General features: G+C 46.6%; 92 protein-coding genes (2 of these 92 cut by a window edge). 13 read left to right on the forward strand and 79 right to left on the reverse strand.

The window, feature by feature from the left end; genetic code table 11:
- The 16 genes from BP97_RS0132935 to BP97_RS0133010 form a co-directional block, all read right to left on the reverse strand.
- Positions 1-481 carry the 5' portion of a carbohydrate ABC transporter permease gene (locus BP97_RS0132935; RefSeq protein ID WP_028552880.1) on the reverse strand. Its footprint begins 335 nt before the window's first position, so only the first 481 of its 816 coding nucleotides appear in the window; the start codon lies at positions 479-481; the stop codon falls past the left edge of the window.
- Positions 482-493: 12 nt separating this feature from the next.
- Positions 494-1,432, reverse strand: a complete 939-nt coding sequence (locus tag BP97_RS0132940; protein ID WP_028552881.1) for a carbohydrate ABC transporter permease — start codon at positions 1,430-1,432, stop codon at positions 494-496.
- 13 nt (positions 1,433-1,445) lie between these two features.
- On the reverse strand, positions 1,446-2,450 hold the full coding sequence (locus tag BP97_RS0132945) for a Gfo/Idh/MocA family protein (protein ID WP_028552882.1): 1,005 nt from the start codon (positions 2,448-2,450) through the stop codon (positions 1,446-1,448).
- Positions 2,451-2,480: 30 nt separating this feature from the next.
- Complete coding sequence (locus BP97_RS0132950) at positions 2,481-3,872, reverse strand: sulfatase family protein (protein ID WP_036746989.1); 1,392 nt, start codon at positions 3,870-3,872, stop codon at positions 2,481-2,483.
- Between the two features lie 48 nt (positions 3,873-3,920).
- Positions 3,921-4,727: a sugar phosphate isomerase/epimerase family protein gene (locus tag BP97_RS0132955; protein WP_028552884.1), complete on the reverse strand. Its 807-nt coding sequence runs from the start codon at positions 4,725-4,727 to the stop codon at positions 3,921-3,923.
- Between the two features lie 46 nt (positions 4,728-4,773).
- Entirely contained in the window at positions 4,774-5,880 is a 1,107-nt protein-coding gene (locus BP97_RS38310) for a Gfo/Idh/MocA family protein (protein ID WP_051621153.1), read from the reverse strand.
- Positions 5,881-6,080: 200 nt separating this feature from the next.
- Entirely contained in the window at positions 6,081-7,511 is a 1,431-nt protein-coding gene (locus BP97_RS38315; protein WP_051621155.1) for a sulfatase family protein, read from the reverse strand.
- A complete protein-coding gene (gene cysC, locus BP97_RS38320; RefSeq protein WP_064745765.1) occupies positions 7,508-8,128 on the reverse strand; it encodes an adenylyl-sulfate kinase in 621 nt (206 codons plus the stop codon). Before cysC ends, BP97_RS38315 begins: the two co-directional genes overlap by 4 nt.
- 375 nt (positions 8,129-8,503) lie before the next feature.
- The gene (locus BP97_RS0132975) at positions 8,504-9,337 is read right to left on the reverse strand and encodes a carbohydrate ABC transporter permease (RefSeq protein WP_051621157.1); all 834 of its coding nucleotides are present in this window, start codon (positions 9,335-9,337) and stop codon (positions 8,504-8,506) included.
- Complete coding sequence (locus tag BP97_RS0132980) at positions 9,334-10,200, reverse strand: carbohydrate ABC transporter permease (RefSeq protein ID WP_028552886.1); 867 nt, start codon at positions 10,198-10,200, stop codon at positions 9,334-9,336. Before BP97_RS0132980 ends, BP97_RS0132975 begins: the two co-directional genes overlap by 4 nt.
- A gap of 116 nt (positions 10,201-10,316) precedes the next feature.
- Complete coding sequence (locus BP97_RS0132985; RefSeq protein ID WP_028552887.1) at positions 10,317-11,669, reverse strand: ABC transporter substrate-binding protein; 1,353 nt, start codon at positions 11,667-11,669, stop codon at positions 10,317-10,319.
- Positions 11,670-11,803: 134 nt separating this feature from the next.
- Positions 11,804-13,345 carry a response regulator transcription factor gene (locus tag BP97_RS0132990; protein WP_028552888.1) on the reverse strand — a complete coding sequence of 514 codons (1,542 nt, stop codon included), beginning with the start codon at positions 13,343-13,345 and terminating at the stop codon, positions 11,804-11,806.
- A complete protein-coding gene (locus BP97_RS0132995; protein ID WP_028552889.1) occupies positions 13,342-15,174 on the reverse strand; it encodes a sensor histidine kinase in 1,833 nt (610 codons plus the stop codon). The genes BP97_RS0132990 and BP97_RS0132995 overlap by 4 nt, the downstream gene beginning before the upstream one ends.
- A gap of 23 nt (positions 15,175-15,197) precedes the next feature.
- Complete coding sequence (locus BP97_RS0133000; protein WP_197035581.1) at positions 15,198-16,091, reverse strand: AraC family transcriptional regulator; 894 nt, start codon at positions 16,089-16,091, stop codon at positions 15,198-15,200.
- A gap of 303 nt (positions 16,092-16,394) precedes the next feature.
- Complete coding sequence (locus tag BP97_RS0133005) at positions 16,395-17,291, reverse strand: sugar phosphate isomerase/epimerase family protein (RefSeq protein WP_331281330.1); 897 nt, start codon at positions 17,289-17,291, stop codon at positions 16,395-16,397.
- On the reverse strand, positions 17,263-18,072 hold the full coding sequence (locus BP97_RS0133010) for a phytanoyl-CoA dioxygenase family protein (RefSeq protein ID WP_028552892.1): 810 nt from the start codon (positions 18,070-18,072) through the stop codon (positions 17,263-17,265). Before BP97_RS0133010 ends, BP97_RS0133005 begins: the two co-directional genes overlap by 29 nt.
- A gap of 191 nt (positions 18,073-18,263) precedes the next feature.
- Between BP97_RS0133010 and BP97_RS0133015 the strand changes: the two genes are divergently transcribed.
- Complete coding sequence (locus tag BP97_RS0133015) at positions 18,264-19,064, forward strand: helix-turn-helix domain-containing protein (protein WP_028552893.1); 801 nt, start codon at positions 18,264-18,266, stop codon at positions 19,062-19,064.
- Positions 19,065-19,133: 69 nt separating this feature from the next.
- On the opposite strand, the gene BP97_RS0133020 is transcribed toward BP97_RS0133015, so the two are convergent.
- Complete coding sequence (locus BP97_RS0133020; protein WP_028552894.1) at positions 19,134-20,279, reverse strand: Gfo/Idh/MocA family protein; 1,146 nt, start codon at positions 20,277-20,279, stop codon at positions 19,134-19,136.
- A gap of 150 nt (positions 20,280-20,429) precedes the next feature.
- Between BP97_RS0133020 and BP97_RS0133025 the strand changes: the two genes are divergently transcribed.
- Positions 20,430-21,275: an AraC family transcriptional regulator gene (locus tag BP97_RS0133025; RefSeq protein WP_036746990.1), complete on the forward strand. Its 846-nt coding sequence runs from the start codon at positions 20,430-20,432 to the stop codon at positions 21,273-21,275.
- A gap of 86 nt (positions 21,276-21,361) precedes the next feature.
- Here BP97_RS0133025 and solA read toward each other — a convergent pair whose 3' ends face one another.
- The 19 genes from solA to BP97_RS0133125 form a co-directional block, all read right to left on the reverse strand.
- Entirely contained in the window at positions 21,362-22,495 is a 1,134-nt protein-coding gene (gene solA / locus BP97_RS0133030) for an N-methyl-L-tryptophan oxidase (protein WP_036747054.1), read from the reverse strand.
- 166 nt (positions 22,496-22,661) lie between these two features.
- Positions 22,662-23,243, reverse strand: coding sequence for a GNAT family N-acetyltransferase (locus tag BP97_RS38325; protein ID WP_051621161.1), 582 nt, complete (start codon positions 23,241-23,243; stop codon positions 22,662-22,664).
- Positions 23,244-23,250: 7 nt separating this feature from the next.
- Complete coding sequence (locus BP97_RS0133040; protein ID WP_051621164.1) at positions 23,251-24,435, reverse strand: amidohydrolase; 1,185 nt, start codon at positions 24,433-24,435, stop codon at positions 23,251-23,253.
- The gene (locus BP97_RS0133045; protein WP_028552898.1) at positions 24,435-24,899 is read right to left on the reverse strand and encodes a DinB family protein; all 465 of its coding nucleotides are present in this window, start codon (positions 24,897-24,899) and stop codon (positions 24,435-24,437) included. The genes BP97_RS0133040 and BP97_RS0133045 overlap by 1 nt, the downstream gene beginning before the upstream one ends.
- Positions 24,880-25,413, reverse strand: coding sequence for a GNAT family N-acetyltransferase (locus tag BP97_RS0133050; protein WP_028552899.1), 534 nt, complete (start codon positions 25,411-25,413; stop codon positions 24,880-24,882). The genes BP97_RS0133045 and BP97_RS0133050 overlap by 20 nt, the downstream gene beginning before the upstream one ends.
- Positions 25,414-25,427: 14 nt before the next feature.
- Positions 25,428-26,180, reverse strand: a complete 753-nt coding sequence (locus BP97_RS0133055; RefSeq protein ID WP_028552900.1) for an amino acid ABC transporter ATP-binding protein — start codon at positions 26,178-26,180, stop codon at positions 25,428-25,430.
- Entirely contained in the window at positions 26,177-26,887 is a 711-nt protein-coding gene (locus BP97_RS0133060; RefSeq protein WP_028552901.1) for an amino acid ABC transporter permease, read from the reverse strand. The genes BP97_RS0133055 and BP97_RS0133060 overlap by 4 nt, the downstream gene beginning before the upstream one ends.
- The gene (locus BP97_RS38330; protein WP_036746991.1) at positions 26,877-27,602 is read right to left on the reverse strand and encodes an amino acid ABC transporter permease; all 726 of its coding nucleotides are present in this window, start codon (positions 27,600-27,602) and stop codon (positions 26,877-26,879) included. The genes BP97_RS0133060 and BP97_RS38330 overlap by 11 nt, the downstream gene beginning before the upstream one ends.
- A 35-nt stretch (positions 27,603-27,637) precedes the next feature.
- Positions 27,638-28,468: a transporter substrate-binding domain-containing protein gene (locus BP97_RS0133070; RefSeq protein ID WP_028552902.1), complete on the reverse strand. Its 831-nt coding sequence runs from the start codon at positions 28,466-28,468 to the stop codon at positions 27,638-27,640.
- 60 nt (positions 28,469-28,528) lie between these two features.
- Entirely contained in the window at positions 28,529-30,583 is a 2,055-nt protein-coding gene (locus BP97_RS41530) for an ABC transporter ATP-binding protein (protein ID WP_028552903.1), read from the reverse strand.
- An 18-nt stretch (positions 30,584-30,601) separates the two neighbouring features.
- Positions 30,602-31,495: an ABC transporter permease gene (locus tag BP97_RS0133080; protein ID WP_028552904.1), complete on the reverse strand. Its 894-nt coding sequence runs from the start codon at positions 31,493-31,495 to the stop codon at positions 30,602-30,604.
- Positions 31,496-31,553: 58 nt separating this feature from the next.
- Positions 31,554-32,486 carry an ABC transporter permease gene (locus tag BP97_RS0133085; protein ID WP_028552905.1) on the reverse strand — a complete coding sequence of 311 codons (933 nt, stop codon included), beginning with the start codon at positions 32,484-32,486 and terminating at the stop codon, positions 31,554-31,556.
- Between the two features lie 21 nt (positions 32,487-32,507).
- Positions 32,508-34,148 (reverse strand): ABC transporter substrate-binding protein, encoded by a 1,641-nt coding sequence (locus tag BP97_RS0133090; RefSeq protein ID WP_442952411.1) that lies wholly within the window; start codon positions 34,146-34,148, stop codon positions 32,508-32,510.
- Positions 34,149-34,174: 26 nt separating this feature from the next.
- Positions 34,175-35,509, reverse strand: coding sequence for an LLM class flavin-dependent oxidoreductase (locus BP97_RS0133095; RefSeq protein WP_028552907.1), 1,335 nt, complete (start codon positions 35,507-35,509; stop codon positions 34,175-34,177).
- Between the two features lie 53 nt (positions 35,510-35,562).
- On the reverse strand, positions 35,563-36,576 hold the full coding sequence (locus BP97_RS0133100; protein WP_028552908.1) for an LLM class flavin-dependent oxidoreductase: 1,014 nt from the start codon (positions 36,574-36,576) through the stop codon (positions 35,563-35,565).
- Between the two features lie 144 nt (positions 36,577-36,720).
- On the reverse strand, positions 36,721-37,614 hold the full coding sequence (locus BP97_RS0133105) for a LysR family transcriptional regulator (protein WP_028552909.1): 894 nt from the start codon (positions 37,612-37,614) through the stop codon (positions 36,721-36,723).
- 246 nt (positions 37,615-37,860) lie between these two features.
- Positions 37,861-39,204 carry an ABC transporter substrate-binding protein gene (locus tag BP97_RS0133110; protein ID WP_028552910.1) on the reverse strand — a complete coding sequence of 448 codons (1,344 nt, stop codon included), beginning with the start codon at positions 39,202-39,204 and terminating at the stop codon, positions 37,861-37,863.
- A 710-nt stretch (positions 39,205-39,914) separates the two neighbouring features.
- On the reverse strand, positions 39,915-41,879 hold the full coding sequence (locus BP97_RS38335) for a hypothetical protein (RefSeq protein ID WP_051621166.1): 1,965 nt from the start codon (positions 41,877-41,879) through the stop codon (positions 39,915-39,917).
- 171 nt (positions 41,880-42,050) lie between these two features.
- Positions 42,051-42,929 (reverse strand): radical SAM/SPASM domain-containing protein, encoded by an 879-nt coding sequence (locus BP97_RS0133125; RefSeq protein ID WP_028552912.1) that lies wholly within the window; start codon positions 42,927-42,929, stop codon positions 42,051-42,053.
- Positions 42,930-43,131: 202 nt separating this feature from the next.
- Here BP97_RS0133125 and BP97_RS0133130 point away from each other — a divergent pair, with 202 nt between their 5' ends.
- On the forward strand, positions 43,132-43,575 hold the full coding sequence (locus tag BP97_RS0133130) for a GlcG/HbpS family heme-binding protein (RefSeq protein WP_028552913.1): 444 nt from the start codon (positions 43,132-43,134) through the stop codon (positions 43,573-43,575).
- Between the two features lie 173 nt (positions 43,576-43,748).
- Here BP97_RS0133130 and cydD read toward each other — a convergent pair whose 3' ends face one another.
- The 3 genes from cydD to BP97_RS0133145 are packed head-to-tail and all read right to left on the reverse strand — an operon-like array spanning position 43,749 to position 49,860.
- Positions 43,749-47,414: a thiol reductant ABC exporter subunit CydD gene (gene cydD, locus BP97_RS0133135; RefSeq protein WP_028552914.1), complete on the reverse strand. Its 3,666-nt coding sequence runs from the start codon at positions 47,412-47,414 to the stop codon at positions 43,749-43,751.
- A gap of 1 nt (position 47,415) precedes the next feature.
- Positions 47,416-48,432, reverse strand: a complete 1,017-nt coding sequence (gene cydB, locus BP97_RS0133140; RefSeq protein WP_197035582.1) for a cytochrome d ubiquinol oxidase subunit II — start codon at positions 48,430-48,432, stop codon at positions 47,416-47,418.
- Between the two features lie 33 nt (positions 48,433-48,465).
- Complete coding sequence (locus BP97_RS0133145; RefSeq protein WP_028552916.1) at positions 48,466-49,860, reverse strand: cytochrome ubiquinol oxidase subunit I; 1,395 nt, start codon at positions 49,858-49,860, stop codon at positions 48,466-48,468.
- Positions 49,861-50,219: 359 nt separating this feature from the next.
- Between BP97_RS0133145 and BP97_RS0133150 the strand changes: the two genes are divergently transcribed.
- Positions 50,220-53,069 (forward strand): S-layer homology domain-containing protein, encoded by a 2,850-nt coding sequence (locus BP97_RS0133150; protein WP_197035583.1) that lies wholly within the window; start codon positions 50,220-50,222, stop codon positions 53,067-53,069.
- A 104-nt stretch (positions 53,070-53,173) separates the two neighbouring features.
- Here the strand turns inward: BP97_RS0133150 and BP97_RS39300 are convergent, their stop codons facing one another.
- Both BP97_RS39300 and BP97_RS0133160 read right to left on the reverse strand, forming a co-directional pair.
- On the reverse strand, positions 53,174-57,034 hold the full coding sequence (locus BP97_RS39300) for an Ig-like domain-containing protein (protein ID WP_051621168.1): 3,861 nt from the start codon (positions 57,032-57,034) through the stop codon (positions 53,174-53,176).
- Between the two features lie 227 nt (positions 57,035-57,261).
- Complete coding sequence (locus BP97_RS0133160; protein ID WP_028552918.1) at positions 57,262-58,278, reverse strand: LacI family DNA-binding transcriptional regulator; 1,017 nt, start codon at positions 58,276-58,278, stop codon at positions 57,262-57,264.
- Between the two features lie 284 nt (positions 58,279-58,562).
- Between BP97_RS0133160 and BP97_RS0133165 the strand changes: the two genes are divergently transcribed.
- Entirely contained in the window at positions 58,563-59,876 is a 1,314-nt protein-coding gene (locus BP97_RS0133165; RefSeq protein WP_081824487.1) for an ABC transporter substrate-binding protein, read from the forward strand.
- Between the two features lie 123 nt (positions 59,877-59,999).
- Here BP97_RS0133165 and BP97_RS0133170 read toward each other — a convergent pair whose 3' ends face one another.
- On the reverse strand, positions 60,000-61,406 hold the full coding sequence (locus BP97_RS0133170; RefSeq protein ID WP_028552920.1) for a M20 family metallopeptidase: 1,407 nt from the start codon (positions 61,404-61,406) through the stop codon (positions 60,000-60,002).
- A 71-nt stretch (positions 61,407-61,477) separates the two neighbouring features.
- Positions 61,478-62,767 (reverse strand): MFS transporter, encoded by a 1,290-nt coding sequence (locus BP97_RS38345; protein ID WP_051621170.1) that lies wholly within the window; start codon positions 62,765-62,767, stop codon positions 61,478-61,480.
- Positions 62,768-63,092: 325 nt separating this feature from the next.
- On the opposite strand from BP97_RS38345, the gene BP97_RS0133180 reads away from it, so the two are divergent.
- Positions 63,093-64,409 carry a MerR family transcriptional regulator gene (locus BP97_RS0133180; protein ID WP_028552921.1) on the forward strand — a complete coding sequence of 439 codons (1,317 nt, stop codon included), beginning with the start codon at positions 63,093-63,095 and terminating at the stop codon, positions 64,407-64,409.
- Positions 64,410-64,500: 91 nt separating this feature from the next.
- On the opposite strand, the gene BP97_RS41535 is transcribed toward BP97_RS0133180, so the two are convergent.
- Entirely contained in the window at positions 64,501-65,529 is a 1,029-nt protein-coding gene (locus BP97_RS41535; protein WP_269321941.1) for a globin-coupled sensor protein, read from the reverse strand.
- 224 nt (positions 65,530-65,753) lie between these two features.
- On the opposite strand from BP97_RS41535, the gene BP97_RS38350 reads away from it, so the two are divergent.
- The 5 genes from BP97_RS38350 to BP97_RS40530 all read left to right on the forward strand — a co-directional run bounded on the left by BP97_RS38350 (position 65,754) and on the right by BP97_RS40530 (position 71,028).
- Positions 65,754-66,314, forward strand: a complete 561-nt coding sequence (locus BP97_RS38350; protein WP_036746995.1) for a methylated-DNA--[protein]-cysteine S-methyltransferase — start codon at positions 65,754-65,756, stop codon at positions 66,312-66,314.
- Complete coding sequence (locus BP97_RS0133195; protein WP_051621173.1) at positions 66,265-67,008, forward strand: 2OG-Fe(II) oxygenase; 744 nt, start codon at positions 66,265-66,267, stop codon at positions 67,006-67,008. The genes BP97_RS38350 and BP97_RS0133195 overlap by 50 nt, the downstream gene beginning before the upstream one ends.
- A 351-nt stretch (positions 67,009-67,359) precedes the next feature.
- Positions 67,360-69,159 carry a glycosyltransferase family 4 protein gene (locus BP97_RS0133205; RefSeq protein WP_028552925.1) on the forward strand — a complete coding sequence of 600 codons (1,800 nt, stop codon included), beginning with the start codon at positions 67,360-67,362 and terminating at the stop codon, positions 69,157-69,159.
- Positions 69,160-69,359: 200 nt separating this feature from the next.
- Entirely contained in the window at positions 69,360-70,598 is a 1,239-nt protein-coding gene (locus BP97_RS0133210) for a glycosyltransferase family 4 protein (RefSeq protein WP_028552926.1), read from the forward strand.
- Positions 70,599-70,809: 211 nt separating this feature from the next.
- Positions 70,810-71,028, forward strand: a complete 219-nt coding sequence (locus BP97_RS40530) for a hypothetical protein (RefSeq protein WP_156043493.1) — start codon at positions 70,810-70,812, stop codon at positions 71,026-71,028.
- A gap of 76 nt (positions 71,029-71,104) precedes the next feature.
- On the opposite strand, the gene BP97_RS0133220 is transcribed toward BP97_RS40530, so the two are convergent.
- The 22 genes from BP97_RS0133220 to BP97_RS0133325 form a co-directional block, all read right to left on the reverse strand.
- Positions 71,105-72,130, reverse strand: a complete 1,026-nt coding sequence (locus BP97_RS0133220; protein WP_036746998.1) for a LacI family DNA-binding transcriptional regulator — start codon at positions 72,128-72,130, stop codon at positions 71,105-71,107.
- A 177-nt stretch (positions 72,131-72,307) separates the two neighbouring features.
- Positions 72,308-73,345: a LacI family DNA-binding transcriptional regulator gene (locus BP97_RS0133225; protein ID WP_028552929.1), complete on the reverse strand. Its 1,038-nt coding sequence runs from the start codon at positions 73,343-73,345 to the stop codon at positions 72,308-72,310.
- Between the two features lie 227 nt (positions 73,346-73,572).
- A complete protein-coding gene (locus tag BP97_RS38355) occupies positions 73,573-74,592 on the reverse strand; it encodes a sugar phosphate isomerase/epimerase family protein (RefSeq protein WP_051621175.1) in 1,020 nt (339 codons plus the stop codon).
- Between the two features lie 183 nt (positions 74,593-74,775).
- Positions 74,776-76,620 carry a sensor histidine kinase gene (locus tag BP97_RS0133235; RefSeq protein WP_028552930.1) on the reverse strand — a complete coding sequence of 615 codons (1,845 nt, stop codon included), beginning with the start codon at positions 76,618-76,620 and terminating at the stop codon, positions 74,776-74,778.
- Positions 76,617-78,242, reverse strand: coding sequence for a response regulator transcription factor (locus BP97_RS0133240; RefSeq protein WP_028552931.1), 1,626 nt, complete (start codon positions 78,240-78,242; stop codon positions 76,617-76,619). Before BP97_RS0133240 ends, BP97_RS0133235 begins: the two co-directional genes overlap by 4 nt.
- An 83-nt stretch (positions 78,243-78,325) precedes the next feature.
- On the reverse strand, positions 78,326-80,056 hold the full coding sequence (locus tag BP97_RS0133245; protein ID WP_028552932.1) for a type 2 periplasmic-binding domain-containing protein: 1,731 nt from the start codon (positions 80,054-80,056) through the stop codon (positions 78,326-78,328).
- Between the two features lie 85 nt (positions 80,057-80,141).
- Complete coding sequence (locus BP97_RS0133250) at positions 80,142-81,032, reverse strand: carbohydrate ABC transporter permease (protein WP_036747000.1); 891 nt, start codon at positions 81,030-81,032, stop codon at positions 80,142-80,144.
- Positions 81,033-81,077: 45 nt separating this feature from the next.
- Positions 81,078-82,049 carry an ABC transporter permease gene (locus tag BP97_RS0133255; protein ID WP_051621176.1) on the reverse strand — a complete coding sequence of 324 codons (972 nt, stop codon included), beginning with the start codon at positions 82,047-82,049 and terminating at the stop codon, positions 81,078-81,080.
- 26 nt (positions 82,050-82,075) lie between these two features.
- Complete coding sequence (locus BP97_RS0133260; protein ID WP_028552935.1) at positions 82,076-82,843, reverse strand: ThuA domain-containing protein; 768 nt, start codon at positions 82,841-82,843, stop codon at positions 82,076-82,078.
- Positions 82,844-82,939: 96 nt separating this feature from the next.
- Positions 82,940-83,965 (reverse strand): Gfo/Idh/MocA family protein, encoded by a 1,026-nt coding sequence (locus BP97_RS0133265; protein ID WP_028552936.1) that lies wholly within the window; start codon positions 83,963-83,965, stop codon positions 82,940-82,942.
- 55 nt (positions 83,966-84,020) lie between these two features.
- Positions 84,021-85,265 (reverse strand): MFS transporter, encoded by a 1,245-nt coding sequence (locus BP97_RS38360; RefSeq protein WP_051621178.1) that lies wholly within the window; start codon positions 85,263-85,265, stop codon positions 84,021-84,023.
- Positions 85,266-85,311: 46 nt separating this feature from the next.
- Entirely contained in the window at positions 85,312-86,079 is a 768-nt protein-coding gene (locus BP97_RS38365) for a ThuA domain-containing protein (RefSeq protein WP_051621181.1), read from the reverse strand.
- An 89-nt stretch (positions 86,080-86,168) separates the two neighbouring features.
- Positions 86,169-87,536, reverse strand: a complete 1,368-nt coding sequence (locus BP97_RS0133280; protein WP_028552937.1) for an MATE family efflux transporter — start codon at positions 87,534-87,536, stop codon at positions 86,169-86,171.
- Positions 87,537-87,625: 89 nt separating this feature from the next.
- On the reverse strand, positions 87,626-88,354 hold the full coding sequence (locus BP97_RS0133285) for a phytanoyl-CoA dioxygenase family protein (RefSeq protein WP_036747003.1): 729 nt from the start codon (positions 88,352-88,354) through the stop codon (positions 87,626-87,628).
- Between the two features lie 80 nt (positions 88,355-88,434).
- On the reverse strand, positions 88,435-89,406 hold the full coding sequence (locus BP97_RS38370) for a hypothetical protein (RefSeq protein ID WP_051621184.1): 972 nt from the start codon (positions 89,404-89,406) through the stop codon (positions 88,435-88,437).
- Between the two features lie 50 nt (positions 89,407-89,456).
- On the reverse strand, positions 89,457-90,500 hold the full coding sequence (locus BP97_RS0133295) for an alpha-amylase family protein (protein ID WP_036747005.1): 1,044 nt from the start codon (positions 90,498-90,500) through the stop codon (positions 89,457-89,459).
- A 33-nt stretch (positions 90,501-90,533) separates the two neighbouring features.
- On the reverse strand, positions 90,534-92,120 hold the full coding sequence (locus BP97_RS0133300; protein ID WP_028552940.1) for a type 2 periplasmic-binding domain-containing protein: 1,587 nt from the start codon (positions 92,118-92,120) through the stop codon (positions 90,534-90,536).
- A gap of 19 nt (positions 92,121-92,139) precedes the next feature.
- The gene (locus BP97_RS0133305; protein ID WP_036747008.1) at positions 92,140-93,036 is read right to left on the reverse strand and encodes a carbohydrate ABC transporter permease; all 897 of its coding nucleotides are present in this window, start codon (positions 93,034-93,036) and stop codon (positions 92,140-92,142) included.
- A complete protein-coding gene (locus tag BP97_RS0133310; RefSeq protein WP_028552942.1) occupies positions 93,030-93,989 on the reverse strand; it encodes an ABC transporter permease in 960 nt (319 codons plus the stop codon). Before BP97_RS0133310 ends, BP97_RS0133305 begins: the two co-directional genes overlap by 7 nt.
- 130 nt (positions 93,990-94,119) lie before the next feature.
- Positions 94,120-95,841, reverse strand: a complete 1,722-nt coding sequence (locus tag BP97_RS0133315; RefSeq protein WP_028552943.1) for a cache domain-containing sensor histidine kinase — start codon at positions 95,839-95,841, stop codon at positions 94,120-94,122.
- Entirely contained in the window at positions 95,838-97,319 is a 1,482-nt protein-coding gene (locus tag BP97_RS0133320; RefSeq protein ID WP_028552944.1) for a response regulator, read from the reverse strand. The genes BP97_RS0133315 and BP97_RS0133320 overlap by 4 nt, the downstream gene beginning before the upstream one ends.
- 262 nt (positions 97,320-97,581) lie before the next feature.
- On the reverse strand, positions 97,582-98,196 hold the full coding sequence (locus BP97_RS0133325) for a LysE/ArgO family amino acid transporter (protein WP_028552945.1): 615 nt from the start codon (positions 98,194-98,196) through the stop codon (positions 97,582-97,584).
- A 142-nt stretch (positions 98,197-98,338) separates the two neighbouring features.
- On the opposite strand from BP97_RS0133325, the gene BP97_RS0133330 reads away from it, so the two are divergent.
- Both BP97_RS0133330 and thiM read left to right on the forward strand, forming a co-directional pair.
- Complete coding sequence (locus BP97_RS0133330) at positions 98,339-99,823, forward strand: aminotransferase-like domain-containing protein (RefSeq protein WP_028552946.1); 1,485 nt, start codon at positions 98,339-98,341, stop codon at positions 99,821-99,823.
- 249 nt (positions 99,824-100,072) lie between these two features.
- Positions 100,073-100,888: a hydroxyethylthiazole kinase gene (gene thiM / locus BP97_RS0133335; protein WP_028552947.1), complete on the forward strand. Its 816-nt coding sequence runs from the start codon at positions 100,073-100,075 to the stop codon at positions 100,886-100,888.
- A gap of 22 nt (positions 100,889-100,910) precedes the next feature.
- Here thiM and BP97_RS0133340 read toward each other — a convergent pair whose 3' ends face one another.
- The 13 genes from BP97_RS0133340 to hypF all read right to left on the reverse strand — a co-directional run.
- Entirely contained in the window at positions 100,911-101,630 is a 720-nt protein-coding gene (locus tag BP97_RS0133340; RefSeq protein ID WP_028552948.1) for a ThuA domain-containing protein, read from the reverse strand.
- Positions 101,631-101,669: 39 nt separating this feature from the next.
- Positions 101,670-102,734 carry a Gfo/Idh/MocA family protein gene (locus BP97_RS0133345; RefSeq protein ID WP_036747010.1) on the reverse strand — a complete coding sequence of 355 codons (1,065 nt, stop codon included), beginning with the start codon at positions 102,732-102,734 and terminating at the stop codon, positions 101,670-101,672.
- A gap of 20 nt (positions 102,735-102,754) precedes the next feature.
- Positions 102,755-103,798, reverse strand: a complete 1,044-nt coding sequence (locus BP97_RS0133350) for a LacI family DNA-binding transcriptional regulator (RefSeq protein WP_028552950.1) — start codon at positions 103,796-103,798, stop codon at positions 102,755-102,757.
- A 29-nt stretch (positions 103,799-103,827) separates the two neighbouring features.
- Entirely contained in the window at positions 103,828-104,382 is a 555-nt protein-coding gene (locus BP97_RS0133355; RefSeq protein WP_028552951.1) for an HAD family hydrolase, read from the reverse strand.
- On the reverse strand, positions 104,372-105,391 hold the full coding sequence (locus tag BP97_RS0133360; RefSeq protein ID WP_028552952.1) for an ABC transporter ATP-binding protein: 1,020 nt from the start codon (positions 105,389-105,391) through the stop codon (positions 104,372-104,374). Before BP97_RS0133360 ends, BP97_RS0133355 begins: the two co-directional genes overlap by 11 nt.
- A 2-nt stretch (positions 105,392-105,393) precedes the next feature.
- The gene (locus tag BP97_RS0133365; RefSeq protein WP_028552953.1) at positions 105,394-106,431 is read right to left on the reverse strand and encodes an ABC transporter ATP-binding protein; all 1,038 of its coding nucleotides are present in this window, start codon (positions 106,429-106,431) and stop codon (positions 105,394-105,396) included.
- A 31-nt stretch (positions 106,432-106,462) separates the two neighbouring features.
- Complete coding sequence (locus BP97_RS0133370) at positions 106,463-107,608, reverse strand: ABC transporter permease (RefSeq protein ID WP_051621186.1); 1,146 nt, start codon at positions 107,606-107,608, stop codon at positions 106,463-106,465.
- Between the two features lie 3 nt (positions 107,609-107,611).
- Positions 107,612-108,610, reverse strand: a complete 999-nt coding sequence (locus BP97_RS0133375; protein WP_028552955.1) for an ABC transporter permease — start codon at positions 108,608-108,610, stop codon at positions 107,612-107,614.
- Between the two features lie 99 nt (positions 108,611-108,709).
- On the reverse strand, positions 108,710-110,668 hold the full coding sequence (locus BP97_RS0133380) for an ABC transporter substrate-binding protein (protein ID WP_028552956.1): 1,959 nt from the start codon (positions 110,666-110,668) through the stop codon (positions 108,710-108,712).
- 454 nt (positions 110,669-111,122) lie between these two features.
- Positions 111,123-112,127 carry a hydrogenase expression/formation protein HypE gene (hypE, locus tag BP97_RS0133385; RefSeq protein WP_028552957.1) on the reverse strand — a complete coding sequence of 335 codons (1,005 nt, stop codon included), beginning with the start codon at positions 112,125-112,127 and terminating at the stop codon, positions 111,123-111,125.
- A gap of 3 nt (positions 112,128-112,130) precedes the next feature.
- Complete coding sequence (gene hypD, locus BP97_RS0133390; protein WP_197035586.1) at positions 112,131-113,231, reverse strand: hydrogenase formation protein HypD; 1,101 nt, start codon at positions 113,229-113,231, stop codon at positions 112,131-112,133.
- A complete protein-coding gene (locus BP97_RS0133395; protein WP_028552959.1) occupies positions 113,212-113,448 on the reverse strand; it encodes a HypC/HybG/HupF family hydrogenase formation chaperone in 237 nt (78 codons plus the stop codon). The genes hypD and BP97_RS0133395 overlap by 20 nt, the downstream gene beginning before the upstream one ends.
- 6 nt (positions 113,449-113,454) lie before the next feature.
- Positions 113,455-115,343, reverse strand: the 3' portion of a protein-coding gene (hypF, locus tag BP97_RS0133400) for a carbamoyltransferase HypF (RefSeq protein ID WP_028552960.1). Its footprint extends 439 nt past the window's final position; the window shows 1,889 of its 2,328 coding nt (coding positions 440-2,328); its start codon lies off the right edge, out of view; the stop codon is at positions 113,455-113,457.

The following is a 115,343-nucleotide window of genomic DNA, read 5'->3' on the forward strand; positions in this document are numbered from 1 at the left end:
TCGATAGCCCTTCAAAAAAGGTTCGAATCAGCATCGTCGCCATAGCGGAAGCTCCGGCCATCGGTCCGAAGATTTGCGCCCAATACGTGTTGATCAGACCGAAGTTTTTGAACAGGATGAATTGCGGAATAAGGATAAGAAAGGAAGGCACCATCATTAGCATAATAATCAAATAGTACAGAATGCCTTTACCAAAAAAAGAAAATCGGGCGAATGCATACCCTGCCAATGTTGAATTAACAAGCACGCAGATAATAATCCCGGACGTGATAAGAATAGAATTCCATAAATAAGGGGACAGCTGAACAAACGCTTGCACATAATTGTTCACGTGCATTGGAAACGATGGGGACCAGAATTGATGGATGACTTGTTCGCGATATTTCAGTGAAGTAATGATCAGCATATAAAACGGAACGAGCGTCAAGAGCAGCAGTAGTGTCAGAACCGAATAGTTCGTTGCCGTACCTAACCTTCTCATGATTCATCCCTCCTATTCGGCCCGATCGGCAGGCTTGATAAAACGGTTAGCCGCTAGGGTACACACCAACAGAATAAGGAATACGACAACTCCGATGGCGGATGCATAACCAAGCTCGTTGTATTCAAAGCCTTTTTTGTACAAATACAGGGCCGGCGTCAGAGTGGAGAATCCAGGTCCGCCGTTAGTAAGGACAAGCACATTCTCAAAGCTTTGAAACTGCTGGATGAATGCAAGGATGAGAATAAGACGAAGCTGGCTGCGTATCAGGGGGAGCTCAATATGACGCAGTCTCTGCAAGCTGTTCATCCCATCCATGCCTCCGACTTCAAAAAGCTCTTGAGGAATAGCAACCAATCCTGCCAGATAAATCAAAAACGAAATACCCGATACCCACGGAAAGCTGATGAATACGATCGACCATAAAGCGGTGCCGCTCTCGCCCAGCCATGCGTGACTCAGCTGCTCCATCCCAACGACCTCAAGAAGCCGATCCAATAATCCATCACTAACGTAAATCCACTTCCATAATAAAAATACGATAATCTGCGGCACGACCATCGGGAGAACAAACATAAATTTATAAAAAGATCTTACCCCTGTTTGTTTTATGCGAAATACACCGATGGCGGCCAACAGAGGAAACGTCAGTTGAATCAAAAGAAAGCTTCCGGTGAAGAGAGCAATGTTTTTCATCGAAACATAGAAGGTTGTATCGTGGAACAAGGTAATAAAATTGTCCCACCCGATAAACCGATTCACGTTCGCTCCGTTCCATTCATAGAACGATTGAAGGAAAGCATGGACGAACGGCGTATATTTGAACATCCCAATCGATACCAGAATTGGAGCTAGAAATAAATACGCTTTGAAATGCTTCGCTAGCCGCCTTTTCCAGTAGCCGCCCGATCGGATTTGTTCGGGACGATCCATGGACATCCGTTTTGCCAATTCGTCCACCTCCTTACCCTATGGCGGGTACCTCTACCGCATTACCGCCAGATTGATGTGATCGGATGGCCGCCTCAATGACTTCCTGCGCAGCCAATGCTTCAGCACCCGATCCTTCGATCTCTTCAGGCAAAGCCTGCTCCTTCAACTGTTCGATAAAGCGATGGATTCGATTGCCAAACGTATCGTTAAAGCCCTGCATTCCTCGCATGATCGAGTTTTGCATAACGAGCTTTTCACTGCTCTGGCGCGGATAATAGGTGATGTTCTCGTACACATTCTCAATGACGAACCTGCCTTCCGTTCCAGCAGCTTCGCACCATTCGATCGGGTGCAGCATCGACATATCGTAGCTCCCTGTCAAATGGCCGACCGCCCCATTGGCGAATTCCATATTGACACTTGCTGTCGACCATGTCTTACGTCCCGGAGCTTTATTCATAAAAGCCTGTACCCGCTTCACATCACCGAAAAAATACCGCATGACATCAATGGAATGTGGATGCAATGCCCTCATATGAAACCACTCAGTAAAATCCGCTTTATTGTCGATGGTCAGACGCATGTTAATGAACAGCGGAGTGCCGAGCATACTGCGTTCGATCCATTCTTTTCCCTTGGCGGCTGCCGGGGTGAATCGATGATTCAGATTGCAAGCAAAACGTACGCCCCGGTCCGCAGCCGCTTTCACCATAGCCCGTGCTTCCTCGATTCGGTTGGAGATCGGCTTCTCAACGAGCACATCCTTGCCCGCTTCAATAGCGACCATCACGGGTTCATAGTGATGGCTCCCCTTCTCTTCTCCTCCTGTGGCCACACAGACCATATCGATCTCCTCGCTCTCCAACAAACGCCTGAGATCGGTGTAAGCCTTAACCCCGTAAGTTATCGCAGCTTCCCGCACTCGCTCCTCCATAATGTCACAAACTGCGACAAGCTCGGTATCCGGGTGTTGATCATAATAACGACAATGGATTTTCCCAATGTTATTCACGCCGACTACAGCTGTTCGTATCATGGTGGCTGCCTCCTAAAAGTTCTCGTGAGACTACTTGCTCACTTTGTTCGCCTGAAGCGAACGAGCCGTGAGGGAGCTGCCGATATGCAGCGTGTCATACGCTTGTTGGGAGGAGGTGAAGGGTGCATCTCCCTTGCCATGCCACCCAAGGTTCCTGTACATCGGATTCGTACGTCCCGTTTGCTCTTCACGACGCTGAATATGCGCCTCCATCCTTGCGGTCAGCAGCTCGACAATTTCCAGCTCTTGTTCAGCCACGTTGTTGTTCTCTAATGGGTCTTCAATTAAATTATAGAGTTCAACCTCCGGCTTGAAATGAAAATCAGGCTCAAGAGCGCGGATCAGCTTCCAATGAGGCGTGCGCCAGCCATGCTTGCGCATCCATGTACATTCCGTAAGATACAGTTCGCTAACGCGACGATCAGGCTGCCCTTTGATGAAGGGCAATAAGCTCTGTCCGTCTGCTTCCATCGGCTCTTCAATTTCAAGCAGCTCCAATATGGTCGGCATAATATCATGTATCACGCTGACGTCAGACACTCTCTTTCCGGCAGGTACCTTTCCCGGAAACTTGAGAATCAAAGGTACGACCAGCGTACAATCATAAAGTCCATGATGATCAAAATAGCAGTCATGCTCATATAGAGTCTCCCCATGGTCGGAGGTGACAACAATTAATGTCTCCTCTGTCAGGCCCAACGAATCAACGGACTGGATGATATTTTGGATGCATGCATCCATGTAGGCAACGGCTCCATCGTATTGGGCGCACACATATTCCTGATCTGTAACTCCTTCAGGAATCCAAGACTGTAGAAAGTCCGCAAACGGTTTAAACTGATACACCGGTTCCATCGATTGATTGGACGGGTCTTGTTCGTCGCCTCCGTAGAAGATCCTTTCAAACGGCTTCGGAGGTAAATATGGAGAGTGTGGGTCCATATGCCGGAGGAATAGGAAAAACGGCTTGTCGTCCTTTGCCAGACGGTTCAGTTCAGGTAGAGCGACCTTATTTAAATTGTCCGCTTTCGGACATCTTCCTGTTTCATCCGGCAGCCATGCCTCATAATCCAAATAGTTGTCGAAACCTCGTGAAGAAGGATTACCCGTAAAGCCCACACATGTCGTGTTGTAACCGGACTCGCCAAGAACCTCGGCCAATGTCTTGCCTTCTAGTGGCCCCTTATGACGAAGGGCAACCACGTCAGTACCGAAGCAGTCCTTCCCAGTTAGCATCGCTGCATATGCCGGTGTTGTCGGGATGCTCGGACTGAAGTGCTGCTCGAACAAGACACCTTCATCCGCAAGCTTATCTAGATGCGGAGTCGTCAATTTATTATAGCCATAAGCGCTCATTCTATCTCTTCGCAGGCTATCAATGCCTAGAACGATTAAATTAGGCTTCTTTTGGGATGTGGACATTGCTTTCACTCTCCTTTAGTTTCCGTAGAACCCTTTGGGTGTCCAAGATTATCTGGCTCCCAGCTGCTTCAAGCAAGCATTGAGGTACCCGTACGTTTCTGCAGCAATAATGGATACTTGTGCCAGGGAATGTTCCGGCTTCGCACCTATGACTTCCAGAACGACCGGCCCGTCGTATTGGTGATCAACCATAGCCTTGCAGTAATCGAAGAGGTTAATGTCCCCGCGACCGCATGCCTGCAGCTCTATCGGACCCGGTCCCTGCTCTCTTCCTTTGCAATCTCGAATATGAACATGCTTCACTCTACTGATCACAGCGGGCAGCGCATCCTCCGGATTTTCATTTGCCCGGTAAATATGGCTTGGGTCCATGTCGATTCCAAACGCCGAGGAAGATATTTCCGACATGGCTCTGAGCGTAGTAGGCGTATCATGAATCGCTTGACCAATATGCGCTTTCACACACAAGGTGACCCCCAAGGCAGAGGCTTGCTCCGACATTCTCTGAAGCTGTTCAATCGAGCGTTGAATGTCTTCCTCCACACCTGTTTTGCCGCCCGGACCTATATTGACGATCGGGATACCGATTTCTGCCGCAGCCTCGAATGCAGTCAGGAGCCGCTGCTCGTCTTTGACGCTGCCGAACTCCATCGATAGAAAGCTCAAACCGTTGTCTTCCACAACCGATCGAAGCTGAGCCGCCTGTTCCTTCCAGCGAGCAAGATCCAAGTGCTCGCACATGCCTTGAATCGCTGAAATCTCTACTCCGTCAAACCCGCTAAGCGCTATGTGCCGTGCTGCATCGGCAAAATCAAACTCTTTAAACAATACTGAATTGACACCAAGTTTTATCATAATAGATCACACGCTCCCTTTTATTTAAAATCCTATAGGCAAAGGCTTATTTCATGGACAGCGGGTCGCCGTGGAATGCCGGCAGCGGGTGAGGTCTGACTACCGCACCACCCTGTTCATACGACTCGATAACTGCATACGTATATTCCAGCACAGCCAGCGCATCACGGCCGGAGGCACGGATATGCTCTCGGGGAACTCCGTTCGAAATATCTTCCAGAAAAGCATGCAGCCTATTGTTGAAGGTGGTGTTAAACTCCGTCACACCAGATGACGTCACTTCCGGCTGAGGATGGGCTCCAATAACCGGCACCCCTTTTTGTGCACGCCAATAGGATACTTTCTCCACACAGTTTTCAATGTTGAACGTCCCTTTCGTTCCGCCAACCTCCATACTCCACCAACCGCCCAACCCGTAAGTGGCATCGCCTCTCTGGCTGAGCAAATAGCCTGCGGCACCGCTCGCGAACTTAACGTGAATGCTGTTGATCGAAACGGTAATATCACCGGAGCTTTTACGAAAGCCTGCTTGATTAGAAAACGTCTGAACATGCGTGATATCTCCGCAATAATAACGCATGACGCTAAACGGATGGGTTAAGAACGCTTTCATATGAAAATAAGGCTGACCTTTATCTTTTGGGGATTTCGGGGCCGAATACATGTCCTCTCCGCCGTTGAAGCCCATTTTGGCCAAGCAATAAACAGTTTCACCGATATCTCCAGAATCCATATACTGTCTTGCTCTTTCGGCCGGAGCTGAGAAATAATGATTCAGATTACAGCCTAGGGTCACTTTCTTCTCAGCTGCGAACCGGACTAGTTCTCTGCCTTCGCGGATATCATTAGCAAGCGGTTTTTCTATCAACACATGCTTCCCAGCAGCAATCGCCTGCATGGCAGGCTCGAAATGCCAGCTCCCGTTGTCAATTCCGCCGGTCGTCACATCCACAATATCCAAATCCGGCTCTTGCTCCAGCATGTCCTCCAAGCGGTAATAAGCCCTAACGCCATATTTCTCAGCCGCTTTATCAGCTCTTTCCTTCACAACATCGCAAACCGCAACGACCTGACCCAAAGGATCCGTCGCATAGCATTCCGCATGACGCATCCCAATTCCGTTCATTCCGACAATTCCGATTTTCAGTGCCATCGTTCACGCCCCTCCACTTGCTCAAAAAACAAGCGGGGACTGCACCACCTTTCCTGTTCTGGAGTACGAAACCTAACCGTCATAACCCTATTGCCATATATCCGATCTGCTTATATCATAATCCACGCCATATGCCACAGCATTGCTGATTGAGACATCCTTAGAGTCGATTGCGTCAAAGTTATGTGTCGAATGATGATCTACAAACTATGCTTTGTACGAGCATTCTCTAGCGCGTCATAGCGGTCCCGATGCGGGTTCTGTATCCACTCCTCCCACGTTAAGCCTACTGCTCCAAGGATTGACTCGATCCGATGCCGAAATGGCAGCTGCGCTTCTTGAATTTGTTTCATCATCGGGTCCGGCCTCCCGACCAGCTTACCCGTCACATACTGAATCAGCTTATTCTCCAGCTCCTCAGCTAATTCCGGTTCCGAATCGGCCAAATTCACTAACTCATTCGGATCCTGATGCAGATCGTATAGTTCCGTTACCGGCCGCTGAAAGGGTCCCGAATCATAATAACGAATAAACTTATACCTTTCCGTCCGAATTGCCCTTGCCGCCTGCCATGCGCATTCGCTCAAATACACTTCCTCTAGCGTTCCGTCAGCTTCACCGTGAATTGAAGGCCATAAGCTTTGTCCGTCCATCCCTTCCGGATATGTAATTGCCGTTTTATCCAGTCCTGATGGAGAAGCTTTTGCTACTGCCTCCAGAATTGTAGGCATTATATCCGCATGCTGGACAAAGCCTCTAACTCGCAAAGCTTCCGGAACATGTCCCGGCCATCGCATAATGAGTGGAATATGTACCGTAGGCTCATACAATCCGCAATGATCCCAATAAATATCATGCTCGGTCAAGCTTTCCCCGTGATCGCCGAATAGGACGAGCAGCGTCTCTTCCTTGATGCCAAGCTGTTGCAAGGTTTCGTCCAACTCAAGTAGCAAATCATCCAAGTAACGAATTTCAGCATCGTACAGCGCATTCACATACGCCGCATCCGTCACAGGGCCTAACAGCTTGTAATGGTGATGTTTAAAAAAAGGATATGCCGGATGCTCATAAGCCGAGGTCATGCCGGAGCCATCTTCCCCATAAGGGTCCTTATTCTCTTCATAAAAGGGGGCAACGTAGCTCTCAGGAGGCAAATAGGGCGTATGGGCATCCCAATAATGGAGAAATAAGAAAAAATCCTCCTCCTTATGTTCGCGAATCCATGGCAGTGCAAGATCATTGACGGTACGGCCGTCGATCCAGCGTTTTTTCCCAGAGCTGTTCAAATAGTATTGGTACCCCCGGGCAAACCATTCCTTCAAGTTATAGAGATTATCTACGGCACCGGTTGTGAAGCCGGCAGCTTTCAGCATGGAAGGCAGCCACTTTACCTGTTTAGGCAAGTAGCTCAGATCCGACCCATGGGACACTACTCCGCTCGTCAGCCCCACTTTTCCGGTGAAAATTGCCGTATGCGCTACCTCCGTCGGTATATCAGCTGCGTAGGCACGCTCCATCAATACGCCTTCCGATGCAATCCGATCTATATGGGGACTTGTCGGTTTGCCATATCCATAACAACCAAGGCGGTCCGCACGCAGTGTATCGAGGGAGATCATAATGATTTTCATCGGTCGTCTCTCCCTTGCGCGCCTTCTTTCACCTCATCTAGGCCTTCCTTACCTGCCGCAATACACGACTGCACTGTCCATTCTGCCGTGTTCCAACGGTTTCTCAGCAGCCAATCCATTATCTGCTCTGTATTCGATTCTACAGATTGCTTCTCCGTATCAATGATGAGGTCCGCTTCGTCCGGTTCCTCATATGCATCGGAAATGCCTGTGAAATGTTGAATTTCCTGACGTCTCGCTTTGGCATACAGCCCCTTCACGTCCCGTGCCTCACATAGCTCGAGGGAACAGCTCACATACACCTCTACATATCCGTTCACGTGTTCCCGCAAATAATCACGCATTTCCCTGTAGGGAGTAATAGCGGAGACCAGGACGATGATGTCGTGTCTGGACAGCAGATTTGCAATGTAAGCCATCCGTTGAATATTTTCTATCCTGTCCTTCCTGCTGAAACCCAACCCATTGCCAATCGCTGCGCGAATCGCATCCCCATCAAGCAGCTCAACGGGGCGTCCAGCTTCCTTCAGCCTTGCGTATACTTGCATTGCAGTGGTTGTTTTCCCTGAACCTGAGAGACCTGTGAACCAAAGTACACTACCGCTGGAGCTTTCCATGTACTCTCCTCCTTAGAGTTTTCTTATGAAAACTCACTTCGTAAGCTTTGACTCCTTTTCGTTAGAAAACCTGGGCTGTAGAGAAAACCTAACCTTTCAGAAGTGGTTGAGGTACTCCGGTGGGGTATCCCCTTCCGGCCGCTGTTGTTATCGCTCCTGCAGGGGATACCCCACCTACCGCCTTTAGCTTTTTTCTGAAATAAGGGTCACTCCAACCTGGTGAGTTTTCTTGCGAAACTCGCTTCGTAAGCAACTGCATAGAGTTTTCATATTAAAACTCGCTTCTTATCTCTTTTAGTTTACTTCGCTCCAGAAGGGGGTTCATTGTGCATTCAGCCAACTACATGGTCAAAGCAGCCTTAAATCCGCTATAGACTAGCCTTTAACGGAGCCGGCCGTCATGCCGGCGACGATTTTTTTATTAAAGAAAATGAACAAGATTAATGGAGGGATGGATATCAACACCACATCTGCGAACAGCAAATTCCAAGAAGTGATATACATGCTCATAAAGTTGTAAAGCGTAAGCTGTACGGTGGCATTCTCAGAGCCGGGCAGGAAATAAAGCGGATTGACGAAATCGTTGAACACACTGACGGATTGAATAATAATGATGGTTGAGGATACGGGCTTTAATAGCGGAAAAATGATATGCGTAAACAGCTTTAGCCCACCGCAACCATCCATGAACGCACTTTCATCGATGTCCCTGGGGATCGTCGCCGTAAACGCTTTATATAAAATAGCGCAAAACGGGAAATGCAAAGCAATTTCGACCAAGGTGAGCCCCGGCAGCGTCTTGAACAGTCCCACGGAATTCAGCACCCAGATAGTAGGCACGACGGCAGGAGGAATCATCAATCCGGCTAGCACCAAAAAATTTATAGTCGCCGCTCCCCTCCCCTTCTCCCGCCGCTGAAGAACAAAGCCTGCCAACGAGCTGACAATAACCAGTCCGGCTATTGACAAGACCGTCAGGAGCGTGCTGTTATAAAACGCGCGAACCAGCATATGATCCGCCGCCGACAAAACCGCTTTATAGTTATCTACAATATGAAAAGAGTCAGGCCAAGCCATACTCATATCCGCTGCTTTGGTCGGAGATTTGAAGGAATTAATAATTACAAAATAGAAAGGGACCCAGAAAATGACGGTAGATACCAGCAGAAGAATAACGCTGACTACCGTCTTTTGCACTATACGGTTCACAGGTCCACCTCTCTTCTGTTTAAGAACATGTATAGTGGAAACGCGAGGACCGAGATGGCAATAAACAAGATTACATTACCTGCTGTAGCCAGTCCGTAAAAGCCGGCCTGGTATTGCTTATAAATAATGGAAGCAATGAGGTCGGTTGAAAAGCCTGGTCCTCCCTTCGTCATTGCCCAGATCAGGTCAAATGTACGCAAGCCTCCAATAAACGCCAAAATGATAATAGAGTTCATGGCAGGTCTGCTGAGCGGCAGGGTAATATGCCAAAAGCCCCGGAAGGCGTTACCTCCATCAATCTTCAAAGCTTCGTAATAATGCTGGGGAATAGACATGATCCCGGCGATGTAAATAACCGTAGCGATGCCGACGCCTTTCCAAACATCCACGAAAGCAACGGACAACAAGGCGATGCTGGTATTTCCCAACCAGTCAGGTCCATTAATACCCATTGCGGCAAGCGCAGTATTAATAACCCCTTGCGTCGGGTGCATCATGGTACTAAAGGCAATTCCGACTGCGATAGTACTTAATAAGGTAGGAAAAAACACCATCGAACGGAAGTAATCCTTAAACCAGATTCTCGACGTCAACAAGGTCGCGAGCAGCAGTGCAAGGATTACCTTTAATCCACATGTAACAACGGCGAAGATCAGTGTGTTTTTAAACCCAATTTTGAGCGAAGACTCGTCAAAAAACATAATGTAATTGTCCCAACCTATAAACTGCCATTTAGTTAATGTCCAGCGCGTCAAGCTGAAAAATAAAGACATGATGGTAGGAAGCAGGTAAAACACGAAGTAAATGATTCCGGCAGGCAGCAAAAACAAATAAGAGTACATTTTCTTTTGACTTAGCGTCATCTGGATCCTTCCCTTTCATGTGGATAAAATCGGCCCTGCAGCGTTTTGCAGGGCCGGCATATCATTTTACTGAGAGTTGTGAATGAAATCCACAAGCCATGCTGGCCTCTGACCGTTTACCAACCTGGAAGATTAAGCTGCTGCGCTTGTTTTTTTACATCTTTATCATAGTCGGCAGCTCCGTCCGCTGCTGATTTTTGCCCGGTTCCAACTTCTATCAAGATACTTTCCAAGTTAGGGCCTTTGACGGGAGAAATAAACTCTAGCGCCGGCAGCGTTTTTCCATTGTCAAAGTACGGCTGCATATCCTTGACCGCCTGGTATGCATCATCCGGAACCTGAATTCCTTTGACAACGAAAGGTCCATTCGCCTTGCTCTTAGACATATAGGCTTTCTGTCCTTCCTGAGAAATCAGGAAGTCGATGAATTTCTTGGCTGCTTCGACGTTCTTGCTCTTTTTATTAATATAGTAAGAGCTCGGCATCCATACCGTGAAGCCGTTCAGGCTTGCGTTATCGCTAGGGGTTGGAAACACGCCGATATCTTTGACCTTATCCGGATAGTTTTGTGCTAGGGCATCGATGGCACTGGTCAGCATCGGGTACTGGACGCCGCTGCCTTCCGCAAGCATTTTTAACGCCGTATCATACGTGGTAGCGAGAAAATCCTTATTATAATAACCTTTTTTGAACACCTCGCTGGTCATTTCAAAGCCGCGAAGCGCCGCAGGAGTTGTAGCATACTTGGCTTTATTGGCTGTATAATCCTTGGCAAACGTCGGCAGCTGTGACTGGACATTGTATTGATTAGCAAGCACGAACAGCTGCGATGTCCAGGTCGTTTTATACGAGCCGATGATAGCGGTTTTACCAGCTGCTTTGATTTTATCGCTGTTAGCTATGAACTCAGCCCACGTTTTCGGGACCGTTAGTCCAAGTTCGGCGTAAACCTTTTTGTTATACAAAATACCGCCCACATTGGATGATCCCCCGGGAACACCGAAGACTTTTCCATTGGAGCTGACCGTCTCCTTGTACGAATCCAGCAGATTGGCCATGAACGGTTCCTTCGATAGATCGACGAAATTTTCCTCCGGATTCAGCGCTTGCAGCAGCGAGCCTGAGTTGTAGTACAAAATATCGGCCATTTCGCCTGTCGCCAAACGAGTCTTGACCAGGTTGTCCCCTTCAGTGCCGTCCGGTTTAATGTCAAACTTGATTTTGATATTCAGCTTTTTTTCCGCTTCTGCAGCAACCGCTTGTGTAGCAGGGTATGGCGTACCCGTGGAACCAATAAGGAGAGTAAGTGTGGTCGGTTCACTAGATTTGCCTGCAGGGGGGGCAGACGGGTTGGTACCGGGTGCGGATGTAGCACCTCCTGTCGGTTGTGTCGAAGAGCTGCATCCCGCTGCCAGTACAGAAATCAACGCTGCGTAGGAAATGACTGTAAACATGTGGGCTCGTTTCATGTTTCGTTCCTCCTTTTTTGCAAACCGGCTTATGATCATCTTCCGATCTTTATGTACTCGCACAAGGGTTTGATTTGCTGTAGCTTTATTGTAAGCCGACCTCTTATGGAGCGAATACATGCGATTTGTACGGATTAAAGGGGGGGATTTTTCCTATATATGTTATGCTCTCTTGCGTACATCATTGGAGTGGTACCCACATATTTCTTGAACAATAAGCTAAAATGCTTCGTATCCTCATAGCCGACAAGCTGACTGACCTCCTGCAGCCGTTCAATGCCTCCACTCAGCAGCTCCTTCGCTTTTCGTATGCGGTAACCGGTAATATAGTCGGAGAAGGTTGTGCCTGTCTGGCTTTTAAATATGCGGGACAAGTAACCAAGGCTGATATGATGATCCGAGGCGAATTGCTGCAGGGAGATGTTCTCTTGATAATGATTGTGAATATGCTGCAGCAGCATGGGAACAAGTCCTTTAGGATTCAATTCTTTCGTAGCCATACCACAGTACAAGTCAAGCAGCTTTTCCCGCAACCATTCGGACAGCTCATCGTAACCGGAGCATCCGTTCAAACTCCGCAAATCCTCCTGCAAATCATTCAGGCTCACCATTCCGCTGCTTGAAGAAAGAAGGCGATACTTTAACGAAAATAGCATATCCTGAACAAATAGCCGCAGCTGACGTTTTGTAATACGCTTTTGACACAAGTCCTCAAGTATGAGCTTCATCATGTTCTGTCCCTTCAGTAAATCCCCTTTCTTGTAATGAACCTCCATCACACGAACTTTATCCCATACGTTCAGCAGATCCGCCTCACGCCGTTTCGTCCCTAATGTAAGAAAAGTCGGCATTCCGAAGATCGCCTGCTCCTCGATGCACTGCTTCAGTTGTATAAAAACACTGCGAAGCGATTCCAACTCCCTTTTCACACCAAAGCCCATATGTGCCTGAAGGGGAAGCTCTCTTAGCCGCTCATAAAACCGCAATAACACCGGCTGAACTCCCTCTTCTTCTGTCACTCCGGACATGGGAACAAGCAGCAATCTTTGCCGAGAGTCCAGATCAATGCATAATATCGGTGCACCTGGATAAAGGATATCGGCAAGCTGACTTTGGAGCTCATCCACGCCAAGATCTACCTCTTTCCAGCATTTGATCAGCTCCCCACTGCTTAGAGAAAGCAGTACCATTCCATACCTCTGACGGTTCACTTCTCTCCCGAACTCCGACTTCTCAGTGACTTCATCTTCAGATAACAGCATTTGGGCAAGGGAGCCTACTAACCATTCTGCCCTTCTCCTGTTCCCTTCTTCGATAAGAAGAATCGATTTATCCACTGCTTGAATCAATATCTCCTTTTTGACCGGCTTTAATAAATAATCGCCCACTCCAAACTTCATGCTCTGCCGGGCATATTCAAACTCATCATGAACACTAAGGATTATGCATTTGATCGTGGAATCCAGTTTAGTCAGCTCTTCGATCAATTCCAAACCATCGATTCCCGGCATATTGATATCTGTCAGCACAAGATTGGGGCGCAACTCGATTGCAGCCGCCAACGCATCGTCGCCATTATCAAATGCATGTATCCTATGCTTTGGGCTATAGTAGGCCAACAGCTGCTCCAGCTCCGCCAGTGCCCAGCGTTCATCCTCCACTACAAAAATATTCATAGCGCAGCCTCTCCCTCTTTATCACACTCAATGTTCTCCGTAACGAACGGTAGGATCAAGGATACAGAGGTTCCTTCACCAGGCTTGCTAGTAAAAGTTAAGCCGTACTCTTTACCGTAATACAGCTGAATTCGCTGGCGAATATTTAATAATCCAATTCCATGGGCAGCATCCTCATAGGAATTTAATGGATTGGACGTACGAAATGCTCGTTGCAGGATAACCACAGCTTTGTCGTGCATGCCCTCTCCATTGTCACGTACGGTAATCGTGAGCACCCCTTGGGTTGCAATAGCCTGGATCGTAATGCAGCCTCCCGATTTCGTTCTGCGAAGTCCATGGTTAAAAGCATTCTCAACCAAGGGCTGAAGTGTTAACTTTAGGATCGAGGCTTGGAGTAGTTCTCGCGGAATATCACAGTGAAGCTGAATCCGGTTGCCGAACCGGTGCTGCTGAATGTTAAAGTAATTGTGAATATGCTCGATTTCTTCATGCAGCGCAACCGGGTGTTGGAGATTTTTCATACTATATTGAAACAGCCCGGCCAACGATTCGGAAATTTCGGCGACCTCTTCAATGCCTCTCAAACGACTAATCGACTTCATTATGTTCAAGGTATTGTATAAAAAATGAGGGTTAATTTGTGCGTGCAGGGCTGATAGCTGCGCATTCTTCTCTGCCAGCTTCGACTCGTATACTTCGTGGATTAAGCGGGAAATACTCTCAAGCATGTGGTTATACATCCGGCTCAGCTTGCCAATCTCGTTTCGTCCGGAATATTCCATCCTATGACTGAAATCGCCCAACTCTACTCTCGACATGTTCCGCATCAGCTTGTTAAGCGGTCGCATTATTTGATGAGACAATAAGTAGGAGACCGCAGCGATCAACAGCATCGTCAGAACCCCTACCAGCAGCACAATGTCTTGACTCCTTTTTTGTTTAAGCAAAATCACATCTTTTGGAATGAGAATGATCGTATTCCAGCCGGTATATCCAGACTTGACGACCGTGTATAGGTAATCGGCCTGTCTCCAGTGCAGCTCACCTTCTGTGGCGGCTTGGGTCAAAACTCCCTGATCAAAGGCTTCTTGGGTGCTTCCGGCATTATTGTTTCCATTTTCATATATGATTCGACCCTCATCGTTCACAATCAGCACGCTCATCGTGTGTTCCATTTCATTGGCATTGGTGTTAGCCAACACCATATTGAACGCGTTTACATTGATGTCGATATTCACAAAGCCGATGATCGTCTGTGTTGGAATTTTCGTAATTTTACGTACAAACGATATCGCCTTCTCGGAACGCTGCTCATCGGTCTGTATCTCGTTTAAAGGAAGAATCACAAACGGTCGCTTGCTTAAAGAAATCGCTAAATCCCCCAGTTGATCTGGAGTTAACTGATTCGTCAGCTTCGGGTCCACCTTTTTGGAATATCGGTACAGATGATTATCCAGCGAGTAAATGGAGATGCTCTGGACGTAGGTCTTGGGATAAGAGAAATTAAATAAAATCGGATTCAGCTTGTAACCGACCACTTCTTTCTCAACAGGATCAGACGCTTTATAGAAATCAAACAGGATGCCCTGAATGGACGGATCAATCGAGATCGCAAGCGACAGCTCCTCAATGTTCTGGATGTATAAATCGATCATTTCCGAAAATTGTTTAGATATAATGTTCGATAATGAGAACGTCTGATCTTTAATATCACTAGTATTTTTGTAATAAAAAATGCCGCAGGTAATTCCAACAATGAGCAGGGAGACGAAGGAAAAGGAAATGAACATTTTCGTTTTCAGCATCTGATCATTCCAATGGCGCATAGGAGCCTCCCGGGATATATGAATCATGAGGATTCGCGGTATTTTCCAGGCGAGCAGCCAACCTCTCTATGGAACAATCGGCTGAAAAAGGCAGGGTCCTCATATCCAACGCGGCCAGCGATGGTGATGACCTTCTCATCTGTTTCCAGCAGTAGGTGCTTCGCCCTCTCGATACGAATTCGGTGAATCATATCGACCACTGTCATGCCCAGCGATTCTTTAAAAATCCGGTTCAATTGACGAGAGCTGATACTGTATAACTCGCACAGGTCAGTAATGCTTATTTTTTTATCATAGTAGCGTTCCAAATAGCCGCAAATTCGCCGGACGAGCAACTGTTTTGCGCTGCTGCGCACGTTTTCTCTTCCGCTTTGCCCTTCGGCATGACGGTATGCCCGGGACAGCAAAATAAGCAGCTCTACCATCTGAAGACGTATTAACGGTTCAAAGCCTGGCTGCCGGTTTTCAAATTCTTGGATGATCGTTTCAAGCAAAAATTGAGTGCGGGTCGCATCTTGCCCGTTCAAATTCAAGCAGCGATGAAAACGCTCTCTTTTATCTAGAAAAGGGTGCACGTAAAAATAGTCCATGGATTGGGACACGCCCAAATCCTGAAGCCAATTGCCTTGAATCAAATCTGACATGAACAGGCAGTTGATGATTTCTATTTCTTTACCCGGATTGATGCTGTATGTATGAACCTCACCCGGATTGATAATGAATACATCCCCCGAGCGGATTTCGTAGAAGTTCCCTTCAAAAACATGCTGTGCCTCGCCTCGGACAACATAAACCAGCTCGACAAAGTCATGGCCGTGCAGCAGCGGAACATGCTCATGGTCATGAAAAAAACGCCGGATCCAGAACGGAAACGACTGTTCTTTAATAAATTGGCTGCTGTGTAACTGTCTCTCCATTGGAAAACCTCCTAAAAGTTTTACAAAGTAGAACTTGATTCGAAAGCAGCTGACATGTTTCTTAAGAAAGAAAAAATACATTTTCTCTTTCTTATCGGGATTACCCATTGTATGCCCTCTACAATTATCATACGGGAAGTATCGAGATGCATCATGGTCAATTCAGACATTATTATAGCCTATTTGTACGCGAAAAAGCAGGAATACTGTCTTCTTGCAAACTTTTTTTATTTCTCGCTGTCTGACGTTGTTCAAAAAAGCACCAAGCCTGACATTACGTCGGACTGGTGCTATCTACATGCGTTACTTGGATATGCGGTTCCAAATGCTGCGGGCTTTCTCCGCAAACCATAATGACTGTGTCCAGCGATCGCTGATTTCTTCCGTTTTGGCCCCGTATTCGTCCATGGTTATTGCGTAAGGAGGAGGTCCTAATTCACATACAAAAGGAAACCGATCGTCATCGCTCGCCTGTGCAAGCCAGTGCTTCATCCCGCACTCCCACCAGCGTTCAAAATGCACCAGCATCGGATGCTCGCCGTTCTCTCCAACATTCACCTGTACCTGCTCCCCGTTAGATACTCGCGCATGAATGCATGATGTTCGGGCAAGCAGCGTTTGCAGCAGCCCTTCCGCTTCATCGCTAATCGTTCTCATTTCTCCTGCAACGACATAATGGGAGAAATCGATCGTAAGTCTCAAGGAAGGAAGGCTGTTCACATACTGCACCGTTCTCAGCAGGTCCTGTGTAATCGTCCCCCTATGGGTTTCAATAAACACATGAATGCCTGCATCCTGTGCTAAACGATCGATGTCGTACAGCAGCTTCTCCGCTTGCGCATCAATGATAAAAGGAGTCAGCACCTGAGCGTTAACATACTGAACGGTGCCTTCATAGGCTCTAAGCTTTTTTATAAATTCAGACATTTCCTCTGTGGTCTTCGGATACGCATTGACACTGAGGGTTAAGCCGAATTGATCAAGCAGTCTCTTCCATTCTTCAGCATGCGCAGGCTCCGGGATAGCGGCATTAACACCAGCAAAACCAGCATCTGCAATGCTGCGCAGCTTCGCTTCCTGACTCCAAGCAGAATCCCGATCTTCGCTGCTGTTGCGAAGACCGTTCATGGCCCACCAGGACATCTGTACATCCAATCGAGGTTTATTAGAATTAATGTGGGTAGACGGTTTGGTGTTCAATTCCACAAGGCCCCCCATCCGGATTCATCTCCAAATCAACCGGCGTTCCATCTGCGCGAAATAACGGCCGATAGTGGTGGCTTATACGTGCCGCGGATTCGTTGGCATAATGACAAATAAATGCTCTGCGGAACCGATCCTTTGATTTATTACGATAAGATCCATGAATTAAATTGCCGTTAAAAAATAACACATCGCCTTTTTCCATGATGGCAGGAATCGCTTTTTGGTCCTTGGGAGGCTTCACATAATGGTTTGTGAACGATTCGTTAGCATCCGCTTTCTCCGGACAAATGATTTCATAATGGTTCGTTTGGGGCACAACCAAGAGTCCTCCATTGTCCTCGTCGGCCGCGTCAATTGCCGTCCAAGCCGCGATACAGTTGCCAGGCTCTACCTTTAAATAAAAATTATCCTGATGGAGCGCCTGCCCCCTAGAACCTGGTGGCTTGTAATAAAACATGCTCTGTGCCGCCAACGGCTGCTCCTCGAATAAATCCGCCAGCACATCCATGACAGGCTTATGCAGCATGTAATTTTTAGCCGTTTCATTGAATCGATGCGGATGCATGACTCTCGGATACCGCTTTAAGGGGTCGTTGTTCTCATCATCCATAACAGGTTCGAAGTGACCCGGAATCGTTGTCTCACTTATTTGCTCAAAAGTACGTTCCATTTCGGCAATATCGTCTGCGCTGAACAGCCCTTTGACAATTAAAAAGCCCTCTGTTTCAAAATGCTCCTTCTGCTCTTGCGAGAGGGTTTGCAAAGCAATACTCATCTTCAACATCTCCCTTTGCGTTAATCAAGGTATGGATGATCATTTATGCTCTTAGCATAATGCAAATTGCTGTGAGGATGAAGTAACAATGATGCTAAGTAATCTTACGATCCTGCTATCCTTCTGGCAAAAGAGCCAATAATGGATTATGCTTGGAGAAACGCATTTGTTTAAGAAAGGAGCCTACGAGCATGAATTTCGATAACAGAACCTTCCGGTATGATGGGGAAGCGTACGGAATCGTGATTGCGGGGCATTTTGATAAGTCTGATACTTATGTGACCAAACGCCCTCAAGGCATGACCGACTGGCTCATTACGTATACATTAAGCGGCGAAGGATATTTTATGACCCCAGGTAAGGAGACCCTTTGCAAATCCGGGGATGTTACGCTGCTTAGAGCAGGCACTCCGCATCAATACGGTACGGTGAAGGGACAGAACTGGCATTTTGTCTGGGCTCATTTCTCTGATCGTTTCATGGAATCCAGTTTGCTTCCGGAGGCGGATATTCTTGTTCAGCCTGTTGACAATAGCTCCTCGCGCAAACGCATTTACCGTACCTTTAAAAAAATTATTAATGACTCCAGGGAACGCGGCGAGTACTGGCATGAGCTGTGCTTGAACGGATTGCGTGAAATCCTTATTTTATTGGCCCAAAAAAGTATCCAAAGACTAGACGCAAGAATAGAAGAAGCGCTCAACTATTTATCCCTTCATATGCGCAAGCCGCTTCGTATTGAAGAATTATCACGAAACATCGGCTTGTCCCCCTCCCGACTCTCCCATTTATTCAAGGAAAGCACGGGATATTCCATAATCGATACACTGAACCGGATGCGAATCCGTCAAGCCGCTCTTATGATTGAGCACACGGACCGCAGCCTGACGGAAATTGCGTTCGATGTCGGCTATCAAAACTATAATCATTTCACAAATCAATTCCGTAAGCACTACGGGGTGAATCCCGGTTCGTACAAAAAAACAACGTGAGGTAAACCAGAAGGCTTCAGCCCCTCCTATGATTAAAAAAAGAGGACGCAGTTGTGCGTCCTCTTCTTCTCACTCACCTGACACTTTAATCTCATTGCTTCCGAACCCAGTAACAGAGCGCGTCTTCTCGTAAAAATGGGTTGCGTTCGCCTGTATTCCTTCCCTCGTATAAAAAGGATCCTCCTTAGACAGCGGCAGCTGCACCCGACTTCCCGTACTGGCTGATTTATAAATGGCCGTAATCAATTCCAGTGTATTGCGGCCGCTCACTCCGTCGATCAGTATGCTGGAACCGTTATCAATTGCTTGCAGGACATTATCAATTTGCCCTCTATGTCCTAAATGCGGCAGATCAGGCAGAGCATCATACTGAGCTTGAATTTGTCGCTCCAGCTGAACATTCGGCTCAGGAAACCCGTTTTCTTTGGAGACAGAGGCTTTAACCTTCCACGGCGTGGATATGCGCGCTGCAGTCCCTTGGAAAATAAGCTGCTGTTCCTCTCCATGATGAACTACCGAGCTGGTGACTTGCCCCAGTGAGCCTCCTGCATAACGCAAAATCGCTACGGAGAGGTCTTCCACCTCCGCATTATCATGCGAGGTATTGCTCATGATGGCTTGTACCTCTTCCGGCATTCCCATCATCCACTGCAACGCATCGATATGATGGACGGCATGATTGATCGTGCAGCCGCCGCCTTCCTTCTCCCAAGTGCCGCGCCACCATAAATCATAATAGCAGTGTCCCCTCCACCAGTAGGAGTCGACCTGTGCATGAACGATCTTGCCTGCCAAGCCTTGATCTATCGTTTGCTTTAATTTCATCATTGGGTTCGTAAAACGATTTTGAGCGATCACCGATAAAATCTTGCCGGATTCCTCGGCAGCCCTGTTCATCTCATCACATTCTTGGAGGGAAGCTGCCATAGGCTTCTCTACAATGACATGAGAACCAGCCCTCAAAAAATCTTGTGTTATAAAGGAATGGGTATAAGGAGGCGTACAAACCGAGACAAGGTCAATACCCTGTCCGAGCAGATCCTTGTAGTCTTGAACGGCAACTGCATTTAAATCGTTTTTTCTTATCGCCTCTTCCGCTTTTTCCTTGAACACGTCTGCGACCGCAACAATTTGGCATCGGTCCGAGAACGCAAGATAAGCATCGATATGTGCCCTAGATATGGCTCCAGCACCAATGACAGCTACTCGTATCATACGGTTCCACCCTTCAGCTATTTGGTTGTTCATCTTAATAATAAAAGAAAGACTAATATAATTATGAAGCAATATTGTGATTTAATGTTGGGATATTGCTATAATGGAAAAAAATGATTTCGATTGAAGCGTGGAGAGTGAACGATACCTATGGGGTCCAGACCGTTTGAGTTCGATTATCAAAGAACTTCGGCTATTGCATTCAAGGAAGTATTTCACGCACATCTCCAGATGGAGTTTACCTATGTTCATGAAGGTAAAGGCAACTTGATTATCGAGGGAAAGAGCTACTCGGTGGAGCCTGGCACTCTTATGATATTTCAACCCTTTCAGCTGCATCGAGTTCAAGTCCATGTCACACCGGAGCACCCTTTTGTAAGGAGCCTAATCATGTTCGACCCGCTGCTGCTGCAGCCTTATTGGGACAACTTCCCCCAACTCAAACACTATTTTCAGTCTCTTAAGCAGCAGCAAGCGGGAGGGAGACCTCTGCATCATTTGAAAGAGTCGGATCCCCTCGTAAGCCTTATGAAACAATTTCATGAAGTCAATCATAGTCTAAGCCCCCACGAGCATCAGGAGGAGTATATGTTTTTTCTACTTAGCTTTCTTAAGCAGCTGCAGCGAATTCAACGTCAGCCTGAAGGCTCCTTCACTCACAGCTCCAAATTTTCTCACCGTGCTGAGGAAGTCATGCAGTGGATTGAGCGGCATTATCACGAGCCTTTCCGATTGGAAAAGCTGGCAAGTGAATTGCACGTATCCCGCTATCACATCGCCCACCTGTTCAAGGAGGCGACAGGAACTACCATCCTTGCATATGTCCATGCGACGAGAATCCGGCACGCCTGCGTCTGGCTTACGAAAACCTCGCTTACCATACCTGAGATCGCAGTAAGAGCGGGCATCCCTAATCCTTCTTATTTTTGTAAAATATTCAGAGAAACGATGGGAATTACACCGCACCAATACCGTTTGCAAATCCAGAAAAATTAAAGAGACGCTCGCAGGCGTCCTCAGATTGTCTAGAAAACCAATTATTCAGAAGCTGGATGAAGACGGAAGGGGATATCACCGGAGTACTAGGTGTTAAACCTTGAAAGTGCAAACGGGCTGATGTCCTGCCCCGTCTCTCCTCGTATTACAAGCTCGGATAATATTTCCCCAACCACGCTCGAAAACTTAAAACCATGACCGGAGAACCCTCCGGCTAGCCATATGCGATCATGCTCCGGATGCCTATCAATAATAAAATCCTCATCCAGGGTCATTTCGTATTTGCATACGGCTCCGCGAATTAAACGACCTGAAGCGCGGGGCATGAACTGCTCTAACGCTTGGCGTAATTCCCTTTCATCCTCAGGATAATTTCCGAACGGCTCGAAGTTCTGTCCTGGCTGCCATAGCTGGCCGGCATCATGCCTTCCAATCTTGACACCGGAGCCGTTCATGCTCGGAAATCCATAGTAACCTCCCTCAGACCCTCCTAGCGTAAATCCGGGAAATTTTGTGTAATCGAACAAAGTCTCGTCCGTTTCAAACCAGCCTACCGCTTTTCGGACAGGCTGAATAGGAAGACCAGCCAAACCATCGAGAATGCCGAACCAGGCTCCCAAGCTTACAACAACACGGTCTGCAGTAAACGTCCCGGTATGGGTATGTATCGTCACATGGCTTGCTCTTGGTTCCATTCGCACCACAGGGCTGTACGGCATGACTACTGCTCCATTTGCGACAGCCTGCTTCCGGAAGGCTCTGATACAAGCTTCGCTAAGCAGAAAGCCCGCTTGCTGCTCATACAGTCCGATATACGATTCGGGCAAGTTAATTCCGTTCCATCGGTAACGGATTTCTTCTGCACTTAGGTAATCAACTGATAATCCGTATTCTCTCGATCGTTCCCATTTACTCTTCAAACCGGAAGCCTCAGAAGAACCCATATTCAAAACACCGGAGCGTACTAATAGGGACTCGCCTGATAGGGCTTCCAATTCCGTCCACAACTGATCCGATCTTAAAGCCATGGCCGTATATGTCGGACTTCCAGGATATGCGTGTCGAAATAATCGGGTTTCTCCATGGTGACTTCCTGCCGTATGAGGAGGGTCAAATGCATCGAGCAGCAGTGTCTTCACACCTTGCTTTGCTAAATAGCAGCCTGCACTCATCCCCATCGAACCGGCTCCAACCACAATGACATCGTATGAAGTTCGAATAAATGTCACCCTCCTTCTTTGCCCATTTGCGTTAGTTCAATCATAACAATAACTCACCGTTATAAAAATACCTTTTTTATCCAATTATCCTTTTTTATTATCCATTACGATTCGATAAAGTACACAAAAGAGGAGTTCATATACAATGAACCCCTTCACTTCTTATTCAATCTACGCTATGGCTCGCTTGGCCCGATCGTAAAGCTTTGGAGGACAACTGTTCCAGAACATTTGCATGCAGCGGCATACGATAGCTTTTAACCAGTGTTTCGCCATTATAAAAGTCCTTGTCGTAGGCGCGCTCAAAGCCAAGCCTCTCATACAGCCGAACGGCCGACTGCATCAGGTCTGATGTGTGCAGATGCAAGACCGAAGCTCCTAAACTTGCTGTTCTTCTCACGCTTTCTAAGATAAGCTCCGTTGCCACCCCCTGTCCTCGCACTGAGGGAAGAACGGACAAATAGCGGATGATCGGGCTATGAATTTCCATCTCTGGTCTTCCGTAGGCCGCTTCTGACGATACAAACATTTGCATGCTGCCGATGATAACACCGTCCCGTTCTGCGATGATTGTTACGAGCGCCCTGTCGCTATCTACCGCAGCAAGGATCCCCTCCCGGTACGCTTCCCAACGAGGGGGAGACATTACGGCTTCATATTGAACATAGGATGCAAGCATCACTTGCTGAATCGCTTCCTTGTCATTTGCAGCAGCATCTCTTATCGTAATGGTGTTCAGACTCCCCATCCCCCCCTCACCTGTCCTTCTCCAAAGCTTGAACAGCGGTCAAAGCAAATAGCGCCGCACCGGGTATTAACGCCTCTTCATTCAAAGTGAATTTCGGATGATGCCATTCTTCCGTCCCGCTCGTGCCCATCCAGATGAAGCAACCGGGGACCTTCTCCTGATAGTGGGCAAAATCCTCGCCTCCGGCGGAGGGGACTGCTTCTGTGATTTTCAGCTTCAATGCTTGAGCAGCATTGCGTACGGTTTCTACAGCTGCGGCATCATTATCTACCGATGGGATGCCGGAGAACCAGCTTAACTCCGCTTCGGCTCCATAGCCTGCGGCGATGCCCATTGCGATCCGATGAAGCCGGTCCGGCATATCGTGCCTGACTTCCTGGCGGAATGTCCGGACGGTGCCGTCCAATACGGCCACATCCGGTATGACGTTCCATGTTGTACCGGAATGAAAGCTGCATATACTAACTACCGCCCGGTCAAAAGGGCTCGTATTGCGGCTGACCGCCGTTTGAATTCCTCCTACGATAGCGCTGGCCGCTACAATCGGGTCGATAGCTGCATCCGGTACCGCCGCATGGCCGCCCTTTCCATGTACTTTAATCTTGAAGCCATCTACACTGGCCATCAACGGACCGGTACTCAAGCCAATGGTGCCTACCGGCAGCTCCGGCTTGTTGTGCATGCCGAATATTGCCTCAACGCCCTCCAGAGCACCTGCTTCGATCATCACTCTAGCTCCGGTTCCCTTCTCTTCCGCAGGCTGAAATAATAAACGAACCTTACCTCGAAGCTTATGAGCATGTCGCTTTAACAATACCGCTGCCCCAAGAATAGCTGCAGTATGAAAATCATGCCCACACGCATGCATCCTCCCTGCTTCAATAGAAGCATACGGCAGCCCGGTCTCCTCTTGAACCGGCAGCGCATCGATATCGGCTCTAAGAGCCACGGTCGGTCCTTCAGAGGCACCTGCAATTTCAGCCAAGACACCAACAGGCATATCCAATGGCAGCAGCGTTATCCCTTCTTCAGCGAGAAACGCTTTAATTTTGCGTGTCGTTTCTACTTCCTGCATAGATAGCTCAGGATGACGATGCAGCTCTCGTCGGAACTCCGACAACACCGGAAACAATACCTTAGCTTCCTCCAGCCACTGCTTCGGCAGCAGCTTCAGATCACCGGCGGTACTCATCACAAGCCACGCTTAATTCGCTCAATTTGCCCTAAATGCGTTTGAACATGCTGAATAAAAGCACGAAACGAGCTTTCCAGCGTTACAGTATCTCCCTTGACGTTAACGCCTGATTTTTGCCAATCTTCAGCGCTCAAACGTTTGAACAGCAAGCTGTTATAGGTTAGCAGCGCACCAAAAACATCTAATATATCAGAAGCTGAACCCTCATTGGCTCTAGATTGGCTTACCCATGGATCCTGCTGAAAAGCAGCCAGCTGCACTTCACTTTCGGAAATAACCTTGCGAACGCGAAATGAGAATACGATGCTATGATCCGCCAAATGGGACAAAACCTCCGTCACACTCCATTTACCCGGAGCCTCCTTGCGCTTCAGCTGTTCTTCCGTAAGCCCTTCAATCGCTTCCTTTAACTGATCCAATGTTCTCGTATATGGGGCAAGATCAATGACGGTTTGACTCATGATATGTTCCTCCCAATCTCGTAATAGCTGCTTCGGCAGCGGTTAGTTTTTTTGTTAAATAAACAAGCTGATCGTCTTTGCCTAAATCCCTTTCATAAAATCGTTCATAGCCCCTTCTCTCGTACATAGGGAGCAGCCAAGGGTGCTTTTTCGAAGTAGCAAGCGTAACCCCATCAGCCCCCAAAGTGTCCCGTACGATTCGTTCTTCCACATAGGTTAGTAGAAGAGATCCCCAGCCTTGACTACTGTAAGACGGATCAACCGCGAACCAGTACAGGAAGGGGTACGGCGTCACTTCTTTAAGCGATTTGAGTGACAGGGTTGCCACAACGGAGCTGTCTTGAATCAATATATAGCAGGAATTTTCCCTGATATTCGTAGCAATCATATCCAAATCGGCGTGCACAGCTCGAAATTCAATGCCAAGCTCCCGAATCGATTCGTAAGCGCCTTGAATGACATGAAGCACCTGCTCCGCATCTTCCTCGGACGCCAATCGGTACGTGTAACTCATAGACAGCACCTCCTTTAGATCACATAGCTCCATTCCGGCGTAATCCGCTTCAAAAACTGCTTTGTTCTCTCTTCCTTTGGTCTTGCAAAAATATCTTCCGGATTGCCTTCCTCCACGATTCTCCCTTCATCCATAAATACAACATGATTGGATACATCACGTGCAAAGCTCATCTCGTGTGTGACAACGATCATGGTTACACCCTCCCGGGCGATTCTTCGTATAACAGCCAGCACCTCCCCGACAAGCTCAGGATCTAGTGCCGACGTCGGTTCGTCGAACAAGATCACCTCCGGATTTAGTGCTAACGCACGGGCAATTCCCACCCGCTGCTGCTGTCCACCCGACAGCTCGACCGGATAAGCATCCACCTTATGCGATAGGCCAACCTTCTCCAGCATAAGCAGGCTTTTATTACGTGCTTCTTCCTTAGAGAGCTTCTGGACTACGACGAGTCCTTCCATCACATTTTCCAATACGGTCTTGTGCTTGAACAAATTGTAATGCTGGAATACCATAGCCGTCTTCCGGCGCAGCGTCAAAATATCTGTTTTGCTTGGATGCTTGCACTGCACGCGGTAATCTCCAATTCGCACCTCGCCGTCGTTCGGCTTTTCCAGAAAATTAATGCACCGCAAAAGCGTAGTTTTCCCTGAACCGCTTGGACCCAAGATAACGACGACATCCCCTTTCCTGACCGTTAGATCAATGCCGCGAAGAACCTGATTTTTGCCAAACGATTTCTGAATGTTGCTTAGTTGGATCATACGACTCCTCCCCGGTTGTACCGATTTAAACGATGCTCCAGCATGGACGTAATTTTTTCTGAAATCAAGGTCAACCCCCAATAAATCAATGCTGCGGCTATAAAGGCTTCAAGAAACTTCAGATTGGAAGTTGCAACAATATTCGCTTTACCATTCAATTCCACCAGTGAAATCGTAAAAGCAAGCGACGAACCATGCAGTAGACCAATGAATTTGTGAAGCAAATTAGGCAAGCTGGCCATAAGTGCCTGGGGAATAAGGACTCGCCTCAACCCTTGTGCAGTCGTCATCCCTACCGAATAGGCAGCCTCCATCTGTCCGTGCGATACCGAGATCATTCCTGAGCGGATAGCCTCCGACATATAAGCTGCGGAATTCAGAGAAAAGGCGATAAGAATAAAGGTAACGAGAGGTACGGACTTGGAGCGAATGCCCCAGCCATACAGGTCAGATAAATAGTCGAACAGCATCGGCAGGCCGAAATAAATGAGCATAATATGCAGCAGCAAGGGAGTACCACGAACGAAAGAAACGTAGAAATCGGCAATCCAGTGAATAAATTTGATTTTGTATATACGAATTATTGCTATTCCAATACCAAGAATGAAACCAAAGAGCAGAGGAACTAGAGAAATAACCAGCGTTAAGGGCAGCGCTTTAATAATCTCGACGAACGCTTTTCCGATAAAAGGAATATCAAGCGTCATAGTGCAGCCCTCCCACTTGGCCCGAGCTCAGCTTACGCTCATGTCGCAACAGCCGTCTCTCCGATAGAGCAAACAACCGCTCCAGCATGATGCACATTGCATAATAGATAATAGCTAGCGATATATAAATTTCTAAAAAATGGTTTGTTGTTAGAAGTGTTTCCGCTCTACCTACCATATCCATGACTCCTAGCGAGAAAGCAAGTGAAGTATCCTTCATACTGGAAATGACCAGATTGCCGAAGTTCGGAAGCGCAATACCCAGTGCTTGAGGCAAAACAATGCGTAGAAAGGCGTCCCTGCCTGTCATCCCAGTCGAATAAGCCGCCTCCAACTGCCCCCGCTCCACGCTGTTAACGGCTGAACGGACGATTTCACACACATAGGCTCCAATATGTAACCCATACGTAATGATGACGAATACGATGGCCTCCACGTTCGTAACGTCAATATGGAGCAGCCTCAATGCTTCGGGCAAGCCGTAGTAAACAAGGAAAAGCTGAATAATAATGGGCGTACCCCGGATGAAAGAAACATAAATGATGACCAATCGGTTCAACAGTGGAACCTGATACAGCCTGGGCAAGACGATAATAAAACCGATAATCAACCCAAGCAGCATGGCAGCAACCAGGATGAATAGCGTAATGTGCAGGTAGGATAACAATTTAGGCAGAAACACTGCTACTAGCTGGATATCAAACGATTTGCCCATTGTGCATCTTAATCCTTTCTGACCGCAGCGTCTTGTTATTCCGACACGGTATAATCTGCACCTAGCCATTTCGTGCTTAGCTTGGATAAAGTGCCGTCTTTCTTGATGGCTTTAATTGCCTCGTCGATTTTGGTTTTCAGCTCAGCTTCATCCTTGCGGAGAATAAAATACACTTTTGAGTTGGAAATGGAAGGTCCGACCGTCTTTTGCTGTGCGTCTGCACTCTCGTTACGCTGGTCTACGGCAAACTGCGTACTAATCGTGGCGTCAACGCGCCCGGCCTTGAGCTGGGCGATCACATCGTTCGTGCCCCCACTTCCCGAATACACGATGTTAATGGCATCGTTATGGGTCTTGTTATAATCCTGAAGTAGGACGGACGCGTTACTGGTTGCACCTACAATGACTTTCTTGCCTTTCAAGTCATCGATGGACTTGATGTCATTCCGATCCTTATGAACGACAACCTTGTTAGGAAAAATATTATAGGCCTCGTCATTGAACAGAAATTTCTCCTGCCGTTCCTTATTCACTTCCATCTGGTGAGCGATAAAGTCGATTTTCTTCGTTTCAAGGCTGAGCAGCAGGTTGGAAAAATCCATCGTTTTGAACTCAAACTCATAATCAGGCAGTCTCTTGTCAATTTCTTTAACTAGCTCAACGTCATAGCCTGTCAAATTCCCTTTGTCGTCGATAAAGCAAATGTTAGCGAACTGCGTCCCCGTGCCGACGATGATTTTTTTGGCTTTAGCCGTGCCTCCGGCTGCGGTCTTGTCGGAAACTGTATCTTTGGCTGCCGGTGCCGAGCCGCACCCTGCTGTAAGGAATAATAGAGCGATTATGGATGCTGCGATGCTTTTTTTCATCAAAATGGATCATCTCCTCTGGTTTCATCATCATTGTGGGGTGTGGTTCCTCTTGGTTCGCTATAAAGGATAGTGACAAGCTGCCCATCGGTCTTCTGCTACCTGCATTAATTCAGGCTCTTCGCTCCGGCATTTGGCAGTTGCAGCCGGGCATCTCGTATGGAATCGGCAGCCTGACGGTGGGTTGGAGGGGGACGGAATTTCCCCTTCAATGGAAGCGAACGGTCTTTTGCGGGTAGGATCGGCAGAGGGAATGGAGGCAATGAGACCTTTGGTGTAGGGATGAACAGGATGCTTGAAGAGCTCTTCACTTGGGGCTACTTCCACCAGCTTGCCTAGGTACATGACCCCAATCCTGTCCGAGATGTGTCGGACAATATTCAAGCCGTGAGCGATAAACAGATAGGTCAAGCCACGTTCTCTTTGCAAATCCTGCAGCAAATTCACGATTTGTGCTTGTACGGATACATCCAATGCAGATACAGCTTCATCGGCAAGTATAAACTGCGGATTCAATGCAATCGCGCGTGCGATGCCTATTCGCTGCCTCTGTCCTCCGGAAAACTCATGAGGGTACCTGTCATGCCACGCCGGATTCAAGCCGACTGCCTGCAGAAGCTCCTCTACCCGACCGTGCCTTTCGCTTGCGCTGACCGATCGATGCACTTTGAACGGTTCGGCGATAATATCACCGACCTTCCAACGGGGATTTACGGAACCGTAAGGATCTTGAAAGATCATTTGCATATTTCGGCGTGCCCTCAATAGGCCAAGTGAATTGGATTGGGATAAATCCTCTCCTTGAAAATGAACCTTGCCCTTGGTCGCTTTTTCCAGTTGTAGGATTAAGCGTCCTAATGTTGATTTGCCGCTACCGGACTCTCCTACCAAGCCGAACGTTTCCCCTTTTCGAATCGCAAAGGACACGTCGTCGACCGCACGGATATAAGCTGCCGGACGGCTTAGCACGCTTTTTTTAATTGGATAATATTTGCTAAGCCCTTGTATTTCTATAAGATTGCTCTGAGCTGAGGCAGGCTCAACGGCAGGAGTATTTGGCTTGTTCCGAAGTCCTCTTACAATAAGATCGGATGCAGAAGAAACGGATGATAAAGGTTCCCATGCTTTCCAGTATTCTTCTTGAACAAGCTCCTCTGCGTACCAGCAAGCCGATTGTCGGCCGTTCACATGAAACAAGGGAGGACTATCCTTCGTGCAGCGGTCTGTTGCGTAAGGGCATCGGGGATGAAACCGGCAGCCCGACGGAAGCTCCGTTAAACTTGGAATCGAGCCTTCAATCGAGAATAGCTTCGCACCATGCTCGCTATCCAATGTCGTAATGGATTGCAGAAGTCCCCTTGTATAAGGGTGATGAGGCTGTTCGAATAGCTGCTGCACCGTCGCTTGCTCCACTACCTTGCCTGCATACATGACGAGGATTCGATCCGCCATTTCAGCGGCAATCCCCATATCATGTGTGATTAGCAGAATGGACATCCGGAACTCTTTCTTCAGCTCCTGAAGTAAGTGCAGGATTTGTGCCTGAATGGTCACATCCAGAGCGGTAGTCGGTTCATCAGCGATCAGCAGCTCTGGGCCGCATGCCAGAGCCATTGCGATCATGGCCCTCTGAAGCATGCCTCCCGAGAGCTCATTGGGATACTGCTTCATTCTTAGCTCCGGTTCAGGAATGCCTACTCTTCCCAATAAATGTACGGCACGTTCCCATGCCTGCACCTTATTCCCCTGCCTATGTCCCAGGATAACCTCCGTAATTTGACTTCCGATAGTAAAGACCGGATCAAATGCCGACATAGGCTCCTGAAATACCATCGCGATCTTTTTCCCCCGCAAGGAACGCAGCTCTTTCTCAGGAAGTGCCGTTAAATCAACACCATTAAAGGTAATTTTCCCTTCGGCAATCTTGCCGTTCTCATACTCCAATAATCGCATGACCGATTTGGAGGTGATGGTTTTGCCGCTTCCCGACTCCCCAACCAGGCAGACCGTTTCACCGGGTTGAATCTGCAAGCTTACGTCCGTAATGGCTCTAAGCGCCCCTTCTTTGGTAGCGAAGTCAATCGACAAATGTTGAATATCGAGCAATGGTTTCAATTGTGCCGCCTCCTTGTTCTAAGCCCTGCTTTTCTTCGGATCCAGTTGGTCTCGGATGTAATCCCCGATCAAATTGACAGATAGCACGAATAACGTAATTGCCAAGCCGGGAAAAGTAGCAATCCACCAGGCTACCGTCAGATAGCCTCTTCCTTGTGACAGCAAGGTGCCCCAATCTGGAATTTCCTTAATGACGCCTAATCCGAGAAAGCTTAACCCTGAGCCGACCAATATCGATGAACCGAGCCCTATTGTCGCCATAACCAATAAGGGAGACCAGGCATTTGGCAATACATGCCACCAAAATCTCCGTAATGGGGAAGTTCCGATGGAACGAGAAGCCGTAACAAAAGAACGGTTCTTGATGCTCAATATTTGTCCACGCATGACTCTTGCATAACCAGGCACCGCAGATACCGCTACGGCAAATACGATATTGAATAAGTGAGGGCCTAGAGCTGCTGCAATAGCCAGAGCAAGCAGAATACCTGGAATCGTCATCAGTACATCAATGAACCGCATCAGGATTCGATCAAGCAAGCCTCCGACATAACCGGATAGCGCTCCGATGGTCCCGCCGAGGATTCCTCCTGCAAGAACGGATGCAGTTCCGATAAATAACGAATCACGGCTTCCGTAGACTACCAGACTGAATACATCCCTACCAAAATAATCTGTCCCGAGCAAATGAGCCGTGCTAGGCGGCTGTAAAATATGGTCCGTAAACATCTGTGTCGGAGCATAGGGTGCAACCCACCCAGGAATAACGGCGCACACGATAATAAACAGAACAACCAATGCCGCTGCGCAGACAAAAAGCTCTGCAGCTGATAGAGACCTCACTGGCTTGATTATGGGTGTGCGCTCACTCCTTTCCTTCCAGACAGTCTTAGCGGATATCACTTCCTTCATAACCGTGTCCCTCCCAAGAGCAATACTTTAGTTTTCGCATAAGCGAAACATGGATGATCTAGCTTGCATTCGAACGGCGGACCCGAGGATCAATGTAGGAATACGAAAGGTCCACAAGCAAATTGACGCCGACATAGACGATGGCTGAGAAAAACACGACACCCTGTACAACCGGTAAATCTCTAGCCATTATGGCATCAGCAATGATCCTTCCGATCCCTTGTCTCGAGAACACCGTTTCCACTACGACGGTGCCCGCCATCAGATCACCAATGTGAATTCCGATCACAGTAATCGCCGGAATCAGCGCATTGCGCAGCGCGTGAAGATACATGACCTTTTTTTCCGATAGTCCCTTCGAACGAAGTGTTACGATAAAGGGTTCATTTAGAACTTCTACCATACTGTTACGTACCATACGTACGATAAATCCGGCTCCCACGATCCCCAATGCCATCGATGGAAGGATTAAGGTAGCCACTCCCTCGGAACCCATGGCCGGGAACCAGCCCAAATGGACCGAGAACAAGAGAATGAGCAGGATGCCCGACCAAAAGGTCGGCATGGAAATTCCAAATAACCCTATTAACCGTGCTGCAACGTCTATCCATCGGTTTCGATGAACAGCAGACAATACTCCAAGCAATACCCCGATAGCGACCGACAGTACTGTACTCGCTAAGGTCAACGTCAAGGTTGCCGGAAAATGATTCATAATCTTGGGCAGCACCGGCTCGCTATTAAGCATCGACTTGCCGAAATCCCCCTGCAAAATCCCTGCAAAATAGCGGCCAAATTGTACATGGAACGGCTGATCGAGTCCTAATTGGTGCCGTAAATTGGCGATCATTTCCGGAGTTGCCGATGATGGATCAAGCATCGAGAGAACCGGATCACCAGGCAGCACATAAATAATGGTGAATACGAGTACCAGCGATCCCAGGATGACTAACACGGAGGACAACAGCCGTTCTATCAGCGTCTTGACCATAACCATGAACTCCTTCATTGCTTATTTTTGAATGGTTACATCATTGAATAACGGGTAGCCTAGGGAATCGAACTTCAAGCCTTTAACGGTTTTGGAGGCCGCTACCGTGTATGGAAATACATAAACTGGAATAATAACGGCATTGTCGCTTAAATTACGCTGAACCTTTTTATAGATATCGGCACGCTTGGCAGGATCTTGTTCCACGGTTCCCTGCTCCAGCAGCTTATCAAGCTCCGGGTCCGATGCTCCGGCAATGGTGAGCTTGGTAGCTTTCGGGTCCTGCGTATGGTAGAAGTTACGAAGCGCATCGGGGTCGGAATTGACCTGGCTGTTACCGTACAAATCATGTGCCCCGTTCTTGTAGACGACCGTTGCCGTATCCTTGGTAATTTCAACCTCCACCACTATACCTAGCTGCTTCAGCTGCTGCTGTACCATAACAGCGATATCGTTGCGCTTCTCACGGTTCGGAGAACCGTCTACGTAATGCAGCGTCAGCTTCTTGCCGTCTTTTTCACGGATTCCGTCTGCGCCTTTCACCCATCCCAGTTCATCAAACAGCTTGTTGGCTTTGGCGATATCCGGTTTAATTGCATTTTCCAAGGAAACATCGTATCCGAAAATTCCTGGCGACAGAGCCGACCAAGCTCTAGGATAGGTTCCCAGGTACAAAGTTTTGACAATGGCATCCACATCGAGCCCGTACTGCACCGCCTGTCTTGCCTTCACTTCGTTCCATGGCGCTCTTCTTTGATTGAAGAAAAGCGTGTACGGTAAGCCAACCGTATTGACTTGAAGAAGCTGCGTCTTCGGATCATTTTTGAGGGAGAGTACATTTTGCGGTGGAACGGTCTCCGCTACCAGCACTTGACCGCTCTGAACGCTCCCAATGCGCGTTGCTTCTTCGGGTGCAATCTTGAACGTAATTTTATCCAAATAGGCTTGCCCTTTATTGTCGACAAGATCGGGCGCCCAATGGTAATTAGAGCTCCTTGCAACCTGAATATCCGCATTTTCGTTCCATTTAACAAAAGTAAACGGTCCGGTCCCTACAGGATGCTTGCCGAAATCGTCTCCGTACTGCTTGGCGGCCGTAGGAGATACGATACCCAGAAGCGCTTGGCTTAAATTGCCCAGAAATGCAGTCGACGGTGTTTCCAGATTCAGCTTAATCGTATATTCATCAATAACTTCAGAAGACTTATAAGGTCTGATAAGGGCTAACGCATTGCTTGCCTTTGTCTCCGGATTAATGATTCGGTCATAGTTGAATTTAACCGCTTCAGCGTTAAAGGGAGTTCCGTCCTGGAAAACTACGTCTTTGCGCAGCTTGAAGGTATAACTTTTGCCGTCAGGTGATATCGACCATTCCGTAGCGAGCCAAGGCTTGATCGTATTGTCCGGCAATTGGACGACCAGACTGTCATAGATCGTTCGGATCACTCTAACGGCTACAGCAAGCCCGCTCCGATGGGGATCGAGCGTATCTGGCGAAGTCGCTAACGCAAAGCTCAGGTCCCCACCCTGTGCCGCAGGCTGCCCATTGGCATTTTGTGTTGAGCCCGTTGCTGCAGCTCCGCCGTCTTTGACGCACCCAGATAAGGTAAGCAGCAAGACGGACCCCAACGCTATATATTTCATCCATAGTAACGATTTCATTATCATCCTATCCACTCCACTCTAGTCTAACTACGAATTTCCTGCTTTGCATATCTGTTTACAGGGATATTTAAACCTAAATTACCGCGCAGCGTATCGGCTTCGTACTCATTTCGGTAAATACCCCGCTCCTGCAGGATCGGCACGACATGCTCGACAAAATCATTCAATCCGTTCGGAACCGCCGAACCAATGATAAACCCGTCCGCCCCGCGCCCTTCAAACCACTCCTGTACGAGGTCAGCGACATGCTCCGGCGTTCCGATGAATTGGGTCTTTGGCGTAGCTGCTCTTAGTGCTACTTGGCGCAGTGTCAAGCCTTGCTCCTCCGCTTCTTTCTTGATCCGGTCCGTTGTACTGCGGAAGCTGTTCTTGCCCAGATCACCCAGGTCAGGGAATGGCTCATCCAGCGGATATTGAGTAAAATCATGATGCTCGTAATATCTTCCGAGGTAATCCAGCGCCTTTTCTATGCTTATCAGGTCCACAATTTCCTGATATTTACGTTCTGCCTCTTCTTCGGTCTGACCAATAATCGGGCTGATGCCGGGCAAGATCACAATATCGTCAGGAGAACGACCGAACGAAACGGCTCTGTTCTTTACATCCTGATAAAATTGCTGCGCATCGGCTAACGTTGGATGTCCGGTGAAAATGGCATCCGCTTCTTTGGCTGCCAGGTTTTTGCCGTCGTCCGATGACCCTGCTTGGAAGATGACAGGCTGACCTTGCTTGGATCGGCCGATATTGAGCGGTCCTTGGACCGAGAAAAACTCGCCTTTATGATCCAACCGATGCAGCTTATTCGGATCAAAGAAGACACCGGATTCTTTATCCCGGACAAACGCATCATCCTCCCAAGAATCCCATAACCCCTTCGTCACTTGAAGGTATTCGGTAGCAATGCGGTATCTCTTCGGATGATTAGGATGCTCTTCTATCGTTTTGCTGAAATTGAGAGCTGAGCCTTCCAGCGGTGAAGTGACTACGTTCCAGCCAGCTCGCCCATGACTGATGTGATCGAGTGAAGCAAACTGCCTTGCTACCGTGAACGGTTCACTATAGGAAGTGGACAGCGTTCCGACAAGACCGATACGGGATGTTACCGCAGCGAGCGCTGACAGGATAGTGATCGGTTCAAACCGATTTAGAAAATGCGGTATCGATTTCTCATTAATGTACAGACCATCTGCGATAAACACTAAGTCGAATTTGCCTTCTTCGGCTTTTTGCGCCTGCTGCTTATAAAACTCGAAATTCACACTTGCATCGGCGGTCGCTTTCGGATGCCTCCAAGCCGCCATATTTCCACCTACGCCATGGATGATTGCACCGAATTTGATTTGTCTATTTTTACTCACTGTAATTCCTCCCTTAAATGTATAATGTTCTATTTACGACAGGCAGCTTATAGCTACACCGTCAATTCCGAGAAAGCCTCCTGCAGCAGCTCATAGGCATGAAGTCTTTCAGAAAAGCTTTTCATAGCAACGATAATGACCAGCTCATCTACAGCATAGCGCCGTTGAAGATCCAACAGCTGCTCACGAACCGTATGCTTCGAGCCATGAATGATGGGTGCATCCTTCACTTCGACTGTAAATTTCTCGTCGGACTGTCTACCATACTCTTCAGCAGCCTCCAAGCTTTTTACATTAATGGTCCTTCCGTTTTCCAGCTGGATCTTCACATGCTTGGAATCAACAGCCAATGCTTTAGCTTCTTCATCCGTATCCGCTACAATAACAGATACTCCCAATATCGCCTGCGGCTTTGCCCCATGGCGAGAAGTAAACTTCGAGCGATAAGTACGCAGTGCGTGGTCAATCACAGCTTCGTCACCGTTTATAAACTTTGCAAATACATAGGGAATTCCGGTTTGTGCTGCCAGGGCTGCGCTGGATGCGCTCGTGCCAAGTAAAAATAGCTCTGGAGAGGTTTGAGGAGCCGGCACCGCCTTCACTCCATATAACGGATGGCTCTCTGGCAGGCTGCTAGTAAGGTACTGCTCCAGCTCAACGAGCTTCTCCTCCAACGGCTTCGCTCCCCTGTAGCTTTCCTGCTGCAGCGCCTTCGTTGACCTTGGCAGTCCTCCTGGCGCCCTGCCGATACCAAGATCTACCCGTCCAGGGGCAAGTGAGGCAAGCACGTTAAAATTCTCTGCCACCTTGTAGGGGCTGTAATGCTGAAGCATTACCCCACCGGAGCCGATCCGAATTCGCTTCGTATGCGCCAGTAAGTAGGAAATCAGAACCTCAGGAGAAGACCCCATCAATTTATCCGAGTCATGGTGCTCAGATACCCAAAAGCGATAATAACCTAACTCTTCCGCCTTTTTTGCAAGCTCTACTGTATGGCGGAATGCTTCTTCGGCCGTCTCCCCTTCGTCTATTGGACTCTGATCCAGAATGCTTAATTTAAGACTCAAATTCCACTCCTCCTCGCAAATTAAAATAACCATATTTCCTATTGGATTTGTCGGTTTTATTTGCATGAATAAAGCTTATCATTGCCCTAATAGAGCGTCAACGGCCTGGATAATAGGCTTTTTCTATCCTTGAATTCAAACATTCTATGGAAAAGTTGACTGTAAAAGAATCTCCCTGCTAATCTCCAAAAACGGTTTGTAAAAGTCAGTGCCTTCCCCTTTACGTGCAATCAAGTTGGTTCTCAAGGAAAGACTGGCAAGCGAAGGGACATCAATGGGTAACAGTCGCCTAGCCTTTACTTCCTCCGCTACTGACAACGAAGGCAGGAAGCCGACTCCTACCTGTTTCAAAATTAGCTTCTTGGCCGTCTCCAAATTGTCCATGTGGAAAGCAATATTCGGCGGATGATCCAATGTTTCGAACCATCGATGAAGCTTCATCCAGTCAAGAGAGCCGCATTCGAAGAACACTAACGGTTGTTTGCCTACATCTTCAATCGATACATGATCCATTTCCAGAAATGGATGGCTCTCATGAACGAACAGCCGAATGGGATCTTCATAAAACTTGACGGAATCCATGTGCGGATGTGTCATATTGCGTGTCAAGCCCAAATCGATTTCCTTGTTCATCAATTTCTCCATAATCGCTTCACTTGAAGCCGTAATGAGCTTTAACTGGAGCTCAGGAAATTTTCTTTGGATGACAGGCACCAGCTCAGGAATAATATAGTTTGAAACAGAAACGGTGCAGCCTATGGTTATCTCGTTTAGAGCAGCCTTCATTTGCTGAAGCTGCTGCTTCCCTTTTTTCATGGATTGTAAGATTTGTTGTGCATAAGGGAGGAATTGCTTTCCCTTCTCTGTCAAAGTAAAATGTCTCCCCTCCCGTTCGAAAAGCTTGACGTCCAGCTCCCGTTCCAGTGTCTGTATGCGTGCTGAGATGGAAGGTTGAGAAAGGAACAGCGCATCCGCTGCTTTATTAAAACTGTTAAAATGAATGACGTAAACGAATGCCTCAATACTTTCAATATTCATACGCAGCCTCCATGGAAAAGAAAAAAGATACATCCGGCTTCTTACAGAAGCAGATGTATCTCCAGTCCATCCGGTCGATACTATATAATTCCTATTTGATTAGTTGTATTTAATTAAACGCGGTTTCCCGCTTTTTGTCAACACCAAATTGCTGAATTTTCAGTCAGCTTGTCCGATCTCAACCATAGCAAGAAAACCTAGCGGCTGGCGCTAGGTTTATATGAACAATCACTGCTGCACACTTGGTTATTTCTTCAGCTTCATTTCATCAATTGCCTTGTTCGCCTCTTCCTGGGCCACACGGAAGGCAGTATTCAGATCCGCCTCTCCATAGATGACTTTTTTTATATTCGCGTCAATAGCCCCGATGACTTTATCATCATAAATCGTTCTCGCATGAGGCGCGGCAAAAGGATTATGGAACACTGCATTTTTCATGTTTTTATTTTTAAATGCGGTATCTTGACCGAATACTTTCTTAATCTCTTCATTTTTCAGAACCGGAATGTTTCCTTTCTTGGATTCAATCAACTCATGCTCATCCGATGTTACATACTTCAGCACCTCCATCGCAGCATCCTTATACTTGCTGGAAGCGGTGATGAAGAAAAAGTTAGGGTAAGGCTGTGAACCGATACCCGGTTTATCTTTGAAAGTAGGCAGAGAGACCATATCCCAATTCAGCGTTTCGAATTCCTTCACCGCATATTGCAAGCCGAAATTCATAGCAAACATGGCCAAATTCTGCTCCTTAGCAAAATCGTTCGTAAAGAGCATGCCTTTCTTTTCCTGTATAAACGTCTTGTAGCCCGCATCCTGAACGATTGGATCGACAATGACATTTTGTATGAATTGCTTCCACTTGTCATTTTCGACGGCAGCTTTCAACGTTGTTTTATCTACAATATCCATCGACATAGGATTCATTCTCATCGGGTGAGTTACGGAGGTCGCAAATCCGGCATATTGCTTCCCACCCTCATTCTTCGTCACTTTCTTGGATAAGGCCAGCAGGTCGTCCCAAGTCATCCCGTCCACCGGATAAGCTACGCCGAACTTATCGAATATATCTTTGTTATAGTATAAAACAAGGCCGCCCCCATTGACGGGTAGTCCGTACAATCCACCCAATTGCTTCGTTGCTTCGAGAAAAGTAGGTTCAAATCGACTTAAATCTACATTGTGCTTTTTGACGAGATCGGTTATGTCGAACTGGAATTCGTTCTGAATCAGGTTGCCCGCAGCACCTCCAATCGAGTCGAAGATGATGTCAATCGGTTGACCGGCTGTAATGAGCTCAGGCAGCGTGCTTCCTTTTTGATTCATAATGTATTTCAGGTTGTAATTAGGAAACTTGGCTTTTAACGCATTCCCCCAGCGATTGTTGAACTCCTCCTCCGTATTGCCTGCTCCGCCGTAAACAACAAGATCAGCCTTCTCGCTGCTCTTATCAGCAATCGGTTCCTTGGATGGAGTAGGATTATTCGGCTGTGGTGCCGTGTTATCGTCCTTCGGTTGGCTCGTACACGCCGTCAATACTGCAATAGCTAGGAATGCTCCAACAATAGGCAATCGTTTTTTTGTATTCATATCGATAACCTCCTATACAATGTAAATAGTAAGGCACAAGGAGCATCTCTCATTTTATGATAGCGCTTACTTTATATGCTACTATTGTACAGGTTTTATGTGGAAAATAATTGCATTTTTTGGCGTAATTATTATAAAATTTTCTGAGGCGGTGACGAGTCAAACGCCATAAAGGATGTTTCATGAGATTATTTTTGATAATATCATTAATAATTGGTTGGTTTATTTTTAACGCAATGGGTATTTAATAAAGCTCTGGTGAGGTGAATCCGCGAGACTAAACATCCCTAAACTTATGGACATATTAAAACATCAGAGGTGCAGCTATGTTTTTAATGCTCATCATCCTTTTTTGCAACTTTATATATAACGCTTCTTCCTTTTAAAAAGCTTAAAAAAGTGAACCAAAGGATGTTCACAATATTTTCCTCAATAACGCTAGGCACTTATCTCCTTGGGTTTATAATGTATGTTAAAAATTTTAATTTCGAGAGATTTAAAGACACCTCATTTTACGTTATTTTAATTGCAATTACTTACATTTCTATAGACTTGATTTTTAAAAGAAGCAAGAAAAAATCGGATAAACCTAAATTTTAATAAAACTTACATCCTCTTTCATACGTGTGTAACTGTCCTGTCCCAACTAAAATAAGGCTTTGCAAAAGCAAAGCCTTACCGTCACAACTAATTAAAACTATCCAGTATCTCTACAAACCTTTACCATAACCAATCCGCTGCAACGCCGACTCACCGAGCCGATCTTTTAACTGCTGCAGATATAGACTTCGCGGTTCCACGTGCTCCCCATGGGAATCCCAGAAGCCATCCGGGCCGCGGTTACCGCCGTTATCTTTTTTCCCGATATGACCAATAGACCAGTTCTGTGCTGTTGGAGGCTGATGGGCGACCAGCGTACCTTCCGTATTCCAGGCTGCATAATTCGCCCCCGCCCAACCATGACCGGAGCCCATGTTCAAACGGTTCATAAGCGAGATCATATCGTGAACGTTATCATACAAGCCGCCAACCGACCACCGATGATGCGGCTCGCTCCAGGTCAACGGCTGCTCACCTTCACAATCCAGGAATACATTTGGTCCTGTCACTCTGGATCCCAGCGTAAAACCATGACGATTGTTCAGCGCAAAGCAGCGAAGCACCAGTCCCGACTGCCCGATCAAATAAAAACCATAACGGCCTACATAAATATTCGTCTCATAAAAGGTGCGACCGGTAGGATCATAACCTTTGCCATTGTAAAACTTTTTGTCGGCAATCAGGTTGGAACTATCCTGTATCGTAATCCATTTGGATCCTCTACCTGTCCTGAAAGCGCCGTTGGTGCTGTTAAAATGCTCAAGCGTCACATTCCGAACCCAGCCGTTTTTGCAATAATCCAGGTCAACAAACTCGTTGGCATGGCGCGTGTCATCAACGCCGTCAGTATTCGGTACCCAGAACGCGATACCCCTCAAGTTTTCCAATCCAACCTCGTGAATCCGGGCTGTATCATCGAACTTATAGATTCTTCCTCCACCCCAGCGGCTTTCAATCGCATTCATCAAAGAGGAATCGACAGTGATCTGATTTCCTTCAATCCCTGTGATGACATGTTCAAATTCGAGCTCAAACGGCGACCACTGGGTTATCTTGGAGCCGTCAGAACGCGGTGGAATGCTATCCATCCCAATTTCGTGAATCCACGCTGCATTGCCGCTTCTCTGAACTATAATGGCGTCCCCAACGCTGAATCTTTCAGGTTGCTCCACGCGGAAGGTGTTGGCGCCAACGGGTACATAGCTGTCGATGATTTCGCTGCTTTCTCCTATTTTTTCCCGAAATGCTGCTTCCGAACCGTGAATTTTGATTACTCTTCGCCTTTCGTTTCCAGTAGCTATGAGAATCGTCGCTTCTTGTCCCTCTAATTGAGTTTTCAACTGCTCAAGGGTTGCACATTGGTCCGGATCGTACCACAGCTTCCGAACTTCTCCCTGACCTTCTCCTCGCAGTACGACCCCGCTAGCTCTTATTTCTAAGGTCGAGGCGATCTCATAAACACCTTTGGACAATAGGATAGCTCCCCGAAAGCCATTAGAATCTAATGGGAGGTGAGATACGCGATCAATCGCTTCTTGAATTTGGCTTGTATTATCTCCAGGTATAGGGAATAAAGTTGCCTGAACCGGTACGTCCGGAATGGCTGTGCCGCCCCCTCGATATCCGACTCCTGAGAAGTCTGGAAGCCGATTACCACGAAAATCTGGTAAATATACCATAGCACCTGCTTCGTTAGTGTAAGCAGCCTTGCTGCTGAGGGCTGGAAGCTCCGAGAGGACAGTGAAATAGAAAAGATCGCTCCGATTCGCCTTCCCCTTAAGCGAAAGCTCCACGTCCACTCTATAGCTTCCCAACAGCTCGGACTCTTCACCAAAGCAGACCAATGTTTGCTCATATGCTTCAATGCTCCGGTTCACAACGGATGCTACAACATCACCTGTGAGCAGATGAATGATTTTTACCGTGACACTCCCTCCGTTGTTTGCGGTTACTGCAACGCTCGGATAAGCATCCCCAGGTGCCAATAGAGCAGGATAGCCTACTCGAATGTCCATCCCTTTATGCACTAGCTCGATAGCAGCTTCGTCTTGCCATACTGTAACATCTGACTGCATAGTTACGCCTCCGATAGTTTTCCTAATTTTATACAAATGCTTCTTATGAAGCATATAACGGCGCATAATCACAATAAATGTCCAGTCTTCATTTCTTTTTGCTTCATGTTCATATATCACTCATAAAAAAAATACAGCATGACCATCCAAGATGGACATACTGTAACATGTTTACATATTAAATCTTCTGCGGTAGCCGCACTTTCTGCATAGCTCTTCAACAACTTCTCTCCGCGAAAAACCATCATACAGCCTATTCGCCCGCTCACCCTCAATAATCTCTGCGAACGGCTTGTCGTGCACATTTCCTAAATTAATTACACCTTCGCCATCGAGGCAGCACGGAACTACCGTTCCGTTGGACAAAATCGCCGCTTGGTTGCGCAGCCCATGGCAAAAGCCTTTTCCGTCATCCTCATCCTCTTTAAGATCCGGCCATTGGAATTCATGATCCTGATTCATATAGATGCGCTCAGCAATCTTAGTACCGCTGCCGCGAACGACTTTCTCTTCAATTTTATAATCCAACTGAAACTCGTCCTCTATCATCTTGAGAATCTCTCGATTTCGGCTCCGCTCTGCATTCGTAGCATTATCCGTATCCAGATTCCACAGTCGTAATGAAATAGTGACGTTGTTCTTCTCGGAAGCTTCTCTGGCAAATGAAAGGACGTTAGAGATATAGCCTTCCTTATCCGTAGACCCCACATGTCCGTCAAAGCTGTGCAAAGAAATATTCACCTGACGCAGGGCCGGCTTCATCAGTATTTTGTGCTTTACCTTAGGAATTAACGTTCCGTTCGTAGTCAAATTCACCTGAAACCCGCGCTCATGGCTTAAATCTAGCAGCTGATCGATCTTCGGATGAAGCAGTGGCTCTCCTTTTACATGAAAATAAATATAATCCGTATGAGGACGCACTTGATCCAGTATATGAGTAAACGCGTCGATTTTAATAAAATTGGCTTCCCGCTTCGTCGGAGGGCAGAAGGTGCAAGCCAGATTACACACACTAGTTATTTCAATATAAAACTTTTTGAATTTTTTCATCGCTGTATCCTTCTATTATTATATTCTACTCTATTATAATCTAATCATTGCACAAATCCATCTATTTATCTAGCTGCATCAAATGGTAATACATGATGGACACCACTTATGACTAGACTAAAATAGATACTTAGAACCCCTTGCTCGATCCTTGCATAATCTATGCAGTAGGCAAGTGACCGTAGTTGAAGGAGCGAAGCAAATGTCTATTTTGTCATTAGAAATCGCCAAATATTTAATGAGGATCGCCGAGCAAAAGGCGAAAGAGCTTGGCATTAACGAGTCAATCGCCATCGTCGATGAGGGCGGCAATCTGTTAGCTTTTCAGCGGATGGATGACACCAAGCTAGGAAGCATCTCTATTGCCCAGGATAAGGCCTGGACAGCGCTAGCCATGAGAGTACCGACGGCTAATCTGGCCAAAGCCGCCCTGCCCAATGCGGAGTCTTATGGTATTAATACGACGAACCATGGACGGATCGTTGTGTTGGGTGGAGGCATTCCGATCGAATGGAATGGGAAATTCATCGGTGGGATTGGTGTCAGTGGGAGTACGAGCGCGAACGATGTCATAGTCGCTAACGCTGCTATCCAGGCATTTGAAGACCTTCCTCATGCAAGAATAGGGTCCTATCCTTATGCATAGATCGCTAAACTCCATGAATTGAAGTTATAAAAAAGCAAGTACTCCTATGCCCTTTATACAGGGCCTGGAGCACTTGCTCTTCTTTTATTTATTTGCTTCTGCCGACCGCAACGCGGTATTGATATCCTGGTTCAAAGCGACGCCTACAGCCTCATTGTACGTTTTTTCCACGGTTAAGCGAGCAGCAGCGTGTCATTATCTCGTACTTCCGCTTTATGGAAGCTTGAGAACAGACAATCCTTCTCTTTCTCCAACTGCCATAGACGATAATAGTAGCCTTCAAGCCGAAGTAATTGTTTATGAGTCCCGCGCTCTTTAACCTCTCCGTTATGCATCACTAGAATTTCATCCATCCGATCGAGACCAGATAGCTTATGCGTGATCCACACGACGGCCTTTTGCTTCCATATCCGTTCCAGATTGCTCATGAAAGCTTGCTCGGTCAACACGTCTAGTCCCGTGACTGGCTCATCCAACAGCAGTGCCGGTGTCCGCCGAAGCAGGGCGCGAGCTAGAGCCAAACGCTGCCGTTCTCCTCCGGATAGCAGACCTCCTCGTTCACCGATAACCGTATCGTAGCCTTGTGGTAAATTCATGATCGTATCGTCAATCAGCGCCCAACGCGCTGCCTGCCGCAGTTGTTCATACGTCGCTTCAGGACAGCCTAAACGAAGATTGGCCGCAACCGATGCGTTAAACAAATGCACCTCCTGAGAAACAACCGAATACTGGGAACGGATGAACGCATCCGGCAGACCCTGAAGCTCCCGGCCATTCAGGCGAATGGTTCCTTCCGTGCATTCCCTGAGGCCCAGGAGCAGCTGGAGCAGCGTACTTTTGCCTGCGCCACTTTCACCGACGACAGCGATCCGACGCCCTGGCTTTAAAGTTAAGGACAAGTTGTGAAGGGCGTACTCTCTCCCCTGTTCATATTGATAAGAAACATTTCTGACCTCCACTTCCCAGTCATTTGCCTCCTCCTGAATATTCTCAGCGGATGGAAGCTGCTCTGAATGATGAAGGTTTATGGCCTTACTCTCATCGACCAAGTGAAACAGTCGGCTAGCTGAGGACAACATTTGCCCCAATTGTTGAAAGGCTGACGGCAGCGGAATGACAGCTTCAAAGCAAGCGAGCGTCATCAGGATAAGGGCCGGAATATACACGGGCTCTATTTGACCTGTGCGGGTAAAATGGACTGAGGCCAACAGGACCAGCCACATACTCAAATGGGCCGCTCCCAGCATGGCTCCATTCACTATGGCGCCGACACGGTTTGCACGGGTCTGATTCCTATTCACCTGCGTTTGCTGATGCCTAATAGCAGACAATCGATCTTGATCCTGACCGAAAATAAGAAGGTCTTTCATGCCCATGAGCAGATCACTCGTTTGTGCATACATCTGTGCTTGCTGACGAGCAATAGCTTTGCCAGGCTCCCTGCCCAGCTTGGAGCTGAGCCAAGGAAGACCAATGCCGGATATCATCAGCATTCCCATGAGGATCAGCCCTAACTGCACCTGATGCACAGCGAGCAGGATGCAGCCCAGAGCGCCTGTTACACAAGCAATAAGCGGAGGAGCCAGGACGCGCAAATACATATGCTGCAGCTGTTCTACGTCGCTGATAAGTGACTGGAGCAGCTCACCGCTGCGTCTTTTTTCAAGCAGTCTTACGCCCATTGGCTCTAAGCTTTCATAAATCCATACGCGTACTTGATGAAGTATACGGAATGTCAGATCGTGTGAAACAAGCCGCTCCAGATACCGGAATGCGCCACGGGACAAGCCGAAGAACCGAACACCTACTATAGGAACCCATAATAACAGCACTGATTCCGGACGCAAAGCAGCCTGGGCAATCAGGTAACCCGATGTTCCCATCAGACCGATGCTTGCACCTATCGTCAGGCATCCAAGCAATACCGCTGCAAGCATCCTTCCCCGATAAAGTCGTAAGAAAGTCAGGACGCGACGCAAGAGACCTTGCTCTACCCGGCGGCTAAGTGACTTATCCTCATCCTGTTTTGCATAATGATTTCCATGCCTCTCCTCATTCTCTTGAGCTTCCTTCCAGACCCCTGAGCTCGATTCGATGAAGTCGTGCTCTGTCTTTTCTTGCTCCAATGCAAGCATCATTCGAGCGTACAGTCCTCCGGCTGCCAGCAGCTCGGCAGGGGTTCCCATCTCGGCGATTCGCCCACGATTCATTACGATGATGCGGTCTGCTTGTTGAACCGTCTCCAATCGGTGCGCAACCGTTACGGACATACGACCATGCAAATGCAAATCCAGGCCTCGCCGTACGACAGCTTCAAGCCATAAATCCAAGCCTGACGTAGGTTCGTCCAGCAGCAGCAGCGGCGCGTCCTTCAGAAGCGCTCGTGCAATAGCGATTCGTTGAATTTGCCCCCCTGATAGTGGAATAGATTCACCCATAATCGTATCCATACCGTCAGGAAGCTGATTCGTAAAATCAACGCCCGCTGCCTGTAGAACCGCAGCCATATGCTCATCGGATATAGGAGCCGTACATCCCAGAGTCAAGTTTCCCCGTAAGGTTCCGTAATATAGCTTGGGATTTTGATTCACACTCGACAATTGCTTTCGCCAATCTTCCATTGACAGAGACGACATATTCACTCCGTCAATCCACACGCTTCCGCTCGTTGGAGGAGCAAAGCCTTGCAGTACATCCAGCAGCGAGCTTTTTCCAGAACCTGTAGGACCAATGACGGCAATTCGCTCGCCAGGTTCCAGTGTAAAGGTAAGCTTAGACAACGCCGGACTCGCTGCACCGGGATACGTCAGATTGACGTCCCTGAATTCAATACGATAGCCGTTTGGCTTTGCCTCCAGCTTTAAACCTTCTCCCGGTCTTGCGGGTTCAGGTAGCCCCGCTTCCAAGATGCTTATTATGCGTGATGCCGCGGCCATCCCGTTCGTGCTGGCATGAAATTGTGTTCCCAGTGCCCTCACGGGAGCGTAAAACTCTGGCGTTAAGAGAAGAACAAGAAATGCATGCTCAAAACCAATTTCACCGCTGATGAGCCGCAGTCCCAGGAATACTGCAACAATAGCGGTACTCAGCGTTGCGAACATTTCCATAACAAAGGAAGATAAAAATGCAAGGCGCAGAGTTCCCATTGTCGTCTTCCGGTATTCTTCGCTTATTTGCGAGACAATCCCGATCTGCGCACGGCTTCGATTGAATATTTGCAAAGTGGTCAGACCGCGCAGCACATCCATAAAATGGCCTCCGAGCTGACCAAGCCGCTCAAATTGGCGCTGCGCCTTGGATTTAGCTGCTAGGCCCACGAGAATCATGAACAAGATTAGCAGCGGCAATGTCACTGCTAGCACGATGGCGGAAATCCAGTCCAAATTGGCCGTTACGCAAAATATGGCGGCAGGAATGAGCATGGACAATGCCATTTGGGGTAGATAACGCGCCAAGTATGCCTCCAATTGTTCCACACCTTCATATATCGTGCCGATCAATTCTCCGCTCCGCTCTCCCTTGGCATAATTGGGGCCAAGAGCGACAAGCTTGTGCAACAATTGTTGACGTAGCTCGCTTTTGATACGCATTGCCGTTTGGGATGCCGCATAATCACTCATCGACTGTATGAGCGCGCGCAGGGCAATCCAGCCCAGCAGAACGCCGAAGATCGGCAGCAAGGAGGAGACGCCAAGTCCCTCCAGGAAAGCATCATGTACCAGACGAGCCAAGCTGGCGGACTCCAGAATCATGAGCATACCGCCGACGACACTAAACCCGATGCTAATCAGCAAAAGATGGAACGTTCCCGACACGCGGCCCAGCAGCTTTTTCATCATATCAATAGTCCAAATGATCCTTGATGCTCACCCGTTTGCGGAATACCCAATACGTCCACGCCTGATATGCGATGACAATCGGGACCGTAGTGAGAGCAATCACGGTCATAACCTTCAGAGTATAGTCATTCGATGCGCTATTATAGATAGTCAGCGTCCACTCCGGATTCAAAGACGAAATCATAACCCTCGGGAACAAAGACATGAAGACAGTGACAGTAGATAACACTATCGTCAAACCGGTCATAATGAACGCCCAGCCATCACGCTGCGCTTTAAGGAAGAAATGCACGGACAATAGTGTGAATCCCGCCGTCAGCGGAACCATGCCTGGGATGATACCATCACGGGTAAACATATCGGTCTGGAAATAGCTAAGGAATACGAATAACAGAAGTACGATACTTGCCCACGCCCCGAACCGGTTGGCCGCTTTCCTGGCACGCTCCCGAAGCTCCCCTTCGGTTTTGAGCGAAAGATAGAGCGCTCCATGCAGAAGAAAGAGCAGCACGATGCTAATTCCTGCCGTAACCGAGTACACGGAAATCAGATCCCAGAAAGATCCTACATAATTTTTGTTAGCGTCAATAGGGACGCCTTTCATTAAGTTCGCCAGCGCTACTCCCCATAGCAGTGGCGGGAGCAAGCTTCCTGTAAATATGACGCCATCCCAAAACTTGCGCCACTTCGGATTCGGCAGCTTGCTGCGAAATTCAAATGATACCCCTCGACCTATTAACGCGAGAAGCATAAGGAAGAGCGCCATATAAAAGCCGCTGAACAAGGTAGCGTACCATTCCGGAAAGGCTGCAAACATCGCTCCTCCAGCCGTGATAAGCCATACTTCATTTCCGTCCCAAACAGGCCCGATGGTGTTGATAAGTACACGGCGCTCCGTATCGGTACGCCCAAGAAACGGAGTCAGCATACCTACACCGAAGTCGAATCCTTCCAGAAAGAAAAATCCGACGAACAGCACCGTGATAAGAATAAACCATAGGGTTTCCAGCATAATCATTCGCCTCGCTTTCGTATATTAACCCCTAAATTCTCACAAGGGAGTGGCCGTGTTTGGTTGACTGGATTTCCTATCCTCAGGCTCATGTTCTTCATCGACAGCGCCTTTTTTAACGAATACGATGATGAGATAGATTAAAGCGGCTGCGAGAAGTCCATAGACGACGGTAAAGCCGATGAGCGATGTCGCTACCATAGCAGGCGAAACCGTAGGGGACACACCTGCTTCCGTTTTCTGCAAGCCAAACACAAGCCAAGGCTGTCGGCCGACCTCCGTCATAATCCACCCAGCCGAATTGGCTATGTAGGGCAAACTGATCGCGAGGATCATCCATTTCAAATAACGCTGAAATTTCTCCAATTTATTGCGCCAGACGGCATATGTGCCGAATAAGCTCAGCAGGATCATCAAGACACCGGCGAGCACCATGATTCGGAAGCTCCAAAAGGTTGTTTTGACCGGAGGAATATAGTTGCCCGGACCATATTTCGCTTCATACTCGGATTGCAATTCATTCATTCCCGGCACACTGCCATGCAGCTTGTTATAGGACAGAATGCTTAACGCATAAGGCACTTCAATCTGCGCATGGTTTTGCTGCTTTTGCACATCAATCCAAGCAAACACCGTCCATGGAGCGCTATCTCCTGTCGTATTCCACAACGCTTCGGAAGCGGCCATTTTCATCGGCTGCGATTTCATCAAGTGCTGTGCTTGCTCATGCCCTGCCACAGCAGTCATAAAGCTTGCTGCGAGTGCAATCGTAATACCGATCGTGAACGAAGTTTTGAACAACTGCGGCTGTTGCTTACGAACGATTTTATAAGCGCTGATACCCGTTACAAACAAGGCTCCAGTCGAGAGCGCTCCATAAATAACGTGCGGGAACTCCACCCATAGCTGTTTGTTCCCTAATATCGCGAAAATACTCGTCATTTCAGCGCGGCCATTGCGGATAGCATATCCTACCGGCTCCTGCATGAAGGAATTCGCACTCAATATCCAAAGAGCAGACAGTGTCGTTCCAATCGCCACCAGCCAGATCGATGCCAAATGCACCTTTTTGGGTAGACGATCCCACCCGAAAATCCATATTCCTAAGAAGGTTGATTCCAGGAAAAAGGAAACCAGCGCTTCGATAGCTAACGGCCCCCCGAAGACCGCACCTACAAATCGGGAATAGTCTGACCAGTTCATCCCGAACTGAAATTCCTGCATAATCCCTGTAACGACCCCTACAGCAAAGTTCAGTAGAAACAATTTCCCCCAGAATTTAGCCATTATTTTGTACGCATCATCTTTCTTGACCACATACATCGTTTGCATCACTGCAATGAGATAGGCAAGCCCGATCGACAAGGGTACGAAGAAAAAATGATAAACCGTTGTTATACCAAATTGCCACCTGCTCAAATCCAATGTATCCAATTGAATTCCTCCCTTCTATACGATGTTAGTATAGATCGAAGCCTCTAACTTACATGTGATTAATATCACAAAGTCAGAGGCAGAATTTGAACATTTTTTGTTAAGAATTCTCAAATGGTTTCCTCTCATTTATTTTATTTTGAAACCTTTTAAAAAAATATTTTTTACTTGAAGGAATTTGTCTTTTGTTGTCTAATTATAATACTTCGCTAGTTCTATATGCCTAATTGTTTTTAGGTTTAGCATTATTAAAACGAGAAGCAATAAGATTATATAGGACTTTTTACTCATAAATTTAAAACTACAAAGGGAGAATTTCAATGGTAAGGGTTAACTCAGCTTTAAAAAGCATGTTTTTAATGTCATTTTGTTTTTTTGTTCTATTCTTTGCAGTCAACCTCTCGGCAAAAGCCGCGGAAACGACTGAAATCGGAACCAATACTGGAATTGGATATGACGATGAATTCCAGACTATACCCATTGGCTTTGATTTTAAGTTTTATGACAATACATACTCGCAAGCTTATGTACACACCAACGGCTTTTTAACATTTACAGCGCCTCATAGCGCAACCAATGATCTATCATCCAATGCGGTTGGTTATTATTCTACTTCTCAGCCGATACCAACGAACCCTACCACAAATCTCTCCAATAAAATGAATCGCAACTTTATTGCGGCTTTTTGGGACGATCTGGTTATGGCTCCTCCAACCGACACAAGACCTGTACTGGGGCAAAATGCTCCTTTTCAACCGTCGATTTATTACAAAACAGTCGGAACGGCACCTAACCGTGTGCTGATCGTTCAATGGACGAATATGTATTTTTTCAACAGCACGACACCTATGGGAACTTTTCAGGTCTATTTATATGAAGGAAGCAATGATATCCAAATCCAATACCGGAGCGTGTTTGGCGGGAACCTATCAACCGGTAGTAATGCTACAATAGGCATTCAAAATAATATGAATCCCGCTTCAGGGATTAAGTATTCCTATCGCACCGCAAATGCAATCAGCGAGAAAAAAGCCATTCGTTTTACGAAGGTAGATGACACCATTTCCAATTACACCATGAATAGCGCGGCAGCGTACGAGAACTTCTACGTAGCGGACAACACGATTCCCGCTCCTCCGGTTCTTTCTTCACCAACAGCTGGAAGTGTAGCTGGACCCGGTATGCCCGTGTTAACGTGGAGCCCCTCGAACGAAGCAGCACAGCCAGACTCGTACAAGCTTTATATTTCCAATAATGCGCTGTTTCTTAATGGCGGAGGAAATGCGATGACAACCATTTCCATACCGGATCCCGCAACCACCTCCTGGCAGACCACGGGATTAACGGATAGCACCACCTACTATTGGCGTGTAGAGTCTATTAATAGCAATGGTTCCTCGATATCAGGCACCTCCAGCTTTACCTATGACGCTACATTGCCGGTGATTACGATGACTGGCTTGTCGTTAACGCCATCGTCACTCTCCATAGCAGAAGGTGCTTCGGCTGCGACGGTAGCTACAGCAACGTATTCGGATGACAGTTCATTCGACGTTACAAATGAGCTTGCCTGGACTTTTAGTCATTCCAACATTGCGTCCATCCATAATGGTGTGGTTTCCGGTATTCATGCAGGTACAACGGTAGCTACGGCAACCTACGGAGATTTCTCAGCACAGTTGAGTATCACTGTGACTCCAGTTATGACTGGCTTGACATTGACGCCATCGTCACTCTCCATACTAGAGAGAGCTTCGGCTACGACAGTGGCGACGGCAACGTATTCGAATGCTAGCACCTACGACGTAACGAATGAGCTGGTCTGGACTTTTAGTCGTTCCAACATCGCGTCCATCGATAATGGTATAGTTTCCGGTATTCATGCAGGTACAACGGTAGCTACGGCAACCTACGGCGGACAATCCGCACAATTGAATATCACCGTTACTCCTGTAGCTGTAAGCTTGCCGTATATGACTGGGCTGAGAGTGACTCCATCGTCTCTCACCGTACCTGAAGGAGCTTCAGCCACGACGGTAGCAACGGCAACGTACTCGGATGCAAGCACATTCATTGTAACGAATGATCTGGTTTGGACTTTCAGCAATCCTGGTATCGCATCGGTTCGTAATGGGATAGTAGCCGGTATTCATGCGGGTACAACGGTAGCTACGGCAACCTATGGCGAATACACAGCACAGTTGAATATCACTGTTACTCCGGTTATGACGGGTTTGACATTGACGCCAGATTCACTGTTTATTGTTGCTGGAGGCTCAGCAACCACAGAAGCCACAGCTGCTTACTCAGATGCCAGGAATTTAGTTGTAACGAATGATCTGATCTGGACCTTTAGTCAACCTGATATTGTATCCATTCATAAGGGTGTGGTAACTGGTATTCAACCGGGAACCACGATAGCAACGGCCACTTACGGAGAACATACGGCGCAATTAAGCCTTACGGTCAGATCGCGTTCGACGACATCTGGGGGCGGAACAAGCAGCACAACGAGTCCGTCAACGAACCCGACACCTGCACCAACTACAGAAGAGCCTAGGCATAATCCTTTCGTATCTTCAGTAGTAACCAATATTGATGGTTTAATTTCCAATATCAAACAATTACTAGAAGCTAACAAGGCAGCTAAAGTCACCTTTACTGATACGACTTCCCATTGGGCTGCTAGCGATATTGGCATCGCAGCACGACTGCACATCATTGAAGGCTACCAAGATGGAAGCTTCAAGCCGAATGCTTCCGTTACACGTGCTGAATTCAGTGCGATGATAGTCAGAGCTTTTAACTTGACTGCAGCCTTTAACAGCGCATCATTCCGTGATGTCGAGCAAGATCACTGGGCCAAATCGTATATCGAGATACTAGCTTCCAATAATATCGTCAATGGTTATGAAGACCTGACATTCCAACCAGGCAGTGAAATTACACGAGCTGAAATGCTGACGATGATCTCTCGGATTCTTAAACTCAAAGATTTGAGCAAGAAAGGCGCGGAGCCATCATTTGCTGACGTAAACAGCGATTACTGGGCAAAGGATACCATTAAGGAAGCGGCAAACGCCGGCATCATTCAAGGCGTGAGCAAAGATCATTTTGCTCCTGAGAATACAGCTACTCGTGCTGAGGCATTGACACTTATTATTCGAGCTTTGAAGACCGATACTGCTATTAATGATCTTTTGAAATAAACCACAGTCAATAAATAAAGAATGGTCGAGCAGTCATAAAACACTGCTCAACCATTCTTTTTAATATAAGCATTTATTCACTCATGGCTAAGTGACACTAAGTGCTAATCCTCGTCACGATCAAACCAATGTCCGCTTGAAGGAATGACTGTAATCTTAGCTTTCGTCTGCTTGCCGCCATATTCTACGATGACTTCAGCTTTACCTGCCTTCAATGCTTTAACGATACCTTTAGCATCTACTTGAACGATTGACGGGTTCAGTGAACGATAAGTTACGCCTTCGGACACCTTCTTCTTGCTGCGGTCGGAATATTTGGCATAGACGGTAGTAGTGTGAGTCTGCCCTACCTTCAAAATGTAAGAGCTGTCATCAAGCTCAATCTCCGTCACTTTCTCCGGTTTTCCATCATCCTTCCCAAATACGGTCACTTTAGCTTTCTCCTGCTCCCCGCCGTATTCCACAATGATATCCGCTTTACCAGCCTTGATTCCCTTAACAAGTCCGTTCGCATCCACTTGGGCTACGGTTGGATTAGATGAGCGGTAGGTTACACCCGTCGTCACTCTCTTCTGGCTTCGATCTGAATATACTGCCTGCACGACCGTTTGATGCGTATCTCCGGCCTTAAGGTTGTACCGTTCGGAATCCAGGTCGAGTCCGACTAGCTGCACGGGTCTGCCATACACTATCACTTTGGCGCTAGCGCTCTGTCCCTCGTACTGCGCGGTTATCGTCGTCACGCCGGGACCTACTCCAGACACAGTACCACTTGTGCTAATTTGGGCTACAGCAGGTTTAGACGATTGGAACGATGCACCGGATACGATAGCTTTAGTAGCTCCATCCTCATAAGTACCTTGCAGCTCGGTTGCCTGCGTTTCACCGGACCTGATAAAAATATATTTCGGCTTAATGGCAACGGATTGCAGCTGAGGCTGCTCTCGATTCACCGTTACCATGTACGTTTTGGAAGCATTAAGGCTCGGTGAATAAACGGCAACCTGAACCGTATTAGCACCGTAGTTTAGTCCGATTCCAGAAGTCGTCTGTCCGCTTGCAATCTCTGTTCCGTTAACCCAAACCTTTGAACCGGTATCAAGAGCCTCCGGAGTAACGGTAACCTGATATACATTATAAGTCACACTAGAACTATAATTCGTTTGCTCCGGCGTAAAGGCCGGGTTAAGAATTCCGTCGCTAAGAATCAGACTAGTAAGCGCCGGCTCCCCGTAGCTGCTCTTTTGAATGCTGCTTACAGCGTCACTTCCGCTTCGATCCTCCAGCTGCTGTAAATACAAGCTGCGCGGATAAACGTTGGTACCGAGACTTTCCCAATAACCGCCCTCCCGCGGTCTCAGATCGTCTTTATTCGGCAAATAGGGCTTATTTACTTTTCCGGTGAAGCCTATCGCATAGTTTTGTGCAGTCGGAGGATTTTGCAGCGCAAGACCGCCCTTGGTATTCCATGCAACCCAATTCGCTCCAGCCCAACCATGTCCGCTTCCGAGCCATCCGCGGTCCTGAATCGCAATATTTGCATCGATATTATCGAACAAGCCCCCGACAGACCAACGGTGATGCGGCTCGCTTGTAGCGAACTGCGTTGTTGCTACGCCGTCAAGAAACACATTCGGTCCTGGCACACGGCTTCCCACGATATAGGAATGTCTGGCTGTATCGACATTAACCCTCTGCGTCAATCCCAGCTGTCCTTCATAGAACATAGGATATCTGCGTCCTCCATCCAGCGTACTCGCCATTTCGAGAACGGTGCTGTCTTGAGTTGTCGTCCACTTGGTATCTCTTCCGGTGTAAACCATAGCATAGCCTAGGTGAAGAGCCGTAATATCTCGAACCCACGCATTTTTTACGCTTTTGAAAGCAATGAACGTTTCAGGATGATTGTCATCCGCATAATAATTGACCCCACCGTCGGATTTGACGATGGACGGATCAAAATTAACATCGACACGCAGGTTTTCAATGCCGACCTGCTGGATCCGTGCAGAATCATCATAAGCAAGGAGCTCTCCGCCGCCCCATCTTAACTCAATCGAGTTAGCTAAGGGTGCATCTACCGTAATGATATTACCGTCCACTTTCGTAATGATTCTATCGAAATTAAGATCAAACGGTCCCCACTGCTGTGTACTGTCCGTTGTCCCCGGCCTGTCCGTAATCTGGTCCATCAACAGCTCGTGAATCCAGCGATCATTTCCTTTTCGGCGTACCATAACCGTATCTCCCGCCTTGAACAGGCTCGGATCGGCTACACGGAAGCTGCGTGCCCCTAACGGCACATAGAGATCTGTGATGCTTGTTTTGACGGTTGAGCTTATAACCGGACCGCTTGCACCGCCAATCTCCAATAAATTACGTTTCTCGGTACCCGTACCATACAGAATAGTGCCATTCGTATCCTGGCCTTCTCCCCGCAGGACAACACCTCCCGCACGGATATACAGCTTGCTTCCTACTCGGTAAGTTCCTTTAGAGAGTAGTACTGCACCCCGATATCCTTCTGGAGATGGCGTTAGCTGAGAGACCTCATCGATAGCGGCTTGAATACGTGCTGTGTCATCGCCTTCATCGGAAGGGGTCAAGGTCACTCTGACTGGCACATCAGGTAGCTGGACACCTCCGCCCATGTACCCGGAGTTGGAATAGTCGATCAATTTATTACCTTTAAAGTCTGGCGTATATACTAATTTACCGTCCGTGCCTATAAATGCAAGCTTGCTTTGACCTGTAGGGATCGTATTAGCATCTGCCGAGAAGAAATAAAACGTATCATAAACCGGCGATTTGCCTGGAGGGGTCACCGTCAGACGAAGCTGATGCTCTCCTATTGAGGATACAGCACCTGGGATTTGCAGCTGAAGTGCTTGTCCCGGTGTTAATGGTGTCTCAGGCAGCTGATACACTTTGTTTTGTGAACCGTCTACCAGTTCTCCGTTTAATACACCTTCCACGTACGGCTTAACCTGAAGAGTCGGATAGGAGTCTCCAGGCTTCACTAACGCAGGCTGCCCGATCTGAATAGCCATGCTCGGATGGGTAATTTGGAGGTCGGCTATGAGTTGTGCCGGATCACTGACATCAATCCAAATGACCGAAGTCATCGTGATATTGCTTTGGATGATCGTTCCGGTAATTTGGCTTACACCTGCTTTTAAGGCAATCACCTTGCCTGATGAATCCAACGATACAACGTCAGGCTTCGAGCTTTGCAAGGAGAATGCAAAATCTGACTCAGATAAATCGGCGTCTTCACCTGTTACCAACACTCCATGAAGCTTCAACGATGCTTGATCATTCACATTAAGCTTAATAGTTGTATTTTCAGTGTATTCCTGGCCGGCTTCATCCGAAATGTAAATTCTTTTCAAAGCGGGCTGAGAGCCAGAGCCTCCTTCTCCCATCACTTCGAACTCACCGAGCTTGAAGAGCGAATTTTGTGTCAAATTTATCGAAACTCTAACATAGCGTGCTGTTACCGAATTAAAGGCGGCCATCTCCTTAGCCTGTATAGCACCGGTCGATTTGGACCGGGCATACGCTTCTGTCCAGCTGCTGTTGTTATCTGAGTACAAGATGGTATAACCATTCACAATGCCATGAGTACCTGCAAAATCCAACACGGTTCTGCTGAAAGTCTGCTGTGCCGTCAAATCCACCGTCATCCATACATTGAGATCGTCTCCGCGGTCGCTTGCCAGAGGCTGCCAATACGTGCTGGCATTCCCATCAACAGCAGAGGTTGCCCGACCGGCTGAAGTATCTGAGCTCTTGCCCGGTACTGGTTTATTCAAAGCATAATTCAGCTCGCTCGCCGCAACTGTAAGCGGAACGAACCCTTGGACAGGAAGCATTAGCGCAAGGACAAGAAATAGAATGATACCGATATGTAGCGGCTTCCGGACAGTGTACACAAAATCATCACCTTTCCAGTATGAAATCATTTTGTTCTACCTAGACATTCAGATGCATTCCTAACGTTTCTAGCATTGAAAGCGGTACCACAAACATTCAATCAAATATTCTATTAGTGCCCCTCCCTCCTTTTATTCCAACTTTACTATACCATATTTTTCCTTAGATTGAATCATTTCCGGAAACTTTCTGTCTTAATTCAGCCTTTTTTTCCACACAAAAAACCGTGCTTCTCGCACGGTATTATGACTAAGATTCACACTGATGGTGCTGGCCCCGTTGAATTTCTAACGTTCATTACTCCCGGTAATATAATTTCTTGATACTCTAATGATGTATCATTCATTTGCTGGCACAAAATTTCAATCGCTATACTACCAATTAGTTTGGCTGATTGATTAATAGAAGTGAAGAAGCCTCGATATTCCTCTGGAAGAATCGCGTATTGTTCATCAAATGCAACAATACTGATGTCTTCAGGTACTCTAAGGCCTTGATCCTGAACCGCTTTAAATACATTCATAAGCATCGAAGGTTGGGCAACGAACAATGCAGTTGGAGGAGAATCCATAGACAATAAGCTTCGGGTTGCTTCATACGAATTAACTCCGTTGCCTACAATTTTATAATACAAGTCTTGTCCTTTAATCTCTGAATTCATCAGGCCTATTCTATATCCTTTGACCCTATCAGCATGAGTAGAGCGAACCGGATTCAACGTGATGCAGGCAATACGGCAATGTCCAAGCTCCACCAGATGATCGATGAGTTTAATAGCCGCTGCAAAATTATCTCCGCGAACAACATGAGCCGGAAAATCCTTAAATGTCTGGTCTACCAATACTACAGGGACTCTTTTATTAATTAATTCTTCCAAATGCCTGCCGTCCAGCTCGCCGCTAACGCTTAACAAGATGAGCCCATCCACATCCCGCTGAAGCATTTTAGCGGTAACCTTCATTTCTCTTTCCATACTAACCGTATTGCCTATCAATATAAAATAATCCTTTTCCAATGCCTTCTCTTCTGCACCAGCCAATATCCCCATACTAAATCGATTGCCGGTCATATCTCCTAAAGGCATCAGCATTCCGATCATCATAGAGCTGTCTTTGGACCGTTTCAAATCGCTGGCAAGAACGTTCATTTCCCGAAGCGCTCTATGCACTTTCTCCCGTGTCGCTGTAGAAACGGACTCGTAATTGTTAATGACCTTGGAAACAGTGACCTTGGACACTCCCGCTTTGGTTGCAATGTCTTGTAAGTTAGCCATGTAAATCCCCTTAGGAAACGATCTGTAACGTTTCTGATATTTATCCCATCGTAGCGAATGCCCAAATCATTGTCAACACACAGAAACTTTCCCGGAAACGATTTACAAATTACAATGTAGTGGTATAATCTGGTTTAGAAAGTTTCTAGAAACATTAAAAAACCATTTCTGACTGCAAGCTAATTTAGGGGGAGCAAGGGTAAGGAGGGATACGCGACAACCAAATGATAACGCTATCATTTTTCGTTTGACATTACTAATACAAACAAAAGCGAGGTTATTGTATGCGTAAAGTAAAAATGGTTTCCATGTTATCTCTAACTGCTGTCATAGCCCTGTCTGCGTGCAGCAGCAATAGCGCCCAACCCACATCAAGTCCTGGTACTGAATCAAAAAAGGAGCCGATAGAATTAGTATTCGCAACCCACCTGGGAATGAGCCAAGAAACATTTAATAAAGAAATCGGTGACCCGATACGCAAGAAGTTTCCTTACATTACTCCCAAATATATTGAAAGAGGCACTGGAACTAACTTGAACGACCTGGTCTCAGCTGGAACAGCTCCGGATATTACTTGGTTCGTCCATTCTTCCTTCGCCAACACCATCCAGCAGCTAGGCCTCGATTATGACTTAACCGATCTTATCAAAAAATACAATTACGATATGAACCGCTACTATCCTCAGGCTTTAGAAACATTGAAATATTATACCGGCGGCAAAGGCATCTTTGGCATTCCCAAAGAAATCAGCCAATCCGTCCTCTACTATAACAAAGACATTTTCGATAAATTTGGCGTTCCTTACCCTAAGGACGGAATGACTTGGGACGATGCCTATGAATTAGCTCGTAACATGACAAAAACCGTGGATGGAACCGCATATCGGGGAATGAGCAGCTTCTATAGTACGGTGCTCAGGGAAAATCAGCTGTCCATTTCGCCACTAAGTCCGACCGAGGATAAAGCAAATGTTAACACTGACCAATGGAAGCAGCTGCTGCTCACCCTAGATAAAATTTATAAAATTCCCGGAAATAACCGCCCCACTAACACAAGATCCATCACACCAGAAGTCGAGCAATTTGAAAAACAATTAAATGTCGCAACTCTTATATCCGGGTATGGCCGTCAAGTCAATTTCCCTCCTAATCTAAATTGGGATGTCGTTTCGATGCCTACATTTAAAGACAAGCCAAAAGTCGGACAGCAGAGCAGCCCTACCTTCTGGGGAATCACCCCAACCAGCAAGCATAAAGACGATGCCTTTGAAGTCATCATGTATTTAATGAACGACGAAAGAATGATGGAGAATTCCAAGAAGGGATTACTCACTCCTGTGAATAAGCCTGAAATTCGCAAAGCCTTTGGTACCGATGCTCCAGAGCTAAAAGGGAAAAACCTTGAAGCGGCTTACTTCAACACCTATGCACCTATTGAACCTGCAAGAGCATCCGGATTGAACAATGCGATCCGACAGGATGCCATTAATATCGTGAATGATGCCTTTACGGACATGATAATCAACAACATTGACGTCAACACGGCTTTAAGGCAGGCAGATGAGAAAATAAATCAAAAATTCGCCGAGAAGAAGTAGCTCTTCACTTGTTGTATGCTTCGTTCATATGCTGCAAAAAAAAACACCATGCGTGAAATCTTCACTGCATGGTGTTTCGCTATATAGTAGGAATAAAAAAGTTATAAGTTCAGCTCGTGTTCCTTATTTTATTGCCGAAGGTTTTACATCTGCCGGGATTGGACACACATACGGTTCTTCATCCAAATATTGATTCAGTTCAGCCTTAGCAGCTTCCAGAAGCTCTGGGTTCTGCATAACCTCGAGCGCAGTAGCTGCAATGACTTTCCCAGCATGGAGCATGCCTTTATGGCCTAAGGAAGTTCCACCTTGAGCTACCAGCTGCCAAGTATGGAACGGAGTTCCGATGGCCATACATGCGGTTATACATTGAACCGTCGGCACGATCCAGCTTACATCACCGACATCAGTTGAACCGGATCCGACGGAAAGTCCCGCCTTAGAGTAAGGCAATAGGAAATCTGCCAAATCCTTATTCTCTAGTCCCTTCATGCGGCGGAACATTTTTTTATCCTCATCAGTTAACGTCTCTCGAATCGCTCTTGCAAGCTCCTTCTCGGATTCATCGAATACCGGTACGCCCAGCTTGGTGAACTGCTTATGCATTACTTCCTCAAGGACTGAATTGCCGATCAAATTCGAACAAGCTTTATCGAACACAATTTCCACTTGGGTACCCGTCATCAAGGCCGCTCCGCGGGCAATATCACAGACGCGCTGATATATTTCTTCCACCTGCGGCGTCTTCGGCGCGCGGATCAAGTAAAGCACTTCCGCGTTAGCCTGTACAACGTTCGGTGAAGTTCCTCCAGAATTCGTTATCGCATAATGAATTCTGGCTTCTTGGATAATATGCTCTCTTAAGTAATTGACGCCGACATTCATCAGCTCTACAGCATCTAACGCGCTTCTTCCCAAGTGAGGACTTGCAGCGGCATGAGAACTGCGGCCTTTAAATTTGAAATACACCTGATAATTTGCAAGCGAGCTGCCCGGCATAATGCCGTTCACAGGAGCCGGATGCCAGCAAAGCGCAAAGTCCGTATCATCGAATACGCCTTCTCTTGCCATGAACGTTTTGCCGGAGCCTCCTTCTTCCCCAGGACAGCCGTAATACCGTACGGTTCCCGGAAGCTGGTGCTCTTCCATATACTGCTTTAGAGCGACTGCTGCAGCCAGCGATCCCGTTCCGAGCAAGTTATGACCACAGCCGTGGCCGTTACCGCCTTCTTGAATCGGATTGTGCGCTGCAACGCCTCTATTTTGACTCAAGCCTGATAACGCATCAAACTCGCCCAAAATCGCTACAACCGGCTTTCCGGTACCAAAGCTGCCTATGAAAGCGGTTTCGATCCCCGCGGCGCCGCGTTCAACCTTAAATCCTTCCTTTTCCAGCGCTTGACACAAAAGCTCAGCCGATTGCTTTTCTTCAAAACGGGTTTCCGCATATTCCCATATTTTATCGCTGATTTGAATGAAAAAATCTCTTTTACTTTCAATAATAGCGGCTAGTTGTTCATTACCTCTCATCCTAATCCCTCCTATGTTTATCTAGGCTGTGTCTATTCAAAACTGAATTGGTATTAAATCTCACTCGGCTCTTATCTTACGAATTCCGGAGCTGCTTCTTCCTTCGTTCCTATGGAAGCACCCATTTGCTCTTCTGTACGATTCTCGGATTCCGTGGACAAGGCTTTGGTACGTAAGGTTATTCCTGTAATAAAAGGAACGATCATTGCGACAATCATGACCCAGAATGCTGCGGTAAAGGAGCCGTTGTTAATTTGGATCATATATCCCATAAGCGAAGGTGCAATAATACCCGCTACTTGGCCTCCGAAATAGACGATACCGGTTGCAGAGCCTACGATTTCTTTAGGCAAATACTTCAAAGGCATCGTTAGTGCTGGCGTAATAACACACAGAGAACCTAAAGCAGCCAAACATTGATAGAAAACAACAAAAGATACCGACGGTGCTTGGAACATCATATAAATACATAAACACGAAATGAGTGCACCGATCATAATGACATACTTCTCACGGCCAGCCAAAAACTTCTTATCCAACAGCCAGCCCAGCACAAGCACACCGACAAAGGCAACTAAAGCGGGAATCGAAGACAGCGCGCCCATAGAAACCATGCTCAGATGACGCACCTTAACCAAGTAAGTCGGCATCCAAGAGTTCATTCCCCAAGTGACGATACTGGAACCGAAATACATTAGCATCATCTGCCAGATCAGCGGCTTCGTCAGCAGCTTTTTGAAAGGGACCTTTACTTTTACAGCCTGAGCTGCTGTCTTCTTCTCCTGAGCTGGCGGCTTCAAGAAGAAGAATAAGATTACGCATACCGCAAGCCCTACAACCCCAAGAACCACGAACATGTTCTCCCAGCCCAGCTTGGTAATGAGGAAGGCCGAAATCAAGGAGCCCAGCATCCCGCCTATTGTTGTAGCCGAGGTCAAAACCGACTTGGCTCTTGCCCGCTGTTTATGCGGGAATGTCTCAGCTACCGCTACCGTACTTGCAGAAGGATAGCTTCCTTCCCCGATTCCGAACAGAAAACGAATGACCAAAAGTGCCGTGAACGACCAAGCCCATCCTGTCATGATTGTGAAAAGGGACCACATCAACGCTGATACAAGAATGACTTTTCTTGATCCGAACTTATCCGACAACCAACCACCGATAGGCTGAACAATCGCATAACTAAGGAAAAAGCTGCTGAGGATTAATCCGACTTGAGATTCATTTAACCCAAACTGCTTGGAAATAGGAATCGCAGCCACATTAATAGCAATTTTGTCAAAGTAATTGATGATCCACGTAAAGCATAAGAGACCGAGAATTAAATACTTGCGGTTGCCGATAGCTGAATTGTTTTCCATAGTGTGCCTCCCTGATAGCGTTTTCTTTGAAGTGTGAAGCAGTGGTTAAAGTTCGTCCTCCTTCGAGATTTTTTATTTTTGGTCATCTTTTGGACATTTCTTTAAATTTAATATAATATACAATTTAAAATAATGCAATATGCATGTAATCTTTTGTTACATCGTAATTTCAGGTTTACAATGTTTTCTTTACAGGATCTTTTTCGCTATAATGGATATAAAGAGGAACCACGCTGTCGAAAATAGGTAAGCATAGTTCAAAAAGCTGCGAATCTACTGCAACCAACTATCATATTTATTCATAGAGTAAGGGAGGCTCGCCCATTTGATTCGATTAGCTGTCATCATTGCACACCAGTTTTTGCCGCGGATGCAAGCAGTGCAACAATCGTTACAAGAACGATGTGAGTTGACAATTTTGACTTATTCGCAGTTGAGCGACACCTACGAACATTACAACCGGCATTTCGCTCATGTAGATGGAATTATTATCACCGAATTAGGTTACCTTTATTTAGAAGAAAGACTACAGGGGTCCTTCCCTGTTCCCACTTATATTTATAGAATCAGCGAAGAGGACTTCTATAAATGCCTCTTTCAGCTGAGCGTGGAGCATAAGGAGATTGATTTCTCCCGCGTCTGCATCGATTTTATTATGAGCCATAACGATTATTTGGGGCTCAAGCCGATATTGGATGCTGAGCATTTTCCGCAAACCTATCCGTATACCGTCATCACAGACCAAATCTATCAGGAACTGTCGGATTACCATATCGGACTCTGGAGAGAAAACAAGATCGATTTCTCAATTACCCGTGTCGGTAACATTGTGCCCAAGCTTGAGCAGCAGGGCGTCCCCCATATTTACTTGGTACCATCCCATAAGTCGATCATTCAGCAGTTCGAGCTTATAATTACCGAGATCGAAATGATCAAGCTGGCAGATAATCAGATCGCTATCGGATATGTGTCCATTCATAAGCTGAACGATAAGCCTTCGACCATGAATGATCTGGAACTAAAAACAATGCTTCTTCATAAGAGCCTGCTGGAATTTACTATGGTGGAGAAGATTCCTCTCATTATTCAAAAAACGAACGTCAGCTTTGAAGTCATTAGCTCATCAAAAGATCTGAAAATCATCACAGACAATTTCACCCGCTGCAAGCTGATGACATTCCTGAACCAGCACGTTCCTTTCGAGGTGAATCTAGGCTGGGGAACAGGCGATACGATGTATAAAGCACGTATGAACGCGCAGCTCGCCAATCAGCAATCAGAGTCCAGCCCTGTTCGCGGCACTTTCGTCATTCAAATGAACGGGCAAGTCTTAGGTCCGTTAGGCGAAGAATCGAATTTAGCCTACTTGAACGAGGTAAATCCACAAATCCAACGGCTAAGCGAAATGCTGGACATTTCGTCGCTTCAAATTCAAAAAATTATGGCTGTCATCTCCAAGACGGAGAGCAGCGAGCTGACTTCAGAGGAAATCGCCTTTCACCTTGGGATCACGATCCGAAGCGCTAATCGGATTCTCAATCAGCTCGAGGAAAAGGGCATTGCCCATTTCGCCTACAAAAAACAGGAAAAATTACGAGGCAGGCCGAAGAAAATATATCAAATTCATTTTCCGACAAGCTAGACCTCATATTGTTTCTTTGTCCTCCAACTATCGGCAAAACAAAGACCGTCCGGCTTATCACATCCCCGGACGGTCTTTGTTCTTTTCTTATTTAGTTCGCTTCGGTAGATCTGCCTAACTCTTCTAATTCAACAGTAACCTTCTCAATCATTTTAACGAAGGAAGCTAATTCTTTGGAATTATCCACCTGATGCTTTGAATGAACGGATGTTTGACCTGAATCCTTTTGCACTCGCTCAAGGGTCGTATTAATATTTCTCAACTTTTCATCTATCGTTCCCAATGATTCTTTGGTGCTATGAGCTAGCTTACGGACTTCGTTAGCTACAACCTCGAAGCCTCTTCCATGCTCACCTGCTCTAGCTGCCTCAATCGCTGCATTCAGCCCCAAGAGATGGGTCTGATCCGCCACTTCCTTGATGATTGTACCGACATGATGAACGGATTCTACCTCTTGGGCTAAATAGACTACATTTTGGTGAGTCTGTTCCTGAAACTCCGCTGTTTTACTTGCAGAAGCAGCCACGGATTCACTGCTTTCACTCAGCTGCACCATCAAGGATGCCAGCTCTTGAACTGCTGAGGTGACCCCTGTAAGCAGCTGATTTTGCTGCTCCAGTAAGCATTCTATTTTGGCCTTTTCGTCGGTCTCATAGGCTTCCAATACTAATTGGGAATCCAGATTAAACATTTTGGCTAACGCATGAATAACAGGCTTCCATTCATGCGGCAGCATTTGTTCAAGTTTTGACGCAGCAATTTCCAAGTACAGCATATAAGTTCCTAAGTACCAATTCGAAGTTAATCCGATCCGAGAATGTACTTTTCCGATATGAAGTCGAGCCTCGATAAATGCTTCATCGATGACTCCCGAGGTCATGGACATAAAATACCAACGCTGTGTTTCCTTCAAGCGCTCTAATGTACTATGCTGCTGTATGATCTGAAGAAGCTCCTGCTCAGCTGTCAATTGGCGATATAATTCATCAACAAGCTCATTTACAATAGAGCCGAATTCATTTTGCTTACTTTGCAACAGCTGCAGATCCCCTTCGGTTATTCCGATAAACTGAATTTGCTTTAATCGTTCTGCTCCAAGCTTAATCACGATGCTGTTCAACTACTTTCTCTTCTGGAATGATGGTTTTACAATTTATTCATATTCATACTTTATCGGCATCCATAGGACTATATAATATAGGCACTTTATACCAGAAAGATGAAAGCTGAACTGCTTATCCCGCTTTGTTGCCCTTAGAAGCCTTTCGATATCTTGCTATTCCATTCCGAAATGCGTACAAACGCTCATTCGTGAGGTTATACTGTTCGTAGAGGTGAATGAAGATGAAAAATTCAACGACAGGTCTACTCTATTGGACTTTATTACAATACGAGGATTGGAATGTACACATCGCAGCAAGCTCGAACGGTCTTTGTTATGTCGGTTCCCGCAATCAACCCTTTACAGAACTAACCGATTGGGCAAAAGCCCGCTTCCCAGCCTGTACTTGGATTAGAGATGATGAAAAACTGCGACCTTATGCCGAAGAGCTCGTCGAGTATTTCCAGGGGTCACGCACCAGCTTTACCGGGCCATTCGATTATCAAGGAACGCCTTTTCAACTAGCAGTGTGGAACGCGCTTTGCAGCATTCCCTACGGGCAAACTCAATCTTACTCAGACATTGCCGAGCAGATTAAAAAGCCGGCCGCTGTCCGCGCAGTCGGTGCGGCAATAGGCGCCAATCCGGTATTAATTGCTGTCCCTTGCCATCGTGTCATTGGCAAAAATGGAGCGTTAACGGGCTATCGCGGCGGTATAGCTATGAAGGAGAAACTCCTACAGCTAGAGGATGATGTCAGACGCCCGGAAGGAGGAATACTTCGTGCAGCAACTACTCGATGAGCGATTAGCCGGTCTGGACTGGAGTGTAGTGCAGCAATCTCTGGACGATAACGGCTATGCCAAACTACCCTCCTTGTTAACTAAGACCGAGTGTCTTAAGCTCATCGAAACATACGAGGATGAGGCACACTTTCGCAGCACCATTGATATGGCAAGATATCGTTTTGGGCAAGGGCAGTACAAATATTATAATGCTCCACTCCCTCATTTGCTTCAGCAGCTGCGTGAAAGCTTATACTCACCGCTTGCCCAAACCGCCAATCGTTGGCTAGAGCAGTTAGGCGATCCTCCTGTTTATCCGGAGAAACTAGCGAAATTTTTGGAGAAATGCCACCGAGAAGGACAATCCCGATCTACTCCACTCATTCTGAAATATGAGACTGGCGGCTTTAATTGTCTTCACCAGGACTTGTACGGAGCTGTATATTTTCCTTTTCAGGTTGTTTTCTCTCTCAATCAAAGAGAGGAAGCTTACACAGGCGGCGAATTTATGCTTGTAGAGCAGCGGCCGCGAGCACAAAGCCGAGGCATCGTGCTGACGCTGGAGCAAGGTGAAGGTATTATTTTCCCGACCCATCATCGTCCTGTTCGAGGAGCACGCGGCTTCTATAGAACGACGCTTCGGCATGGAGTAAGCACCGTCACATCGGGGACAAGATACAGTCTCGGCATTATTTTTCATGACGCTAAATGAATAAGAACCGGTCAATAGGGTGCCTCTTGTTTGAAGAACAGGACACTCTTTTTTTTCATTAAGCAGCAAAGAAAATTCACTCTTTCAGCCACTCCGACCTCTTTTTTGTATCCAGCTGCATTCAACACATGACAACAATCCACACAGCTCCCAGACTGCGAACGTACAATAATTATCGATATAAGCAACCCAATGGACACTAAGAAGAGACAATGCATAAAAGCCGTTGTTACCGGAGGTGCCGGCTTCATCAGTTCCCCTCTTCTCGACTCTCTTATTAAAATTGGCGTCGAGTACGAGCATGGCTTCACTGAATAACTGTGTGTCAATTAGATTGAAGGAGCTGAGGTGATGGACTCGCATCCATTAAAACTAATGGCATTTTCGCATATATGCTCAGCGAATCGTATCACGGGGGCTGAAAAATTCCTTTTATTCCTTCTAAAGGAGCTTAGGAAAGTTTATGCTTGTACTCTCGTGGTACCTTCCGCAGGCGTGCTCGCGGATTTTGCTGCCGAATCCGGAATCAAAGTTGAAATCTTGCCTATTCCACTGCTCTGGTCACTGTACAAGCCGGAAAGCAATGTAAAAGAGGACATCTCCTTGTTCAAGCATTTGTATGACATCGCTCCCCTTATCGATTTAATGCATTTATGTGAACCGGATTTCGTTATTACGAATACATGTATCAATCTTGCCCCCGCCTTAGCGGCCAAGGAAATGCATATTCCGGTTGGCTGGATTGTTAACGAGGTTATTCCGCTCACACCCTACGGGTACGCAGCAGCGGAAGAAATTGCACAACATGCCGATTTGTTGATCGGGTGTTCACGTACAACACTTTTACCTTTTAAAGGAATTCATATACCAAAGCATGTATTATATCCCTCGTTCTATAAAGAGGACGTTATCCCCTCTCGGTGGAATATAGAAAGGAGCACGGGGCGGTCGATTCTGGGTATTACCGATGATGAGCATGTGAATATAGGCATTATAGCCACCGATCTGGTAACGCAGAAAGGAGTTCAAGACTTTACCGAAATGGCTCTTTTGCTTTGCCCAGTCAATCCCAACGTTCATTTTTCATTTATAGGCAATCCATTTGAACAAGACGACGTATTTCATCGTATGGTTGCCCGTATTCAGCAACACGGATACTCGTCCCAGTTCCACCATTTTCCATTTACGAAGCATATCGGTTCAGTTTATCCTGCGCTCGATATTGTAGTCGTTCCAAGCCTTGTCCCCGAAGGCTTTGGTTTGATTGCATTGGAAGGGATGCTCTTCGAGAAGCCTGTCCTATGCTATCGCTCCGGCGGTCTGTTGGAGCAAGTCACTCCGACGAATAATTTGGAATGGTCTGTAGAGCCCGGTGATGTAGCCGGTCTGGCAAGAATTGCCCAAAAGCTGATTGATGATAAGCCTAAACGCATAGCTAGAGGAGTGCTCAACCGAAAGCTTGCAATGAAGTCCTTTGGTATCGAAGCCTTTAGAACTCGACTGATCCCGATCATGAATGCTATCCGGCAATCCTATCAAACCTCTGCCAACCGTGCGCGTTCTTCCCTATATCGGTTCCCTAACGGGATTCTGATAAAAGGCGCACGTTCACACAAAGTGTTCTTACTGGAAAATGGAACTAAACGTCCTATCCAAAACCTTGAAGCATTCTCATTATATAGATACAATTTCCATGACGTCATACCCGTACTGGATTATGAGCTGCGCCAATATCCAACAGGAAAATCAATCGGTGCATCCGTAGATCTTGATTCGAGTCCCAAGCAGTTTCTAGCTAAAGGCTCAGGATATACCATTTACTGGATCAAGGACATGATACGCTACCCCTTTGCCTCAGAAGCCGTATTTCACCGCTTGCGGTTCAATATGGCCAATGTACTTGAGCTGCCGGATAGCTTGATTGAAAGTCTCCCCATTGGTTACGCCCTTAATGACGATTGTTTATTAAACCATGGCTTGTTGCCCTACAAGTATTACCGTAACTCCCGCTCGGAAGTCTATTATATGGATGAAGTGAAACTCCGAAGAATAACTCATTATGCCGAAGTCGCGTTCTTTGGACACAGTGATGAGGACTTTATCGATCTTCAGGGTGGTGAATTCAAGATTCTTAAGTCACACTTAAAATAACAAGATTCACAACAACTCAAAGTGACTATACGCTTTGGGTTGTTTATATCTAAGCGTCCACTTCTGATGCCCAAGCCTATCCAATTGTTAAAAGCGGGGAATCGTCTAGCAGTAATCTTACATAATCGGGTAGTTGTACCTCTCCATTAACGGGCACCTTTCATATGCTGAATTGACAATACTCCAAAAGGGGATGGATCATGAAAATTTTAATTGTCTGCAGCTGGGCTCTCCCTCATGTTGGCGGAGTAAGCACTTATGTAGATCAGTTAAGGAAGGGTCTCGAACGCGAGGGTCACGATGTGGATCTGTTCAGCCCGACACCTGATGGCCAGTCCTACTATGTTCACAATCAGGCATTCGTTCTGGAGAAAAGTAAAATCGCCCCTATTATTGCTGAAAAAGCGAATCAATACTTCAATCAGCATTTTCCAGGATTGGATTCCTGGATAAAAGATTGTGAAATTGAGCGGTATTGCCTCGAAATCGCAGCTGTATGCTGGGGGTTAAATAGATATGATGTCATTCATGCCCAAGACAGTATATCTGCACATGCCATGGCTAGAGTGAAATCTGGCAAGACCGCATTGATTACTTCCATTCATGGATGCCTAGCGCTGGAATGGTTTGTCAATCTTAAAGATTTAGGTATTCCTGAGCAAGACCACGCTTCATTGCTGTGGCATTATTGCGCTGGTCGCGAGCATATCGGAGCTACCTCAGGCGATCTAACCATTATTCCGTCCAATTGGCTAAAAAGTGTTTTAATGAAAGATTTTCATGTCCCTGAAAAGCACCTCATTATTGTACCTTACGGCATGGACGAGGAACCGTGGATTCATCCGAGTACTCCACCGGTTGATCTAAACAAGCCTCAGGATCGTAAAGTGATCCTATGCTCAGCCCGCTTCGATGTTGTAAAAGGTCATGAGCATTTTTTGAGAGCATTGGCTATCCTTGCCGCAGAGCGAAGCGATTGGGTCTGCTGGCTGACAGGTAACGGGACGCTTGCAAATGAACTGAAACAGCTAACGACTTCATTAGGGCTTCAAGATCATGTTGTTTTCTTAGGGGATCGTTCCGATGTTCGTGCTCTTCTGGACATGGCAGATCTATTCGTGCTTCCGAGCTTGCAGGATAACCAGCCGTTCGCCGTTATAGAAGCCCAGCTCGCCGGTAAGCCGATTATCGTTTCCGATGCAGGGGGCATTACCGAGATGGTGGCTCATCAATTAACTGGTCTTGTTTTTCAGGCTGCCAATCATGTAGAGCTGTATCAGCATCTTCAATATGCCTTGGATCATCCAGAGTTCTGCCGTCGCTTGGGGTACCATGCTCAAACCTGGGCAAACAAATATTGGTCTCTCTCAGCTATGACTAAGCGGAACCTTCATGTTTACCATCAAGCCATTCAACTACGTTATCTCCCTCAGCATTAAGAAGACTATTCTATAATTTCTGAAGGAGACATGGAGGATGAGGATACTGAAAAAAAGGACACGATCGAGGCGTACTATCCATAAACAAGGAAGAAAAAGAACCACCAGAAAGCATTCCAATAATCGTAAGCTATATAAAAGAATGCAGCCTAAACCCCAAACCAAGCTCAAACGAAAACCAAGATTCAAAAAAAGAAAAAGATATTCGTTAATGCCAAAGAAAGCTCATGCAGCAACAGTTCAGCTGAGGGTTATTGAACAACCTGCCCCAACTCCAACCTATCAAACGATTTTTGCGGCTGAGCCGTCGCCGGTTCAAAATACTGTACACCTATCGCAATGGGATGACATTGCCAAGCAGCTTCCCCCACATTACTCGATTCCCGATGTTCAAATTGTTGAACTGATTCGGCAATATCATCCGAAATAATGGTAAAGGAGCCAATGGCTTATTTCCCTTGGCTCCGTTGCTATTTGTGTATATAAGACATCTAGTTGGATGTCTTTTAACGCTGCGTTTTTTTGAAGCCGCAGGAGCTCCTTATTTCCAAGGATGGTTCGAACACAATTCTTTCAGGCTGCTGGGAAGTAAGCTTCTCCGGCTCTTCGATTAATTTGAGCAGCAGCTCTACAGCCGAAGTGGTTAACTGCTCCACCTTGTAGGTTACGCTTGTCAATGGGATTTCGGCATAATGGGCTGCTTCCAGATTATCAAAGCCTACTATAGCGATATCTTCAGGAACGCTCATCCCTTGTTCACGACACCATCGAATCGCTCCAAGTGCCAAATAATCGCTTGACGCCAGAAGAGCGGTCACTTTCTTGGTCGGAAGAAGCTCGGCTGCCGATAAGTATCCCTGCTCGTAGTTATATTTATCTACGGTTATAACGAGCTCGGGATTTAACTCCATTCCGTGATCCGCCAGCGCTTGCTGATATCCCGTATATTTCTCTATATTCCCGGCCCCACCGTGAATAAATCCGATACGGCGGTGACCTAATTGGGCCAAATGGGATGTTGCAATGTATGCCCCTTTAAACTGATTCATATACACGGAGTCGCTTGCGGGCTCATAGTTTCCACCAGACAAGAGGACTATCGGGATATTAGCATTCCGCAACATTTTGATTTTTTCCTGATTTTGCTTATTCGTTGGAAATAGAAAGATACCGTCAACCTGACGCGACACAATAATGTCCAGTGCAAATGACTCATAGTTTTTATCACTGTCCGTAGTCATAAGCATCATATTATAACCATATTTGATTAGCTTTCGTTCAATAAGCTGGGCCGTTTCTATCTGAACTGGATTCGTTATTTTCGGAACGATAAATCCAATGACCCGCGTTTTCTTCTCTACGAGAGAACGAGCTATAGAATTCGGTATATAGTTCAAGGCTTTCGCTACCTGATGCACCTTTTGTCTTGTTTCTTCGTTGATTCGTCTGCTGTTCTTTAAGGCCAAAGATACGGTATTGATGGAGAGTCCAAGTTCTTTGGCAATATCCTCTTGTCGTACTCGCCTTCTCATTAAGTTCACCTCTGGGTTATTCCGTTGCCTAGACCTTTAAGCTGATTTCGCACTTTATACCTTTCTGCACCAGCACTCGAATATCCTTTAAATGCATCTGAGGAAATCTTCTCTTAGGTCCAGTTATACTATTTCCCGACAAAAAATAGCTGCACTATGGTATAGAGCAGCCCTGGACTAGATCCTCTTCATAACCGAATCCCCGGGCAATAGCTTACAGGGTATTTTCTCCTGGTGCCATGGCTCATCATTCGTTTCTTCCTCGTTTAACACGTTCCTTAACAATACTTGTGCCGCCGTTTCACCGATCTGCTGTTCCGACTGACTGATACATGTAAATTTCGGGATATTCAATTGCGCCCAGCTCGGAGTACCGATAATGACAGCGGACATTTCTTCAGGAATTCTTATACCTTTCTCTCTTAGCAGATGAATTCCACCTTGAGCCAACAGATGGTGGCCAAATACAACTGCAGTGACATCGGAATGGAGGAAATGCTCCATTAAGCGGTAGCCCGAATCAATATCCAAGCAGCCCAGCTGTATCCATGAAGGAGCTATCGTCAGTCCGTTCTGCTGCATCGCATCAACATATCCATTCTGCCTCTCCTGAACATTAATGGATGTATCCCAACCTACAAATCCAATTCGGGTATGCCCGTTCTCTATCAAATGGTGAGTAGCGGTATATCCACAGCTCCAGTTGTCACAACCGACAAAATCATAGTGCTCTATCCCGATCAAGGGTCGCTCCATAATGACGTATGGAATGCCGAGACTGCGAAGATGATCCGTATTCTCCGTTCCTTGTAAGGTCGGACTTATGATGAGACCGTCAACTCGCTGCTCAATCATTTTCTTGATGATTTCTCTTTCTTTCGCCATTTCGTCGACCGTTGTGCTTATAGATATAAAATACCCATGTCGATATGCTACTTCTTCAATGGCAGCGATAATCCGGGTAAAGAAAGGATTGTCAAACTGGGGAACCAAGACGGATATAATGCCCCTGTCTTTCCCTTTCAAGCTGCTAGCTACAGCACTTTTCATATAATTCAGCTCTCTTGCTGCCTTTAGCACCCGTTCCTTTAATTCCATGCTGACATAGCGTTTACTGGAATCGTTAAGAATGTACGATACAGTTGCGATTGATGTACCTGCCCGTTTGGCCACATCGTTGAGGGTGGCGTGTTTGTTTTTCTGTTGTCTCTTCATATTAAGATCACCACCCGGCTTATAAGCAAACGCCAACCAAAACAATAAGCGCTTACAAAAAAATTAACGTTAATACGTCTGATTTATCAACACTATAATATCCATCTTTATCCTAGTCAAGATTTATTTGGTAAAATTGTCTCTATAAAAAGACTCAAGGAGTCACCCCATAATAGGATGAACCCCTTGTATTTGTAACAACTCAAGATCGATTTATTAAGCCTTTATTATTTCGTGCTTTCTGATGCTGCTCTTAATTGGGCAAGAAATTGTTTGACCTGCTCATAAGGAGGCTCAGACAGTTGCTGGGGATGATTCTCGTCTCCATTTACCCACAATGTTTCTATAGGAATGTACCCCCGGTAATTGCTGCCGCGTATCCGTCTAAACAGCTCCTCCAGATCTATTAATTGGTCCGTGTTCGATCCAGCCGGTTTTCTCTTTACTTGAAAGTTCACTGTGTACGGAAGAACCGCTTCAATATCATCGTACCAAGCATAGTTCAATCCGGTAGGATGCATAAATTTTTTAAAAAAACCGGTATCATTGATTAGTCCAATATTAGGATGATCGACCCAATTCAATATTCGAATTACCTGATCAGCCGTGCATACCATATCGCCATGGTTCTGCATGCCAATAATGACCCCTTTGCTCGCGCCATATTCAGCACATTCTTTAAGCGCAGGAACGATCCTATCTCTGGCGATCGCCTCCCATCCGAGTTGTTCTATATCCTTCGGTACCGCGCCGTTGAACACACGCATAACAGGAGCTCCCATCTCAGCCGCAACATCAATCCAATATTTCGTCCGTTTAATGTCAAGCAGCCGTCTTTCCTCGTTCGGATCTGCAAAATCATTCTTAACTCCTGTTCCGCTAATAGCGATTCCGAGCTCGGTACAAAGCTTCTTAATGTTTCTTGCATATTCGAAAATTTCTTCGTCCGGTCTTGTTGGCATTGTCATATTGTCATAACCGGGGATGTAGTATGATGTAATATCAACTGCGTCAAATCCCGCTTCTTTTGCAAACCGAATTACTTGCATCGTATCTATTGGAGGCGCACCTTCCGTGCTTCCATTAATCCATGAGTTCAAATTATGGCTGAAGCTGTAAAAATTAAGGCCCAGCTTAAAATCCCCTTTATAGTATGGACCCTTGGGTATATCCCTTAAATAATGGCTCGTCGGAATGTGCTCGTAAACGTGTTTGGACACTTCTTCGTTAGGTTCTACGCTGCTCATGTCATCGCTCCCTCCACACTCTAATATTAACGTTAATACTGAAATGTTATATGATCCCTATGGCTCTGTCAATCCATCAAAGGCCTCCCTAGTTTCTAAATTGCAAAAAGAAAGGCCTTTTTAATAGTTTGATGCTTACCTTAATGGTTATGTAATACATAAGCTTACTGAATATCCTCTACCTTATGAGTACATCGACTTTCCTTTTAGATAAGAAGTGATCTCCGCCTCCGTAAACTTAGGAATAGTAACCGCAAGCGTAGTTCCCATGCCCTGCTCACTTTCACATTCAAAACGGAAGGACTCACCGAAAAATAACTGAAGCCTTCGGAACACATTCGTTAACCCGTATCCGTGTCGATCATCCACGGCGATCGGCAGCGCCCTGATATATTCAAGCATGGACTCGGGCATGCCCACTCCGTCATCGGAGACATAGAGCTCAATTACATCATCGGCCACCCTGCCTCCAATAATAATGGTCCCCTGCTTCACCGGCATGATGCCATGAAAGATCGCATTTTCAACCAAGGGCTGAAGCAGCATTTTGACGGAATAATAGCTCAGAATATCATCCTCCGCCTCAAATATTACATCGAGATCAAGTGAATAAACGAATTTGCTGAGCTCCAGGTAGTGCCTAATGATTTCGAACTCATCGGCTAACCCGATAATCAGCCTCCCTTTGTTCAACATAGTTCTATAAAAATCAATGAGATGATGAGTAACCTCATAGATCTCCTTTTGACCAGACTTCTGAGCCAGCGATGCGATCATTGCGAGAGTATTATAGTGAAGATGGGGATTGATTTGCTCTTGAAGAAGCTCCAGCTTCGTATGGTTTAAAATAATTTTAGACCTGTACTCGACCTCAATGAGGTGATGAATTCTCTCCATCATGCCGTTAAAATTTCGGTCTAGACGTCCGATTTCGTCATTTCCTCTAATGACATCCGTCATAATCAAATTCCCTTGCTTGGCCAGATCCGTTTTGTGAACAAGAACATCAATTCTCTTTGTCATGTAACTCGAGATTACCAGAGCGGTGAAGATGCACAGTACAACGGACAACACAACTGAAACAATAATCGAATATGTAATCTTGCTAACCTTACTTGTAATATTATCCAAGCGTATCATATAAATAAGCTTCCAGCCGGTCATTTCCGATTTCATGACACCGACGAGATAGCGTGTCTCGTCCATTGTCTCTTCCGTTACCCCCGAATTAGGAATAAGCCGTTTCTCAAGCTCCTGGAAGCCCGCAGATTGGGGCTGAATAGATCCATAGCTTGTTATTGTCTTATCTTCCTGATCCGAATAAACCAGCAAATAGTCAGAGTGGCCGATACTCCGTTCGATAATATTTTGGATACGCTCGACAGGAATAAGGATTCTCATAACGCCAAGATCTGTCGAGGTTCCAAAGTCAATCAGCCTCCGGTTCAAGGCCACATAATTTTGATGGTTGAATCGGACGCCGCTTTCCCATGTAAAATACGTGTCCGTATCATGCATTTTCTTGTTCCATGGCTCCTCTTTGATCTCGTCATAACTAAAAATCGTTTGTCCGTCCGAAAATATCGTATTGTTTTTCGGATAAAGCAAGAGTTGAATGTTCCCGCCGAAATAATAAGAGTTTTTTAAATAAGGTCGCTTCACATCGCTCATGATTTGATTAACCGTATCATTGATATCCTTGAGTGTATAAACCAGATCGTCGATTTCTTTATGAGGAGCGGACAAATGCTTCTGAAGCTGCAAGTTAAAAAATACCATCTCGCTTTTGTTGAAATACATTTCCAAGAAGCTGTCCATCGTATTATGAAGCTGGATCATACTCTGTGCAGCTGCATTGTTCTCTGATTGCGTCATGAAATTCCGTGAATGATAGTAAGAGGTCAATCCGACGTACAGGATGCTAATAATAAACAAAATCGAGTAAGCCAGCATGAGCTTATACTTCAGCTTCGTATTCGAATGTATTCTGAAAACAGCAGCAGCCGTATCATGCAGCAGAGCTGTCATATTTCAAGCTGCCTTCGAAAATCTTTGGGGGTAATGCCCGTGAACTTCTTGAACAAGCTGCTAAAATAAGCTGTGTGCTGATATCCCAATTGCTCTGCGATTTCGTATAGTTTAAATTGTTTGTCCATCAGCATTTCCTTCGCCTTCTCCATTTTGAACCGAGTAACGTGATCCAGTATTGTTCTGCCCGTCTCCAGCTTAAAAATCTGATTTAGATAATTCGGGCTGTAATAAAACTCCTCTGACAAAATTTCAAGAGTAATATTAGAACGATAATGTTGCTCCACAAAACGTTTGATTTTATCGACAACAGCTTTATTTTTATGAAACTCTCTCTCTCGTATGCACTTGTTAACAAAAAGGAGCCGCTCTTGTATCCAAGCTATGGCGTCTGAGATCGTTTCTAGACCTAATAAGACTTCCCAGGCTGACGGTGAGGTTAGTTCTGCGTGTCCTGTAAACCCTTCAGGATTCGCGCTAACAATGTTCTGCAAGCAAATCATAAGGAAATAAAAAAAGCTCTTGAGCTCCTCTGGTGAGCTATTATCCGTCATTCCATCCGCAAGCCTTCCTACGTAGGCCCTAATATCTTCGGATGACCCTGTATTCAACAGAATACGCATTTCTTTCTCAATCCCGTTATAATCCCAAAGAGGCTTCTCCTTGCTGGCAGGAATGTCACTCGTGTACATCACCTTTCCTTTGCCCAGCAAATATTTATACCGCAATATGTATAGACACTGCTCGTATAAAAATTTAATACATACAATATCGTTCGAGTAACCGCTGACAGCGATGGATATGCTGATATCCGAGTTGCCAAATTCCAATTGAATTCCGTTTAGCAAACTGTGAATATGCCTCAATCGTACTGAAAGCTGGTCTTCGCCTTGCTCGTAGAAAATGATTCCGATATGCGCCGCTTGAAGTGGAACCGCTATGTAGTTGCCTACTGCTCCGAGCGCACAACGAATCCTACTAAGAATCATCATTTGAAACAAATGCTTCTCCTCGATATTCATTTCTCGGGTCAGCTGGGAAAAGCCGTCTATTTCTATCAGCGCTATAACAAATCGGCAGTCTGATAGCTTCAACTCCAGAAGCTCCAGCCTTTCCTGTACCCTGGCCATATCTCCGGCGGTCCCATAGATTAGGCTTATCATTAAATTTTCGATTAAATAAGGCTTATTTTCCACAAGCTGACGGTACAGCAGTTCATAGTCCTTCCGGGCTTTTAAATCATTGGCCAGCTCATCACTGACCGTGCTGACACACTGCAGCAGTTCTTCTGCTGCCACAGGTTTCAATAGATACCCGTAACCTCCAAGATACAGAGCATTCTTGGCATACTCAAATTCGTTATATACGCTGGAAAAAATGATCTTGATCTGCGGATACAATTGCCGAACTGTCCTTACCAGTTCAAAACCATTCATCACAGGCATCTCAATATCGGTGATAAGGATATCCGGTTGAAGGTTCTGCATATACTCCAGCGCTTCTTTTCCATTCTCGCACGCAGCGACTACATTCACATGACTGAACGCAGGGTCATTCTTAAGAAGCTGCTTGAGATTATCACGATCCACCTGAAAATCGTCTACAATCAATACATTGATCATCTTTGACCTCCCCGTTGTCCAAAATGAAAGTGAACCAAACGGGGCCTCTCGATAGAGGCGTCCCGTTTGGTTGGATTGAGGCTTTATTTTTTTGCCGGAGGATTATCCTTAAACCACTGCATCATATTTTTGGCGGCTTGTTCATAATTGGTATCTTTCATATATTTCATGATAATTGCATTCCAGTTCTTATCGAATTCATCTTTTGTCTTCGGTGTAAGCAGCTTGGCGACATCGAGCGTTGTGAAGGTCCAGTAAGAGTTGGAGGCCGCTTCAGCCTCCTTGCTTCCGTCGCCATAAGATGCCGTTCCCGACACGTTGTACGAGCCGTTGGCAATCATGCCGCTGTTCATCACATAAAGATCATACTTTGGCGGATAGCTGCGAAGCGGACTCTTCGGATTGTAGTCCCTGACTAAATACCAGCCAAGCCCGAAATAGGACGCCTTGCTGTAGAACTGACGGGAATATAGGCCGTAATAGTCAGCGCCCTTACCCCCCAGCTTTCCAGTAAGCATGTCGCTCTCGACTTGCGGATCGATGAATACTTTTTTGCCGTCCTGCATTTTCCAAATACCTGCATTATCCGGCCCCCACGACATGAGATCCAGTGCCTCATCACTGAGCGTCCAATCCAGATACTGCGTCAGCCTTTTAATATCCGGAAAATCCTTGCGGATGAGGATCCGCCAGAATGACCCTTCATAAATATCGTAATACCCTTTGTCCGGATTCTCCTTTGGCCATGGAATGGCGCGAAGCTCCATAGAAGGATCAATGTTCAGCAGAGATTGCCGCACTGCGTCCAAATTCAGCACAGCCAAGATGACGCCGAGCTGACCAGTAGCCGCCTTTGTTTGCAACTGATCGTCCTTTTGGATAATAAAGTCCTTATCCAGCAAACCATCCTGATACAGACGATTCAAGTATTCATGATATTTCTTAGCATCCTTTGATCCGAGGAATCCGTCGACTGTGCCGTTTTTATCCTGCGTCCAATGACCGAAATCGAACATGGAGCCAAAATGAAATTGTGCCCAGATCGGAAACGATATCGGGATGAGGGGCTTCCCATTCGCACTCACATTTAAATCCTTCATTTTTTTAAGCAGCTGATAGAAATCTTCCGGTGTCTTGATCGCAGGCTCAATTGCAAAGTCCTGAAGAGTCGGTTTCTTTCCTTGATCCACTGTATCCCTTCTGATGTCCTTCAATGGCTTGAACTTGTAACCCGCCTTCGCAAGCAAATCCTCCCGCACGTAGAGCGAGGTGAGTCTTTTGCCCGAATTGTAAGGGTCGTCGGCGTATTTGGGATCGTTGGAATTCGTATCAACAACAGGAGTTGGGATTTGATAGTTCTTACCGTCATTCGTAAATCGACTCCAGTACTGCTGCGGAAACCATCTCTGCAAGTTAGGCATATCTTTGATATAGTCCGTCAAATCGGCAAACTGCCCTGTGCTAACAGCATAACTAGCCCCGGCCTTATCCATCATCATAACGTCCGGCAGGTTCTTGGTCGCAATCCATTGATTAAGCCGTTCCTTAAGAGGCTGATCGTTATTGACGTACATCTCCGTAAATTCCAGATTAAACTTATTCTCGACATAGGGTGTTACCACATCATGCGATGCCACATCGATCTTGGTTTGATAGCCTTGACTGTAAAATCGAATCGGCATTTTTGCCTGCTGCTTATTACCATCCGGCATTTTGGAAGCATCCGGCTTGACCGTACCTCCGTCCGTGCACCCTGTCACAGTGACGAACCCTAATGAACCGATCAAAAGAAGCTGAAGCACCTTCTTTGCCATGAACATATCCCCTTTATTCAAAAGTTTGGTTGAACACGTCACATGAGCTTACTAGCAACCGGAAGAAGTACCGTCATCAACCGACTTATCCCTTAACGGCTCCAATCATGAAACCTTTGACGAAATATTTTTGAAGAAACGGATAGATCAATATAATCGGCACGGTGGACACGACCAATGTAGCCATCTTGAGCGATTCGGGTGATGTCGGGTTCGATCCTGTATCGACAGCCATAACTAGCCCCTGTGAAGCGAGCAATTGTGCGGCAAGCGTTTCCTTCAATATGCGCTGCAATATAAACGACAAAGGCTGCAGGTTATCGTTACTAACATACAGCATAGCGTCAAACCAAGAGTTCCAGTGGAACACTCCATTGAACATGGCTATTGTTGCGGTAACCGGCATGGAGAGCGGTATAATAATTTTCCAGAACACCTTCAAATCTCCCGCTCCGTCGATCATTGCCGATTCCACCAGACTAGCTGGCAAAGAATCGAAGAACGTGCGCATAATTAACATGTTGAATGCCCAAAAGCCATGCGGCAAAATATATACGAGAAAGTGATTAAAAAGTCCCAACTTGTAAATCAAAATATACGTAGGAAGCAGCCCTCCGCTGAAATACATAGGTATAAGCAAAATGATTGCGATGACACGATTACCCGGCAAAGATCGTTTGGATATGGCATATGCGGCCAGTGCAACGATAGTACCTGAATAAACAATGCCTCCTAACGTCCTTCCAACCGTTACTAGAAAAGCCCGAAAAATTTGAGGATTCTCAAACACGGTATGATAATTTGAAAAAGTAAAGTCAATCGGCAGAAAAGTTACTGGATGGCTCATCGTTGCATTGCTGCTGCTTAATGAGTACGCGATGGCATACCAGAATGGATACAGCGTTACCAAACAAAGAAGCAGCATCACAAGTGTAATCAATATATCTGCAACCGGAACTTTAGCTCGCAGACTCATTCCGGATCGTCCTCCTTTCTTGAAGCACATTGGGGCCAGTATCTGCTAGAAGGCTCCGTAGCCGCTTATTTTCTTACTTATCCTATTGGACAATATAAGGATGCCGAACGATAAGATCGAGAGGACAAGTCCTACGGCTGTTCCGTAGGATATTTCGGCATGACGAATTCCGGCCAAATAGACATGGTAGTCGAGCGTGAGAGAAGCTTCCGCAACCAATGGGTTGCCCATATTGTATACCGCATCGAAGCTCGCTCCCCCGCCTCCTCCTCCAAAAATGGTAGCAATTTTGAAGATGAACATCAGCCCGATAACATTGGCAATGCCGGGTAGAGTAATGTACAACAGCTTTTGAAATCTGCTGGCTCCGTCTATCGTCGCTGCTTCGTACTGATCCTGATCAATTGAAGTAAGCGCTGCCAAAAAAATAATCGAATTCCAGCCTAGCTCCTTCCAAATGACCGTTGTGACGAAAATACCGCGAAAGTAATCGACCTCCCGCATAAATGATATTTTTTCAAACCCAAGCGCTTGAAGAAGCAGATTGACGCTTCCGAAATCCTCCTCCAGCAGCTTATAGACTAAGCCTGCCACGACAACCCAGGAAATGAAATGCGGCAAATAGGAGATTGTTTGCGACACACGTTTGAACAGCATACTTCGGATTTCATTAAGCAGAAGTGCAAAAAGAATGGGCAGCGGAAAACCGATCAGGATCAGCATACCGTTCAAAAACACAGTGTTCTTCAGTCCTAGAATAAACTCAGGATTGGACCACATACTGATAAAATGCTTCAAGCCGACAAACGGACTATTCATAAATCCTTGCACGGCAGTATAGTCCTGGAAGGCCATGATAAGGCCGAACATTGGAATGAACGCAAAGATGATAGTTACGACGAAAGCCGGTAACAGAAATAGATACATCATTCTATGCTGCCTTACACGTTCCCAAAAGCCGGAGCGTTTAGGTAAGTGCATAGCTGTTTGCTGTAGGGCTGCCGATTTATTATCCATTCGCCGCATCTCCCCTCCTCTTGATGTTAATCAAGCGGGTTGCCATGTCCATCCCGACGTACGCCTTTTATCGGTTCGATGGACGCCACGTTGCCTGTAGTAATGGAAGGAGGCGCATCGTGAGGCGAAACCCAGCGCGCTGCATTTTCAATTACCCGCAGCACATCCTTGTTATAGTAAGTCGGGTATTCTTCATGCCCCGGCCGGAAATAGAACACCCGCCCTTTACCTCTAGTGTAAACATTACCGCTGCGCATAACTTCCCCACCCTCGAACCAGCTCATGAAAATCAGCTCGTCAGGCTCCGGTATATTCGAGGGCTCCCCATACATTTCTTCATGAGGGAGTTCGATATATTCGCCGATACCGTTAACGATCGGATGGCCTGGCTTCAAAACCCAGAGACGCTCCCTCTCATGGGCTTCACGCCATTTCCCTCCACCTCCTGTGCCCATAAGCCTTCGAAACAGCTTGGAACCGGAAGCCGAATGCAGGAATATAGCCCCCATTCCTGAAATCACTCGATCGTACAACTTGTCGACCAACACATCTGGTACTTCTTGGTCTCTCATATGCGACCACCAGATCAGCACATCGGTCTGTTCGATGACCTCGTCTGGCAAACCATGTTCAGGATCATATAAAGTACCCGTTGTTATTTGTAGACCCTGCTGCTGTGCCAGATGACTCTCCAACGCACGATGAATGCCATCCGGGTAAATTTCTTTCACAATATCGAGATGCTGCTCATGATAAAATTCATTCCATATCGTTACACGAATGTTCGCTGCCATGCGGACTATACCCCTTTCATATCCGATCACGGAGACTCCTTCATAGAAGCAGCCTCCCCTCCGGTTTCATTGGATTGGACCCTGTTCCTCTTGCTCTCAATAAGCGTGGTAATACCCTGTATCCAGCCGTACGACTTTGCCTGTCTTGGACGATTCCACTGCTGCTCCGACCATCGAGAAGCTTATCAAGTTATCAGCAATATGGGTCACCGGCCTGCGACCTTCCCGCACCGCCTGCACGAACTCGTTCACTGTGTAGGCAACGTTGCTGTACTTTTGTACAGGCAGCTCCAGCAGATGGCTCTCGCCGTCCTCTGTAACATGGTAAGCTAGGCCATCGGAGAACTCGAGGGCCCCAAGTTTCCCTACAATGCGGAAGTTCCCCGTCCATGTAGTGTCTTTGCCCTTATTTCCGCTGCTGGCAAAATAGTTAACATGTGTCCCTCCCGCAAATTTAAGAATGACGGAGGCTGATACGTTGCCCCCTCTCTCGTTCCATGAAGGACTGAAGCTGTTGGCGAACAGCGATATCGGCTGAGCGTTTAGCAAATATCTCATCAGGTCGAAGTGGTGAATGCTAAGCTCCGTAAGCAAAGGTTCCTCCCTATTCTTCCTCCATTCAGATTGAGGGCCGCGATTCCTGGAACCGTCACGGTTGAACTGCCATTCCACCACCTCGGCGGCACCAATAAGACCTGATTCCAGAGCGGTCCGAATGGCTTTCATTTCAGGAGTCCAGCGATAGTTTTGATTCACGGAAACTAGCAAGTCATATGACTGTGCGATTTCTAATAACTGCAGCGCTTCCCTATAGGTAGAGGCCATCGGCTTCTCCACAATGACATGCATACCGGCTTCAAGTGCGTCCCGTGTCAACCGATGACGAGTCGGTGGTGGAGTGATTAGCAGTGCTAGATCTGCTTTTACTTCCCGAAAAGCTTCTTCATGAGACAAGAACACCGGCACCTTCAAATCGCCCAGCACATTGAGCGCTTCGTCCAAATTCGATTGCTGTACATCGGCAATGGCCACCAGCTCAATCGACTCAACAGATTTGATGTTTTCCAGCCAATACTTTCCGAAGCCGCCCACTCCAACCTGAATCACTTTCATCCTTTCCATATCTCATTCCTCCCATATAAATGATGTAACTTCAACTGGTTCAGAACGTATTGATCTAACTTTTTGCTGCTCCCTCCGCCTTGCCCTGGATACTCTGCGGCACAATGCGTTTCTTTCGATCCGACGGAAGCAGGAACCCGATTGCGCCGAATAACGGCATGAATGAACACGCGACAATGATCGTGGTCAAACTCGTCAGATCAATTAATGCTCCGACAACAACAGTTCCTATGGCCCCCATTCCGAATGCGAGTCCTGTAATGAGACCCGAGACCATACCAACCTTGCCGGGTACAAGCTCCTGTACATAGACGACAGTTACCGAGAAGCTGCTGTGAGTAATGACTCCTAGAACTATTAAAAGCGGAAAAATCCACATCGGGTCAACATGCGGCAGCAGCATGGCAAAAGGCGCATCTCCCAACACCGACAAAAGCATCACGTTCTTCCTCCCGATACGGTCGGATAGCGGTCCACCCAGAAATGTTCCCACAATACCTGCTCCCGCGTAGGCGAAAATATACATCTGCGCTTCCGGGATGCTCATATGAAAATGTTCCATAAGATAGAAAACAAAATATGTACCGACACTCGACCCGAACAATGATCTAGCGAACGATATCATGATGATGATAACGATGGCACCGATGACTGTTTTGTGCAGCAGCTTTTCTTCCTCTGATACGTTTCCTTTTTTGGCTGACCGCGCTTGCTGCATTCGGTCTCTATACCAGCCGGCAACCCAACCTTGCAGCGCTATGCCGAGAGCCGCAACTAAGGTAAACCATACGGCACCTAACTGTCCGAAAGGGTAAAATATAAAGGCCGTCATCAATGGGGCCATAGCGCTCCCTGCATTGCCTCCGACTTGAAAGATTGATTGGGCGAGACCCCTCCTCGTCCCTGAAGTCAGGTATGCAATTCGTGCCCCCTCGGGGTGGAACACGGCAGAAGCAATTCCTACGATAATAACGGAGAGAAGAACCGTTATATAGCCTGGAGCGAATGCAAGGCCTAGCATCCCCAGAAGAGCGAGCGCCATGCCCGCTGGCAGAATGTAAGGGGTTGGCCTAGCATCCGCAAAAGCCCCAATGAATGGCTGAATGACCGAAGAAGAGAAGTAAAGAATGAATGTAATGACTCCAAGCTGTGTATAGGACAAATGAAGAGACTCCCTTAGGATCGGGTACGAAGCTGGGATAACAGCTTGAAGGGCATCATTAAGTAGGTGTGCGATGCTGATAGCAATCAAGATGGGATAGACCGTCGATGTCGCCTTCTCCGCTTGATCTGTCGACATATTCGTTGTTCTCCTTCCGGTTAGAAAGCGAAAGCACGCAAATTAGTTACTCGATCCTATTGCCGCGACCGTCCCGAAGACAACCGTTAATCGGTTCAATGGAAGGCACATTACCGCTAGTAATGACCGGTGAAGCCGTCTGCGGTTTGGTCCAGCGCACTCCGTTCTCAATGATCCTGAGCACGTTAGCATTGTAATAGGTAGGATACTCTTCATGCCCCGGACGAAAATAAAACATTCTCCCTTTACCTCTTGTATAAGTGATTCCACTGCGGAATATTTCCCCTCCCTCAAACCAGCTGGCCAATACCAGCTCATCCGGTTCTGGAATGTCCCAATGCTCACCGTACATCTCTTCTTCCTTTAATTCGAAATATTCGCCGATGCCGTCTACAATCGGATGGCCTGGTTTTAGCACCCACAGCCTTTCTTTCTCGTGTGCCTCACGCCACTTGTGGCCTCCTGCTGCACCCAACAGCCGCTTGAACAGCTTCGAACCCGAAGCCGAATGGAGGAAAATCGTTCCCATACCCGCCAGTACACGCTTATATAGCTTATCGACGAGCGCATCTGGCACCAGATCATTTCTTAGATGGGACCACCAGATCAGCACATCTGTCTTCTCGATCACTTCATCCGTCAAACCGTGCTCCGGATCGTACAAGGTTGCGGTCCGAACTTCCATATCCTGGTGCTGCTCGAGATGAGCCGCGATCACCCGATGAATTCCTTCCGGATAGACCGCCTTAATGTTATCCTGGTGCTGCTCATGCCAAAACTCATTCCATACTGTAACCTGAATTTTATTAGCCATCTGATTGACTCCTCTCCCTGCCCCTTTGACGAATAATTTGGGATATTGCAACTGCTTATAACGTAATTGTAAGCAATAGCTCACCTATTTTACATACGACGATCCAACGAAAAATGTACCGATTTTACACTTCTGTCCAAATCCCATAATCGTCTCTTGCTTCTCCAACGGACGATGTAACAAGTGCTGCGAACGAGTTCATCGGCAATCATAGCTGTATAGACTCCATAGAGTCCCCAGCCAAGCTCCACACCCAGCACAAACGTTAAGCCTACGGATACCGCCCACATTGAAGAAATGCCGACAACGGCAATAAACCTCGTATCCCCTATTGCACTCAGAGAACTAATGAAAGCGTTGCTGAACATTTTTGCAGGCTGAAGCAGCAAATTCATGAGCAAAACAGCGCTGCTCAAAGCGATGACATCCTGATTGGTCGTAAAAAAGTGCAGAATCGGACTACACAAGATAACTAGAAGAATAGTATTGAGAATAACTACGAAAAGCCCTGACCTAAGCGCCTCCCAAGCGCCCCGATACACTTCTCCCAGTTGCCCTGCACCATACTGCTGTGCAATTCGAATTTGCGCAGCCATTGACAGAGACATCCCACATAAAAAACAGAACGATTCCAGCGTGTTCATATAAGTTCGGGTTGCCAGCTGTAGCGCCCCCATCGAGGCTATAATGGCGAAAATGGAAATTTGCGAAAAAGTCCATGAGGCCCCATTAAGCGATACCGGCCATCCAATACGCAAAATATCCTTCAGGATCGGTATCGAAAAGAGTCGTACATCCCGCCAACCGATTGGAATGGCGAAAGAACGCCGAAGCAGTACAAGTAGCAGGATGACCGCAATGCCCCGACTAATGACAGTAGATAGACCCACCCCGTACAACCCCCATTCCGGGAAACCCAGGGCTCCGAATATAAACAAATAGTTCAAGCAGACATGAAATGTATTCATCCCAAGAGAAATGACCATCGGTCCTTTGGTATTGCCCGTATTACGAATGATCGTGCTTAGGGCAAGCATCAAGGAAGTGAGCATAGTGCCGCTTCCCACTACGGTAATATATGTGACCGCTAGTGGCTGCAGCTCTCCGGGAATTTGCAGCCAGGCTGCTATCCGTCCCGCTCCTGTATATAGGAGCAGACTGACTAGCGTGCCTATAATGAATGTCAACTGCACAGTCATTACCGCTGCTGTCCGCGCTTCCTGCTCCTGCCTCGCCCCCAGCTTCTGCGCGATGACGATTCCCGCACCGCCTGTTATAAGCATAAATAGCACGATGGCGGACATAAAAAATTGGTTACTGATGCCGACAACCGCTACCGCATGATCGGAAATACAACTAACCATCAATGTATCTGCGATCCCGATCATGAATTGCAGGAACATCTCGATCATAATAGGCCAAGCCAGAGCCCAAAGCGATCTATGATTCCATGGCATCTCACGTCACTCCATTTCTTGGCAAGACAAACACCTTCGAGACATTGCAAGCAATTATCACGAAGGTGCGTCGACTGGCTAAAGGTTATTTAGCCTTCGTATACCTTGGTTCTACGCAGATAAGGATGATAGGTCGGTTCCAAAATCAGACGCTGCTCCGGTGTTAATCGATCCAGCAGCTCTGGAGTACGGTCATATTTACGCCACGCAATCATAAGAGGTGAATATTTGTATAGAAACGATCTTCGCTCCTGAGTTCCCTGCCACGGGAATGTACCATGCGTGAGCGCCTCGGTGAAGATTAAGAGACTGCCTGCTTTCTGGGGCACATGCACGGTCGGCCCGATTTCTTCGTAATGCCGGTATTCCTCCGGTAATGCAAAATTCGCTTTATGGCTGCCGCTGATGCAGCAGAAACCGCCGTCATCCGGACCGATATCGGATAGAGCGAAGGAGTATACTGTTAAGCCGCTGAATATGTTGCCATTCTGCACTTGATAAAACTGTCCAGGGTCAAATGGGTTGTTGCCGCCATGCAGCTGCAGCTGTTTATCCCCTTTACGATGGATGATCGCATACTCATGATCCAGACGGTAGTGCTGGCCGAACATCGCGTTCAAATAGGGCTTAGTATTCGGATGATCGATCAAATTGCGGAATCCCGGTTCATCCCACAGAAAGAAATCACGTATAGGCTCCCCTGCTGCCTGTTTCTCATCAATAGCCCTGTTCATTGCAGTCAATTCTTCTTGACTTAACACATCTTCCACCAAAAGATAACCTTGAACATCAAATAAATATTTCTCCTTCTCGTTCATGTGATTCCCTCCATCGGTTAAGTTTTTTATTAGAAAACCTCTATCGAGGACTTTCGAAGAAATAATAGGACACCGTAATATTACAGTTCTGCGTTTAAAGCTTGATTAAGGACTTGCAGCTGGCGAATGAATGGCTCCTCTATTAATCCCTGATGCGAAATCGGAACATCCCACGTCACAGTCCCTTCATGCTCATTAACATGTTTCGTATAACCAATGACGAACTCATCGGGCAGCTCCGGCTCTCCATACCCCCAATCCTTGCCTAGAAAACTAAGGATATGGTATTGAACCCCTTCGAGCCAACGTCCCTCACATACTGGGAACGACCTTATCACCTCTCCCCCGAGGTAATCCTCATGTTCCGTTCGATGAGAGATCACAGGTACGATTACGCCGGGATTGAAGGCAACGATGCTGTCGGGATTGCCTGCTTTTAAAGCTGCTGTAAAGCTTTGAAAGTTGGGTTCATCCGGGTGACGGTACATTTCATCGGCGAAATAGCAGCCGTCGATCCACCATCCGCTCACCTTATTCCCCCAACGTAAAGACCATTCCGTAATGACGGCCTCCCATTTCTTCTGGAATTCCGCCAATCGCTTGCCGGTCCGTTGTCGATTGTGCCGCATTCCGGAACCCGTGTATCCATTCTCCCATTCAAGCTTCTCTACTGCTACGGAATCACCGTTTGGAGCTCCGCTTGGCAAATAAACGAGCAGCTTAATCTGCTTGGGAGCTAATGCTTCATAAAGATCGCTAACCAGATCCCGTCTGGAGCATTTGCTCGGTTTCAGTCCCACGATGTCGTCATATACTGCATTAGGTGCGCAGTAATGTCCCGTATTTTGACCGAGAGTGAGATAGAAATACCGAGCTCCAACGCTTTCCAGCTGAGCAGCCAAGCCTTCCACATCGAATGCGTCTACGCGTTCGTTCCATTCCTCCGGCGTTAAATGGCATCCTTTCCGATCATGCGGCGGGGTTGGTAAATAATGACAGAATACTCCCCACTTAGCAGCCTTGAACCAATCTACGTTTCGCTTTGTCTCCATCGTTTTATCCTTCCTTTCATTACCTGCTCCATTTCGGATAATAACGAGTACTAAGTGTCCAATCCTTGTCGAAGCGCCTTCAGCTGCCGAATGAACGGTTCTTCGATGTAGCCCTGATGCGAGATCGGCACATCCCAAGTCACAACACCTTCGTTAAGATTCACGTGCTTCGTATAACCGATTACGAATTCATCAGGGAAGCGCGGGTTGCCAGCCCCCCAGGTCAAACCGAGATAACCTAATGTGTGATATTGGGCTCCATCCACCCAGCGGCTGTGCCGCATAGGAAATACTTTCGAGATTTCTCCAGCCGTATAATCGTCGAAGCTTGTGTGTGATTTCACAGGTACAACAACCCCCGGGTTAAAAGCGACAATGCTGTCTGGATTTCCTGACTTCAACGCAGCCGCGAAGCTTTGGAAGTTGGGCTCATCCGGATGACGGTACATTTCATCAGCGAAGTAGCATCCGTCGATCCACCATCCGCTGACCTTGTTCCCCCAACGCTCTGACCACTCTGTAATGACAGACTCCCACTTCCGCTGAAACGCAGCCAGCCGTTTCCCTTTACGTTTCTGGTCCAGCTTGCGCTGCGGCACAGCTAATCGGGTGCCCTGCTCCGTTGTGACGACGGTGAGGTGACTTGCTATGACATCCTTACGCGGTTTACCCCAATCCTCCTCATAGCCCCATTCCCATTCCAGCTTCTCCATCGCAACAGCGTCGGACGCGGGAGCACCGCTCGGAAGATATACAAGCAGCCTGATCCCTTTGTCAGTAAGCGCGTCTGCCAGATCACTGATGAGATCTCTGCGTGAGCATTTGCTCGGATGGATGCCAACGATGGAATCATAGGTAGCATTCGGCGAGCAGTAGTGCCCTGTATTTTGGCCGATCGTCATGAGGAAGTATCCTGCACCGACACTTTCCAGCTGGGAGACAAGCCCCTCCACATCGAAGCGATTTACGCGATCATTCCATTCCTCGCTTGTCATATGGCGCCCTTCCTGATTATTCGGCGGGGTCGGCAAATAGTGGCAGCAGACGCCCCATTTGGCATCCTTAAACCATTCCACCTGTTTTTTCGTCTCCATGCATTCATCCCTTCCTTTCACTCATGGATCGTTCTATTTTTTCTTCATTTTCTCGTATTCCTTTTGCGCTTCTTCCATGACCTTGGAACCGCCGGATTTATTCCATTCATCCACAAAATCATTAAACTGCGAGATTGGCCGTTTTCCGGTAATAAAATCGATAAAGTTTTTGATAGTCAGTTGATCCAGCCGGTCTTTATTTTCATAATAAATAGGCAGCTCTACCGGGCTCATCACATCATATTCCCCTTTAGCCACACTTTCAGCTTGCTTACGAATCGGCATTAATTTGCTCTTCGTCATATAGGGCGCTTGCAAATCGTAGTCGTTGAAGGAGGTTCCATATTGATCGCCGATACCGAATTTAATGCGTTCCTCTTCCTTATCATAAGGAGGGATATATTCGAAATCACCATCAGCGTTGATCTTATATGTCTTTCCCTTCTCTCCGTATACGAGCTTCTCATAAAATTCCGGGTTAAAGGACCGTTCCTCCCACAACTGAATATAGCGGATCATTTTGTCCGGATCTTTGCTCATATGTACTCCCAACTGGACACCTGAGCTTGGAATGGGATTACGCTGGGTAATACCGAGCTTTCCGGCAGGTCCTTTCGGTCCGGAGATCGTCGTCCATTTCGCGTTCGGATTTTTCTCCTTCGTCTTTTCGTAAAATAAGCCGGAGTTAAAAGCATCTCTCGGAATGAATTTATACCAGGCATCCTGAACCATGCCGATTTTCTCCGAAATGACTTTATCCTCTACGTTCTTCTGTTTGTTAAGAACAAACTCCGGATCGATTAGGTCCTCCTTATACCATTTATTCAAGAGGGTTAATGCTTCCTTAGCACCCGGCTCCACCTCTCCTCGGACAAGCTTGCCTCCCCGATCGACGAAGGCTCCGGGGTACAAGTCAAAGGCACCGAATATCGGTGAGAATAAATTCTCAATCGCTTCGCTTTTCACCGTCCAGCCGTACGTATCTTTCTTGCCATTCCCATCAGGATCGTCATTTCTGAATTTACGCAGCATGACTTCCAGATCATCGAGTGACTCAGGCGTCTTGGATAGGCCGACCTTGTCCAGCCAATCCTGACGGATTCCCAGCACCTGCCAAGTCGGTCCGAGACTCCAGACAATCGGCAAAGAATAATTTTTACCGTTCCTTCGCGTATAAATGAAAGGGTCGTTACCCAAATACTTTTTCAACCATGCCATATATTTCGGAGCATATTTTTCCAGCATTTCCTGAGGAACTTCGGCAACCGCTCCTTGATCTACCAGCTTGTTGTACGCTGTAAAAGGCAGATCCGCCCATGTATCCGGTATTTCTCCAGAAGCGATCTTGAGCAGGATCGCATCCTTTCGGGCATTAGCGTCGTTGGGAATCGGTAAAATATCGATATCCACATTGAACTTCTCTTTGATCTGATTATTGGCATACCCGTTCGCCGTCACTTTGTCATAGTTAGCGCTCAAAAATGTCAGCTTCATTTTCTTATTGGTCGTACCTGCATCAGCTGAGGGGGCTGCTGGCTGACCTTCGGACGAGCTGCAGCCGATAAGCGATGTAAGCAAAATGGCAGAGCTTAGTGAGGCGGCAATACTTTTCTTTTTCATACAGATGCCTCCTTATGAACTAACCTTTTAATGCACCGATCATGATGCCTTTGACAAAATATTTCTGAACGAACGGATAAACGAGCAGCATCGGAATGATAGACATCATAATCATGGTCGCCTGAAGCTGTCTGCCCGAGAAAGCACCTGACTGATCCGTTCGATACAGCATCGCATTCAATTCATCCATGTTGTTATCGACTATAATTTTGCGGAGTACTACCTGCAGCACCTGCTTGTTCGGATCTGATATGTAGATCAGACTGTCGAACCAGGCATTCCAGTGACCTACTGCCACCCACAAAGCGACAGTAGCCAATACCGGCTTGGATAACGGAAGGACGATTTTCCAGAAGATCAGGAAATAACCGGCCCCGTCCACCTTTGCAGATTCCTCCAACCCCTCAGGTATCGATTTAAAAAAATTCCGCATAATGAGCACATTGAACGCGCTGATGACACCGGGTAGAATGAGGGCCCACATCGAGTTGTACAGACCAAGCTTTTTGATCAAAATATAATTAGGTATTAAGCCGCCCTTGAACAGCATGGTGAATATAATAAACGCTGTAAGCAGTGAGTTGAACGGCAGCCCCTTCTTAGATAGAGGATAGGCGAACATAGAGGTTAGTATGAGACTGAGCACGACCCCGACTATGGCGCGTATTCCAGAATTGGCAAACCCGGTCCAGAGCGACTGATATTTCATTGCCATCACATAGCTATCAAAGGTTACGCGTGATGGCCATAGCTGAACGCCTGTTGAGAAGGCTAAGCTGCCTGGGCTTAAGGAAATGACCACCTGATTCCAGAAAGGAAACAGCGTAATGACCATCATCAGCAGGATGATCACATACAGAAATACATCGAACAGCTTCTCGTTTACCGATCTTCTCGTTTGCTGACTGCTCACCATAGCGTATGCTCCCTCCCCCCCATCATGCGGACAATCTTGTTTACCGTAACAATGAGGATTAAAGCAACAACCGACTTGAATAGGCCTACTGCGGTTGAGTAGCTGTAATTGGCATCGATCAAGCCTTTCCGATATACATAGGTGTCTATGATGTCCGACACTTCGTATACCTTTGCGCTGTACATATTAAAAATCTGATCAAAGCCAGCATCCAACACATGAGCCATGCGTAGTATCAGCAGAATACAGATTGTGGGAAGCAGCATCGGGAATGTAATATGTACAATCCGCTGCATTCGGCTAGCCCCATCGATTACAGCAGCATCGTACAGCTCCTGTGAAATTCCAGCAATCGCTGCAAAATAGATGATTGATTCCCAACCAAAGCTTTGGAATATATCCGTTATGACTAGAATGCTCCGAAAATATCTCTCGTCGGCCAAGAACAGAATCGGCTGGTTGCTCAGCAGCTTCAGAAAGCTATTAACGATCCCGTCAAGGGAGAAAATGCTGATGAAGATACCGGAAAGCACGACCCATGAGATGAAGTGCGGAAGATAAGATACAGTCTGTGCGACCTTCTTGAAATGCACGTGGCGGATTTCATTGAGCAGCAAGGCGAACAGAATCGGTACTGGGAACCCAAAGAGCAATTTATAGAAGCTGATAAGCAGTGAATTTTTGAGTACGATGTAGAAGTAAGGATCGGAGAAAGCTTTATTGAAATGCTTCATCCCGACCCAAGGGCTTGCACTGATGCCTCCAAGAATTTTGAAATCCTTAAATGCGATCACAGCACCGAACATCGGGATATAGTGAAAAATGATAAAATAAAGCAGACCGGGTACCAGCATGAGCAGCAACGCTTTATGAGCTTTTATTTGCTTAATGCGGTAAGACCGAAGCTTGACGACTTCACGGACGGGCTCGCCGAGTTGCACTGCGCTTTTCATCGGACACCTCCTTGGGCGGGAAAAATAGGGTTAAGTAGGCCTCCCTTCATGTTTGTTCGCGCTTACATTTCATGTTTTAACTATACACAATAACTATGCGAATTAAATTATCAGATTTTTTAGAAAAGCATCATAATTTTATGCTCTTATCTTCTTGAGGCAAAAGGATACGCATCCGAGTTCCTTCTCCTTCGACACTCTCTGCTGTAACCCCGTACCGTTCACCGAAAGAGAGTCGAATCCGGTCATGAACGTTTTTCAGACCATAGCCTTTAGCCATACTGCCGAACAATGAATCGATAAGCTCCCTGTTCATACCCGGACCATTATCCTCTACTGTAAACTCAATGGCATCTTCCTTTAGCACTCCTGTAACCGTTAGCCGTCCTCTCCCTTCCAGCTTCTGATCAATCCCGTGCTCAATCGCATTCTCAACGATAGGCTGAAGAATAAAATTCAACGTGTGGCAGCGATACAGACTTTCATCGATCCTGTACTCCACATCAAAGCTGTTATCGTGCATAATAAGCTGGATCTCCAAGTACGCTATCATATTTTCCAACTCACTCCGAACAGAAGTTACCGATTCTCCCTTATTCAATGCCGTTCGATAAAACTTGGACAACGTCGTCACGATATGGCTAATATCCGTCGCACCAAGATGAAGCGCCTTCCAATTAATAATCGATAAACTGTTGTACAAAAAATGGGGATTGATCTGCGTCTGCAATACCTTCAACTCGGCCTCCTTTTGCAGTAAGCGGTTGTGGTATACCTCGTTAATTAACTCCTTGATTTTGCGAAGCATATCGCTGAAACGGACAGCCAGCTCTCCAATCTCATCCTTGGTGCCTTTTGGAATGACGATGTCCCAATTGCCGTCGCCAACTGACTTCATGGTGCGGTTCAGAATGAGAATTTGCTTCAACAATGTATTGGAAAAGAGACCCATCAGAATCATTAAGACGAAAAGGCACAGCATAATAATGACGATCGTTGCCCCGACGATTTGTATGAGTCCTGGAGACATTTGAGCTACCGGTGCATAAAAGTAAAGCGTCCAATTGGGCTGTTCCATCATGCTCTTGATAACAAAATGGTCTATTCCGTTCAAAGAGGCAATCCCCTCCGGAACACCGGCTGCACCCGCTTTCTCCAGGTTTAATTGGGCACCGGAATCGGTTGTTTTGGAATAAATGACACGACTGTTGGAATCGGTTATGACGATTCCGTACTCTCCTAAATCAGGAGGATTAATATCCTGAAAAATATCGGTATAACGAAATTTCATGGTAAGCAGCACATATTTGCCGTTCGTGAAAAAATTGGGGAATTTTCGGGTTAGTAATAGATCCCCCTGTTCGTAGTACCATCCAGTGGAATTTGTATTGTTGTTGGAGCTTTTATACCATAATGTATCCTTTACCCTATCAGCGGATTGGATATAGTCTCCATATTCCGGAAGATCATTTTGTGAATATACGGTCAGTTGGGATATTTCCTTATCGATAGATAAAATCATCTTGAAGAACGGGTCCAGATCGTGCCTTAAATCATACGCCAAATTGTCAAGGTCCTCATACTGATTTGCGAATATACGCTGAATACCTGAATTAAAAACAATCAGATTCGTTAAGTTGTTGTATTTCCCGATTTTATAATTAAATTTATCCGCTAGTACTCCTGCCGTATCCTTCATCCCCTGCATAGCCTGTCTTTGGAGGAATTGATTGGATTGGTGATATGAATAAATGCCCAGAGCCAGAATCGGAATGATCGCGAGAACGATATAGGTAAACAACAATTTTTGCTTAAGCCGCAGATTCAGGAAATAATGCATAAAGCGTTTCATGGACTCTCCTCCCTATATTGGGCCGGAGAGACACCTACGTAGTTTTTAAACAGTGCTCCAAAGTAAGATAAATTCGTGTAGCCCACTTCATGACCGATATCCACTATCTTCATATTGGTGCTGCTCAAATAATGCTTCGCCTTCTCCATACGGTATTGCGTAACATATTTCACAAGGCTAAGTCCGGTCTCTTTCTTGAATAAATAGCTTAAATAGCTGGGGGATAAATACACTCTCTCGGCAATTTGTTCTAGGTGGATATCGGTCTGATATTCGGTATGAATGATTTCCAGTACATGAGTAATATTTTTGCGTCCCGGTTTCATCCCCATATCGTCATGAATGACCCCTCCAATACTTTCTTCCAAAAAACGCAGCATTAATCCCTTCAGCTCGGTTAGGTTATGACAATGGTAAATGTCTTGAGCTGCTTCCTGAACAGACTTTTTGACATAGCCTCGCAGATAGATCACCATATACTTTACCAGCAGCATGCATAGGTGTTTTACATAAATCGTTGAGAACGAAGTACTGTTCTCCAAATTAAGAAATAAGCGTCCCAACTCCTCACGGCCGAGTTGAAGATCCTTCTGTTCCAGCGCCGCTTGAACCCGCTCCACCAATGCATCGACCGAATCGGTCGGGCCGTTATGGCTCCACTCTGATGATTCCGTAAACAAAATAAATGGCGCTTCTGAGAAAAATCTCGTTTCAAGAAGCTTCTCCATCTTACTCCACTCCGAATAAAAGCTCTCCTCCGAATACAGGCCGCAGCTGAACACAATAAAGAAATCAGACTGGAACCATTTGTGCATTACAGCCTGTAGCCGTCTGCCTATAAGGTCAAGTTCCTCATGGCATGTCCCCTCGCAAAGGCGGTCTTGAAATAGCAGCAGACTTTGAAATTCATTCAAATTTATATAATCGAAGGGCTGCTTCAGCACTTCTCTTAGTATTTGCTCTATATCCTGCGAACAGGTATCAAAAAACTTCAGTCTGCTCTCCATCACCATCATCCGCTTATAAGGGAACACATTCCAGCAGCGGCTGCGGCTCATACTGGGCTTTCTTCCGTGGAGCAACTCCAGAAGCTGCTGTCTTCTGCGCTCTTCACAACGTTGAGCACCTTCTTGCATTGCATTCAGAAATTCTGCTATTTCTACTGGTTTTAGGATATAATTTGCCGCTTGCAGCTGAAGCGCCTGCTTAGCGTAATGGAATTCCCCATATGCAGACAAAAATAAAATCTGCAGCGACGGATCTAGCTTTCTCGCTTCAGCCGCGAGCTGCATGCCGTCCATAAATGGCATCTTAATATCCGTCAACAGAAGATCAACCGGGTTCATTTGTAAATATTGAAGCGCTTTCAAACCATTCTCAGCTTCAGCCATTTGAAACGGAAGCTTATATTGCCGTATTAACAGCTTGATCCCTTCTCGCTCAATCTTCTCATCGTCCACAATAAGAATATTGTACATAATGACCTCCCGGAAAATGAAGAGTTACACTGACTTCATTATATTTAGTTTATGTGTCGTTGTCTGTAAAATCATGCCATTATCGAAATTCTTATTGAACCGATTTCCACTGGAGAGAGCTTGGCTTTGGTTCCTCTTGTTTATTTTCGCGACAAGTAAGCGGCATCACAGCCAAGACGAAGGACAGCCGGATTCTACCGTCTGTCCTTTTTGCGTTATCTTCTTGTATAATTCGACATAAACCTTTATTGAATTGATCGACTTAATCCAAAAGTCTCCAAACCATATAGAGAGCCGTTCCCCAGATGATAACCGCAGATGCCTTGTTCAACCGTCTCATCCAATCGCCGGATTTGTCCATCTTTTTCATTAGACTTCCTGCTGCGCATAACCCTATGAACCATAGCCACGATACCAAAATAACAGATAAAGTAAATGTGGCTCTATTTGCTCCTGAATACTGCAGCGAATTCATCCCGATCACGACGATCGTATCCATAATGGCATGCGGATTCAGTAAAGACACGGAAGCCGCGAACAGCACTTGCTTACGCAGCCCATAATTAGATTCTGCAGCAGACAAACTATTGGACTGATCGCTTTTCCATGTCTGCCACCCCATATAGATTAGAAATACTATGCCAACACTTAGCAAAATCATTTTGAGCCAACCAAATGTAAAAACAGCTGCGGACACTCCTAATACCGCGAGGATGACCAGCAAATTATCGCATAACGCGGCTGTAATTACTGAAGGCATGGCACGGATCAGGCGCCGTTGGTTCGCTCCCTGGTTGAAAATAAACAAATTTTGTACACCTAAAGGCAGGATCAGCCCCCCAGCCAATATAAACCCGTGAATCATTGCTTCAATCATCGTATATCCTCCAGTTAAACTTGATGCGCTTATCGGTCTATTGTAGAACAAGAGGTGGTCCTTGACTCCATCCATTTGGATGGATAACAAACCAACCAAATCGTATAATAAGAGATAATTAAAAATAACCGGAGGAACAGTAATGACTTCGCAAGTAGAATGGCAGCCGGACCGTAAATCTGATCTCCCGCTCCATTATCAGATCAGCCTGCACATCAAAAACAAAATCATTCGCGGCGAGTGGCCAGCGGGAACGAAAATTCCGTCACAGCGGCGGCTTTCGAAAGATTTTGGTGTGAATCGAAGTACGATCGTGGTAGCTCTCGACGAATTGACTGCAGATGGCTACTTGAAGGGCAATCGTGGGGGCGGTACCACCGTGGCAAATTTCACTGAACATGACCAGAACTCTGCTCCCCCACCCGACTGGACCTCTTATGTGAAATCAGGCATTCAATCCTCAAATATTTCAACCGTCCAGGAAATCAATCAAGCCGAGTTTCGCTCGGATATCATCCGACTTGGGACAGGGGAATTAGCTCCCGACCTGCTGCCGCATCAAGAAATGAGAACCGTGCTTCAAAAATTGTCTAATGAAACAACAATGACACTTGGCTACGAGGAGCCCAAAGGCAGCGCAAGACTAAGGCAGCTCATTGCACAACACGTGGAGAATTACGGTATTCATGCCGCTCCCTCTTCCATCTTGATCGTGTCCGGCGCCCTTCAGGCTCTTCATCTCATTTCTATAGGACTGCTGTATAGAGGATCAACGATCCTGCTGGAAAAACCATCTTATCTTTACTCCATCCCTATATTCCAATCTGCGGGAATGAAGCTTACCGGCATTCCGATGGATAATCAAGGGATTCGAGCAGACCTTGTTCCTAAGTACAAGAAGCAGTACAACGGCGCGCTCCTGTATACCATTCCTACCTTTCATAATCCGACGGGAATAGTCATGTCCCGGAATCGACGGGAACAGCTGCTGCAGGTTTGCATCAAGGAAGGTCTGCCTTTGATTGAGGATGATGTATATAGGGAGTTATGGATTGATGCCCCGCCCCCTCAGCCTTTAAAAGCAGCAGACTCAGGGGGTAATGTTTTATATGTGGGCAGCTTTTCGAAGACCGTCAGTCCGGGACTTCGAATCGGGTGGGTCATCGGCCCCGAGCCAGTTATGGACCGGTTGGCAGACATTAAAATGCAAACGGATTACGGGGCGAGCTCCCTCTCTCAAGCTGCTGCCGCTCAATGGCTTGCAAGCGGCTTATACCAGCAGCATATTCTATCGTTGAGACAACAGCTGCTTGTCCGCAGAGCGATTGCAATTACGGCTTTGGAGAAGCATTTGGGGGATTTTGCGCATTGGGAAATACCTAATGGAGGGTTTTATGTATGGCTTTGCTTATCTAAGATTCTGCCATTAAAGGCATTGTTTGCAGCAGCCCTGAAAGAGGGGATTTTGCTCAACCCAGGTCATCTGTACGATGGGGAAAACAGCCGCCATCTTCGTATATCTTACGCATATGCTTCCTTGGACGATTTGGAAACAGGCATCTTCAAATTGTCCGTTATTGTAAAGCAAATGCTGAAAGCTTCCGATTCTGGTTCTTCAATAACTTGAAGCCCATACCAGCAAACACAAAAAAAGGAGTGGTTCCCCACTCCCATAGAATCGTAAAACCCATGAAGCTTCAGATGTGTACGTGGTACTCTGATGGGGATTCTAACTACCAAAGTTCTTGGCAAATCCGCACCCATTAGTGCTAAAATGGATAAGAAGTTAGGAAGCTTAACTTACCGACTTACAGTTAAAAAAGATACGATAAGATGAACCTTCATCCCAGAGTTAATGATAAGGAGACCAAAGTCAATGGATAACCAAAGCATGATCAGAACCTTGGACAAAGTAAGATCCATGAGCCCTTTAGTACACAATATTACGAATGTCGTCGTTACCCAGTTTACAGCGAACGGCCTATTGGCATTGGGTGCATCCCCCGTGATGGCTTATGCCAAAGAAGAAGTGGCTGACATGGCACGCATCGCAGGCGCTCTGGTGTTGAATATCGGAACCTTGGATGAAACCGTGGTTGAATCTATGCTGATTGCGGGCCGTTCCGCGAACGAGCATCAGGTTCCCGTCATCTTCGACCCTGTTGGTGCAGGAGCCACTCCTTATCGCACGGAAACCTCCCGCCGCATTATGAAGGAGCTTCAAGTATCCATCCTGCGAGGTAATGCAGCAGAGATAGCCAATGTCATAGGCGAGTCCTGGTCCATTAAAGGTGTCGATAGCGCAGGAGATTTGACCGAAGATATTGGCTTGCTTACGAAGCGTGCGGCACAAGCTCTCGGTTGTGTGGTTGTCGTGACTGGAGAAGATGATTATGTCAGCAACGGAACGGATACCTATAAGATCAGCGGCGGAACTCCTTTGCTGACTCGCGTAACAGGAACGGGCTGCTTGTTAACTTCAATCATCGGCGCATTTTCTGCCGTAGAAAAAGATCTCATGCTTGCAGCTGTCTCCGCATTGTCCTTCTATAGCGCAGCAGCGGACACCGCCATTCTTGCCTCTTCACCGGACAAGCCAGGTTCGTTCCAAACGGAATTATTGAATCAGCTGTCCCAAATGAACGGGACCGTCTGGAGCAAGTATATGTCGGTTAGTAAAATCACCGATTAGTCTTTAACCAAGACTGCACACACTACTTGTTTATTTCCTCCAAAGGAGTATGGTGGCCATAATAGGTGGTTTCTCTTTGAACCGGGGCTGTCCATTTCACTGCATTGGAAATCACACGATGAATCTCTTTGTTATGGTAGGTAGGGTAGGTTTCATGGCCCGGACGGAAATAAAAGATTCGGCCTTGACCGCGGCGGTACGTGCAGCCGCTGCGGAATACTTCTCCTCCCGCAAACCAGCTCACAAAGATTAATTCGTCCGGAACAGGGATATCAAAATGCTCCCCGTACATTTCTTCCTCAGGCAAGTCGATGTAAGGGCCTATGCCCTCTACTATAGGGTGAGAAGGATCAACAACCCACAAGCGTTCTTTCTCGTCTGCTTCTCTCCATAAAAGATCGCATGATGTCCCCATCAGTCTTCGGAACAGCTTGGAATGATGCCCGGAATGCAGCACGATTAATCCCATTCCTTTATGTATCCGTTCACAAATACGGTCAATAACGGCATCCTGAAACCCTTTATGATCAACGTGTCCCCAATATATGAGTACATCCGTATCCTCCAGTTTCTCCTGCGTTAACCCATGCTCAGGCTCATCAAAGGTTGCAAATTGAATATGTAAGCCATCCTGCTTAATTCCTTGTGCAATCGCTCCATGGATTCCTTCAGGGTATATGGCTGCGACTTCCGGCTTGCGCTGCTCTTGAATAAATTCATTAAAAATCGTTATTTTGATCATTTATCCTTCAGCTCCTTTGATATGGATATTACACTGCCTTTACAGTGATAACCGTCTCGCAACACCGTCTTCCGCCGAATCCAGAATAGCCTGCAGCACCTGCTGATTGCGGTAACCATCCATAAATGATGGAAATATTGAAGATTTGGAATCAGTCAAGGAATCTACAAAGTCTTGCAGCATCAGCCTCATTGGCTTGCCATCCAAATAAATGACTTTTTCGGTAAGCTCCCGTTCGTCCCCTTCTCTTAGCGTCAAGTGAACCTCATTCGGGTTCTCAACCGATACCCTGACAGTACCCAGATCCCCGAATAAGGTAACTTGAAATTGATTCCCCGCACCAATCGCATTTTTATGCGTATAGAAGGTTGCCATCACTCCGTCATCCAACACACCTTGGAATCCGGCAAAGTCATCCACATCTACTTTCACCGGTTCCCCAGTTCGCAAATCGATTCGGGTGTCTATAAATGTGCTCAGCATTCCGGCAACTTGGGTAAACTCCCCTACAAAAAAACGGGCTGAATCGATCATATGAGAGCCAATGTCGGCCAAAATACCAGACCCTGCCACCTCTTTGCTAAACCGCCATGTGTACTCTTTGTTGAACATGGGTGCGTTTTCCTCTTGCAGATAATGAGCAGCCAAATGTCGTATCCGCCCCAATGTCTTTTGCTCCAACAGCTGCTTTACATATTGAAAGCAAGGTCTGTATCGGTAGGAGAAACCAATCATGCAAGGAATCGGATTACTTTCATACAAGCTTATTAACTCATTCGCCTCTTCCATAGTTCTTGTGAAGGGCTTCTCAGCAAAAATTGGCTTATGGCAATGAATCGCATGTTTTAAAATAGCCGCATGGAATTTATTTGATACTCCTGCTATAACAAAATCGATCTCATTGTCCTCGATAATTTGTTTGAAATCGGTATATCTTTTTGCCGCAGGCAAATTCAATCGGTTTCCCGTTTGTTCCACAGCCTGAGCGTTAATGTCACAAACTGCGGCCACTCGGGTATACGGAATTTTAGCTAGATGACTCATGTGATAGTCGCCAATGCTTCCTAGTCCGATGATGCCCACATTCCAAACTTTCTGGCTCATAGGTTCAATCCTCCTAAACATCAAATAGAATGAGGTGGTACAAGTTCAGTACATGAATTTCGTTCGACGATTTTGCTTTCAACGATTATTTTTTCCGGAAAATCACCCTGAAGCACTCCCAGCTTGTGCATTAATAATCGAACCGACTGCGCCCCCAGTTCTGAAGGCTGAAGATCCATACTGGTCAAGGATGGATTCGATTGAACCATCATAGATAAATCTCCGCAGATGACAAATATCGATACGTCCTCCGGTACCCGCAAATCCAGATCCTTAATAGCGTTCATCACGCTAAAGGCAGTTCGGTCGTCATCGGCAATGATAGCCGTCACCTTTTTGTTGAGCTTGCCCAGTATTTGAATCGTCTCATCATAGCCATAGTCCATGTACTCTGTTGAGAGGATGGCCGGCTTGTGTTGAATCATATGTTCTTCCACTTGAATATGATGATCCTCCATAGCTCGAATAAAGCCCTCATTTCTATCGATAGCTACCGTCATAAGCTCGTTGGCATTTAAAAACATCATATTCTGATGCCCTTTATCTATCAGATATTTACATATATTGTAAATTATTGTTTGATTATCATTATCCACGCTAGGTGAGCTATCAATGTTCTCATTCATTACTCTACCTACGGTAACGAAAGGGATGTTTTCCATATGCATCAGATTGATGCGTTCGTCCTCCGTAGTAGGGCTCATCACAACCGCCCCATCAATCGGATAGCTCGATAAGAAAGGTGTCCTCACCTTTTGGGCAGGAATCATATCCAGCAAAACCCGGTACCCGTAATAGGACGCCTCCAGGATCACTCCATTAATGAACTGATTATGAAAAGCGCTAAAAAAGAAATTGCCATGCGGGATCGTCAATCCGATAGCCATGGTTTTCTTCGTGACCAAGCTTCGCGCAATATGATTCGGAACATAATTGAGCTGCCTTGAAACACTGAGCACTCTTTCTGTCACTTCTTTACTTGTACGTCTTTTTTGGCTAAACACATTTGATACGGTACCCTTTGAAACTTTTGCCAGCCTTGCAACATCGTCGATTTTTGCCATTTGAACCCTTACATCCTCTCGGTAATTCGTTATGCTAATTGCTGATTCAGCTTTTCCACCAATTCAATTAATTCTGTCGGTTTGTTAATGATGTAATCCGGTTTTTCGCTATCGTCAGCATGCTGCTTAGGATATCGGGGAGTCCAGCTTAGGAAGACACTCGTGATTCCCATTTGATTAGCTCCCTTGATATCCCTGCTCAAATTATTGCCTACCATAATAATCCGGGAGCAATCCTGCTCGCTCAGATCTAATGCCCCAATTGCCGCTTTGAACATTCTTGGGCTTGGCTTGAATGCTTTAACAGTCTCCGAATAGACCATCGTTTCGAAATAATCATACAGGCCGTTTTGGGTCAAAATATTTTTGAACGATTGGGCATAACCATCAGCGACAATGGCTAATGTATAGCCTCTTTCGGCAAGTGTCTTCACCATGATGTCCGCACCGGGGATGATGTCGGCCTGAATCACAATATCGTGCTCATCGCGAATTTCCGTTCCTTCATCAATAATCGTATCGCCGCAATCTAGAAATATAATTAATTTCTTTGGTTCTAAGGCGTTCTCTTGGCTATGACTCATTGGTTACACCTCTCAATTTCAATTCATTAGCATAGTGGCATGCGACGAAATGCTCGTCATGAATAGGCTGCAGCTCAGGCTCCTGTTGAACGCACTTATCTGTTTTGTAGGCGCACCTCGGGTGAAAATGGCATCCGCTTGGCGGATTTGCAGGGTTAGGTACCTCCCCTTCCAGAATGATCCGATCTTTCTTCAGATGAGGATCGGGCTCGGGTACAGCTGATAGCAGCGCTTCTGTATATGGATGCTTTGGATGCTCAAACAGCGATTCTACCGTTGCCAGCTCTACAATTTTACCGAGATGCATCACCGCTACCCTATCCGAAATATTTTGGACAATTGATAAGTCATGGGAAATAAAAATATAAGTAATTTGCAGTTGCTGCTGCAGATCCTTAAGCAGATTGATGATCTGCGCCTTAATCGATACATCCAGAGCTGACACTGCTTCGTCGCATACGATAAGCCGAGGCCGGGAAATTAATGAACGCGCAATGGCGATGCGCTGTCTTTGACCTCCGGAAAACGCATGCGGATACCTTTTTAGATAGCTGACATTCAACCCGGTCTTTTGGGCAATTTCCGTCACCTTCTCATCCACTTCGGACTTGGACAGCTTAAAGTTGGCCAGCAGCGGCTCGGAGATAATGTCATAGACGCTCATTCTTGGGCTTAGTGAAGAATATGGATCCTGGAAGATCATTTGAATATCTTTTCTTAAGCTTTTGAACTCCTTGCCCTTCAAGGTTAGAAAGTCGACCTGCTCCCCACGATCCGTGTTATAAAGCACTTGCCCGGAGCTGGCATTCACTCCTCTTACAATACAGCGGCCTAATGTTGTTTTACCGCAGCCTGACTCTCCGACAATGCTTAACGTTTCGCCTTCATACAACTTGAAGGAAACATTGCTTAGCACGCGGATAGAGGAAGGTTTACGGAAGAACGTTTTATCGGATTTCACTTGAAAATCTTTATTCAAATTAACTACATCCAGTAGCAGCTTGGACACGCTTATTTCCCCCCTCCCTTATCCGTATACAGAAAGCATCTCACCATATGATTGTCGCCTACTTGGGTTTTCGGTACAGCTTGCATATTGCACACACCGTCAATCCTATCCTTACAGCGGTCGTAAAAGCCGCACATCGGCGGCATGTTAATAGCAATAGGAACGGTCCCTTCGATGGATTCCAGCCGTTTATGCTTATTTCCGCCTAATTTGGGCATCGAATTAAGCAGTCCTTTTGTGTACGGATGCTTAGGATTGTAGAAAATTTCATCCACCGTCGATTGCTCGACAATTTTGCCCAAATACATGACAGCCACTTCATCGCACATTTCCGCAATAATGCCTAGATCATGAGTTACGAGCAGAATGGCCATACCGAATTCCTTTTGCAAGCTCTTCATCAATTCCAGCACCTGAGCTTGAATCGTTACGTCAAGAGCAGTGGTCGGCTCATCGGCAATGAGCAGCTCCGGGTTACAGGACAAGGCCATAGAAATCATCGCCCTCTGGCGCATACCTCCGGAAAATTCATGTGGATACTGATCGAACCGTTTTTCCTGATCGGAGATCCCGACCTTGCTCAGCATTTCGAGCGCTATTTGCTTTGCTTCTTTCTTGTCCTTCGTGCGATGGGTCAGGATGGCTTCCATAATCTGATTGCCGATGGTATACATAGGTGAAAAGGCGGTCATTGGCTCCTGGAAAATCATCGCGATTTTACGGCCCCGGATCGAACGAATTTGCTTACTTCGCGGGTTTAATGATAATAAATTGACAGGCTGTGTAGACTTCTCCGAGGCAGAATGATACACAATTTGACCTGATGTTTCGCATTCTTTGGGATTAATGCTGATTATCGCCCGACTGGTCAAGCTTTTGCCGCATCCTGACTCGCCAACAAGTCCTAAAGTCTTCCCTTTCTTGATTTCAAAATCTACTCCGTCTACTGCCTTCATTTCACCATTATCCATTTGAATTCGTATCTTCAAATCCTGAACCGTAAGAAGCGATTCCTCCATGCGGGAAGCTTGAGATGTCATCCTATCCCCTCGCTTTATACTGGATATTTCCTTATCTTTTGTAAGGATCTGCTGCATCGCGCAGTCCATCACCCAAAAAATTAAATGTTAAGACCGTGATAATAACAAAACCTAAAGGAATCAGCTTCCATGGATACAAAGCCACGTTATCGATTTGCTGGGCTTCCTGAAGCAGTACTCCCCAGCTTGTAGCCGGTGAACGAATGCCTAGGCCAAGGAAGCTCATCGCTGTCTCACCAAGGATCATCCCCGGAATGGCCAGTGTGGTCGCTACAACCAGGTAACTGATGAAGCCGGGTAGAAGATGCTTAACAATAATTTTCGTATCGCTGACACCTGCTATTTTGGCGGCCAATACGTATTCTTCATTTTTTAGTGAAATAAATTTTCCACGCGCCACACGGGCCAAATCCGTCCATCCGATAAAAGCGAAAATGATAACAATATAAAGATACATGGTGACTACCGGAATACGTGGGGGTATAGCAGCCGAGAGAGCCATCCATAAGGGAAGCGTCGGAAACGAACGAATAATTTCAATCACCCGTTGGATAACCGAATCAAGCCACCCGCCGAAGTACCCGGAGATGCCCCCAATGATTAACCCCAAGACAAAGCTTATTGCTACCCCGATCAGCGGGATACTAAGCGAAATTTGACTTCCCAGCACTATTCGCGAAAATAAATCTCTGCCCATCCCGTCCGTACCGAAGATAAAGAGCCGTCCCGGTTGATCCACACCAAACAAATGCGTCTTGGTCGGAATGAAGCCTAAGAATTGATAGCTCTCTCCCTCAACAAGGAAGCGGACCGAATACTTGATTTTATCATCCTGCACGAACGTTTTGCGGAAAGTGACCGGATCTCTCCCTGACTTCAATTCATGGACAAAGGGTCTGAAGTGAAACTTACCGTCTGCATCGATAAATTTGATTTTCATTGGAGGAGCATTCACATATTTGCTGTCATAGCTTTGCAAACCATAAGGGGCTATGAACTGCGCAAAAATGGCAGCCAAATAAAACAGCGATAACACGATTAGACTGACGCGGGCAAGCTTATGCTTTTTCAATCTTTGATACATTAGCCGCCATTGGGAGCTGTAGTAAACATCATCATTTTTGGCAGACTTCCTGCTGATAAGCGGCGGCTTTCTGAATATCGTTATTGTTTTCATCAATCACATCCCCCTGAACTCGGTACGAATTTTGGGGTCAAGCCATGCCAGCAAAATATCCGAAATCAAGGTTCCCACCACGGTTAACACTGCCATAAATAACAACCATGTCCCCGCCAGATACATGTCTTGAGCCAGCAAAGCGTTATACATAACGGGGCCTTGAATCGGTAGATTCAGAACAATGGCGGTAACCGTCGATCCCGTAAAAATTGAGGTTAGCGACCAGCCGATGGTGCTTATAATTGGATTCATGGCCGCCCTTGTCGGATATTTTAGTAAAATTCGAGTTTCCGACAAGCCTTTGGAACGAGCCGTGATCACATTCGGTTTGTTCAATTCATCGAGCATCTGGCTTCTCATGACACGAATCAGCTCCGCTGTGTTAGCTAACCCAATAACAACAACAGGTATAATCATATGCTTCAACAGGTCGAGCACCTTGCCTAAGGACCATGCCGCATTGACATATTCGCTTGAAAACAGGCCCAGCAGTGGATCGCCGAAATATTCATAGGAGAGGTACATTAAAATTATGGCCATTAAAAAGTGAGGGGTCGCCATACCGAGAAAGCCTAGAGCTGAAAATACATAATCGCCGGCCGAATATTGCTTAACCGCACAGTAGATTCCGATTGGAATCGCGACTAAATAGGTAAACGCCATCGTTACAAGCGAAACGATTAACGTCAATGCCATGTATTGCTCGATAACAGCAAGAACAGGCTTGTTATAGTTAAAGGAATAGCCGAAATCAAAGTGAAAAATGATATTTTTCATCCATAACAGATACTGTACAAACCAGGGTTGATCCAGCTTTAAGTTGGCACGCATTTCATCCATATCTTGCTGTGACATGACGTCGCCTGCAATAGACATTTTAGAAGCGTAATTAGATACATAGTCGCCGGGCGGAAGCTGGATGATATAGAACACGATGATCGAAATAAATATTACGACCGGGATGACTAATACAATCCTTCTTAAAATATAAGGGAGCATCTTCTATCCTATCCTCTCCGCTTTTTTCGAAGCTGCCGGCTACGGTAACAACGGGGGAATACTGAACTTCCCCCGCTATTATCATAAGGATTTCATCCACTACTTGATGAAAAATTGCGACGGATGCCCATGGCCTATACTGCGGAATTCATCGCAATAAATCAGATCCTTCGGTACGTTATGCATTTTATTTGAAGCCACAATCAGCTTAGGGGTTGGTCCAGCATATCCGATAACCCATTGGTTCTTCTGATGGAGCTTAATGATCTCATTGCTCCATTTATTGATCTCTTCTTTCGATGAGGATGCTTTGACTTTATTCCAGTAATCGAGAATCAGGGCTACATCGCCTTCGGGCTTAACCCCTTCTTTTCCATTGGATTGGCTATACAACCCGTAATGGCCGTACCAAGGGGTCAATACTCTAAGAGGCACGAGCGTATCCGGTCTGAAGGAAACGTTCACTACTGAAATATTTTCGGTCGTAGCCGGGATTTTATTGGAATACTTTAACTCTTGATGTGTGCCTTGATCCACCACTTTGATATCTACTTTAATCCCAACGGATTCGTAATATTTTTTAACTAGCTCCAGGAAGGATGCCGTGCTCGTATTCGGTTCAATGATCGTAATAGTTAGATCTGAGCCGTCTGCATTCAATCGGAAATTATTTTTATCGCGTTTTGTCAAACCTAATTCATCCAACATTTGATTTGCTTTTTTGGGATCAAACGTACTCCACTGCTCAGCCCAGCCCTTCTGATAGCCGACCAGTCCTTCTGGAACCGATGCTTGCTGCGGCGCTCCAAGGCCGTTAGTTACAATCTCTGAAACCTCTTTGCGGTCTACAGCAATAGACAGCGCTTCTCTGAACTTAATGTTCTGGAATAGCTTGCGCAGATTAGGATCATCAATCGTTTGGTTCAATTCGATACCCGCACTGGACCAAGACGGGGTATTCCAAGGGATAACCCGGAAGTTTGCTTTCTTCTCATTCTCCTTTAATACGGTGAAGTCTTTAAAATCAAAATCCAGAAGATTAAAATCACCCGCCAAAGAACCGAGAATTCGCTGAGCCGGATCCTGTACCTTAGAAGCTACGATGCGGTCCATATAAGGCAGCTGGTTACCAGCCGCGTCCACTTTCCAATAGTAGGGATTACGTTCCATAATAAATTGATCGCTGTTCGGATCGTTCTTCGCTACCCAGGCTCTTAATGTCGGTATTTGCGGATAGATCCAGTAATAATAACCGGTCGCTACGAGGAACGATTTGGTATCCTCAAAGCCCCACTTTTTAGCAACCTCCAGTGCCTTATCGTTGCCAATAAATTCCGGCAGTATTGTCTTTTGGAAATGGGCCGGTGCAAAGAACCACTTGTTATCGATAGCAACCCTCTCCAGAAACTGCACGCTCGGATACTTATGAGTGACCTTGAACGTGTAATCGTCCACCTTGGTTACTTTGGCCAGTGCCTTATCTCCCGTTACCGGGTCGACGGAATAATAAGCATCATATATTTTTTTACCAAACGTCTCTTTGGTAAGCATATGCTCCCAGTAAAACAAAACATCGTCTGCTGTGAAAGGCATACCGTCCGACCATTTCATGCCTTTTCTTAAATAAATGGTAAATTCAGTTGAATCTTTATTGACGTCATAGCCTTTGGCTACGTTAGGCTCTACCGTACTTCCATCCTTATTAAAGCGAAAAAGCGGCTCTTCCGTAGGCTGGCCTACTGTCCAACGGTCATTAGGTCCTCCCCACGGCATTTTCCAATCGCCACCGTATACGCCTGTTTCCTCTAACACTTTTTCCACCATAATATCTTCTTTTGCCGGCATGCGTTCTGCGACTGCTTTCAAAGTACCCGAACCGACCAGCTTGCTAAGCATAGGTGCTTCTTTGAAGGCTTCTATTTTCTCTGGTGCAATAGGAGCAGGGGCTTTTGTTGGAGTTACCTCTAGGGTTGTCTTAGCGCTTGGATCACTTTCGCAGGCTGTTAAACCAACTGCAAAAATCAAAATCATACAAAGTAGAGACCAACTTCGTTTCAAGATAATCCCCTCCATGATCATAACTAGCACATCATCCTACCAAGCAAAACCTCATAAACAATAATGCACCCCTGTACTCCTCACCTCCTTTATCGTTAAACCGGTTTAATGCATGGAAGACCCCTTAGACTGAAAACGCTTTAATAAGATGAATATACAAATTAAACCGGTTTAATGCTACGCATAATACAGACCGACGAAACATTTTTTATGTAGTAAAGCAATGGATGTCATGGAAAATAAATTACGTGCCGCTCATTAAACCGGTTTAATACTTAATTGGTTTAATATTCCATGAAAGCGCTTAACCATATACTACATGGGATTTAGAGATAATGCAATATCCTTTTGAAAATGTTTTTATTCCTGCTAGAGGATTGGATTTAGGAGGAAAAAACAAATAAGCCTGCGATCTAGGCAGGCCCCGTTCTTACGCTCTTCTAACGCAACCATGCTAGCAAATTCTCGGAAGCAGCGTTCCCGCTAGCCTATCCAGTCTGCGTGTCGAGCCAAAGATAGTTCTCAGCTGAAGCCGTCCTTTGCCAGTCCCGGCTACACGGCCAATGACGGCAGCATTCGCTCCTTCCGGATGGCGGCGAAGCACATCCAGCAGCAGCCTCTCCTCCTCTTGACCGACTATAATGACAGTCTTGCCTTCATTCGCAAGATAGATGGGCTCAAAACCAAGCAGCTCGCAAGCTCCCAGCACATCCGGTCGAACTGGAATCCGCTCTTCATCCAATTCAATAGTAACATTGAAATTATCGCTAATCTCTACCAGTGAAGTTGCCAAGCCGCCACGTGTAGGATCTCGCATGATGCGAATCGTGGTTGCACAGGACAAGGCTTCCTCCAGCATTGCATTCAAAGAGGCACAGTCCGATGGGATATCCGCTCGTAGGCCTAACTCATTCCTTGCAGCAAGGATGGCCATGCCATGGTCTCCGATGTTCCCTGTTACAATTACACTATCGCCTTCGGATATGTCAGTCGGCCGAGGCTGGTTATGTTCGATCATTGCGCCAATACCGGTTGTATTAATATAGATTCCGTCGCAGGCTCCTCTTTCAACGACCTTCGTATCTCCTGCAACAATGCTTACGTTGGCTTTCGCTGCCTCTTCAGCCATCGATTGTACAATGAGTTTCAAATCATGCATAGCAAAGCCTTCCTCGATAATAAAACCGCAGGTTAGGAACATTGGCTTAGCACCACTGACAACCAGATCATTCACGGTTCCGGCAACGGAAAGCTTGCCGATATTCCCTCCTGGGAAAAAGATCGGTTTCACGACAAAGCTATCCGTAGTCAATGCAAGCTTAGTATTCGGAAGGCTTTGGATTGAAGCATCCATCAACGGGGAGGATGGGTTACCAAAAGCGGGTAAAAATACATCTTGAATCAAACGATGAGCCAGCTCCCCACCGTCTCCATGCGCGAGCATAATTTTGCTGTTCATGTGCTAGTCCTCCCTTGTGTAAGCATAATAAGCGGCGCAGGTTCCTTCCGTTGATACCATACAGGGTCCGACGGGCTGCAGTGGCGTGCACGCCGCTCCGAATAGACGGCACTGTGGAGGCGATATCAACCCCCGGATCACTTCGCCGCATCGGCATTTGGTTGCGCGCACTTCGATGTTCGGAACATCGAACTTGAGCTTTGCGTCGAGATGTCGATATTGTTTCCTAATGGCAAGACCGCTATCGGGAATGCTTCCAATACCTCTCCATTCCTCCGTACAGGGGGTAAAATAGGTCTCCATCAAGCGCTGCGTGACCTTATTCCCTTGATCACTGACGATGCTGGCAAGCTCGTTAACAATGTCGGCTTTCTCATTGAGGGCTAGTTCAAGCAAACGATAAATGCCTCCAACGAGCTGCACCGGTTCAAAGCCGCTGATTACACCGGCAATACCGTACTCACGGGGCAAATATTGAAATTGCTCGGCTCCTAATACCATAGAGACGTGCCCAGGCAGTAAAAAGCCGTCCAGCTTCACTTCATCGCTATCCAGCAAATGACGCATAATCGGCTCAATCAGCTTGGTGGTTACCCACATGGAAAAATTGGACAGCTTCCTTTCATCTGCTTCCTTCAAAACCACTGCCAGTATCGGTATCGTTGTCTCAAAACCGATTCCTAAGAAAATGACTTCGCGCTCCGGATTTCGTTCTGCGATCCCAATAGCATCCGTTGGCGAATAGACGACCCGGATGTCCTTGCCTTCCGTCTTCGCGTCCATTAGAGTCTTCCGGCTGCCTGGTACCCTCATCATGTCGCCGAAGGTGCAAATGATTCTATTCTCCCCTTCTGCTAGGGCGATCATGCTGTCTATAGACTTTTGATCCGTTACACAAACCGGACAGCCAGGACCGGAAACAAGCGTAACGTGATCTTTTAATCTTGTTTTCAAGCCAGTTCGAGCCAGTGCCATTGTATGGGAACCGCATACCTCCATAAATACCGGCTTACGGTTGTAACGGGTTGTGAACGCATCTGCAAGTGTGAATACTTCTCTCAACAAGGCTTGGCTTAATTCAGGGCTATGAAGCTCCTCTAACATCTCTTTCAATGATCAGCCGCCTCCATTCTTCAATGCTCTCACGGGCGAAATCTTCATCGATAATGGACATCGCTTGTCCCGCATGGACGATGACATATTGCCCGACTTGAACTCCCGGTACGAAAATAATACCTATGCTCATATATGAGCCTATGACATCTACAACGGCAGCAAACCGATCAATCTCAATCACTTGGGCAGGCACGCCTACACACATGCTTTTTCACTCCTTTATTCGATCCCACGAGGCCTTCTGTGACACGATAGCGAGCTGTCCCAGAGCGATACCGCCATCATCGCAAGGAATTTGTTTATGTACATACACAGTAAAACCCGCTTCTGCAAGTTTGTAGCCAATACGCTTAGAAAGCAGCCTATTGTGGAAGCTCCCCCCTGACAGTACGACTTCCTTGCGTCGTTCAGTGTTCTCCTCGTGCGCTTGAAGCAATAAGTTCACCGCTGCCTCAGCGACAGTTTCGTGGAACTTCAGCGCGATGTGTTCGTGGGATACGCCTTGATCGATATGCTGAAGCATTCTTCGGAACATCAAAGAGAAGTCAATTTCCAATAGGTCTCCATTGGTAACAATAGCGTATGGATATGTGGAAACCGGTTCACCATCGTGAAATGAGGCCAGCTCCGACAATACGATCGCAGCTTCCCCTTCATAAGTCGATTCATCGCATAATCCAAGCAGGGAACTGACAGCGTCGAACAATCTCCCGCAAGTTCCAGCCATAGGGGCATTCACTTGTTTCTCCATCAGTGTCCGAATTAGTCCGATTTCATATTCCTTATTCGGATACCGATTGCGCAGCCATCGCTCACCGCTTTGCTGCAGAAGCGTCATTACCATCGCTGCAGCGGTTCGCCACGGCTGCTTCACACTAGCATCTCCTCCAGGTAACGGCGTATAACGCAAATGACCGAGCCGGTCATATGCAGCCGCATTCCCGTACAGCAGCTCAAAGCCCCAAATGCAGCCGTCCATACCAAAGCCGGTTCCATCTAGGATTAATCCATAGCACCTCTCAGTTATACCATGCTCGACCATGCAAGAAACATGATGAGCATGATGATGCTGGACGTATTTGATAGCTACCCCGGAGTCAGATACCAATGACAATGTCGTATAACCAGGATGCAAATCGACGGCAGCTGTATGGGATGAAACACCCAACAGCTGTGAGAATTGCTGATATTGCTCTTGTCCGTGCAGCTCCATCTCGAGGTTTCCTAGATCACCATTAGGGGGGCCAAGGAACACTTGTCTTCCTCGTCCAATCGCCACCACACTCTTTTGCTGGCCGCCGAGTGCGACGATACTGTTCATTGGATAGTTCGTATCGATGGGATCGGGAACATATCCTCGTCCGCGACGAAGGAAATCAATCGCCCCTTCTTTCCACTGAACGACAGTGTCCTCAATCGGATTCACAATTTTCCTGTCATGCGTCAGTATATAATCAGCAGACTGCTTCAGTAGGCACAATGCTTCCTCGTCCCTATACACTATAGGATCACCGGATGAATTAGCACTAGTCATAACCAAGCAAGGCAAATCGTCATCTTCCAGCAGCAAATAATGCAATGGTGTATAGGGCAGCATTAAGCCAATGGTCTTCATATTCGGTGCGATTTCCGCGGGCAGCAGTGCTTGATGTTTTAGCTGCGCGACAACGATGGGCCGCTGGGGGGAGGTCAATAATTTCTTCTCAGCGGTCGATAGAACGCTGATCGTTTCGCATATATCAACCGAGCTTGCCATGACTGCCAGCGGACGGCGCGGCCTTTTCTTCCGTAGACGAATATGACGAACAGCCTCGCTGCTTAGCGCGTCGCAAGCCAGATGGTACCCGCCTACGCCTTTGACGGCTAAGATGCAACCTTTCTTCAGCAGTCTTTTGGCAAGCAGTACCGCTTCCTCCATACAAGCCACTGTCTTCCCGCTCCTATCCAGGAGGTTGAGCTTCGGTCCGCACTTTCTACAAGCGATCGGCTGGGCGTGAAATCGTCTGTTCCGGATATCGCTGTAATCGTTACGACAATCCTCACACATAGAGAATGAACTCATGGAGGTTGCTGCCCTGTCATATGGCAGTTTGCGTATAA

It is taken from the genome of Paenibacillus sp. UNC451MF (assembly GCF_000686845.1).
Taxonomy (GTDB): domain Bacteria; phylum Bacillota; class Bacilli; order Paenibacillales; family NBRC-103111; genus Paenibacillus_S.

What these genes read in the sequence shown, in the direction of transcription:
- BP97_RS0132995 (WP_028552889.1), bottom strand. Translation starts at nt 15,174, where the DNA reads ATGCGCCATTGGAATGATCAGATGCTGAAAACGAAAATGTTCATTTCC.
- BP97_RS0133090 (WP_442952411.1), bottom strand. Translation starts at nt 34,148, where the DNA reads ATGAAATCGTTACTATGGATGAAATATATAGCGTTGGGGTCCGTCTTG.
- BP97_RS38315 (WP_051621155.1), bottom strand. Translation starts at nt 7,511, where the DNA reads ATGAAAATCATTATGATCTCCCTCGATACACTGCGTGCGGACCGCCTT.
- BP97_RS38350 (WP_036746995.1), top strand. Translation starts at nt 65,754, where the DNA reads ATGAAAAATTCAACGACAGGTCTACTCTATTGGACTTTATTACAATAC.
- BP97_RS0133245 (WP_028552932.1), bottom strand. Translation starts at nt 80,056, where the DNA reads ATGGCAAAGAAGGTGCTTCAGCTTCTTTTGATCGGTTCATTAGGGTTC.
- BP97_RS0133320 (WP_028552944.1), bottom strand. Translation starts at nt 97,319, where the DNA reads ATGTACAATATTCTTATTGTGGACGATGAGAAGATTGAGCGAGAAGGG.
- BP97_RS0133300 (WP_028552940.1), bottom strand. Translation starts at nt 92,120, where the DNA reads ATGAAAAAGAAAAGTATTGCCGCCTCACTAAGCTCTGCCATTTTGCTT.
- BP97_RS0133000 (WP_197035581.1), bottom strand. Translation starts at nt 16,091, where the DNA reads ATGGAGAGACAGTTACACAGCAGCCAATTTATTAAAGAACAGTCGTTT.
- BP97_RS0133355 (WP_028552951.1), bottom strand. Translation starts at nt 104,382, where the DNA reads ATGAGTCATAGCCAAGAGAACGCCTTAGAACCAAAGAAATTAATTATA.
- BP97_RS0132990 (WP_028552888.1), bottom strand. Translation starts at nt 13,345, where the DNA reads ATGAATATTTTTGTAGTGGAGGATGAACGCTGGGCACTGGCGGAGCTG.
- BP97_RS0133350 (WP_028552950.1), bottom strand. Translation starts at nt 103,798, where the DNA reads ATGGCAAAAATCGACGATGTTGCAAGGCTGGCAAAAGTTTCAAAGGGT.
- BP97_RS0133345 (WP_036747010.1), bottom strand. Translation starts at nt 102,734, where the DNA reads ATGAGCCAGAAAGTTTGGAATGTGGGCATCATCGGACTAGGAAGCATT.
- BP97_RS0133220 (WP_036746998.1), bottom strand. Translation starts at nt 72,130, where the DNA reads ATGAGAAGGCGAGTACGACAAGAGGATATTGCCAAAGAACTTGGACTC.
- BP97_RS0133020 (WP_028552894.1), bottom strand. Translation starts at nt 20,279, where the DNA reads ATGATACGAGTAGCTGTCATTGGTGCTGGAGCCATATCTAGGGCACAT.
- BP97_RS0133295 (WP_036747005.1), bottom strand. Translation starts at nt 90,500, where the DNA reads ATGGAGACGAAAAAACAGGTGGAATGGTTTAAGGATGCCAAATGGGGC.
- BP97_RS0133235 (WP_028552930.1), bottom strand. Translation starts at nt 76,620, where the DNA reads ATGACAGCTCTGCTGCATGATACGGCTGCTGCTGTTTTCAGAATACAT.
- BP97_RS38325 (WP_051621161.1), bottom strand. Translation starts at nt 23,243, where the DNA reads ATGGGGAGTCTGAACACCATTACGATAAGAGATGCTGCTGCAAATGAC.
- BP97_RS0133255 (WP_051621176.1), bottom strand. Translation starts at nt 82,049, where the DNA reads ATGGATAATAAATCGGCAGCCCTACAGCAAACAGCTATGCACTTACCT.
- cysC (WP_064745765.1), bottom strand. Translation starts at nt 8,128, where the DNA reads ATGGAAAGCTCCAGCGGTAGTGTACTTTGGTTCACAGGTCTCTCAGGT.
- BP97_RS0132945 (WP_028552882.1), bottom strand. Translation starts at nt 2,450, where the DNA reads ATGATACGAACAGCTGTAGTCGGCGTGAATAACATTGGGAAAATCCAT.
- BP97_RS0133250 (WP_036747000.1), bottom strand. Translation starts at nt 81,032, where the DNA reads ATGAGTCTGCGAGCTAAAGTTCCGGTTGCAGATATATTGATTACACTT.
- BP97_RS0133210 (WP_028552926.1), top strand. Translation starts at nt 69,360, where the DNA reads ATGAAAATTTTAATTGTCTGCAGCTGGGCTCTCCCTCATGTTGGCGGA.
- BP97_RS0133015 (WP_028552893.1), top strand. Translation starts at nt 18,264, where the DNA reads ATGAATTTCGATAACAGAACCTTCCGGTATGATGGGGAAGCGTACGGA.
- BP97_RS0133365 (WP_028552953.1), bottom strand. Translation starts at nt 106,431, where the DNA reads ATGACATCTCAAGCTTCCCGCATGGAGGAATCGCTTCTTACGGTTCAG.
- BP97_RS0133160 (WP_028552918.1), bottom strand. Translation starts at nt 58,278, where the DNA reads ATGGCTAACTTACAAGACATTGCAACCAAAGCGGGAGTGTCCAAGGTC.
- BP97_RS0133225 (WP_028552929.1), bottom strand. Translation starts at nt 73,345, where the DNA reads ATGAAGAGACAACAGAAAAACAAACACGCCACCCTCAACGATGTGGCC.
- hypD (WP_197035586.1), bottom strand. Translation starts at nt 113,231, where the DNA reads ATGTTAGAGGAGCTTCATAGCCCTGAATTAAGCCAAGCCTTGTTGAGA.
- BP97_RS0133125 (WP_028552912.1), bottom strand. Translation starts at nt 42,929, where the DNA reads ATGAAAAAATTCAAAAAGTTTTATATTGAAATAACTAGTGTGTGTAAT.
- BP97_RS0132950 (WP_036746989.1), bottom strand. Translation starts at nt 3,872, where the DNA reads ATGTCCACATCCCAAAAGAAGCCTAATTTAATCGTTCTAGGCATTGAT.
- BP97_RS0133195 (WP_051621173.1), top strand. Translation starts at nt 66,265, where the DNA reads ATGTCAGACGCCCGGAAGGAGGAATACTTCGTGCAGCAACTACTCGAT.
- BP97_RS0133165 (WP_081824487.1), top strand. Translation starts at nt 58,563, where the DNA reads ATGCGTAAAGTAAAAATGGTTTCCATGTTATCTCTAACTGCTGTCATA.
- BP97_RS0133330 (WP_028552946.1), top strand. Translation starts at nt 98,339, where the DNA reads ATGACTTCGCAAGTAGAATGGCAGCCGGACCGTAAATCTGATCTCCCG.
- BP97_RS0133050 (WP_028552899.1), bottom strand. Translation starts at nt 25,413, where the DNA reads ATGAGTTACACGTACCGATTGGCGTCCGAGGAAGATGCGGAGCAGGTG.
- BP97_RS38355 (WP_051621175.1), bottom strand. Translation starts at nt 74,592, where the DNA reads ATGAGCAGCGTAGAACCTAACGAAGAAGTGTCCAAACACGTTTACGAG.
- BP97_RS38335 (WP_051621166.1), bottom strand. Translation starts at nt 41,879, where the DNA reads ATGCAGTCAGATGTTACAGTATGGCAAGACGAAGCTGCTATCGAGCTA.
- BP97_RS0133375 (WP_028552955.1), bottom strand. Translation starts at nt 108,610, where the DNA reads ATGCTCCCTTATATTTTAAGAAGGATTGTATTAGTCATCCCGGTCGTA.
- BP97_RS0133085 (WP_028552905.1), bottom strand. Translation starts at nt 32,486, where the DNA reads ATGGTCAAGACGCTGATAGAACGGCTGTTGTCCTCCGTGTTAGTCATC.
- BP97_RS0133045 (WP_028552898.1), bottom strand. Translation starts at nt 24,899, where the DNA reads ATGAGTCAAACCGTCATTGATCTTGCCCCATATACGAGAACATTGGAT.
- BP97_RS0133025 (WP_036746990.1), top strand. Translation starts at nt 20,430, where the DNA reads ATGGGGTCCAGACCGTTTGAGTTCGATTATCAAAGAACTTCGGCTATT.
- BP97_RS0133240 (WP_028552931.1), bottom strand. Translation starts at nt 78,242, where the DNA reads ATGATCAATGTATTGATTGTAGACGATTTTCAGGTGGATCGTGATAAT.
- BP97_RS0133340 (WP_028552948.1), bottom strand. Translation starts at nt 101,630, where the DNA reads ATGATCAAAATAACGATTTTTAATGAATTTATTCAAGAGCAGCGCAAG.
- BP97_RS0133315 (WP_028552943.1), bottom strand. Translation starts at nt 95,841, where the DNA reads ATGAAACGCTTTATGCATTATTTCCTGAATCTGCGGCTTAAGCAAAAA.
- BP97_RS0133040 (WP_051621164.1), bottom strand. Translation starts at nt 24,435, where the DNA reads ATGAGTACCGCCGGTGATCTGAAGCTGCTGCCGAAGCAGTGGCTGGAG.
- BP97_RS0132980 (WP_028552886.1), bottom strand. Translation starts at nt 10,200, where the DNA reads ATGACGCTAAGTCAAAAGAAAATGTACTCTTATTTGTTTTTGCTGCCT.
- BP97_RS0133130 (WP_028552913.1), top strand. Translation starts at nt 43,132, where the DNA reads ATGTCTATTTTGTCATTAGAAATCGCCAAATATTTAATGAGGATCGCC.
- BP97_RS38310 (WP_051621153.1), bottom strand. Translation starts at nt 5,880, where the DNA reads ATGGCACTGAAAATCGGAATTGTCGGAATGAACGGAATTGGGATGCGT.
- BP97_RS0133105 (WP_028552909.1), bottom strand. Translation starts at nt 37,614, where the DNA reads ATGAATATTGAAAGTATTGAGGCATTCGTTTACGTCATTCATTTTAAC.
- BP97_RS0133080 (WP_028552904.1), bottom strand. Translation starts at nt 31,495, where the DNA reads ATGAAGGAAGTGATATCCGCTAAGACTGTCTGGAAGGAAAGGAGTGAG.
- BP97_RS0133280 (WP_028552937.1), bottom strand. Translation starts at nt 87,536, where the DNA reads ATGCCATGGAATCATAGATCGCTTTGGGCTCTGGCTTGGCCTATTATG.
- BP97_RS38370 (WP_051621184.1), bottom strand. Translation starts at nt 89,406, where the DNA reads ATGGAGACAAAGCGAAACGTAGATTGGTTCAAGGCTGCTAAGTGGGGA.
- BP97_RS0133395 (WP_028552959.1), bottom strand. Translation starts at nt 113,448, where the DNA reads ATGTGTGTAGGCGTGCCTGCCCAAGTGATTGAGATTGATCGGTTTGCT.
- cydD (WP_028552914.1), bottom strand. Translation starts at nt 47,414, where the DNA reads ATGATGAAAAAGCTGCTGGGCCGCGTGTCGGGAACGTTCCATCTTTTG.
- BP97_RS0133205 (WP_028552925.1), top strand. Translation starts at nt 67,360, where the DNA reads ATGGACTCGCATCCATTAAAACTAATGGCATTTTCGCATATATGCTCA.
- BP97_RS0132955 (WP_028552884.1), bottom strand. Translation starts at nt 4,727, where the DNA reads ATGATAAAACTTGGTGTCAATTCAGTATTGTTTAAAGAGTTTGATTTT.
- BP97_RS0133285 (WP_036747003.1), bottom strand. Translation starts at nt 88,354, where the DNA reads ATGAACGAGAAGGAGAAATATTTATTTGATGTTCAAGGTTATCTTTTG.
- BP97_RS0133060 (WP_028552901.1), bottom strand. Translation starts at nt 26,887, where the DNA reads ATGACGCTTGATATTCCTTTTATCGGAAAAGCGTTCGTCGAGATTATT.
- BP97_RS39300 (WP_051621168.1), bottom strand. Translation starts at nt 57,034, where the DNA reads ATGATTTCATACTGGAAAGGTGATGATTTTGTGTACACTGTCCGGAAG.
- BP97_RS0133260 (WP_028552935.1), bottom strand. Translation starts at nt 82,843, where the DNA reads ATGGCAGCGAACATTCGTGTAACGATATGGAATGAATTTTATCATGAG.
- BP97_RS38330 (WP_036746991.1), bottom strand. Translation starts at nt 27,602, where the DNA reads ATGGGCAAATCGTTTGATATCCAGCTAGTAGCAGTGTTTCTGCCTAAA.
- BP97_RS0133305 (WP_036747008.1), bottom strand. Translation starts at nt 93,036, where the DNA reads ATGGTGAGCAGTCAGCAAACGAGAAGATCGGTAAACGAGAAGCTGTTC.
- BP97_RS0133055 (WP_028552900.1), bottom strand. Translation starts at nt 26,180, where the DNA reads ATGATCCAACTAAGCAACATTCAGAAATCGTTTGGCAAAAATCAGGTT.
- BP97_RS0132985 (WP_028552887.1), bottom strand. Translation starts at nt 11,669, where the DNA reads ATGAAACGAGCCCACATGTTTACAGTCATTTCCTACGCAGCGTTGATT.
- BP97_RS0133010 (WP_028552892.1), bottom strand. Translation starts at nt 18,072, where the DNA reads ATGAGTATTGCTTTGCAAACCCTCTCGCAAGAGCAGAAGGAGCATTTT.
- BP97_RS0133170 (WP_028552920.1), bottom strand. Translation starts at nt 61,406, where the DNA reads ATGAGAGGTAATGAACAACTAGCCGCTATTATTGAAAGTAAAAGAGAT.
- BP97_RS38345 (WP_051621170.1), bottom strand. Translation starts at nt 62,767, where the DNA reads ATGGAAAACAATTCAGCTATCGGCAACCGCAAGTATTTAATTCTCGGT.
- BP97_RS38360 (WP_051621178.1), bottom strand. Translation starts at nt 85,265, where the DNA reads ATGTCGACAGATCAAGCGGAGAAGGCGACATCGACGGTCTATCCCATC.
- BP97_RS38365 (WP_051621181.1), bottom strand. Translation starts at nt 86,079, where the DNA reads ATGGCTAATAAAATTCAGGTTACAGTATGGAATGAGTTTTGGCATGAG.
- BP97_RS0133325 (WP_028552945.1), bottom strand. Translation starts at nt 98,196, where the DNA reads ATGATTGAAGCAATGATTCACGGGTTTATATTGGCTGGGGGGCTGATC.
- BP97_RS0133310 (WP_028552942.1), bottom strand. Translation starts at nt 93,989, where the DNA reads ATGAAAAGCGCAGTGCAACTCGGCGAGCCCGTCCGTGAAGTCGTCAAG.
- BP97_RS0133070 (WP_028552902.1), bottom strand. Translation starts at nt 28,468, where the DNA reads ATGAAAAAAAGCATCGCAGCATCCATAATCGCTCTATTATTCCTTACA.
- BP97_RS0133150 (WP_197035583.1), top strand. Translation starts at nt 50,220, where the DNA reads ATGTCATTTTGTTTTTTTGTTCTATTCTTTGCAGTCAACCTCTCGGCA.
- thiM (WP_028552947.1), top strand. Translation starts at nt 100,073, where the DNA reads ATGGATAACCAAAGCATGATCAGAACCTTGGACAAAGTAAGATCCATG.
- BP97_RS0133370 (WP_051621186.1), bottom strand. Translation starts at nt 107,608, where the DNA reads ATGAAAACAATAACGATATTCAGAAAGCCGCCGCTTATCAGCAGGAAG.
- BP97_RS40530 (WP_156043493.1), top strand. Translation starts at nt 70,810, where the DNA reads ATGCCAAAGAAAGCTCATGCAGCAACAGTTCAGCTGAGGGTTATTGAA.
- hypE (WP_028552957.1), bottom strand. Translation starts at nt 112,127, where the DNA reads ATGAACAGCAAAATTATGCTCGCGCATGGAGACGGTGGGGAGCTGGCT.
- BP97_RS0133265 (WP_028552936.1), bottom strand. Translation starts at nt 83,965, where the DNA reads ATGGAAAGGATGAAAGTGATTCAGGTTGGAGTGGGCGGCTTCGGAAAG.
- BP97_RS0133110 (WP_028552910.1), bottom strand. Translation starts at nt 39,204, where the DNA reads ATGAATACAAAAAAACGATTGCCTATTGTTGGAGCATTCCTAGCTATT.
- cydB (WP_197035582.1), bottom strand. Translation starts at nt 48,432, where the DNA reads ATGATTATGCTGGAAACCCTATGGTTTATTCTTATCACGGTGCTGTTC.